The organism is Bacillus sp. LQ01 (genome assembly GCF_057624735.1).
On the sequence record NZ_JBYEZL010000002.1, the window covers coordinates 1,434,855 to 1,550,197 of the forward strand.

Consider the following 115,343-nt stretch of genomic DNA (forward strand, 5'->3'; position numbering starts at 1 on the left):
TCATGAACAGCGACTTTACCTTGGCCATACACAGTTTAACTTATTTAGCTTTACAGCCAGATCGGATGTCAACAAGTAATGCTATTTCAGAAAGTGCAGGTGTACATCCAGTACGTATTCGTAAAGTACTAAGTTTGTTAAAAAAGCACAAGTTTATACAATCAAAAGAGGGAACTGGTGGAGGTTTTATTTTCGCCCGCGATTTAGATGAAATTAATCTTTGGCATATTTATCAGATAACCTCTGAAGGTGCTTTGCAGCCGAAATGTCCGGAATCAAACAATCAGTGTGTTGTAGGTTCGAACATGCGAAAAGTTCTTTTCGCTATTTTCTTAGGTGCTGAAGAGCATCTAGGTGAATACTTAAAGAATTATACAATGAAAGAAGTTGTTGACCTTATCAATCAAGAGCGTTAAGCGGCTTAATTATTATATAGCCGTGAGTTCTTAACACTTAAATGTAATGAAAAATATTACAGTATAATTGTTTTTATATCTTTTTTATTGTCACAAAAAATATTTATAGGAAGGTGAAACGGTATGATGTCAAATAATAATCATGTTTTAAAAGTAGGAGATTGGGTTCGTGGAATATCAAATGAAGGTGAATTAATAGTTGGTTATATTGTATCACTTGATGATGTAGAGGATATAGTTACAGTTAGTATTGTGAAACGTGACGGCCAGTACACAATAAACGAAGCGATTTTACTCTTTAGTAAACACGTTAACAAACTCCCTGAATCAAAGGTAATAAATAAGGAACAAATCCTTTATCTTATAGATCTTGCATTATTAACAGGGGATGAAGAATGGTTTATCGAGCTTTCTTCAAAATTAAACTCGATAAAAGAGCTAGTTAATGAGGGATTTTAAAATTTAAACTTTTGAGGGTGCACACAATCCGCCTTATGGAGAGGACACAATTACTTTTCGCATAAAAGGAAATGATGTAAAAACGATTCATTACAAACATAGAGATATTCCTGATAACGATAATTATGTAAATGAGCTGTCCATATGGGGCAGCTTTTTTGTTTTTTACTCAGTGTATCTTTTTAAAATGTATATGAATTCAATATTAATAATATATATCCTAAAATTTGGTTTTTTTATTTTGGAATTTTTTCTTTTTACCTACATTAATTATTTATTAGAATATCTTTTATGTTTAAAATGAAATTTTTTGATAAAGGGGATATAAGTATCTTTATAATGAGTAACCTAGAAAAACAATGTATTATTGTATTTTTTTACTAACTAATTCAGCTTTAAGCGATAAAAACAATGGCTACATGCTAACTGTAAAATATTATCCATATAAAAATATTCCACTTTAATATTTCTGAAAATATAAAAATATTAATTTTATAAATATACACGTTATAATGAGGGCGTCGAGAGAAATTTTATTATCTCTGGAGAAAATATAAAAAATGCGATTACTAGTAAGAAAGGTGTGTGATTAGAGGCGAAATGTATGTAATGTGCTTCAGTGGCTTGTGTAAGCAATATCATCAGTGCTACCGAAGTTATGAAGGTAATGTATAGAATTGAGAAAGAAATGCCTCGCAAATGAAGAGAGGCCGGTTTAGCTAAAATTACTGTTAAAAGTAAAAAAGAGAAACCATTAAAGTAATACACTGTTATTAGAAATGTTGCAACGTATTTATGAAGTCTATTCTATATTGTTCTCTTAAGAGGTCTTTATATAAAGAGCGGATATTACGAGTAAACTTTTTTGTGAACGCTAACAATTATATTAGGACGCTAACTAGCGAATGTTTCAATTTGGATTCATTATGATGAAGGACATACAAAGTGGGGCAACTTGTAAGGAATTCATTTTCCGAAAAGGGAATATTTGTTAGGTGCAAAGAGAGATGCAGGAATAGATACAAGGGGGAGTTATTATATGAACGGGAATACTGCAAAGAAAATAGAAGTTCAAGCTGAAAATACCGCACGAAAAAATGAGCAATATGCAGATCCGAAAAAGTGGCATAAGCAGGATACTACATGGGCACTCAGTCTATTTGGAACTGCAATTGGAGCAGGGGTGCTCTTTTTACCGATTAATGCAGGTTCAGGTGGTTTATTATCTTTACTACTAATTACATTACTTGCATATCCAGTTATGTATTACTCACATAGGGCGCTTGCTAAAATGATATACGCTTCTAATTCTGCTGATGAGGGGATCACAGGTACAATTAGAGAGTATTTCGGAAATAAAGCGAGTATCATTTTTAACATCGTATATTTCGGTTCAATTTATACAATCGTACTAATGTATTCGGTTGCGCTTACAAACACTGCAAGTAGTTTTATCGTGCATCAATTGCACATGCCAGAACCTCCAAGAGCTATTTTATCACTTGTATTAGTTCTTGGTCTTATCGCTATACTGAATTTTGGTCAAGATATTACTGTAAAGGTAATGAGTATGTTAGTGTATCCTTTCATAGTTTCTTTACTTTTTATCGCAATATCTTTAATTCCACAGTGGAATACGTCAATGCTTAGTTTTTCAGCTGTTTCAACTGCTTCAACAGGAACAGGCTATTTTGGAACGATATTGATGATTCTACCAATCATCGTATTCTCATTTAATCATTCACCTATGATTTCATCATTTGTTGTGAAACAGAGAGCTACGTATGGAATCGAAGCCACTGATGCTAAATGTGCGCAAATACAAAAGGTTTGTTATATCATGACATTCGCTGTTGTTATGTTCTTCGTTTGGAGTAGCGCATTGAGCTTGACTCCAGATGATATAAAAATGGCAAAAGAACAAAACTTATCAATTCTTTCATATCTTGCTAATGAGCTTAATTCGCCTGTAATCACTATTGCAGCTCCAATTATTGCTTTTGTGGCTATTACAAAGTCTTTCCTTGGCCATTATATCGGAGCATTTGAAGTAATGCGTGACATGATTATTAAGTTCGGTAAATCACGTGGAAAAGATATTGAAGAAAAAACAATTAAGACAGTAATCCTTACTTTTGTTGTATTATCATGCTGGTTTGTTGCTTATACAAATCCAAGTATTCTTGGACTTATTGATTCTCTAAGCGGTCCATTAGTTGCTGCTATCTTATGTCTATTACCGATGTATGCGATTCAAAAAGTTCCAGTACTAGCTAAATACAAAGGGAAAATGAGTAACGTATTTGTTATTATTGTAGGTGTACTTACTGTCTTAGCAAGTATTAAATCATTATTCTAATTCACTACTGTTGGTTTTAGTATCAAAATAGTTGGATCTGAGAAAAGAAGGAGCAAGTTTTGAATAGTTTTTTTCAAAACTTGCTCTTAAAATATTCTAATGAATTAATTTTACAAATAAGTTTATTCATATTAGTCATCTAGCATTTTGGTTATATACTCATCCAATATTATCAAGACCTAAATCGAGAAATTTTAAATATCAAGCGCCTAACGTATTATATATCCCTAATATGTTAGGCGCTTTTATTTTGGATAATAAATTTTGAACCTGAATTTGAATAGTATCTCTATTTGATGCTTATTTAATATTGTAAAATTTGTATTGAAAATTCGAGGTTTTAAAAGTACCATATACATATTCAAACATTTGAAGATGTATATGGTACTTTTGAAAATTGAGGAAAAGTAACGGAGGGATTTCAATGGGAAACGAAATGCAACAATTTAAAGCAGATTTCTTTAAAGCCTTAGCACACCCTTTGCGAATAGGTATCTTAGAATTATTGTCAGAAGGTGAAAAAAGCGTAAACGAAATTCAAGATATTCTAAATAAGGAAGGTTCAGCTGTTTCTCAGCAATTAAGTGTACTACGTTCAAAAAACATTGTTGTTGGTAGAAAAGATGGAAAAAGAGTTTTATATTCTTTACGAGACCCTATTATTGTGGATTTATTGGTGGTTGCACGGAAGATTTTTAACAACCATTTAATCGATACGATTTCAATGTTAGAAGAGCTAGATGGAGCAGAAACTGAAATGATGGCTAAGGAGGGATAGGTTGAGTATTGAGGTTAAGAAAGAAGATATCATCCAACATGGGATTGAAACATTTCGCTCATTAGGAGCTCATTACGTTTGTGAAGTTTGTATAAAAAGTGGAAATTCTTGTTGTTTTTCATGCCAACATTTACAAGATGGAGTTGGATGTCGAAAAAGAAATACTGCTTGTACAGCTTGGTTATGTGGAATTCAAGGTTTTTTATTTGATCAAATAGGATTACTGGATGAATGGAATCGTTTTTGGAGTGAAATTCCAGGACAAATGTTTCGTAGAGATATTACTCCAGATAAGGTAAGGATTAGATCGTTTATTGATACGAAGAAGCTAGATAGTCGAGCCGGAGAACGTCTAGCAGAAAGATTGAAATCCTATGTACAACAAGGTGGAGATATAGGTGAATTGGAGTGTCATTTAAGTAAAACATATAGTAAATATTAGGATGGTTTTTCTTTTTGTGAAAAGGACAATTTTCTGTATAAGGGACCGAGAAATACATTTGTAATCCAGATCTATTAAAAATAGAAAAGAAGGGTTTGTAATGAGAAAGTTATTTACAGGAAGGTTTGAAGGATATTCATTAGCACATTTTCAAAAGGATCTTCTTTCAGGAATGATTGTTGGAGTTGTTGCGATTCCACTTGCTATGTCTTTTGCTATTGCCTCTGGTGTTAAGCCAGAGTATGGGATTTATACAACCTGTATTGCTGGAATACTCATTTCACTGTTTGGTGGTTCGAAGTATCAAATTGGAGGACCTACAGGTGCTTTTGTTCCGATTCTTTTAGGAGTTGTAATTACCTATGGATACGAAAATTTACTACTCGCGGGTTTGTTAGCTGGAATTATTTTATGTCTTATGGGAATCTTCAAGCTAGGCTCTTTAATTAAGTTTATTCCACGTCCTGTAACAATTGGTTTTACTTCAGGTATTGCTGTTATTATTTTTACGGGACAAATTGCTAGTTTTTTAGGTTTAACAGGTATAAAAAAGCATGAGGAATTTCTAGCGAATTTGAAGGAACTCTTCACTCATATCAGTACTACCAATTTTTATAGTGTTATAACTGCTTTGATTTGCTTTTTTGTTATACTCATAACACCAAAGATTTTACCAAAAGTGCCTGGTTCATTAGTAGGTGTTGTTATTTCAACTGTAATTGCAACTGTATTTTTCTCAGGTTATGTACCTACTATTGGTACAGCATATGGTACGATTCCAAATACACTTCCTCAGTTTGATATACCAGAAATCACATTAGAACGTATAAAGCAGTTAATTGGTCCTGCATTTGTTATTGCGATGCTCGGTGGAATTGAATCACTTTTATCCGCTGTCGTGGCAGATGGTATGACAAATAGTAAACACAACAGTAACAAAGAGCTTATCGGTCAGGGGATTGCCAATATTGTTACCCCGTTATTTGGCGGAATTCCGGCAACTGGAGCGATTGCACGTACAGCAACTAATATTAAGAGTGGAGCTGTATCTCCGATGGCGGGTGTTATTCACGGAGGATTTGTGTTATTTACACTTCTACTGTTAGCGCCATATGCTTCACATATTCCACTTGCTAGTATGGCCCCGATTTTAATGGTGGTAGCTTGGAATATGAGCGAGCAGAAACATTTTTATCACATACTTAAAATGAAGACGGGAGATTCTCTTGTATTATTGGTAACATTTTTACTTACTGTATTTACTAGTTTAACAACAGCTGTAGAGATTGGTCTTATATTAGCTATTATTTTGTTTACAAAACGTATGAGTAATATGCTTGTCATATCAAAAGTGCTTCCTGATCATACAAAAAGAAATGAAAAATTGCTACCACATGTGGTAAATAAAGCTCATGATTGCCCACAAATTAGCATTTATACAATAGAAGGGCCATTATTTTTTGGGGCTGCTCAAACATTTGAACAAAATATTTTAGCGACTATTCATTATAAACCTAATGTTTTAATTTTACGTATGGGAAAAGTTCCTTTTATTGATACCACAGGAGAGTCTTACTTTAGGAATATTGTTCAGCACTTCAAAAAACAAGGTGGCGTACTTCTTATTTCTGGAATTCAATCAGAGCTAAAAGCCAATCTAGATAAGAATGGATTGTACGCTGAGATTGGGGAAGAAAACTTTTTTAATCATACCGGAGAAGCAATTAATTGTGCTTTAGGACATCTGAATACAAAAAAATGTATAGGGTGTAAGCATTTTGCTTTTCATGAATGTACAGGGCTTTCTCAGCAATCTCAGGAAATCAATACAATAAAGAATAAAGAAAATGCATTAGATTTTTAAAAATTTCACTTCACATACAAAGTTTGTTTGAGTTAATCTACTTTTTTAATCATTTTATTAAAAAAGTAGAGAAGAAGAAAGTTTGCTTTGGAGAATGTGGAGAAGATTTTTTACAAGGTGTGAACAAGTAGTTTTTTTATACATTCAACAAATAAGTATCAAAAAGCAAGAAGAGAATATTTTCCGTACATTTAAACGAAAAACGAAAATTAAAAATAATATTTATTTAATAGAATAAACGAAAACGAGTGGAGGAAATAAAAATATGCCTAATTTACCAAATTGTCCAAAATGTAATTCAGAATACACTTACGAAGATGGGAATCTTTTTGTTTGTCCAGAATGTGCTCATGAGTGGACTTTAGAATTAGAAGCTGAAAATAGTGAAGATACAAAGGTAATTAAAGATGCAAATGGAAATATTTTAAACGATGGTGATTCTGTAACAGTAATTAAAGATCTTAAAGTAAAAGGAACTTCATCAGTTGTAAAAATTGGTACAAAAGTAAAGAGTATCCGATTAGTTGATGGAGATCATGATATTGATTGTAAAATTGATGGTTTTGGAGCTATGAAATTAAAATCTGAATTCGTTAAAAAGGTATAAATACAAATTTTGTTACATCAAAATTAGTTTGAAGTTAATGAATATACACTGTTTTTCAGCTGTACCCCGTGCCCGACAACTTAAGAATTTCGAATTACCCCGAAATGATAAAATGAACTTTTTGGTTATGATTCAGCAGATTTTTTTTGAGTACCATGAAATTTTAGCTTGCTAGCGATATAGTACTGCCGAAATATTTGAAATAGCTATAAGACTATTCTTTCGATGGTATGATGAAAGATGTGGAAAAGGAATAGGTCTCAATCAGACCTCAATATTAATCTTCACCATTAGCAACAAAAAACCACCTCTCATAAAGGTGGTTTTTCAGTATTAATATATTTTAATTAATCACGTCTAAATGGACCTTTTGGAGCAATTAGCTCTAAATTAGTACCATCTGGATCACGGAAGTAGGCAACGCCTGTGCCAAATCCAGATTTCTAGCCGTCTTCTTGAAAGATAATTGGTTCGTCATATGGGTACTATCCTATGCCCATCAAGCTAACAAAATGGATTGCCTCTGAAACAAAAATGATTTTTATTACTATAAAAAACGTAAAGTATCTGTTTTTAGAAAAAATTAATTTTTATAAATTGATGGAGATATAACTCAATTCTTTTATATATGTAGTTAAATATGATTGTCAGAATGAACTTAAAGTAATTATGATTTCTAGAAATGCGAACTGATGTTTTGAATTGGTTTAAAGTTGCTGGAACAAAATAAAACCAATTGAGCAAAAAAACTTGCAAAAATAAAAAGAGAGATGTATATTAATTGATGTATCAATAATTGATACATCAATTAATATTTTAACAAGAAAGAAAAGGAACATTTTATGAAGGAAATGTTCGTAAATATCAGTGGAGAAGAACGAAAAATACTTATTCATGTTCTATTACAGATGCAAAAAAATGTAGAGAATATTAAAGAATAGAGAGTGTAGGGGGCAGAATAGTGTGGAAATAATCGCAGCTATTTTAGTCGGGATCGTAGCATTAGAACATTTGTTTATCATGATCCTTGAAATGTTTTTTATTGATTCAAAAGTAGCGAAACGTGCTTTCAAATTACCGAAGCATTTAGAAGGAGATCGAAACGTAGCCATTATGTTTGCAAACCAAGGTTTATATAATGGATTTTTAGCGGCTGGTCTCATTTGGGGACTTGTACTTGGGCTCAATCCAATTGGTTATATGGTCCAATTATTTTTCGTGATTTGTGTGGTGATAGCAGCTATTTTCGGAGGTTTCACATCTAATAAATCGATTATTGTGAAACAAGGATTTCCAGCTGTTTTAGCACTGGTTGCCCTTTTATGTATGATATAGAATCAAAGTTTCTCAATAAAAGAACTCATTTTTGAAAAGAATACGCTATTCTTTCTTTAGAATTATAGGAAAGGATGGCGTTTTTGTATGTCTATTTCTATACGTAGTGAATTATAACTATTCCCTCAAGGGACTCAACTGCTTTTCAGCTTTTGGATATACTTTCATCCATCTTTGTTTCCTCCTATTGTTGGATAGTGTAATAATTGATAAAAATTTTGATGAAATTGGATTATAACGATTGATCAAAAAAGTTAGTGATTAAAAATATTATTCTTTAGTACATACATTTTTAAGATGTTAAATATATTTCATAATAGTCTCTGTAAGATAGGGATAAGTAGAATAGTACTTTTTATAACTTTGAATGTCATTCATAATAGCACCAGTAAGAAGAAAACAAGCTTTACGGTACTACTAGTTATCAAAGATGTTACAGTAGTTTATTTAGAATCAGTGTGATTAAAAGGTTGTATTATATGGCCTAATAATTTCGAAAAAATGTCGGTGTGGCATAAAACAATTATGGAGGTTAAAGATATGAGTACTTCAAATTTGAATGAAATAAGTAAACAAATTTTAAAAGAGGAGGAAACACTTCAATTTTCCTCTTTTACAAATGAAGATGCCTTGCAACTAGGTTTATTTATCGTTGAAACAGCAAAGCAAGAGGGGAAATTGATTGCTGTTGATATAACGAAAAATGGTGTGCAATTATTTCATTTCAAGATGACAGGGACAAATGAGGAAAATACGAAATGGATTGAGCGTAAAAAACGAGTCGTTTCCCTGCATGATCGTAGCTCGTATTATATGCAGATACAAAGTGAAATAACTGGGGTCTCCTATAATGAAAAATATCTTTTAGATACTTCAGAATACGCTGCGTTTGGTGGATGTTTTCCTATCAGAATAAAAAACGTAGGGGTTATTGGAATGATAACAGTTTCAGGATTACCACCAGAAGAAGATCACGAATTGGTAATAAGGGCAGTTAAAAATCATTTGAAGCAATAGTAAAAATAAATGTGATGGTTAAGTAAAAGCCAAGAATGAACATATTATTGTTCGTTTTTGGCTTTTTATTATTTTTTCTTATAGTCGGCTAAGAGGGTTCTTTTACAGGTAGTACTTAATTTTGCAATGTTCTTTAAATTGCATCGTTTTGTTCGAGTGAGCGAAATTGCTGTAATTGAAGATGCTCTAAATTAATGTGAAATTTGGTGATTAAAGTAGCTACATTTCATATTTGTGTAAATATGAAACAAGCAGGATACATGAATAGAGAATGGGTAAAATAGTACCGAAGGATGATTAGATTTTATGAATGATGTTATAAGGCTTTTTTTAGGAAAACTGAAGGAAGCAGTGTGTTTAGATTTAGAATGACTGGCAATGGGTGCTAGGAAGTTCAATGATTCAAAAATGAACTCATTTAAACGCATACTATCTTCGAGATGTATCATTTTGAAGAATATTAAAACTTAGGAGGAACGGAATTATGACAAAAGATTTCTATACTGCACTGAAAGAAAGACGTACTTACTATGGGATTAATAAAGAGGTACAAGTATCGGATGAAAAAATTAAAGAAATCGTGGAGTTTGCTGTGAAATATACTCCATCCGCTTTCAATTCTCAAACTGCACGATTAGTTGTATTATTTGGTGAAGCTCATGATAAATTATGGGATATTACCACTGAAACATTAAGAAAAGTAGTTGGAGATGGAGACTTTTCAGGAACGCAACAAAAAATGGATTCTTTTAAAGCTGGTTATGGAACAGTATTATTCTTTGAAGATGAGGCTATCGTTAAATCGCTTCAAGAAAAGTTTGCTGCATATGCTGAAAACTTCCCAATTTGGTCACACCAAGCATCAGGTATGCACCAATTAGTCGTGTGGACAGGTTTAGAAGCAGAGGGATTAGGGGCATCATTACAACATTATAATCCATTAATTGACGATGAGGTAAAACAAGAATGGAATGTCCCTGCTAATTGGAAACTAATTGCACAAATGCCATTTGGTAATCCAACAGCTGCACCAGGTGAAAAAGAATTCCAACCACTTGAAGAGCGTGTGAAATTTCATAAGTAATATTCGAATGTAATAAAATAGAAATTTAATCAGTGGTGGTCTTACTGTCCGCAAATAGCAGGGGAAGCTAACTGTATTGTAAAAATAAAACTGTTTATTAATAAAAAAGCTTATTCGTTTTTTTTATTAATCGAGTATGTATGAATAAAAGATTTTAAAACACTATTTTAATCTGTAAGGGAACAAGGTGATCGTTTTGATCACCTTGCTTTATTTCTTACATTTTATTTATTAAAAAACGCTAGCTTTTCATAAATGCTTGAAAAATTAGCGTTTTAATAATAGGTATCTGTAATTTGATTACTTAAAACTATATACGAAAAAGCTTTTATGTTATTCCTCAAGTTCTATCCATTCCTGTGACCATTCTTCTATTCCGCGAATAATAGCTTCTAAAGCAAATCCTTTTTGAGTTAAAGAATATTCTATACGAACTGGTGTCTCAGGAAAGACTTTACGTTCGACAATTCCTTCTAGTTCTAATTCTTTCAATCTTTCTGAAAGTAATCTTCCGCTAACAGGAAGAGAAGATTCAAGTGTACAAAAGCGCTGAGATCCAGAAAAAAGTTGGTAAATAATTAGTGCTGTCCATCGTTGACTAAAAAATTTCATTCCTTTTTCAAAGCGAGGGCATAATGTAGAATCATTCATTTTCCTTCACCTCCTAAAATAAATTATATAACATCTTACTATTAGTAACAAATGTTTTTATAATTAATTACTTGACGTAAATTGATTACGAATGTATACTCACTTACATAAAGTAACTAAGTTGTTTTATGTAACTAAAACTCTTTTCTTTAAATGGCCAAAGTTGTAATGATACATATTGCATATAAGCTGAGAGAAAAAAGAATAGCATCTGTAAAAACACTTACGTTGTGTAAGTTAAACAATAAAAAATATAACAATGGAAGAGAATTTTAGAGATTCTCTATACTAGGAGGTACCTAATGGTTACAACAGATACAATTCATATGTTAGAAGATAAAATTCAATTTATACATCAAGATGGAAAGGATATTTATTTAGTAGGCCCTATCAAATTGCCAATTAATTTATATGGGGAGACTAAAGTTTTTCAATGGTATTCTTGGTTACAATGTAGTGAGGTTACAAATAGTGTAGAAGGAATTATCGAAAAACTCTCATCTATTAATTTAGCTGATATGCAGCAATCTAGTGTACTTGTATATGGTGATTTTGAGAATTCTGAAGATGCCCTAATTCGTATGCATAGTATTTGTCACACCGGTGATATCTTTGGTAGTAAACGTTGTGACTGTGGATTCCAATTAAAGCAGTCTTTACAAATGATTACAGAACATGGTTCAGGTGCTTTATTTTACTTAGCGAATCATGAAGGAAGAGGAATTGGCTTGTTTAGTAAAGCTATGACGTACCTCTTGCAAGAAAATGGGTTAGATACAGTAGAAGCTAATCTGAACCTAGGTTTTGAAGATGATGTTCGAAACTATGATGATACAATTGAAGTATTAAAAGCGCTACGCTCAAAACCTGTAAAACTTATTACAAATAATCCGAAAAAATTAGAAGCGTTACAAAAAGCTGGATTAAATGTTACGAGTCGTGAACCGTTATGGGGTGATGTCTCAGAGTTTAATGAGAAATATTTGCAAACGAAGATTCAGCGTTCTGGACATTTTGAAGGGGGACACTTACATGCTTGAGCATGAATTGTATATGAAGCTAGCACTAGAAAATGCCAAGGCTATGAAGGGACAAACGACTCCAAATCCATTGGTTGGATCTGTAATTGTAAATGATAATCGAATTGTAGGGGTCGGAGCACATATGAAGGCCGGAGAACCACATGCCGAAATACATGCGATACGTATGGCTGGAGAACAGGCACGTGGTGGTACAATTTATGTAACTCTTGAACCTTGTTCTCATCATGGTAGAACAGGGCCTTGTGCTGAAGCAATTGTACAAGCAGGAATTAAGAAGGTAGTAGTTGCTACACTTGATCCAAACCCGCTTGTTTCTGGACGTGGAATTAAAATTCTACAAGATGCAGGTATTGAAGTACTTGTAGGAGTGTGTGAAGAAGAATCTAAAAAAATGAATGAAGTCTTTAATAAATATATTTTGACAAAGCGCCCATTTGTAACGATTAAATCAGGAGTTACATTAGATGGGAAAATCGCTACGTCTTTATCGGATAGTAAGTGGATTACATCTACAGAAGCAAGACAAGAAGTACACCAAATACGAAACGAAAATGCGGCTATTTTAGTAGGAGCGAATACTGTTCAAAAGGATAATCCATCATTGACAACGCGTATTCCAAATGGCCGAAATCCAATTCGAGTAATATTGGACTCGACATTACGCATACCGATGGAAGCTAACGTTGTTACAGATAGAGAAGCTCCTACCTGGATATTTACAACAAGTAATCATGCAGAGGAAAAAAAGAAAGCATTAGAAAATGCAGGAGTTAAAGTATTTGTTACTAGCGGAGAAAAGCATATAAACTTACATGAAATGCTTGATGTTTTAGGACAAAAAGGAGTTTCCTCCCTGCTTATTGAAGGTGGTGGAGAAGTAAATGCTTCGTTTATTGAAAATAAACTAATGGATAAAATTATTTTATATTTCGCACCTAAAATTATTGGAGGTAGATTGGCGCCTAGTTTTGTAGAGGGGACTGGTATTACTAAAATGAAAGATGCAATTGAATTTAAGGATATATCATTTACCCAGATTGGAAAAGATTATAGATTTATTGGCTATCCAGCATATCGGAAAGATGAGCAATAAGGGGAATAAAAACTACTTATATGTTCCGATAAATGGATTGCAGAAAGGAGCGATGAAGAGTGAAATTTGGATTTGATATCGATGATACACTAATTGATTTAAGGCAGCATGCTTTTCATTTATATAATAAGAAATTAAACAAAAAAGTAGGGTTGGATGTATTCCATTCTTTAAAAACAATTGAAATTCATGAAGCATTTGGCATGACTTCCGAGGAAGGCGGTCATATGTGGAATAGTTTGCTGGATGAGATTTATTATACTTCTTGTTCACCGTTTCCGTATGCTGTAGAGACATTGCAAGAATTAGAAAGACAGGGACATGAAATTTACTATATAACGGCGCGACCTAAAGAGCATGGAGAGCAAACAAAAAAATGGTTAATAGAAAAAGGATTTCCGGTACATGAAGATCGCTTTTTCTATGGAATGAAGGATGAAGAAAAAATACACTTCATACAAGAAATAAAATTAAACTATTTCTTTGATGATAAGCCGGCTGTTTTAGAAACGTTAATAGGAAAACCGATAAATGTATATGCAAAAACTACTTCTTACAATCAATATCTCAATATCCCGCGTATTACAAATTGGATGGAGTTAGGAGATATTATAAAGAAAGATATGTGAGGATTTAAATGGAAAATCAAATAGAGCCAAGAGCATATTGAGTATTACAATTTTAGAGGAAAGACATACGTATTATGTCTTTCCTTATTTTTTAATACTATCGTTTTTATTAGTGTGATGTGTTCATGATCATGAATTTTTGGAAAACGAAAATTACAATGTTAGGTTATTTTGAATCAGTAGTGGACGATATGCAAAATTACATATTACAAAATAAACATCGTAATTTTTGGATTCTTGGTATAAAATACATTACTTAAACTATATATTAGAATGGAGAAAGTGAATTGGAATTATTAAGAAACAGTAAGATTGGTACAAAACTAAACATATTAATAACTATATCAAGTATTGCATGTATAGTATTATCCCTAATAGGGTTTTGGGGGTTAGAAAGAGGGAAAAGTACTTCCTCTAATATGTATGAGGATAATTTACTGCCAATTGAGTGGATTGGAATTGTAGAATCTAATTTTTATCACGTTAATATGAACTTTATGGAAATAATGTTATCAAAAGATGAAAAAAGAATGAACGAATTAATAAGAGAAATGGATGGGATTCGTAAGGAAAATGATCATCTTTTAAAGCAGTTTGAGGCTAAACTTATTTCTACTAAAGAAAAAGAATTATATAACACGTTTCATGAAACATTTAATGAATTAAGGACTCAAATGAAGAAAGCACAAGAATTAGGGAAGTCTAATAATGAGGAAGCATATGCATATTATCTAAAAGAGATTGAACCTAATATGCAAAAATCAATAAAATCAATTCGTGAATTGATTTTATATAATAGTAATAATGCAGAGCTTTTACAGAAGGAAAATAATAATAGTGCTCAAAATACAATGATAATGTTTGTTAGTATTTCGATTTTAGCAATTTTAATAATTATATTAATTGGATATGTTATTAAATTAACTATCCGAAAACCACTTGCATTACTACAAAATGATATGGAAAAAGTAGCAGCTGGAGATTTAACAACACGTACTCCTTATAAAGCAAATAATGAATTAGGGCATATTGTTCAGTCTTTTAATAGTATGTTAGATAACCTTCAACAATTAATTGCGAATGTTAAGATGACAACACAAGAGGTTATTTTTACTACGGAGAGTGTATTACAAGATACAAATCGAGCGTCTAGTATTTCAAATGAGGTTGTACAGACTGTTTTAGAAGTAAAAACAAAAATAGAAGGACAGGTAACTAGTATTCAGGAGAGCTCATCCTCAATGGAAGAAATTACAACCGGGGTGCAAACTGTAGCTGAATCTTCAGCAGTAGTCGCTGAGGTAGCAGTAACGACTACAGAACGAATAAATATCGGTAGTGAAGTGATAAATCACTCTATTCTTCAAATGAATAGTGTGCATGATGTTGTCGAGGAAACATCAAAAGTAATAAATAAACTTGTTACACGTACACAACAGATTGATACAGCTCTCGCTGCAATTACTAATATTGCCGAACAAACGAATCTTCTTGCCTTAAATGCCGCTATTGAAGCGGCACGTGCTGGAGAGAATGGGAAAGGATTTGCAGTGGTTGCCGCAGAAGTTCGAGACTTGGCTGAGCAATCTAAAGAATCTGCAAAAGAAGTTAATCATTTAATAAAATCCATTCAAAAAGATACCCAAGATACAGTTAATGTCATGCAAAAAGGACAACAAAAGGCAGTAGAAGGAAAAGAAGCTGCTTACAAAGCGAATCAAACCTTCTTGTCTATTATGAGAGATATTGATAAGATTACAGGTCAAATTCAAGAAGTATCCGCAGCGACAGAAGAGATGTCTGCTGGTACAGAAGAAGTAAATGCTTCTCTTTCGCTAGTTTCTGAAACTGCAACGGATGTGAAAAAGGAGACTCTTCAAACTGTAAATTCAATTCAATCACAGGCCGTATCAATTGAACAAATATCAATCCAATCCAACAAAATGAAAGAAAAGGTGGAAGAATTAACGGAATTGGTTTCAAAATTTAATATTACAGAACAAAAAGAATAAGTAAATTGTAAAAGATTAGGTACGGCTATCAGCCTAAAAATAATTGATTTTTTACGATTAAAAAGATTTTAGTAATTAATTCAATCACAAGTGTAATAACATGTATAAAAAACATGAAGACTTAAGAGTCTTCGTGTTTTTTTTATTGAATAATGTCTGAAAAAATATTGATAATTATACGATATTTTGGAATTTATCACAAAATATTCATATATGCAAAATTACATACATTTAATGATTGATAATCACGAGTTAATGTAACTATAATAATTACACTGATAAGTAACTTATTGACGACAATTATAAGTGAAGAAGGAGGGCTTTATTGTATTTTGTATATAAAAAAATAGAGAAGGAGATATGCAAATGAAAAGGTTACTTGTTATAGGCCTAATGTATACAATGTTTTTCCTCATAGGAAATATACACTTACATGCTGATGAACGAATAAATGCAAAAAAAATTACTAGTTTAGAAGAGCCTACTTGGATATTTCAGGCGGGCATAAGTAAGGGGAAATATCATGATCGACAAGATTTAGGATTTATTTTGAAGAGAAATACACCATTAAAGGTAAGACAAACAAATCCTAATTTTAAAGACAAATTAACATTACGTTTATTGTCTAATGACTCAAAAAATGAAAAATCCATACAAGTAGGAAATGAATGGGTTACTATCCAAGGTGATACGTCTTTAGTTCCTTTCATAGATACTCCGTATGGTGAAGAGCACGCTGTACTTGAGTACCAAGTAGGGAATGAAAGTGCTACTAAACCCCTTCCCATTTATAAACAACAAGGAAGTGTATCTCAATTTTTTAGTACATGGGATCAATTTGATGGAGAGTATGCGTTACTTCAAGGGGAGAGTTTTCAATTATTTGTACCTAAAAAAGATAAAGAGTTAGTAAGATCTTTAAAAGATTTTCAATCATTGGATGAGTTAATTGCGTATTATGAAGATATTTTTGTGATGTATGATTCAATTATTGGTTTAGATGGCTCAACGTTTGAAAATAAAAAAAGTCAAAATCGTTATTTCTTAAAAGCAGATATATCTGGTGCTGGCGGTGCCTATTATGGCACAAATTGGACAGCGAATAGTACAGATAGTACAAAGATGTGGTTAGATAAACTAAGTTGGGGAACTTTACATGAAATCGCTCATGGATACCAAGCTGGTTTTGATAATCAAGGAATATTTACAGGAGAAGTTTCTAATAATCTATTTGGTGTTCAATATCAATATAGTAAATACGGCAAAAAAGCAGATCAACTTGGTTGGTTGTTTAATTTCGGGAAAAAGGAACAGGTAGAACGGAATTTATATAATGCTTTAATGAAAGAAAATAAAAATTATGATGATTTAGATTTACGACAAAAACTTATTCTTTTAACGATGGCGAAACAAAAAGCTGGCGATGAAGCATTTGCAAAAATGTATCAAGGTTATCGAAAACTAGCTAGCAATGCTGCTTTCAAAAAAGGTGACCATTCTTTACCAGATTTAATGAATCAGTATTATAGTGAGAATGGACAAGTTGATTTTACACCTGTTTTTGAAAGGTGGGGCTTTAAGCTTAATCATAAACAAATAGAGATGAATAGGGCGAAAGGTTTTCCGGCTGTTACTTCTTTAGCTTATATAGTGCCTGAATCACAATTAGCGAAAGCAAGAGCTATAGTTGATCCTGATATTCCGATAAACTCCAACTTCGAAATAGTTACGAATCAGCAAATTGCTCCACTTGGGCTAAAAGGGAATTTGCATATCCATTTAAATACAAATGAAATAGATACATTAAAAGGAGGAAAAATTAAATTAAAAGAAGGGAATACAGTTATTCAAGAGAAAACAATTGAAACAACAGATATCAATTTACAAGACGTACCAAATGGAGTGTATACGGTTGAAATTTCAGGTGGGAAAACGAATAGTATGTACCATTTCAGTTCGTATTATGCCTATGTAAAAGAAAAAGATAATAGTCTAAAGATTGATATTAACGAAATGAAAGTGAGTAAGTTGGTAAATGAAACGATTCAATTCCTAGGATTAGGAGATGACCAGTTTGCCGTATTAAATACAGACTTAGAGCAAAATCGAGCTATTTTTACGATTACTACTAAAACGCCTCATAGCTATTATGCAGGTGAAAAATATGCATCGATAGAGGTCTTTAATGAAAAAGGTGAAAAAATTTATACGAAGGAAATGGAAGGAACAAATGTAACAATTGTAAAAGATATCATTCCACTAAAAGAGGGATATAGAATTAAAATCTATCATGATGAAATAAAAAAACGATTAACTAGTAAAGCTACTATTATTAATCCTATGAATAAAACGAATGAATTTATAATAACAAAATGGGGATTGAAAAATACTTCTTTGCAAAATAATCCAGAAGAAAATCTTATACAAAGAATTGATGAAGAAATGGAAGCGATTATAGGTAATCAGTTTTTAAAAGAGATACCAATGCAAAAATTAGAAATGAAAAAGAATGTGTGGATGGCAATAAATATGTTATCAGAACCACAAAAAATAACGTATATGAATAAATATAAAGATAGCTTATATAATGAATAATTTTTGAGAAATGAATTGAATCTAAAAAAGTAGCAAACCAATCTATTAACCTATGTATGTAGAGGTATGTAAAAACGATTGGCTATAGTTAAAATTTTTTATCTATGCTTAAAATTCTAAAATACATTTATTTAATTTAATAATACGATTATAAAGGGGTAAAAATATGAATAATTTCGTAAAGGTAGGTTTAACTACAGGAGTGGTGTTATCGGCGATTATGCCTTATGGAGGAGTACATGCGGAAACAGAAGATTTAAAAGTGGAAACAAAGGAAGATACGTTCCGAACAGGTAATTTAACAGCACCTTCTCAAAATTCGGCAGAAAATGTAGCAAAGGATGCACTAAAAGGAAAAACAGAACAAGCATTATCATCAAAGCAAGTTAATACGGAATCCAAAGTTAATTATAATGTTACGCAAAGTCGTAAATCTTATGATGGTACTACATTGGTACGTCTTCAACAAACGTATGAAGGACGTGATGTATACGGATATCAACTAACAGCACATATTAATGATGATGGTGTACTTACGAGCGTTTCGGGAGATAGTGCCCAAAATTTACAACAACAGGAAGATTTGAAACAACCTATTACTCTATCAGAAGAGGATGCAAAGAAACAGCTTTTCAACATCTATGGAAATGATCTAACATTTATCGAAGAACCAGAAATTAAACAAGTGGTATATGTAGATGAAAATACAAATAAAGCTACAAACGCATATCAAATTACTTTTAGTGCATCTACACCTGAATATGTATCCGGTACAGTATTAATTGATGCTTTTGGTGGTAATCTATTAAAAGAACTCGTTCAAAAATTGGGTATACAAGTAGAGAGTAGTATTGTCCAATCTGCGACATCAAATAAATCAACAGATCCTTCAAAATTAACAGGTACAGGAAAAGATGACTTAGGTATTAATCGTACGTTTGGAATTACACAAAGAAGTGATGGAACGTACATGCTTGCAGATTATTCTCGTGGTAAGGGAATTGAAACATATACTGCTAATTATAAAGATTATAATAATTATAGAAGAAATGTATGGGGTTATCTCGATGATTTAGTAACAAGTAATTCTACAAATTTTACAGATCCTAAAGCAGTTAGTGCCCATTATTTAGCAACGAAAGTATATGATTTTTATCAAGAAAAATATGGCCGTAACAGCTTTGATAATAACGGACAAAAAGTAATTTCTGTCGTTCATGGTTGGAACACAAATGGTACGAATAAAGGAAATCCTAAGCAGTGGTTTAATGCATTTAGTAATGGCGCTATGCTAGTATACGGAGATCCAATTGTTAGAGCATTTGATGTGGCAGGACATGAATTTACACACGCGGTTACAAGAAATGAGTCTGGACTTGAGTACGCAGGAGAAGCTGGTGCAATTAATGAAGCGTTATCTGATATTTTAGGAGTAGCCGTTGAAAAGTATGCCAATAACGGAAAGTTCAATTGGACAATGGGAGAACAATCAGGTCGTATTTTTAGAGATATGAAAAACCCATCATCTATCTCTTCTAGATATCCAGAGGATTATAGGCATTATAATAACTTACCTATTGATGCTGACCACGATCATGGTGGTGTACACACGAACTCTAGCATTATTAATAAAGTAGCTTACTTGATTGCTAGTGGTGGAAGCCATAATGGAGTAAACGTACATGGCATTGGAGAAGATAAAATGTTTGATATTTTCTATTATGCAAATACGGATGAATTAAATATGACTTCTGATTTTAAAGAATTAAAAGAAGCTTGTATTCGTGTAGCAACGAACTTATATGGTAAAGACTCATTAGAAGTACAAGCTGTCCAACAAGCCTTTAAAGCAGCGTATATTTAATATTATTGTGATGAATTACAAACTCTTTCATTTTAATATAGTGATTAATTTGTATTTATAGACAAAAACCTTGTAGAATTTTTCTGCAAGGTTTTTTTGAATGTTATCCCGCTATTTGCTGGGCAGTAAGACCCCCACCTCAAAATTTAGCTGTTATTTTTTTACTTGTTGTAAAGGATGGAAAGCTTTTAAGGTTGTGGCACGCCTCTTAAGAAAAAGATAAGGCGAAGCGATCTCGCTGTTATTTCCCAACAACAAACATTTTATTTAGTGAAAGTTACCAAACGTTTTTCAAAACTATTTTACCTATTGCTTTATTTGACTCCAAATATTCATGTGCTTGTGCAACTTCATCAAACGTAAAAGATTTAGAATCTAGCAATGGACGAAGTTTTCCTTCTTCTACAATTTGCGTTATTTTCGTTAAGATTTCTCCGCAATCATTACGCTTATCTGTATGTAATATTTTTAATGCCATAAAAGTAACGTGCAGAGAGAGTCCTTTTGCGTGTAAAGGAGAGAGGTCATGGGTTGAACGAGCTGCAATAGTTACGACAGTTCCATTGACCGCAGCAGCTTCAAAAGAATGATCAAGATTCTTGCCGCCTACTGTATCAAATATAACTTCAAATCCGTTTCCGTTCGTATGTTTTTGTACATATTCTTGAACAGATTCTTCTTTATAATTAATAGCTATATCGGCTCCTAAACGATGGGCTATTTCCATTTTGTTTTGCTGAGAAGCTGTTGTAAAAACTTTAGAGCCTGCCCATTTAGCTAGTTGAATGGCTACGTGTCCTACGCCACCAGTAGCTCCATGAATGAGAACATTTTGACCAGGTTTAATATTTGCACGATCAAATAAAGATTCCCAAGCTGTAATTGCAACTAATGGTAGAGCAGCAGCTTCTTCCATTGTTAAATTATTAGGTTTGTGAGCAATTAATCGTGCATCAGCAAGCATAAATTCTGCAAGTGCACCTCCAGTTTCTTTAAAACCTCCGGCACATCCGTATACTTTATCCCCTGATTTGAATTTCGAAACACCTTCTCCTACTTCAATAACAATACCAGCTACATCGCCGTGTAATATAGCTGGAAACTCAGGAGCGACGGCTGAAACGGCCCCACTACGCATTTTTGTATCGATTGGATTTACACTTGTTGCTTTTACATCGATTAGAACATGACCTGGTAAAAGTTTCGGTTTTGAAACTTCTTCTAATTGAAATACAGATGAATCCCCAAAAGAATGGATAATTTGTGCTTTCATAGTTTATACCTCCTGTTTGTGGTTATAGCATAGCAAAGTACGAAAAATAAGTATAATATTTTGAATTTTGTTAGTGAGAATTTTATATAGAGAAGGGGAAAGTGCATGAAATGAAATAATGTAACGTACTTCTAAAAACTACTGTAAAGCTTTTTGAAGAAAGGGTAGATGTTATTTTTGCAGCATGATTTATTCATTATGTTTATTATTACTCACTTAGTATAGGTATTTTAAAGTGCTACATCACTTTAAAGTACGTACTGCTATTCATGTTATGGCCGATTTATAATAACACTCGTAGCACAAAGAAAGTTATAACGATTACAATAGGCAACAATGTGGTGTTACAGTATTGCCTATCAATTTTGAGTAGAAATATGAAAAGTATAGATTTATATGAATGAAGGAAAGAAAGTGGATTGTGAGCTACAAAAGGATTAAATCGTCTTATTATAGAGAAGCCTTTTGGTTATAATGTAACGTCTGCTCGTGAGTTTAGTGTTAAATTAATTGAATATTTTGATGAAAATGATATTTATTATAACGATCATTATCTTTGAAAATGAATGGTAACTAGGAATACACTTAGAAAAGTATTACGAAATAAATCGTATGTAATTCAAGACATTTTTATTGACGATAATAATTTATGTGGTTAATATATTAGACATAAGATTATTTAATTACTAAAAGTAATCTGATATAAAATGTTTCGTTAAATTCTATAAATAAGTAAGTTGTGGTAGAAATGCTTTGAATTGCCACTATTAATATTGGGGACAATTAAAAAGCGAAAGGTATAAAAAGAATTGGGATTTGATAACTCTTTGTTTTTATAAAACATGAGCTTCTGTACAATTCATTTTTAAAATATTGACAAGGATTATACAACAAGAGGGGGACTGAAATTGGAATCAATGACCTTTGTTTTATTTGGAGCGACAGGGGACTTAGCAAAACGCAAAATTTACCCAGCACTATATAATTTATATAGAGATCAAAAGCTTCCAAAGCAAATATCCGTTATCGGGCTTGGGAGACGTCAAGTATCTCATGTAGATTTTCAAGAAAGAATAAAAGAATCAATAGAGACGTTTTCCCGTCATAGAGAAGAAGGTACTCCGGAACTCGAAGGTTTTTTAGATAATTTTCGCTATTGTCCATTAGATGTGAGTAAGCCGGAAGACTATGAGAGGTTATTACAAGTCGTTCGTGAAAGGGAAGAAGAATTACATATAAAAGGGAATAGAATGTTCTATCTTTCCGTTGCTCCTGAATTTTTCGAGACCATTGCTTTAAATATTAAGGAAAGCGGACTTGATAAAACGGATGGATGGAAACGTCTGATGATTGAGAAACCATTCGGGCACGACCTTACATCTGCTCGTGAGCTTAACGATAAGCTTAGTCGCACGTTTGAAGAAGACGAGATATACCGTATCGATCATTATTTAGGTAAACCGATGATTCAAAATCTTGAAGCATTAGAATTTGCAAATCCTGTTCTCCAATCAATTTGGAATAAAGAACATATAGCGAATGTACAAATCACAGCGAGTGAAACAGTTGGGGTTGAAGAAAGGGCAGGATATTATGACCAGGCAGGGGCCATTCGAGATATGGTTCAAAATCATATGTTACAAATATTAATGATGACTGCTATGAATCTGCCGGAAAAGGTTAATGCATGTGAAATTCGAGAGGAAAAGCGAAAGGTAATGGAAACGCTTCGTAAAGTGAAAAAAGAAGACGTTCAAAGCCATATCATTCGCGGACAATACGCTGCAGGTGAGATAAAAGGCGGGCAAGTTGTAGCATACAAAGAGGAGCCAGGAGTAAATCCTTCTTCTAACATAGACACATTTGTTGCTGCTCGCCTGTGGATCGATAATCCATTTTGGACTGGCGTTCCCTTCTATATACGAACAGGCAAACGAATGAAAGAAAAGTCTACTCGTATTGTAATCGAATTTAAAAATACGTTAAAACAGCAATATCAAGATAATAATCCAAATGCAGCACCTAACTTATTAATAATTGAAATTAGCCCAGGTGAGAACGTTTCATTACAGTTAAACAGTAAAAATCCATTGAAAAATGGAGAAATTGAACCGATGCGTATTAACTTTACTTGTGAGCAAGCGGATGTGGGAGTACCTGAAGCGTATGAAAGACTCATTCATGATGCTGTGAGTGGAGACGCTACATTCTTTGCACATTGGAGAGAAGTTGAATTGTCATGGGAATGGGTACAACCAATTCTTGAAGCGTTCGAGGAAAACTTATTACCGCTTCATGAATATGAGTCTGGTTCATATGGTCCAGAAGCGTCTAATGAACTGTTACAAGAAAGTGGATTTAAATGGTGGTTAGATCAAGAGACGGAAAAATAAGTACTTTCTTTAATGAAAGCATTTAGGGGGACGATTACTATGACACAAAACATAAATCAATTAGCAGTGAATACACTTCGTACGTTATCGATTGATGCTATTAATGCGGCAAACTCAGGTCATCCAGGTCTTCCGATGGGAGCAGCACCAATGGCTTATGCATTATGGGCGAATCATTTAAATTACAATCCTAATCACCCAGAATGGTTTAACCGTGATCGTTTCGTTTTATCGGCGGGACATGGATCTAGTCTGTTATATAGCCTACTTCATTTAGCTGGATATGACGTTTCAATTGATGACTTGAAAAATTTCAGAAAGTTAAATAGTAAAACACCTGGACATCCTGAGTTTGGGCATACTCCTGGAGTTGAAGCGACTACAGGCCCGTTAGGACAAGGGATTGCTAATGCTGTAGGAATGGCAATGGCAGAAGCTCATTTAGCAGCGAAGTTTAATAAGGATGGTCACTCTATTATAGATCACAATACGTATGCTTTAGTCGGAGATGGTGACTTAATGGAGGGTGTCGCTTATGAAGCGATGTCAATGGCAGGACATATGAAACTTGGCAAGTTAATTGTACTGTATGATTCAAATGAAATTTCACTTGATGGTGAATTAGGCATTGCTTTCTCTGAAGATATTCAGAAAAGGGCAGAATCTGTACATTGGCAATATGTAAGAGTTGAAGATGGAAACGATGTTGATGCGATTACAAAAGCTATTCAATCAGCGAAAGAAAATACGGATCAACCCACTCTTATAGAAATTAGAACCATTATAGGTTATGGAAGTCCAAAAGTTGCTGGAACGAACAAAGCACATGGTAATCCGCTTGGAGTAGAAGAAGCGACAGCGACAAAACAAGTGTATGGTTGGGATTATGAGGAAGATTTCTTTGTACCTGAAGAAGTAAAAGCTCATTTTAATGAACTAAAACAAAAAGGTATTGAAAAAGACAATGACTGGAATGCGCAGTTCAACTTATACAGAGAAGCGAATCCTACACTGGCAGATGAATTAGAAAAAGCGATTACAGGTGAGGTTTTAATTGAAGCGAAAGACATTCTATCCTTTGATACTGAAAAAACAATTTCTACTCGTGTTGCAAGTGGGGAAGCTATTAATCATTATGTGAAATCGATTCCTTCTATTTTCGGTGGAAGTGCGGATCTTTCTCATTCTACGATGACAGATATAAAAGGTGAAGCAGTATATGCAGTAGAATCGTATGCTGGACGAAATATATATTTCGGTGTACGTGAACATGCAATGGGCGCTGCAGCGAATGGATTGGCGCTTCATGGAGGAGTAAAACCTTTCGTAAGTACATTCTTTGTATTTAATGATTATCTTCGTCCGTCCATTCGACTGGCTGCACTGCAAAAGTTACCTGTTACTTACGTATTTACACATGATTCGATTGCTGTAGGAGAAGATGGTCCAACGCATGAACCAATTGAACAATTGGCAGCTCTTCGAGCAATTCCTGGTCTAACAGTTATCCGTCCGTCAGATGCAAATGAAACAGCAAGTGCTTGGGCGTATGCTTTACAGCAAACGGATGGTCCAGTCGTTTTAGTACTGAGCCGTCAAAATTTACCGGTGTTTAATGAAACGAAAGCGAACATAGAGAATCTCTCTAAAGGAGCTTACGTATTAACACAAACGAATGAAAATCCGGATGTGATTTTAATTGCGACAGGTTCTGAAGTATCCTTAGCTGCTAGTGCGAAAGCAAAATTAGAAGAAGATCAAGTTTCTGTTCGCATCGTTGCAATGCCGAGCTGGGAGTTATTCGATCGCCAATCGAACGAATATAAAGAATCCGTTCTTCCGTCTTCTATAACGAAACGAGTATCTCTTGAAATGGGTGTATCTCTTGGTTGGGAACGTTATGTAGGACAAGAAGGAAAAGTAATATCAATTGAAACATTTGGAGCTTCAGGTACTGGAGCTGAAGTCATGAATCTATTTGGATTTACGACAGAAAATGTTGTTCAAATTACAAAAAATGTGTTGAATTCTTAAGCTATGACTGTGAATACCTTTCTGTACATATTAAAATTTCAGTGCTGAAAGGTATTCCAGATTGTAGTGATATGGATTTTTAATAAAAGATGATTTGAGGAGGAATTATATTATGCAAGTAGGATTAATTGGGTTAGGTAAAATGGGATTAAATTTAGGGAAAAATTTAATGGATCATAAACATGAAGTAGTAGCATTTGATTTAAATACGAGCGCAGTAGAAGAAATGAAAGAGTACGGGGCAACAGGTACATCTAGTTTAAGTGAACTTGTTCAGTCATTACAATCACCAAGAATTCTTTGGGTAATGGTACCACACGCTGTTGTTGATTCTGTTATTGATGAGGTTACACCACTTTTATCAAAAGGAGATATTTTAATTGAAGCTGGTAATTCACATTATAAAGAGTCTATCCGCCGATATGAGCAATTAAAGAAAGATGGCATTCACTTTATGGATGCAGGAACTTCTGGTGGAATGGAAGGCGCTCGTAATGGTGCTTGTTACATGATCGGAGGAGATCAAGAAGCTTGGGACATCGTTGAACCTATCTTCCGCGATACTGCTGTAGAAAATGGATTCTTATATGCTGGAAAAGCTGGTAGTGGTCACTTCTTAAAAATGGTTCATAACGGAATTGAATACGGTATGATGGCTGCTATTGGTGAAGGATTTGAGATTCTAGAAAAAAGTGAATTTGACTACGATTATGAAAAAGTATCAAGAGTATGGAACAACGGTTCAGTCATTCGTTCTTGGTTAATGGAATTAACAGAAAATGCATTTTCTAAAGATGCAAAACTGGATGAGATTAAGGGTGTTATGCATTCTTCTGGTGAAGGAAAATGGACAGTAGAAACAGCATTAGACCTTCAAACAGCAACTCCTGTTATCGCAATGTCTCTATTAATGCGCTACCGCTCATTAGACAATGATACATTTACAGGAAAAGTTGTAGCAGCTCTGCGCAATGAATTTGGCGGACATGCAGTTGAAAAGAAATAAAGTGAAACTTTAATAAGTAGGGGCTTCATTCCACACAAATCGGGCTTTTACGGGATAAGCATATTAAACATGTAACTCATCAACGTTTAAAAACTGGAGGGAATTAATCATGAAATTTTTTATTGATACTGCAAATCTTGAGGATATAAAAAAAGCATATAAACTTGGAGTTTTAGCTGGTGTTACAACGAATCCTTCTTTAGTAGCAAAAGAGGGCATTAAATTTGAAGACCGTATTGCAGAAATTTGTCAGGCAGTTCCTAAAGTTGAATCTGTTTCGGCAGAAGTAACGCCAGATGCTGTTACAGCTGAAGAGATGATCGCTCAAGCAGAAGAACTGATTAAAATTAACGGTGGCGATGAAAAAGTTACAATTAAACTTCCGATGACGTTAGCAGGATTAGAAGCTTGTCGCTACCTTACTGAAAAAGGTGTGAAAACGAATGTTACACTTATTTTCACGGTGAACCAAGCACTTTTAGCTGCTCGAGCAGGTGCAACGTACGTTTCTCCATTTTTAGGTCGCTTAGATGATATTTCTGAAGATGGTGTACTATTAGTTGCTAAAATTGCTGAATTATTCGATGTTCATCAATTAGATACACAAATTATTGCGGCTTCTGTCAGACATCCAGATCATGTAACTCGTGTAGCGATGGCAGGTGCTCACATTGCAACAATCCCTTATAAAGTAATTGAACAACTTGCTATGCACCCATTAACAGACCAAGGTATTGAGAAATTTGCTGCTGATTGGGCGAAAGCGCCTAAATTATAATGTTATGAAAGTGAAGGTGCTTTCCGAAAATTGCTTTTCATGAGAGGACAAATCCTAAGTAACTTCATCGTTTAAAGTGGATACTGAGTTTGTAGTCTTACTACGTGAAAACAGCAAGAGAAGAAAGTGTCATTCACTTTTAAAAAAGGGAAAATTGATCGCGCGAAGCGTTTATCACAATAACATTATAATTATGGAAGAGAAATCCCCTTATCAGAGAGGTGAGTTAACATGTATCTCTGATAAGGGAGATTCTTTTTGTATAAATTATTATTTTGTGAAGATGATTTGTATATCGATATATAAATTCTTACTCATGAAAGAACTATATAGGTTCTCTTAATTGTATAGCAATTTTGAAAGGGTTTACATAAAGGGGTGGAACTGCGTATGAATATGTACCTTTTAATGATTACATTATTATCAATCGTAATTGTTATTTTAGGGGTATCGTGGTGGAGATGGCATGCATTTATTAGTTTAACGATTGCAAGTTTGTTTTTAGCAATTATGTCTGGGATGCCAATGGATAAAATAGTGAGTGCTTATGAAACGGGAGTCGGCAGTGTTCTCGGGCATTTAGTAGGTATTTTAGTATTAGGTACAATTTTAGGGAAAATGATGGCAGAGTCAGGTGCTGGAATGCAAGTGGCAGAGTTCTTTATTAAATCCTTTGGGATAAAAAACTTACCATGGGCGATGTTAATTGCAGGTTTTATTATTGGAATCCCGGTGTTTTTTGAAGTAGGCATTTTAATATTACTGCCGTTAGTAATTTCAATTCATAAAACAACGAAACAAAATATTTTATTGATAGCATTACCAGCAATTGCTGGGCTATCTGTCGTACACGGCCTTGTTCCTCCGCATCCAGGGGCAATCGTTGCAATTGGTATTTATAAAGCGAATCTTGGGAAGGTACTATTGTATTCACTCATTATTACATTTTTTGCAGCGATTATTGCAGGTCCTATATTTGCGAAATGGATTCACAAACGTGTAATTCCTGAAAATGAGCCAGAATTGATTCGTGTAAATACAAAATCAACGAAATTACCAGGAATAGGAGTTTCATTTTTAGTTATTTTGTTACCTGTTATGTTAATGGTTTTAGCTGCAGCAGCTCCTTATGTGCCCCTTTCTATTACTTTGATGAAGACTGTCACATTAATCGGTAGTCCTATCATTGCACTATTGATTGCATGTTTTGCAGCGTTTTATTTTCTTGGATTTCGCCAAGGTATCGATAAAAAGGCTATTAAGAAGGTAACAGAAGATAGCTTATTACCAATCGGTTCAATTGTTGCGATTATTGGTGCTGGAGGGGGATTTAAGCAAATTCTTATCGATAGTGGCGTAGGGAATGCTATTGCTCAAATGTCTGAGCATTTAGCACTATCTCCAATTGTATTAGCATTTATAGTAGCAGGATTAATTCGAATTGCGACAGGGTCAGCGACAGTCGCTTTAACAACAGCAGCGGGTATCGTTTCGCCAATCGTTGAAAATACAACAGGTGTGAACTTAGAGTTACTCGTTATTGCAACAGGTGCAGGAGCATTAATGTTTTCACACGTAAACGATGCTGGTTTTTGGATGGTAAAAGAATACCTAGGTTTAACAGTGAAAGAAACATTTAAAACATGGACAGTATTAGAAACGTTACTTTCATTTATCGCTTTTGGAGGCGTTTTACTACTCGATATGTTTGTTTAAGATAAAGATGTTTCTATTTAGATAATTGTGGCATACAACGTTATCAATAGATAAAAGGAATGTATTTTTATGGTGGGATACTGTAACAATTTTTTGTTAGGAGGAAGAAATGGTGAGCTCAAAATATATGATTGGTGTAGACATTGGGACAACTAGTACAAAATCAGTTCTATTTTCTACTGATGGATCTGTTATTGCTAGTCATGGAATTGAATATCCTTTATATTCTCCTACGCCTGAAACAGCGGAACAAGACCCAGAAGAAATTTTTCGTGCAGTAATAAATACGATTAAAGAAACTATACGATCAAGTAGTGTACAGCCAAGTGATATTCTTTGTGTCTCTTTTAGTTCGGCAATGCATAGTCTCATTGCTGTAGATGAAAAGGGGAATCCATTAACGGGATGTATTACTTGGGCAGATAATAGAAGTGCAAGCTGGGCGGAGAAAATAAAGAATGATATGAATGGTCATGAAATTTACCTTCGTACTGGCACACCAATTCATCCTATGTCACCGCTTTCGAAATTAGTTTGGCTACAGAATGAGAAGGCAGAGTTATTCGCAAAAAGTTATAAATTCATTTCTATTAAAGAATATGTTTTTTACAAGTTATATAAAGAGTATGTAATTGATTATTCTATAGCGTCAGCGACAGGGATGTTTAATTTGAAATCTTTAAAATGGGATGAAGAGGCTTTACATGTTGCGGGAATTACAGATGAAAAGCTTTCTAAACTTGTTCCAACAACGCACAGTTTAACAGGATTAGATGAAGAGCTTGCCAAAGAGATGAATGTACTTGTTTCTACGCCTTTTGTAGTAGGAGCGAGTGATGGAGTACTATCTAATTTAGGTGTAAATGCAATAGATCCTGGCGTTGTGGCTGTTACCATTGGTACAAGCGGTGCGATACGTGCTGTAACAGATCGTCCTGTAACAGATCCGAAAGGTAGAATTTTTTGTTATGCGTTAACTGAAGACCATTGGGTAATCGGTGGACCAGTAAATAACGGCGGTATGATTTTCAGATGGGCTCGTGACCAATTAGGCACTTCAGAGATTGAACTTGCGAAGCGTTTAGGGAAAGATCCATATGAAGTACTTACTGAAATAGCGGCAAAAGTGAATCCTGGATCTGACGGTTTATTATTTCACCCGTATTTAGCAGGGGAAAGAGCTCCTTTATGGAATGCAAATGCACGAGGATCTTTCTTTGGACTCGGATTGCATCATAAGAAAGAACATCTGATCCGTGCTGTTTTAGAAGGAGTAATTTATAACTTGTATACCGTTCTTCTCGCTTTAAAAGAGTTAATTGGCGAACCGAAAAAAATTCAAGCGACAGGCGGCTTTGCAAGGTCGGAACTTTGGAGACAGATGATGGCGGATATCTTCCATCAAGACGTATATGTTCCGGAAAGTTTTGAAAGCTCTTGCTTAGGAGCTACAATCCTCGGTTTATATAGTTTAGGTGAAATAGATACATTATCCGTAGTTTCTGAAATGGTAGGTGCAGATTTTCATCATGAGCCAAACATGGAAAGTGTGGAAAAATATAAAGATTTAACGCCAATCTATATTCGTCTGTCCCGTCAATTGGAAGAAGAATATGAAAGTATAGCAGCGTATCAAAAAAAGTGGGTTTAAAAGCTATTTACCAAGAAAATATGGTAACGTATAAAGAAGTACTCCGATTTTTTTGGATACTCTTTCAACATAAAATATTTTAAGAAGCATGATGAACGTAAAATATAGGGAGAGAGGGTTATGAAAATGAAGGATAACAAAGAGTTTATTGGATATGTTGGAACTTACACGAAAGAAAATAGCGAAGGAATATATAAGTTTACTTTAGACACAGAAGCAAAAAAAATTAGTAATGTAACACTTGCCGCTAAGCTGGATAACCCTACATATGTAACGATTAACCGAAATAATGAATATCTCTATTCTGTTGTTAAGGAAGGCGAATCTGGCGGTGTAGCTGCGTATTCCATTGATAGTCATACTGGAGAACTAAAAGCGAAAAATAGACAAGTAGTAGAAGGTGCTTCTCCTTGTCATATTAGTGTTGATAGTGGAAATCATACAGTAGTTACAGCGAATTACCATAAAGGAACGATTGAGTCTTTTGAAATAAATGAAGAAGATGGAACTGTAAATCATGCTTCATCTATTATGGCGCATGAAGGTTCAGGTCCGAATAAAGAAAGACAAGAAAAACCACATGCACATTACGCGGGGTACACTCCTGATGAAAAATATGTAGTGGGCGTTGATTTAGGGATAGATAAAATAATTACGTATGAAGTAAAAGATAGTACATTAACAGAAGTGAATCGTTTATCTGTAAATCCAGGAAGTGGTCCAAGACATATTACTTTTCATCCGAATGGAAAGTATGCGTATGTGATGACGGAGCTTAGTTCAGAGGTTATTGTGTTAACATATAATCCTGCAGAAGGATCCTTTACAGAATTACAGTATATTTCTACTGTTCCAGAACAATTTGATGAAAATAATCAAGGAAGTGCGATTCATATTTCTTCTGACGGCCGTTTTGTATATGCAGGTAATCGTGGTCATAATAGTATCGCTGTTTATAGCGTAGATCAAAATTCAGGTCAGCTTACATTTGTTGAACACACATCTACAGAAGGAAATTGGCCAAGAGACTTTGTATTAGATCCTACTGAAAAGTTCCTTGTTGCTACAAATGAAAAGTCACATAATCTTGTGTTATTTTCAAGAGATGAATCTACAGGTAAGTTAACACTTTTACAATCTGATGTTGTTGTGCCAGAGCCTGTTTGTGTGAAGTTTTTAAATATATAATTTCAGATGCCTAAACAAAAGCAAAGCGATATCGCTTTGCTTTTTATTATTTCTTTTTCGGTCTACGTACTAATTCGCCGCCGCAGTTTGGACAAACGTTATGTCTTTCTTCTGTACATGGTGCGCAAAATGTACATTCATATACACAAATGTATGCTTCAGAATCTTGTTCGAGCGATTGATCGCAAATTTGACAGTTTGTTTTCATTTCTAGTGCCATAATAAGTATCCTTTTTAGTTAGAAAATTTATAATTTAATTATAATTCATTAAATAGAAATAGTCCTTTTCAATTGAAAGGAAATCGAATGATAAAGTTATGAATTGAAACGAAAGATGCTGGTTTATTTTAAAATTGATTATTTATTACAGTTGGAATATTATGAAATAGTCAAAAGACAACAGGGGGTATAGATTTTGACTAATCATAACGATCATTTAAAAGCAAACTGCGAAAAATGCTTCGGTCTATGTTGCGTTGCATTACCGTTCGCAGCATCGGTAGATTTTGCAGTGAATAAAGATGGTGGTAAACCATGTTCCAACTTACAATCAGATTTTAAATGTAGTATACATAAAAATCTTAGAGGAAAAGGTTATAAAGGTTGTACAGTATTTGAGTGTTTCGGTGCTGGACAGAAGATTTCTCAGGGTACGTTTAAAGGGATTGATTGGCGGAAAGATGCAAAGCATGCAAGAAAAATGTACGATGCTTTTCCAGTTATGCATCAACTTCATGAAATGCTTTGGTATTTGAATGAGGCGATTCTTTTAAAGGCAACACAGCCAATTCATAAAGAGCTGGAGACCGCAATTGAGGAGACAGAGCGACTTTCGAATTTAAATCCAGATGAGTTAATGAAAATAAATGTTCCAATGCATAGGGCAGAGGTGAACATTCTTCTTTTAGAAACGAGCGAATTAGTATGGAAGGAAATGAATACTGCACGTAAGAAACGAATCATTCACCGCGGAGCAGATCTTATGGGAGCAAATTTGAAAAAGAAAAATTTACAAGGTGCAAATTTAAGGGGTGCTTACTTAATTGCGGCTAACTTAAATGGAGCAAATTTAAGAGGAGCAGATCTTATCGGAGCAGATTTAAGAGATGCAGATATTCGCGGGGCTGATTTTACAAATAGTATTTTTCTGACGCAAGTTCAAATTAACGCAGCGAAAGGGAATAAGCATACGAAATTACCGAAAATGTTATCCCGTCCATCGCATTGGAGTGCGTAAAGAGTGAGGAGTGTTTAGTGTGGATATATTTCAGTATTTAGAAGAGATGCAAGAGGATGTCTTTTCGTTAGCAGTAGAGCAAATAGAAGCGAAGTATTTTGAAATTTGTAGCATGTTAGCGTCTGCAGAATATGCAGAACGAATTAAAGCAATTGATTTAGAGTCATATAAGGAAAGTATTCGAGTAGGTTTGGATTCAGCTGTAGAAATGGCTACTAATGAAGAATCAAAAGCGATTTATTTTGAGTATGACCTTGATAACGAATGGGATAGTCAGTTTTATATTTGTGAGGAATATATTTCACTTGAAGAAGAGGACGATGATTGGGCATCTGAATGGACATATAATATTGAGGGGCCGGGGTCTGTAGAATTAGCAGATATGTATAATGGAAATGGCTTTGACACAAGTGAAAAAGCAGTCGGTGTAACTTTATATTTAATTGCTAAAACGCTGTGTAGTTTTATAAGTGTACGTAGTGAAGTGCAAAGTAATATACCGATTTGTATTGGTTTTCACGATCAAGATCCAATAATGCGAACAGGCAGAGACTAAAAATCTCTGCCTGCTTTTTATTTCTTTTCAAAAGTAGTAATGAAAACGCTACATATAATAAGAATACCGCCAATAAAAAAGTTACTATTTAATGTCTCATTTAATAAGAGCCAGCCAAGTAATGATCCAACAATAGGTTGGAAGAAGAAAAATAAGGAACCGATGCTTGCATCTATTAATTCTAATCCTTTATTCCAAAGGAAAAAGGCACCTGCTGTTGAAACAATACCTAAGTATAATACGCCTAATATTACGTACGTATTTACTGTTCCGATAGAGGATGTTTGTAGTTCCCATATCATAAAGGGTGTAATAAAAAAGAGTGAAAAGAATATGGCATACGTTGTAATAACTAAGGATGAGAATTGGATTGAAGCGATCTTTACATAAATAGATAGTAAAGCCCACGTAATAGCGGCTCCAACTAAAATGATTGTTCCGATAAAATAGGAGCCAATTTCAATATCCCACCCGATTACGATAATGACGCCGATTGTCGCTATTATAGTAGATAAAAGTCTACGAGCGGTTAGTTTTTCTTTCAAAATGAGCGCTGCAAATATAACCATAAATGCAGGTGTAGCTGATGTAACTAACGAGCCTGTATGAGCGTCGGATAATTTTGTTCCGATAAATTGGCATGTGATCGAAATGAAATAGCCGATAAATCCAATCCAAGCGAATAGGAGCCAATCTTTTTTGCGAATGGTTACTTTTTTCTTTTGCTTTTTCTCAGCTAGTTTCAAAATGCCATACAAAACAACAAAAGCAATGATAAAGCGTAGCCAAACGAGTGTTAGTGGTGGGATAAAATCGAGTACGTATTTGCTAACAACATACATACCACCCCATATACTTGCTGCTAGTGATAAACATATAGCTCCTAAAATTGTTTGTTTCATGTAAAGTACCTCCGTCTATTTTTAGGGTATTATGAGTTCCCTAAGACGAGGCGTAGTGTATGTGTTATATGATTGCCCGTCTTAGTTTATAGACGGCCTACAGGTTGATCGTTTTCGAATGAAGTGTTGTAGTACATGCGTGCATTCCTCCTCGTTAAGTTATAATGATATTATAACTTAATTTTCTGATTATTGGAGGTTGTTATGAAATATATCGTTATAAAATCACATGTTAGCAATTATCCTAATCCAATTCGCTTAGAAGAGGGGGATGTAGTGAAAATGATAGAGAGTTACGCTGGTCCGGAAAACTGGGAAAACTGGATGTTTTGTCACGAAGAGAAATATGACCGGAAAGGATGGGTTCCGGAGCAAATTATAAAAAAAGATATGAATGGAACAGGAATTATTATAAAACAATATACTGCGAAAGAATTAAATGTGAGTATTGGAGAAAGAGTGATTGGATTAGAAGAATTGAATGGATGGGTTTGGGGCGAAGGAAGAGATGGTGAGAAGGGCTGGGTACCAAAGGAAAACTTACAAAAATATTAATAATATTTGATCAATAATTAGGAAACATATTTTTGCTTATGAGTATATTGGTTGTAGGATAAAAAGTAGATTAATAGAGAAAGAGGAGGAGATTATTATAACTACAACCGTTATTTCGCATTTTTACAATGAAGAATATTTATTGCCATGGTGGCTTATGCATCATACGAAACTTTTTGATCATGGTATTTTAATTAATAAAGGTTCAACAGATCGTTCCGTTGAGATTTGTAAAAAATTCGCACCGCATTGGGAAGTGCGAGATTCTGTAAATCCAGAGTTTGATGCATATGCGACAGATCATGAAGTGATGAGGATAGAACAAGAAGTACAAGGATGGAAAATGATTTTAAATACGACTGAGTTTCTTTGCATGCAAGATAAAAATCAGTTTTGGAAATCACTAGATGAATTGGGAGGTAGGATGTATTGGCTAGAAGGGCTTATTATGGTCGATGATCCTAACTATAATTATCCGGAACTTAACTTTGGAATACCTTTAATGAAACAGCGATTTCATGGTTATTTACCAGAGGAGTGGAGACTATGGAGAAGGGGAAGATTTATTCATAATCATGAGCATGGAAGTTATACGGTTGGAAGACATTTATCTGCGCATGAATCGATGATTTATCCACCTCTTGCCTGTATATTATGGTTTGGGTTTAGTCCGTGGAATGATGCGATGAGAAAGAGAAAGTTACAAATTGGTCCGACTCTTTCTGAAGCTAGTAAGCATGGAGGAATGGGTACGCATCATATTGTTACGCCGGAAAGATTAGAAGAATGGTATAAGGAATTAGCGAGAGGAACGAAGGATTTACGTTTTAATGATGCATATCGTTATGTTTTTGTATAAATGATTTCCACCATAAAATTGTTTCTTCTATTCCTGTATTTAGATCGTATGTTGGTTTCCAGTTTACTTCAGTTTTTAAACGTTCTACATTAACCCCGACAAATAAAGGTTCATCTTTAGAGAAAGGGATTGCACCTAGTTTAATTAAATGTTCTTTTCCTATCTTTTTAGCAATGATAGAAGCTAACTCTTTAATTTGTACAGATTGACCAGAAGCAATATTGATGGTGCCTGTAACGCCGTGTTCTAATATTGTTACGAGAGCGTCAGCGACGTCACTTACATGGAGGAAATCTCTCGATTGTTTTCCATGTGTACATAGTGCTTCCTCGTTTTTTAATAAGGAAGTGATAATGTTAGAAACGAGCCGATTACCTTGTTCGTGAGGTCCATACATATGAAAAATGCGGCCCCAACACATGCTGAGGCCTGTTTGTTGTGCATACGTTTCTAGCCAGGAGTGCAGTGCATTTTTACATAAAGAATACGGGGTTTTATAGGAAAGGAGCGGTGAATCTTCAAATAATACGCCGTTAAACCATTCGTATTCTGCGCCAGTACCTGCAACGACAACACGCTTTCCGCCGCATGTTGTAAAGTGCTGAATCAATGAAATACTAGACTTTAGCCAATAGTAATTATTAATAGATACATAGCATGCTGGTGGCACTGCTTCCCAAGCAAGGTGAATGAGATGGCTAGGCTGAACGTCGTAAATGAATTGTTTTACTTCGTCATTGCGGAGCAAGTTTACTTTATGCCAGTGGCAAGGGAGGTGAGAGGGTTTATTTTTATTATACGTGGCGTGCACTTCGTATCCCTTTTGTATAAGTGAATGTACAACATATTTACCTATCCAGCCACTACCACCTGTTACAACAACTTTCTTCATGGCTCAATCACCTCAACTTCTGGAACTGTCACTAAAAATTTACCGCCCCATTCACGAATGAAAGAGCATTCTTTTATAATTTCGTCTTTCAAATTCCAAGGAAGTATGAGAATGTAATCCGGTTTTGTACGTTTAATTTCTGCTGGAGATTTTATTGGAATACGAGTTCCTGGTAAAAGGAGATTTTGTTTGTGAGGATTTTTATCTACTGTATACGCTAAAAATTCTTTACCTATTCCGCAATAATTCAACAGGGTGTTTCCTTTAGCCGGAGCGCCGTAGCCGATGATTTGTTTGTTTAAAGCTTTTGCTTTGATAAAAAACTTTAAAATATTTATTTTCAATTGTTCCACTCGTTTAGAAAAAAGGAGATAGCAATCTAATGTATCGAGTCCGTGATTGACTTCTTTTTGGAGTAAGTTTGTAACGTTGGAATGGATAGTGGATTGGGAACTTAGATGGTTTACAAAAATACGTAATGAACCACCATGTGTTGAAAGCTCTTCTACATCAACAATTTGTAAATGATGATGAGCTAAAATTTTTTGAAGGCTTATAAGTGAGAAGTAGGAGAAGTGTTCATGGTAGATGGTATCAAATTGGTTAAAGGATATAAGGTTTAATAAGTGCGGGAATTCGATTGTTATCGTGCCATCACGTTTTAATAGTGTTTTTAAACCAGCAACAAAATCATGCAAGTTTGGAACATGTGCTAATACGTTATTTGCGACGATTAAATCAGCTTGTGGCAATTTTTTTGCTAAGTCATTACTGAAAAAATTCACATGAGTAGGAATTCCTTTTTTGATAGCAATTTCTGCTACGTTTTTCGCGGGTTCAATTCCCAATGTCTCGATATTTTCTTTTTTAAAGTATTGTAATAAGTACCCATCGTTACTTGCGATTTCAATCACTTTTGAATGTTTCGTTAAGTTGAAACGCTTAATCGCCATTTCTACATATTGTTTAGCGTGTAGTAGCCAACTTGAGGAGTAAGAGCTGAAGTATAAATAGTTATGAAAAATATTTTGCGGGGATTCAAATTCATCTAGCTGTACGAGTAAACAAGAGTGACAAACAAATGTGTGCAGCGGATAAAAAGGTTCCATTTTATATGAGCTTTCAGGAGCTACAAATGAATTAGCGAGAGGGGAAACGCCCAAATCTAAAAAAGTGTGGGTTAGTAATGAGTGGCAAAAACGGCATTTTTTCTGTTCCATTTTATAGCCCCTTTATAAATTTTTGAATGCATCGATTTGTTGTCGTGTGAAAGATTCTATATTTTCACCAGATGCATATTTTTTGTACCAATCAACAGTCCAAGCGATAGAATCATCTGTTGATAACTTAGGAGTCCAGCCGAGTTTGTTTACTGCTTTTGTACTATTGAGTGTTAAAACAGGTGATTCATAAGGAGTATTTGTAGAGGAGGAAATGATTGTTAGTGGGTTATTCCATAATTTTATTACAGATTCAATGACATCATGAACGGTTCTGTTAGGTTCATTCATTGGGCCGAAATTCCACGCTTCTGCATATTTAGCATCATTCCAAAGTTTCTCAGCTAAAAGGATATAGCCATGTAGAGGATCTAAAACATGTTGCCACGGACGGACGGCATATTTGTTTCGAATACACAAAGTATGATTGTGCAAATATGCCCGAATGATATCAGGGAATAATCGATCTTCTGCCCAATCACCACCGCCGATGACGTTACCAGCTCTGACTGAGGCGAGTTTCTGGGTATTAGTGCGGAAGAATGATTTTTGATAGGATGTTGCCACTATTTCAGCGCAAGCTTTACTAGCGCTATAAGGGTCGAAACCTCCTAGTCGGTCATTTTCCACGAACGCTCGGTCGCCACTACCGTCATTCTCATAACATTTATCGCTTGTCACATTAATAATGGCACGTACGCTTTCGACGGACTTTGCTGCTTCTAGCACGTGAACAGTACCTAAAACATTCGTTTTGAATGTATCGATAGGGTTTTTGTATGAAGCAGTTACGATTGGCTGAGCTGCTAAATGAAATATTATGTCAGGTTTATGCTGCTTCATGGCATGAAATAAAGAATGGTAATCTGTAATATCGCCTTTCATTGTCGTGCACTCTTTTGCTACGTTACCTTGTTCGAAAATGTTAGGAATGGATGGGGGATGAGAAGAAAAGCCTACTACTTCTGCACCTAAAGAACTTAAGAAAAGGGTGAGCCAGGAGCCTTTAAATCCAGTATGTCCCGTAATAAATACTTTTTTCTTATTCCAAAAAGATGATGAAGCCATATTACCAAACCTTCCACGGAGCGTTATTACTTTCCCATAGCTCGACTAATTTATTTTTATCGCGCAATGTATCCATCGGATGCCAAAAACCAGAATGTTGATATGCGGCCAATTCATTTTTATTTACTAACTGAACTAAAGAGTCTGTTTCAAAAACAGACTTATCTCCACTAATGTAATTGAAAACTTCAGGATTTAAAATGAAAAATCCACCGTTAACACATCCGCCATCACCTAATGGTTTTTCTTGAAAAGATGTTACAGACTGTTTATCTAATATGAGAGAACCGAATCTACCAGGAGGTTGTACGGCAGTAACAGTAGCCATTTTTCCATGTTTTTTATGGAATGTAATAAGTTCTTTTATATTTACATTACTTAATCCATCACCATAAGTGAGGCAGAAAGGTTCGTCTCCGACATAATTTTGAATCTTTTTCACTCGGCCACCCGTTTCGGTATTTACACCAGTATCGATTAGTGTAACTTTCCATGGTTCTACACGATGAGAATGGCTAGTAATTGTATTATCGTTTAACTGTATTGTGAAATCAGACATGTGTAAGTTGTAATTTAGAAAGAACTCTTTAATTGCATATCCTTTATAGCCTAAGCAAATAATAAACTCAGTAATCCCGTAATGACTATACAAACTCATAATGTGCCATAGAATGGGTTTTGTTCCAATTTCAATCATAGGTTTCGGTTTTAAATGTGTTTCTTCCCCAATTCTTGTACCGTACCCACCAGCAAGAATAACAGCTTTCATTTTTTCCTCCTAAAATAAAAATTTATTATTTATACAGTATTCATGTTTTATGCAAATGAGATTGTTTTTGATTAAGTGAATGAAAATGTTTGAGGTGATGACGATGCAGAAAATATTACGGTTTGAATTTTGGAAATAATTTTTGATATTCAGGGTTATGACGGAGGTCTTGTGTTAGGTTACTAAGCTCTAAAAAACGTATGTCCAGTACTTCAGGAGATTGACCGTAATGTGTTTGAAGTCCCATTTGAACACCCCTTTTTGAAAGGGTAGGTGTAATTTGTAATTTTCTTGCCTTTGATTGTTCATTCCAAGGGCTAAAATAAAATTTTAAAATAAATGAAGGATAGTCATAAATTATATATCCGTGCCGCGAATGATGTCTACCAGGTAAATATGCACCGTCTAGATGATTGTGAATAAATCTCCAAGCACATCCGAGATTTGGGTTATAAGGGAAGACACCGTGGTATCGCTGTTCTACTAAGGGGATAGAATATCTAGGCTTTGAATAATTATAATTATGATTATCTATCATTAAAATCATTCTAATCGCATACATGTTTTGGCCTAGTGTATGAAGAGATGAAAAAAATTCTTCAGTATTATTACAACAAAAGAATTCAGTAGTATTTAAAACGATTTTCCAACCTGAAACTTCTCTTTCAATTTCCATCACTTCAATATCAGTATTAGTTGGATCAAACTCAAGAAATCTTGAATTTCGTACCTCCCAGTGGGGTGCTAATAGTTTACAAATCTCTACGGAACGATCTGTAGACCCTCTATTAATTAAAATGCCGTGATCGAATATTTTCGTGTGATGCATAAGCCACCATGGAAGTAGGTATTCTTCATTATAAAAATGAGAAATGATTGTCTTTTTCATATTAATTCCCTCCTATACAAGCAATCATTATTAGTAGGATATGCTTTTAAATAAGAAAGGTTAAAAGTGGCAGACAATGTAGTGATTAGGTAGTAGTTTAGTAATTTTATTGTATAAGTGTAGATTACTCGTATTGAATCATCATAGGAGGAGATTGGAATTTTGTATAAATTGTGAATAATAAACCGTCACGTTTGACTGTACAGTTTATGTGTTGTATGATGTAAGTAATATAAACAAGGGGGGAAGATCGTTGGGAAGGTGTATCGAATCGGACAGTTGGCTCTCATGGCTCACGTGTCGAAACGAACGATTGATTATTATACGAATCTAGGTATCTTAAAAGCGGAGCGATCTCAATCTAATTATCGCTATTACGACGAAACAGCATTTGAGACATTACAATTTATTGAGAAGTGCAAAGAAATGCATATGCCGCTTTGTGAGATTAAAGAGAAAATCGAGGAGAAGAAGAAGCTGCTCGGTATCAATGAACACGTTTCGAAACAAGTGAATGAAGTGACAGACCATATTCATCAATTAGAAGTGGAGCTTACTGAGTTAAAGCCGCTTTTAGATGGATTGACTGATTCACAACGTGAAAAAATATCGAAATCTTTATCTGGTCAAACGACAGCTTTAATACAGACACTTGCTCTATTATTATAGAATAAGTGAAATCCGACCTCTTTAATTTTTGTATCGGGCTATGTTTTCTAACAAACAAATAAGAAAACATTATAGTATACAGGAGGTGGACACCTTAGTTTTTTAACTAAGGGGATTCATTGGAAATATTTAATTTAGTCATGGTTGCGATTTTAATCGCATTTACTGGATTTTTCGTAGCAGCAGAGTTTGCGATTGTAAAGATACGTTCAAGTCGTATCGATCAGCTTGTTGCGGAAGGAAAACGCGGTGCTTTAGCAGCGAAAAAGGTAACAACAAATTTAGATGAATATTTATCTGCTTGTCAATTAGGTATTACAGTTACAGCTATGGGATTAGGTTGGTTAGGTGAACCGACAATTGAAAAGTTATTACACCCGTTATTTGAGAAATGGAACTTAAATCCTTCTATTTCATCAGTATTAACATTTGGTCTTGCTTTTATGATTATGACGTATTTACACGTTGTAGTAGGGGAATTAGCTCCGAAAACGATGGCAATTCAAAAGGCTGAAAGGGTAACGTTATTATTGGCAGGTCCATTAATGATGTTCTATAAAGTAATGTATCCATTTATTTGGGTATTGAACGGTTCAGCTCGTGTGATAACTGGTTTATTCGGTTTAAAGCCAGCTTCAGAACATGAAGTAGCTCATACAGAAGAAGAATTACGTCTTATCCTTTCAGATAGCTATGAAAGTGGCGAAATTAATCAAGCTGAATACAAGTATGTAAATAACATTTTTGAATTTGATAATCGTATTGCAAAAGAGATTATGGTACCGCGAACAGAAATCGTTGGTTTCTACCTGGAAGATTCAGTAGAAGAACACATGAAAGTAATCCAAAATGAGCGATACACACGTTATCCGATTTTTGGAGAAGATAAAGATGATATTATCGGTATGGTCAACGTAAAAGATTTCTTTATTCGATATATGACCGAGGATCAAAAAGATTTATCATCTATTCGCTCGTATATGCGTCCGATTATTGAAGTGATGGAAACGACTCCAATTCACGATTTATTACTTCAAATGCAGAAGAAGCGAATTCCGATGGCTGTTTTATATGATGAGTACGGAGGAACAGCCGGAATTGTAACGCTTGAAGATATCTTGGAGGAAATCGTCGGCGAAATTCGTGACGAATATGATGAAGATGAGGCACCGCCAATTCAACATGTGAACGAGCAACATATCATTGTTGATGGAAAAGTGCTTATTTCAGAAGTGAAAGATTTATTTGGATTACACATCGAAGAAGATGATGTGGATACAATCGGTGGATGGATTATGATGCAAAATCATGAAATCGAAGAAGGACAACATGTTGACGCGGAAGGTTATGAATTTAAAGTGTTAGAAAAAGACGCTTACCAAATTAAACGTGTTGAAATTCGTAAGATGGAACAAGAACAAGAAGAAGAGAAAGCAGCAACTGTGTAAGTTGCTGCTTTTCTTCTAAAGTACAAAAAATGAGAACTTAGGAGCGGATATTTTGATTCAAGAAGCCTTACGTGTATATCGATTACAATTGTATGTGATCTTTAGTGGTTTACTACTTATGTGGACGATTACTCCGTTTGGAAAACAAGTGACAGGGTTCGGTATTGGATTAGCAGTAAGCGCCTATTGTCTTTGGTTATTAGCTCGCAGAGTGGAGAAACTCGGAAAAAGTATCGTAATGAAGGAAAAGGCTCCTGGATTAGGAGTTTTAAACCGATTTGCAGCTGCTATTTTAGGAGCTATCATCATGTATGAAATTGAGCATGAAATGGAAATGTGGGCATTCGGTACAGGTATTTTAGGTGGTCACTTTTTAATGATTGCAAATTTAGCGTATGCAAATATGCAGTTAGTGAAAGAAGAAGAGAAGCAAAGGGAACATGCTTCGAAAAACATAGAGCTATGATGAAAGGGACCTAATCGGGTTCCTTTTTTATTTTAGTAATTTGATACAAGTAACCAAATTAACGACAAATATAATACGCTTCTTTTTTGTGTTTTTCAATACTATGAAAAATAATAAAAATTTTTTAAAAAACCCATCGATTTCTAAAGGTTATGTATGTTATTATGACAAAAGACTTTTTGAAAGAGGTGGATACCAATGTTACAAGCGCTACTTATTTTTGTGCTTCAAATTATTTACGTTCCCATTTTAACAATCCGTACGATTTTGCTTGTAAAGAATCAAACAAGATCCGCTGCTGGTGTTGGATTGTTAGAAGGAGCTATTTACATTGTCAGTTTAGGTATTGTGTTTCAAGATTTATCAAATTGGATGAACATCGTTGCCTATGTCATTGGCTTTAGTGCGGGACTGTTATTAGGCGGTTATATAGAGAATAAATTAGCAATTGGTTATATTACGTATCAAGTTAGTTTACTAGACCGTTGTAATGAATTAGTAGATGAATTACGTCACTCTGGATTTGGTGTTACAGTATTTGAAGGCGAAGGTATTAATTCTATACGTTATCGCTTAGATATCGTTGCAAAGCGTTCTAGAGAGAAAGAGCTTTTAGAAATCATTAATGAAATTGCACCGAAAGCGTTTATGTCTTCGTATGAAATTCGCTCGTTTAAAGGTGGATATTTAACGAAGGCGATGAAGAAAAGAGCGTTAATGAAAAAGAAAGATGAACATGCATCGTAAAAAAAGAGGAGTAGTGCTGCAGTAAAAGTGCAGTATAAGTCCAAATGTAAAAGAGAGGAATCTATTTTGATGTAGATTTCTCTCTTTTTTTATGAAAAATATTCATCTATTAATTCAAAAAAACTAAATCGTATAATTATTTTTTTTACTCATTCTCAAATTAATGATTAGCCATATAATTTGAAAAAATACCGGTATGATAAACGCAATTAATAAAACGATAAGTGATATTGATTTAATTTCAGGTGTTTGAATAACACCAGCCCCATCAACATCTCGTAGCCAAATAATAGCGGCCCATATTCCAAAAACGATAATCCAAAATATGTTACCAATCCACCAAGAAATCCATCGTTTTTTCATGTTAGCACCCCTTACATTTCTACTCTGTTAAAAGGATATTTTCGTTCGTTACATTTATAATGAAATAACTATAAAATTAGTTTTTCTTAACTGTATATCGAACTTGTTTAAAGGTTACCATTTCTCCATCATCATTATCATCTTTCGTTTGCAAAAGTTGAACTTTTGGTTTGTAGTCCGTCCTATGAGCGTGTTCGATATCTTTAATGTTAAGCTTGTAGGATTCACCATTCTTTAGCTTTTGTTCCAACACTTTTTTATTAGCAACATAAATAAAAGTTACTTTATTTTCATCAATGCCTTTAGTTTTAATTTCTAATTCATTATCTTTTGTTGTGATCGTTGGTGTTAATAATTCCATACTGCCTTTCCCGCTTTCTAAAGAATTCTCTGCTATAGTTGAACATCCTGATAATATGATTCCAGTGAATAGAAGAACAGCTAATTTCTGTTTCATAACATCCCTCAATTCCATGTGAATTTTGATTTTGGTATTGCTAGATTACTAGTGTGGAGCGTAAATGTTTAGTTAGTACCCTTTTGATTGTACCATAATATGTAAAATGAAACAGGATGTATATCCAATTTAAGGGAGATTGAAAAATTTACTCATTGTTGTAAATTCGTGTGTTTTAGCTTCTATTTCAATCGAAATGTAGACAGGATAAAGAAATTTTTTATAGAAATTTCAATTTTTACATCTTAAAATAATGATAAAGCGTAGATGAATTTATTCACTTCGGAGGTAGTTATTTGAACATTAACGAGAAGGCAATTGAAATGTTTGAACAAAATAAATATGAGGAAGCAATGGAACTGTTTCAACAAGCAGTACATGAATCTAGAGACGTACAATCTCTCAATAATCTTGCTTGGATGTACTTCTATGAGGAAGAGAATGATGATAAAGCTCTTGAATTAATAAGAGAAGTTGTTAAGTTGAATCCTTCTTCATACTTTCCTTATAACATCTTAGGGGACATTTACATGAAACAAGAAAAATGGACAGAAGCGAAAGAAGTATTACAAAAATCTATTTCGATTCAACCATCGGATGAAGCATATCATAATGTAGCTGTAGCTCATTATAACCTTGGAGAGCTGGAAAAAGCTTCGGAATTTTTTTTACGAGTTGCAGGGGATTCGGACTATATCATGTATAGCTATGTAAAATGTTTAATTGATTTAGAACGAACGACAGAAGCAAAAGAGAAGTTAGATACTTTTAACAGGGAATCTGATAATTTTTTAGGGGAAATTAATGTAGCAGATTTATATGTTGAATTGAATTGCTATAAAGAAGCAATTGAATGGTTCGAAAAGGGATATAAAGAATGCTGGAAAAGTCCTAATTGGATTGGTAGATTTGTGTATGCTCTATATAAAACGAATAATTTCTCCCGTATAAATGAAGTTATACGGGAATCTATCGAAGCGAAAACAGCAGAAATAGAAGATGTTCAGAGTGAAGAAGTAGAAGAAAACTGGACAGAAAATGATAAGAAAGAGTTAATTGAGGAATATACAGAAGAGAATAATTGTTATAAAACAATGGTAGAACGTATCAAATCTGGATACGTTCCAGGATTAGAGTTTGAAACTGATCATATAGGGGCTTGCTATTTATTTGGTTGTAAAAGACATAATCACCTTGAATATGAAAAATAAAAAGATTCGACTGTCACATATGATGGTCGAATCTTTTTCGTTATAGGTCGCTTGTATTACATAGGTGTATATCCTCTTTAGAGGCCACTTTTTTTATATTCAAAATATGTAGTGAAATAAAACCAATAAGTCCTATTCCGCCAAAAATAAGCCATGGTGTATACATTCTGCTTAAGTTGGATGTAAAAGATGTACCGGTATAATTACCAATGATAAAACCAAATGCGAGTGATAGTTGATAAAATCCGAAGAAAGTGGCTGTATATGATTCATTACTGTAATTTGCAATAGCGATATCAGCGTTAGGTAATACGAGTGTTTCACCGATTGTAAATAAAATTACACAAATAAAGAGCCAATATGGGTGTTGAAATAAAGGAATGAGTAAAAAGGAAGTACTCATTAATAAAACACCGTATTTAATAATCGAAAGTGTGTTGTATTTGTGGAATAATTTTCGGAATAATACCATAAATATGACGCCTGTTATCGCATTTATCGTAATAACGAGTGTAGCAAGTTGATTGCTATTACTAATGTTTTTCATATGAAGTGGAAGTGCGACAGTAAGCTGAGTAAACATAATATAGAAGAAAATCATGATAAAGGAAAACAGAAGGAAAGATTTGTTTTGTAAGATGACCTGTATTCCTAATGTAATAGACGTGTTTTCAGTAGTGACTTGGAAGTGATTTTTAAGTAAGTAAAAAATAAAAGCAAATAACAGCATAAGAGATCCTGTTAGAGAGAAAGCGTAGAGTGGATCGAGTAAGAGTAAGAATCCTCCTGCAATTGGTCCGATTATTGCACCGCAATTAAAGCTAAGGTTTAAATATGTAAATAAATTTTTTCTCAAATGAGCTGGCTGTGAGCCAAATATAGCGCGAGCGGCAGGTTCGTAAAATGCAGTTCCGAAGCCAATAAGTGCAGAAGAAATAGAAATTGTATAGAAATCAGAGCATATTCCTAAAGCGATAAATCCGACTCCTCTTAAAAATAATCCGGCTATCATCATAATGATATAGCCTATTTTGTCAGCAATTAACCCTGAGAATAATGGGATAACTCGTGATGTAATTGTCATAATCGTCAACACTGTTCCTACTTGGACAGCAGAAAAATGAAGAAAGGTTAATAGATAAATAGCTAAAAATGCGTATACTGCAAAATACCCAAAAGACATAAAAAATGAAGAAATAAGCATGAAACGTATCGGTGTTGAGAAACCTTTCATAGAAATCCTCCTAATTATGTAACCAGTAAAATTATTTGATGGTTAACTATTTTATACTATAATTATACATAAAGTCAGAAAAAAGTAAATTTTAAGAAGAAGGTGGATCGAATTGAATCAAAACGCTCCAAATGAACTAGAATATATTCGGGAATTTTTAAATACATGGAGAATACCAAACGATACGAGAGAGCCAATTGATTTGCTGCAAACAAAAGAAGATATAAAGCTCTTTATGAAAGAATATTTTGATGAAGAGTTTCCATTTCATACGATAGAGGAATTAAGAGGTTTTCGAGAAGATATTCGGATGACAATTGAAGGCGAAGGATCATTACAAAAATGGTTAGAGAAATACCCATTTCATGTACATATAAAGGATGATATGAAAGGTATTACATATGAACCAGTATATGAAGAGAATGTGTATACAAAAGTGTTAAGCATTGTGTTAATGTCAATTCAAGAAAATGTGTGGGGAAGGTTAAAAGCATGTCCAGATTGTCGCTGGGTATTTTATGATTATTCGCGAAATGGAAGTAAAAGATGGTGCGGTATGTATGCTGGAGAAGAAGGAGGAAGAGCATGCGGTACGATTGCGAAAGTGAAAAACTACCGGGCGAAGAGAAAAGGGCGATCTGGTTATGATATGTAAGTAATATTAGAGAAAGAAAAATGGATGGGGGAATGAATAATATGAAAGGCACACAAATGCTAGCTACAAATAAAAAGTGTTGGGATACAGTTGCACCTTATTTCTTTCAAGTGGATTGTTTACCTAAATATGGTCCGTATACAGCGTCTGAAGATGAGATTCAATCAGAAATAAAAAAGTTCTTGATATTGGGGATGCGGAAGTGGACATTCATTGCAATATATGGGGGCTTGATCTTTCAAGTGCACAAATTGAAGTGGCGAATGAAACGTTAAAGAGTTGGAATCCAAAGTTAGTATGCGGAGAAATGGAAGAGGAATTGAATATTCCGAAAGGGTATTTTGATATTGTATATTCTATTTATGCATTAAATTGGACTTCGGATTTAAGAAAAACGTTGGAATTGATTTATTCGTATGTAAAGCCAGGAGGAAGTTTTATTTTTAGCTGGGAGCATCCCATATATTCAAACTTACAGTATGGTACAGAAGAAGTTGCTATAAAGTCTTCTTATCATGAGGAAACGCCCATTACGTTTGAAACATTTAAAGGAGAAAATGTACAAGCGACATTATATAAGAGAAAAATAAGTACATACATAAATGAGTTAAATAGTGCGGGATTTAAAATTGAGAGAATAGAAGAGCCTGAACCATCAAGCTCGTTTGATGGAGAACTAGCTGAGCCGTCTACGAAGTATTATTCTTTATATAAAGCTAGAATGGTGCCGACTACTTTTATTATTAAAGCTAGAAAGTAAAGTGTTTTTATAAAAGAAGCCTATGATTTCAAATAGATGAAATGATAGGCTTCTTTATTTTAAAAAAATGAGGTCAAAGGTGTACTTTTCTTATAAAAATGCATTTCATATAAAAGGTGTAATTATTTTGGGGAAGGGGGATTGTTGTGCGTCATCATAGAAAGTGCAAAAAATTTGGAGTGGCACTGCCTCTTCCGCTTATAGGAGCAACGGGTCCGACAGGTAATAGTGGTCCAATCGGTCCAACTGGAGGGCATGAAGGTCCTGTTGGTCCTACAGGGGTGACTGGACCGACGGGAGCAACTGGGCCCCAAGGTCCTCAAGGTATCAGGGGAATACAAGGTCCCCAAGGGACAACAGGAGCACAAGGAATACAAGGGGCTATTGGTGATACAGGAGAGCAAGGTATAACTGGCCCGACTGGTCTCCAAGGTGCTCAAGGATTAATCGGTAACCAAGGTCTAATTGGTGATATTGGAGTACAAGGATTAGAAGGAATACAAGGAGCTACGGGTCCTGCTGGTAGTCAAGGTATACAAGGCATACAAGGAATACAAGGGGAAATAGGTGAGCGAGGACAAACAGGGGCACAAGGAATGCAGGGAGAGAGGGGCATAACTGGAGTCTCGGGTATAACTGGTCCACAAGGCCCTCAAGGTGTTCAAGGAATACAAGGAGAGCAAGGGGCTATTGGTATACAAGGGGAAGACGGCTTCCAAGGTATACAAGGAATTACTGGAGAAGAAGGCCCACAAGGAGCTCAAGGAATACAAGGTGAAGTGGGTCCAACTGGTTCTACTGGAATGCAAGGTGCCCAAGGTATAAGTGGAATAAAGGGGATAACAGGTGTAATAGGTTTACAAGGACCACAAGGTGTGCAAGGAATACAAGGTATAACGGGAGCAACAGGTTTTCAAGGGATAAAGGGAATAAGAGGTATAACAGGAGCGACGGGTAGTATTGGCACTCAGGGCTCAGAAGGACCACCGGGCGGTCCGACGGGAGTGACCGGTCCAATTGGCCCTTCTAGTGGGGTGACTGGACCAGCTGGCCCACCCGGTCCACCAGGAGGTCCAACAGGTCCAACGGGTGCGACCGGTTCAACAGGTGTAAGCGGAGGGATAGGACCAATTGGAGCGCAAGGAGTGCAAGGTATAACAGGTCCAACAGGTTCTCAAGGTGTAAGGGGAGCGCAAGGTTCCCAAGGTGTAGTTGGAGCAGTTGGAGTACAAGGAGCACAAGGTCCTCAAGGTAACCAAGGTATAGCAGGTCCAACTGGTGCAGAAGGTTCTCAAGGAATACAAGGTCCGCTGGGAGTAACTGGTCCAACTGGTGCAGAAGGTCCTAAAGGTATTCAAGGTATACAAGGTGTGATAGGTCCAACAGGTGCACAAGGAATGGTGGGAATACAAGGGATAGCTGGTCCAGTTGGTGTTACAGGAGCGGAAGGAGCTCAAGGAACACAAGGAATCCGAGGAGCAACTGGTCCTGCTGGAGCACAAGGTATACAAGGAGTTCAAGGAATTCAAGGGGAAACAGGAGCAGCTGGAACACAAGGTCCTCAAGGTGTTCAAGGGATACAAGGGACTACCGGATTGACAGGTACACAAGGTGCCCAAGGTCCTCAAGGAGTGCAAGGAATAATAGGACCGACTGGAGCTATTGGTTTGCAAGGTCCTCAAGGATTACAAGGAATAACGGGTCCAACAGGAGCGCAAGGAGTGCAAGGAATACAAGGAGTGCAAGGGGCACAGGGGCCAATCGGTCCAACCGGCCCTCAAGGGATACAAGGCATACAAGGTGAGCAAGGAGTAAGGGGAGCGACCGGTCCAACTGGTTTACAGGGGCTACAAGGAATCCAAGGTCCGAGTGGTCCAACCGGTCCTCAAGGAGTGCAAGGCGTACAAGGTCCGAGTGGCATAACAGGTCCAACCGGTCCAACTGGTGCAACAGGCCCGCAAGGGATTCAGGGAATACAAGGGATACAAGGTCCAACCGGTTCACAGGGAATTCAAGGTCTGCAAGGAATTCAAGGTCCGATTGGTCCAACAGGCCCGACTGGACCTCAAGGCATACAAGGTATAACTGGCTCGACGGGTCCAACCGGTGCAACTGGAGCAACAGGTCCGACGGGAGTAACGGGTCCTCAAGGTCCTCAAGGAATTCAAGGTCCACAAGGAGTAACAGGCCCAACAGGAGCGACCGGCTCTACGGGAGTAACAGGTCCACAAGGAATCCAAGGAATCCAAGGTTCGCAAGGGATAACGGGTCCGACGGGAGCAACAGGAGTGACTGGAATAACAGGCCCACAAGGAATCCAAGGAATTCAAGGCCTAAAAGGTGTGACGGGAGCAACCGGCGCAACAGGAGCGACAGGATTGACTGGTGCAACTGGACCGACCGGAATACAAGGCATACAAGGAATAACAGGAGCGACAGGGGGAACAGGAGTAACAGGCCCAACAGGAGCCACGGGTCCAACAGGCTTAACTGGAGCAACAGGATCATCTGCTATATCGACAGGTGGCGGATATTTCTTTTCTACATCAACAAGCACAATTGCAGCAAGTGCCAACATCCCAATTAATTCTGGATCCACTGTATATGGAACTGGTGTATCTTTAACTAGTGCTACGACAGTCACAGTAACGACGCCAGGAATATATTTAGTAAGCTACTATTTTCAAGGGGATGCAAATGGTGGGAATGAGACAGTATCTGTTAGATTGCTATTAAATGGAACGCAACTAACAGGGAGTTTTATACAAAACGTAACGACATCAACTGTAGTAATCGAACCAGCCATTTCAAATACACTTCTTGTGAATGTGACGAGTGCCAATTCAACATTAATATTACAAAATGGCCCGTTAGGTGTAGGGCATGTGACTACTATAGCAGGTGCGATTACAGCAAGCTTAAATGTAGTGAGAATTTTATAAAGAATATAAAAAACACAAGGAATGTCTTTGTAAGACACACCTTGTGTTTTTTAATATTAAATAAACATTTTCTTTATCTTTTCGGTTGAAAAATATGCTGAAAGAAGTATTTGTGATGTAAGTTATCTACAACCTTATTTGCTTGATATGTGCGTTGTTTTTCAATTCGAAGTCTTTGCTCCATCATTTTAATTGCGTGATCAGATAAACGTAACATAATACATTCTCCTTTTCTATAAATATAGGTGACTATTTGATATCGATCCCATATTTATAATTAAGGAGGCAAAATGTGTAACATAGGCAAAAAGCACCTTCCTCTCCCATTACGCTTACGAGGTTAGCTGTCGGACTCGGGAAGTGAGAGTTTCCCTACTTAAAAAAGATTCGCCCCAAGTAGCATAGCTACAAAAATGGTTCCCCCGCTCCAAAATTTGGACTCAGCAAAAGGTTTTATAAAGTAAAAAATAACATAAAGGAGCGAACAAGTCAAATTATTTTGTGTATTCTGTCTTTTTTAATTGCGTAAGAATCATACCGTCAGGAAGTATTGTATCTGATACTGTAATGAATCCGTGTTTTTTATATAAAGTAATAGCAGGGGTATTCGCTTTACCTGTTTGTACAATGTATGTCATTGAAGAGGGAAACATGTTAAATATATAAATTAGGAGTTTCGTTGCGATTCCTTTTTGAAAAAAATCGGGGGATACAACTAACCTGTGGATATCGATTAGTTTTTCTTCTTGTACAAAAGAAATAAAACCGACAAGTTTATTTTCAGAAAAATATCCATAGAATGTTTCAACACAACTTTGAATATCGTTTACAGTATCATATAAACGAGGTATGGCAGTGCTATTTAAGTAGTCTGCTTCAACTTTATAAGCTGGAATTTGAACCTGTAAAATGGATGTTGCTACTTCAAAAGAACTGGAATTTAACTTAAGAATCATAGATAATGAAGCCTCCTTTAAATATGGTATATGAATATAATTGCTTTATGGGTGAGTTTGACAATATTTTTCTTTTTTGCATATAATATATGTATCTCCATATGTAAAATAGTAGTAAATATATTTCTATAGTGAAATATGATTAGCAATGATAAATACATATGTTTGTATTAAATCATACAAACTATAATAGAAATGGAGGGCTAAAAATGGGATGGATTATCACATTAATAGTTGGTGCTATTATAGGTGCAATTGCTAGTTCTATAACGGGTAAAAATTTCCCGGGTGGTATGTTCGGAAATATTATCGCAGGTTTATTAGGTGCTTCGTTAGGTGGTAGATTATTTGGATCCTTTGGGCCATCATTTGGTGGGATTCATGTCGTGCCAGCATTATTAGGTGCAATCGTGTTAATTTTTATTGTATCATTTGTAGTGAAAGCTGCAAAGAAATAGATATATAGATTATGATGAAGAGCCCTGAATAAGGGCTTTTCATCATTCGAAGAGGTGGTTTCATTGGAGAAAATAAATATAAGAAAAAGAGATAAGTTAAGAAAGTTTTTTAGAGAACAAAATTATTTGGCGGTATTACTTGGATTTGCGTTATTGTTCATTAATATTTTATTGCTAACAAAAATATCATTTGTTTTTACACCGTTTATCGTATTTTTAAAAACAATTTTCTTCCCAGTACTATTAGCAGGCGTACTATTCTATATTTTACATCCATTCGTTTCGCTTTTAGAAAAGAAAGGTGTTTCAAGAATCGTATCGATAGCTTCTATATATTTAATCGTACTAGGATTATTTGTATTTTTAGTTGTAACGGTTATCCCTATTATTAAAGATCAAATTGATGCATTAATTGATAACTTACCGTATTTTGGCCATGAGATTGAACAAGCAGCACGTAGATTCGGGGAAAGTAATTTACTCGGTAAAATTCAGGAGAATTTAAATATTAATGTTGCGAATATGGTAAAAGACTATACAGTTGATTTTACAAAGTCATTATCATCAGTAACTGGGAATGTAACTGGATTTTTGAGTACTATTACAGAGGTTGTTTTAACATTTGTAATGGTTCCATTTATATTGTTCTATCTTTTAAAAGATGGCGAACAATTGCCGAATCACTTCTTAAAGTTTATTTCAGAGCAAAGACAACCAGCAGCAATGAGAATACTAGATGATATGCATTATGCGATTAGCTCGTATATTAGAGGTCAAATTATCGTGAGCTTATTTATCGGTATTATGTTATTAATTGGTTACCTTATTATCGGTATTAAATATGCTGTACTGCTTGCTATTTTAGCGATGATTGTAAATATCGTTCCGTACGTAGGACCAATTATCGCCATTACACCAGCGTTAATTATCGCATTTATCGACTCGCCAGCAATGGTGTTAAAAGTAATTATCGTTATGATGGTTGTACAATTAGCAGAAGGTAAATTTATTTCTCCGCAAGTTATGGGTAAAAAGTTAGATATTCATCCGATTACTATCATTTTTATCATTTTAACTGCCGGAAACTTATTCGGGATTATGGGTATTATTTTAGCGATTCCAGGGTATGCGATATTAAAAGTGTTAGTGACGCACGGGTATAGATTTGTTAAGTTGAATACGTGAAAAAAAGCGCTAAAACAGTGGGAACTGTTTTAGCGCTTTTTTATTAACAATTCATTTGCATATTGGCGTGCCCATTGATCCGCCTCTAATATAGCATCTAGTGAAGGATCTTTTACGTTATGATGAGCTTCAACTGTTTTGTAAATTGTTTTTTCAATATCGAAAAAGGCAATTTCATTTTTTAAGAATAGTGCATTCGCAATTTCATTTGCTGCATTTAATACAGCGGGAGTAGTACCACCGATTTTGCCACATTCATATGCGTATTGTAGACAAGGGAACTTCTCTAAATTTGGTTTTTCAAAATGTAAACTACCGATTTCTAATAAATTTAGTTTTTCATAGGAAGAAGGTAGCCGAGTAGGATAGTGAAACGCATATTGAATCGGCATTCTCATATCAGGAGCACCGAGCTGTGCCATAACTGATCCATCAATAAATTCTACTAAAGAATGAATGATACTTTCTTTATGAATCATTACATCAATTTTTTCATATGGAATATCAAATAGCCATCTCGCTTCCATTACTTCGAACCCTTTATTCATTAATGTGGCAGAATCAATCGTTAGTTTTGCGCCCATTAACCAGTTTGGGTGCTTTAAAGCATCTTTTGCTTGTAATGTTTGCATTTCATCACGTGTTTTATCACGGAATGCACCGCCAGAAGCTGTAACGATTAATTTCTCAATTTCTTTATTATTTTCTCCGTTTAAACATTGGAAAATAGCTGAATGTTCGCTATCTACTGGAATTAAGCGACATCCGTTTTGTTTCGCTAGTTCAGTTACGATATGTCCAGCTGCAACTAACGTTTCTTTATTAGCGATGGCAATATCTTTCTTCGCCTTTAATGCTTCAATCGTTGGAAGTAGTCCGGAAACTCCGACAACAGAACTTAATACAAGATTTGAATCAGGGTGAGTAGCTACCGCAATTAAGCCATCAGTTCCGTATGTGATTTTTGTATTCGCTGAAATACGCGTACGAAGCGTGTCTGCTAAGTCTTTTGTTGCAACGCTTACAATACGAGGTTGAAACGTTTTGATTTGTTGCTCAAGAAGATCGATATTATAATTTGCGCTTAAACCGACGATTTTGAAATGTTCAGGATGAGCTGAAACGACATCTAATGCAGATGTGCCGATGGATCCTGTGGAGCCTAAAATGGATATATATTTTACCATGAAAAAACCTCCAAAGTTGTTTCGAATATTTCTGCAAACCTATATAACATTAGACAATTGAAGTGAAAATTCCTGCTATATAAAATAGAAAATTCGGGTTTGTTTGGAAGTGAAATGTGATAAACTGTAAAAAATAACGAAAAAGCAATGAAAGAGAAGAGTACATATTCGAAACTTTTCAGAGAGCTGATATGTGGTGAGAATCAGTAAGGGATGAATATGGAATGGACTCTGGAGCTTCTAACTGAAATGAGTAGGTTAAAGACGGTTACTTCACGTTATTGAAGTATGAAGTGAGCTAATGATAGCTAATTAAGGTGGTACCGCGGGAGTCTCTCGTCCTTTTTTAAGGATGAGGGGCTCTTTTTATTTTGAGAAAGGAGGAGTTAGTGTGAGTGAAAAAATAATGTTAACAGGAATTAAGCCGACAGGTTATCCGCATTTAGGAAATTATATTGGCGCGATTAAACCTGCATTACAAATGTCAAAGAATAATGAAGGAAAAGCATTGTACTTTATAGCTGATTATCATGCATTAAATGCTGTGCATGATTCAGAAAAGTTCAGCAGTTATACGAAAGAGGTAGCAGCTACTTGGTTATCACTTGGACTTGGAGAAGATGTTATTTTTTATCGACAAACAGAAGTGCCGGAGATTCTAGAATTAGCTTGGATTTTAGCTTGCCTAACGCCGAAAGGTCTTATGAACCGTGCTCATGCGTATAAAGCGAAGGTGGAGCAAAATAAAGAAGCAGGGTTAGAGGTCGATGCGGAAGTGAACATGGGGTTATATACGTACCCGATTTTAATGGCAGCTGACATATTATTATTTCAAGCTACCCATGTACCAGTTGGAAAAGACCAAATTCAGCATATTGAAATCGCACGTGATATTGCGACGTATTTTAATCATACATTTGGCACGACATTTACACTTCCGGAGTATGTCATACAAGAAGAAGGAGCTATTTTACCTGGTCTTGATGGAAGGAAAATGAGTAAAAGTTACGGAAATGTAATCCCATTATTTGCAGAGCAAGAAAAACTACGAAAATTAATATTTAAAATCAAAACAGATTCTTCACTTCCAAATGAACCGAAAGAACTAGAAACCTTATTTACAATTTATAAAGAATTTGCGACAGAAGACGAAGTACAGTCATTACGTGAAAAATATGAGACTGGAATCGGATGGGGCGATGTGAAAAAAGAGTTGTTTCGCGTTGTAGATCGTGAGTTAGCTGGACCTCGTGAAAAGTACGCAATGTATATGAATGAGCCGAATTTATTATATGAGGCGTTAGAAAACGGTGCTGAGAAGGCACGCGCTATTGCAAAGGTAAATTTAGCGGAAATTAAAAAACGGATTGGATTTGAGAGGGAACGTTAAGCGTTCCCTTATTTTTTTTGATAATCTGTAATAATCCTCTCAATAACAGAGGGAAGATTATTAGGTAATTCATCAAGTGAAAAGAAGCGTAGTTCTTTTGATTCACTTTGATCGCATACAAGTTCACCATGAAATTCTCGGCAAATATAAACAACGAGTACACCGTGTACTTGATCGCCGTTTGGATAGATTTGAAAGAAATCTGGCCCTGAGTATGTACGGAATAGTTCTGGATTTTTAATAATAAGTCCAGTTTCTTCAAACACTTCTCGTTTTAAAGCATCTTCTAACGTTTCGTTATATTCTAGGGCACCACCAATAATGCTCCAACGGTTAAAATCTGTACGGAGCTGCAGCAATATTTCATCTTTTTCATTTAATATAATGGCGTGTGATCCTATTAGAATAAGTGGATGATTTCCTACTAGATTTCTCATATCTTCAATATAACCCATGTCATTGCTCCTTGTATTTAATAATAGCTAGGAATTTCTTTTAACATTCTTTCTGTTTTACGTGCTGTAAAGGCTAAGTTATGGTCGTCTTTCGTTCTGAAAAATAATGTGCGTAAAAAGGTTTTAATATTGGCACATAAAATACAATACTCATTAAGCGAAAGGCGTTTTCTAATTTGAGGAAGCCTTTTTATTTTTTTATGAATAATAGAAATTAACTCGTTTTGAGGAAAATCATGATACAGCATTGCTAGTAATGGAGTAACAATGCGTTCATCTTCGTTATTATGAAAAAGGTCAGATGGAATAAAGATTTTATTTAATAAACAATGAATTAATTCTTCGTACCATTCAAAAGTTGTATACGTATTATGAACAATTTCAGTAAAGGCATCAGATACGTGAGCAAGACAATGAGCCCATCCTTTATTTTCGATATAGCCCCGAAAATCCGTTTCTAAGTTTGTGTATGTAATGAGTTTATTTTTTATTTCTTCGATATCCTCCTCTGTACAAAAGTAGTGCGAATTAGCGAATTGGAGTATTAACGCAATTAACGAAACAGTGTAAGAACGTGTGAAAACCCCATCTGTATGTGGGGAGTAAATGTCACAATATAAATACTCATCACTTAAACAAGTTTGCAGAAGTAATTTCAGCTGATCGTCCATAAGGAATTCATGATGAATGAAATGCGCAAAACATTTATATATAAGTTGGTAACGAACGTAGCTATCAGTCGTTCCGATATACTGAAGCATGTTCAAAGTTAACTCATTTACGTCTATATGCTGTAGTTGCGTATAGTCATTTTGTTGTATAAGCTCTAACTGTTGTTGCAATGCTGTAATATCCACTGGAGAACCTCCTCCGCACTTTAAAGATGCGATCTTTTCTAGTATTCTATATATTCAAGGACAATCCTGCTCATGCAAGGAGAACGATTAGAAATTCGAGTATGATATAGATGAGGGAAGAATATGACGACGATAGAACAGTTAGAAAAACATTTTAAAATAAGAAGAAGTGCTTCTTCTATTATGATAAAAGAAAATAATGCAGAGATTTTTACAGAAGAGCAATTAGAGGAAATGATGCAATATTGCGTTGCTGAAGCTAAAAAAGATGGATTAGAAAAACTACATTTTGAAATCTCTTCAAAAAGTCCAAATTATGATGTGTATAAAAAATGTTTTGAAACGTATTCATTTGAATATGTTACGGAAAACATGATTGTATTTAAAGATATATATGAAGTAGAAGATGCAGAAAGTGAAATTGATTTTAAGCTTATTGAAGAAGTTGGAGAAGAGGCTTTTTATTCACTGTGGAATGAAGCGACGGGAGAACCAGTCGCTCATGATCAATTTGTGCATATGATGCTACAAGAAATTGGTGAGCAATGGAAAGAACATTGCTTAACAGCGAGTGTTGATGAAGAGCCGATAGGAATTGTAATCCCGCATATTGAAAGAGGTACGTTAGAAGAAGGGAAACTTATGTACTTCGCAGTTATTCCAAATATGCGTAATAAGGGATATGAAGCGGCATTATTTGCAGGTGCGATGTTTGTCTTAAAGGAAATAGGTGCATCTTATTATATTGGTGAGACAAATATACAAAATGAATGGATGAAGGATGTTTTTGAAAAGAATGGATGTCAGCTGCTTAGTTCAACTGAGAGATATGTGAGAAGGTTTTAGGAGGATGAATGATGTATACTCTCGAACTCGTATAGCGGGAGGGGACTATATATGTTAAAGCAATCCATGCATTCATTCGTGTTATTGTATCCAAATGTATTGTTAGAAGGCTGGAATGTTGAAAAAGTTTCAGAACGTTATGAAGGTGAAAAGTGGGGAACTTTTTGGTTTCAGGTTGTTACTCCAACTGGGATGTTTCGAGTAAAGGAATTTTTTCTCGATATAATGGAACCAGTATTTCCGGATAGCTGTATTTCTCAAGCAAAAGGAGATTCTTTTCAATATAAAGGGCTTGTGTATTGGAAAGGTATAAATTATAAAGGAAAAGAAAGTTACGTTACATCTATATGGAAAACACAAGTTGAAATTTCTGTTGATCATGGATATGTAAACCAAGACGAAATGGAACGATTTCTATTTGAATTACAACCAGTAAATATGGAGCTTGGGAAAACGATATTACATACATCATTTCACTTATTAAGCTTTCAAGCGAAGAGAAGTGAAATGGGTGAGATAGGAAGATGTAGAGAGTGGAATGCTCCAGATGACGTATCCTATGTAAATTTGTTAATTCATGAAAAACTAAATTGGAAACTTGAATCGGTCGGTTTTGGAAATGACGAAACGCAGTATGTATACTGGGACGAAGTTAATAAACTATATGCACTTTGGGTTTGTAGACATAAAAACAAAGCGTATTATCCTATTTCTTCATGGACAATGAACTATGGCCCAAAACAAATTATAAACGGGTTAGAGTTTTATCCGCACCCTAATCGCGGAACAGTTGTATACGAAGATTTAGGTAATGAACAAATCGCATACGTATTTCGCGGTAATCCATGTACAAATTTTGAACAAGTAAAAGAACTTTTCGCCTGTTTGTAAGATAAAAAGAAAAATGAGAACGACAAAGTAGATATTTGTATAATACAATAGAGTGAGATTCGATTATATGAGAAAGCGTTGGTGAAAGAATGGGACAGCAAAGAAATTGGTTACAAGCAACTGTAGAAAGAAATAAAGATAATACGTTACAAATAAAGTGGGAAAATAATATAGAAGAAGTTCGTATTTATTGGAGTACTTCACCAGATCATATTGAAGAAAATGGAGAATTACTTGCAACAGTAAATGGGGAATTATCATATACAATTGAAAACCCCAGTGAAAATGAACGTCCATATTTTAGATTAGTAGGAAGTAATGGACAAGCAGTAACAGTAGCCGAGCGTAGATTGCCATTACAAGGTGCGTTTAACTTCCGTGATATGGGAGGATATGAAACGACTGAAGGCTGTAAAGTAAAATGGGGCAAATTATACCGCTCTGAAGAATTAGCAGGGCTAACTGAATGGGATATTGCCTATTTACAAAAGTCTGGTTTAAAGTTAATTTGCGATTACCGTACAGACTTTGAAGTGAAGCATAAGCCGAATCCAGAAATTACGGGTGCTCGTCAAGTGTGCTTACCAGTTATGCAAGACTTAGCGAAAGACTTAAATATAAATGAGTTTTTCCAAGTTGGTGACCTTTCTATGTTAGGAAAACCAGGTGAGTATCTTGTGAAAATGAATCAAGATTTCGTAAGTGGTAACGAGGCATTCGTGAGCTTCTTAAACTTAGCGCAAAACCCGGAAAACTTACCGTTAGTAAACCACTGTACAGCTGGAAAAGATCGTACTGGATTTGGTTCAGCATTATTACTACTTTTACTAGGTGTACCAGAAAAAACAGTAATGGAAGACTACTTACTAAGTAACGGATTCCGTGAAAAGCTAAATGAAAAAATGATGGCCTTTTTAGGTGCGAAATTACAAAACGATGAGAGCAGAGCGATATTAGGTGCAATGTTTGAAGCACGTGCTGAATACTTGCAAGCTGCGATTGGTGAAATTCAAAAGCAATACGGATCAGTTGAAACATACGCTGAAAAAGCTCTTGGCTTTACGAAAGAGTCGTTAGAGGAAATGAAAGAGTTATTGCTAGAAGATTAATAATGAGAAGGAGGCTGAGCGGATTAGCCTCCTTTTACTATTGTTGCTATAATTTTGTTAATGAGGATGTTGTGCACAGAGGAGAAAATGGATGAAAAGAACTTAAGAATCGGGGGATAAAATGATTCATACACGTGTAAAAGCAGAGGGGTTAAGAGAGAAGCTGGCAACAATACTAAGTCAAGAGTATAAGGAACTAGCTATTCAAGATTTAAAGGTGATTGGAACGGGAGTGCAAAATATTGTTTTTCAAGGAGATTCAGAAAAGGGGTCTTTGGCATTTCGAGTACCGTGGGAAAGAGAAGTGGAAAATATAAATGAAGACTTATTTAACAGTCGGATTTCGTTGCAAAAGGAAGCGGAGCTGTCTAAGTATTGTCATTCAAAAGGTATTCCAGTACCAAGGATACACGGATTGCATCTTTCAACCGAACTTGATTTTTTAATTTCGGATTGTGTGTATGCTGATCATATGCCAATTTCCGCATGCAAAATAGGGGAGTTAGTGAGCAATCTTCATAGTATGCCAATTGATGGTTTGTATTACAAACAAAATATTAGAGAGCCTATTAGTAAGTATATAGCAGAACGAATTGTGAAACGGATAGAAGGGTTTAATACAATCACGAACTGCAAAATTAATCTTCCGGATACAAAAACAATTGAATATATTCTTAGTACAGCAGATCATGTAAAATGTTTATTACATATGGACATTCGACCAGCCAATTTAATCGGGTATAATGGAGAAGTTAAAGCAATAGTTGATTGGGATAATGCTTTAATTGGTCATCCATTGCTGGAGCTTATGAGAATAGCTGAAACAAATGAGGTTAGTTGGGATGAATTTAAAGATGGATATAAGAATGATAGTATCTTTAATGTTACTCCTCATATTGTTAGTTTATTTTATAGACTAGATACAGCAGTCATGCTAGCAAATTTATTTATAGCACATTTGAAAATAAAAGATAAAGGTGTATTCTATAAAGAGCGGGTTAAAGCGCTTCATCACGACATATATAAAAACTTATAAGCAATGAGAACGAAGCTTTTAAAATAGGAATTGAGGAGAACATCATGAAATACAAATTTATATTATTCGACGTAGACGATACATTATTAGATTTCCCTGAAACGGAAAGACACGCATTACATAATGCGTTTGTACAGTTTGGCATGCCTACAGGGTATAATGATCATCTTGCAAGTTATAAAGAGATTAGTAATGGATTATGGAGAGATTTAGAAAATAAAATGATTACGCTAAGTGAATTAGCCGTAGAGCGATTTAGACAATTATTTGCACTTCATAATATAGCCGTAGATGCGCAGCAATTTAGTGATGTATACCTTGAAAATTTAGGGAAGGAAGTACATCTTATAGAAGGCGCAGTGCAATTATGTGAAAATCTTCAAGATTGCAAGTTAGGTATTATTACGAATGGATATACGAAGGTGCAACAATCAAGAATCGGAAATTCGCCTTTATGTAATTTCTTTGATCACATTATTATTTCTGAAGAAGTTGGTCATCAAAAACCAGCGCGTGAGATTTTTGATTATGCATTTGAGAAATTTGGAATTACGGATAAATCAAGTGTACTAATGGTCGGAGATTCGCTAACTTCTGATATGAAAGGCGGAGAAGACTTCGGCATTGATACGTGTTGGTATAATCCAAGTTTGAAAGAGAATAAGACGAGTGTTAATCCGACTTATGAAGTGGAGAGTCTGCTACAAATTTTAGAAATTGTAGAAGTGGCTGAAGAAAAGGTAGCTTCATTTTAATTGTGCTGATATTTGTCGAAAAATCGATATATTTGAAAAATCGTTGATATATTGTAAGTTGTGATAGATATATTTGAAAAATCGCTCATATAAATTCATATACTAAGATATAGAACAAAAAATAGCGCTACTATACAAGATCATTCACGTGTTATAATGCGTGAATTAAATATGCGTATATAAATAGTCTCTCAGAGTGATGCGATGTCATGTATGATTAGTGTAACAACTAGAGGTGAATAAAGGATGTTAACGTTTTTATTTGAGTTAGATAAGAGTATCCCGCAGAAGGATGAGCCACGGTATGATGCTTATTCAAAGGGCTTTATCGAAGGAGATGTAACGATTTGCGCGAGTGACAGCGTATTTTTTCAAAAATCATGTATGAAGGTTGCAGAGCTGGGCATTTATTTAGGTCAGTGGATGGAACAAGTTCAACATGGGCAGAACGTGCCTATGAAATATGAAACGGCTGACCGTGAAGAGGTAATTCTTGGTTTCTTCTATGAAGAGGATCATAATCAATGGAATGTTTTTTCCAGCTGGCAAGAATTTGAACTTCAAGAGCGTATAGCTACTACAACATTAATAGAGAGTGTTCAACGCTATTTGTATGAGCTAAATAAAGAACTGCGCATGATAGAATATCCTGTGACGTTTGATCAGTACTTAAGAGGAGAGCGAATGATGCAGCTCTCTTACAAACGACCGTGTGATAGCAAAGCAGATACGACACCGATAGAGGTTTATAATGGAAGTGAGCAAGTAGGCGTAGTAAGGGGCTATTATAAAAATACGCTGATGAGAGTGCTGGATTTCATTCCAAAAATTGGTAGTAATATTATTTATGAAATAAAGGATAGTAAGGACAATATTCGCGTCATTGCAAAGGATGTAAGTAGGCAGCGCCAAAGAAGGATTTTAGTAACGTACAAAGATAATCATGATGCAGAGCATGAAATACTTGTATGTGACGGAAAGTTATTGGATGCAAATTTCTTATTTACCTTTACATATAAGGCAGAAGAATATGTTGTTCATAAAACTTCATTTGGAATGGGAAAGTTATTACGAAAGGGCTATGTAATTGCAGATTGGAATATTCGTCTTGAGGAAGATATGTATTACATTGAGATGAATGTATATGATGAAGATTACATGCAGGATCAATACTTGCTATTAGGCGTATTTCATGCGGTTTTATATGGATAATCAATGAGAAATACCGTCATTCTTCTTGGAAAGAATGACGGTATTTTTTTATGTGATTCTTGTGACTGGACGTCTTTAATCAATCCTCAAAAATAAAAATCTCATCAATCGTACTATGTAATGCCTTCGCTATATCGTGAGCAAGTTGTAAGGAAGGATTGTATTTACCTTTTTCGAGATGACTAATTGTTTCACGTCGCACACCAACGCTCTTCGCTAAATCTTCTTGTGTCATGTTCAATTTGGCACGGTATTCTTTTATTCTCGTTACGAACGCCATGGTGCATCTTCCATTTCATCAATTGGTTTATCGAAAAAGAACATAGAAAAGCGGAATGTAAGAATGAGTGTGCCGAAAATAAGAGCGATATCAATCTCTTGTAGCGTAGGGTTTGGAAATAACATTTCAATAAACATAATGATTGTGGTAGTTAGTAACGTAACGATAAATGCATTGCGACACGATTTATTGACAATTTGTTCAAACAGTTCATCGTGTTGAACTGTTCTATACGATGTGAAAAAGGAGAAGAAACAGAACATAGTAAACAATCCTTTTTCATAAAAAAATCCGAGGAAACCGAAGAAACCGAGAAATCCTAAATATTTTATCCAAGTTGTTTTCATGATAGGTCCTCCTTATGTTGTTAGAAATAAGTCACGTTATGTTATAAATATATCGCAATTGGATAGGAATGGTAATAATAGTTTTCCAGTTTGCTTCATAATAATAGTAAAAAGAGGAAATATGCTGCGAAATAAAGAGGATAATATTGTAAAATGGTTGTAAGGAGGGGGAGGAAGAAATGCTAACTTGGATCATGATCGTTGTATTACTTGTAGTGATTACTGTCATTGCGACGGTGTTAATTGGGCGGAATGGTGATGCAAATTATAGCAAAGCGACAAAGGGGAATATTAAACGCTTAACAATGATTTATATTATACTAGCTGTCGTTTTAGTTGTTGGATTAGGGGTGTATATTTATTTTAAAGGTTAAATAAACTGAAAAATGTAAAAATATTAAAATAGAACTATGCTATAATATCAATATAGTTATTTGGTAATTAAGGAAAGGATTGGATGGAATGATTGAAATTACGAATGTGTCAAAAAGTTATAATGGGTCTACCTATGCAGTAAAAGACTTAAGTTTATCTGTACCTAGCGGCGAAATCTTTGGATTTTTAGGACCGAATGGTGCGGGTAAATCAACGACAATTAAGATGATTACTGGTATTCACGGGGTAGACAAAGGGACTATTACGATTAACGGAAAAAATATTATGGAAGAGCCGATGGAAGCGAAGAAGACGTTTGGTTATGTACCAGATAGTCCAGATATGTTTTTACGATTAAAAGGAATTGAATATTTAAACTTTATGGCTGATATGTATGAAGTGCCAAAAGAAGTACGACAAGAACGAATAGAGTCTTTAGCGAAGAAGTTTGATCTTTATAATGCTTTATCTGATCAAATTCAAAGTTATTCGCACGGTATGAGACAAAAAATCGTTATTATTGGTGTGCTCGTACATGAGCCAGATGTATGGATTTTAGATGAACCATTAACTGGGCTTGATCCGAAATCTGCATATATTTTAAAAGAAATGATGAGAGAGCATGCGGATAAAGGAAAGATTGTATTTTTCTCTACACACGTATTAGAAGTAGCGGAAAAAATATGTGACCGGGTTGCTATTATTAATAAGGGGAATTTACAATTTAAAGGAAATTTAGATGAAATGAGAGATCATTTTAAATCCAATGAATCACTTGAAAAAATGTTCTTGGAGATGACGGGCAATGAGTAAAATTGGGACGTTAACGAAAGTATTATTGAAATTAAATTATGCAGATTTTATAACAGATAAGAAGAAGCGATGGGCGTATGTATTTTCATTTGCAGCTATTTTATTTGTCGGCTTTTTACTGTTTGGTTCTATCACGCATGCAATGTATGAGGGAATGATACATTTAGGGCAAGATCCAGGAATGATTATCGCAATGGGACTTGCGATTGCGAGTATATGGGTATTTTTAATGAGTATTACGAACATTTTAACTGTATTTTACTACAGCAATGACATTGAAATGTTATTACCATTACCATTAAAACCAGCGCAAATTATTTCAGCCAAATTTTTAACGGTATTAATTACACAATACGTAATGAGTTCATTTATTTTATTACCGATCTTTATTACGTACGGTTTAAAAAGTGGCGCATTTATTACATATTACATATACATGATTTTTATTTACTTACTCTTCCCGATTGTGCCGTTAGTACTAGCTTCGTTACTGATGACAGTTATTATGAGGTATACAAATATAGCAAAAAATAAAGACCGAGGAAATATATTTATTGGAATTGTAAGTATACTATTTATTGTAGGAATTAATGTATTTTTACAGTGGAAAAATAAAAGTTCGTTTTCTGAAGATGCAATTGCGGATTACCTTGCGAACAACCAATCTTCTCTTTTAGTACAAATGACAAACTATTTTCCAACTACATATTTCGGAGCAGTGGCATTAGTAGAAAATGCAAATTGGAAGGGTCCTTTATATGTATTAATCTTTGCACTTATTTCATTTGTATTTTTTGTGTTGTTTTATTACATTGCAGAGCGTACATATTTAAAAGGGGTTATTGGACTTTCAACGAGTACAGCAAAAAAAGAAGTCATTTCAGCCGAAGGATTACAGAAATCAACGGTACAAAGTTCACATTTAAAAGCGTATGTGAAAAAGGAATTTAAAACGTTATTCCGTACACCACAATTTTTCTTAAATTGTATTGTACAAACTTTCGTTATGCCGATTATGTTATTCTTTGTTTTATTCGTGCAAGACGGGAATTTAAAGTGGATTACAGGGTATATTGATAACCCAAAATCAGCAGGCCTTGCAATTGGCGTGGGCCTTTGTGCATCGTTATTTTTAATGGGTAGTAACGTCATTGCAACAACGTCATTTTCGCGAGATGGAAGCTCTTGGTTTGTGAATCGTTATTTACCAGTAAAGGCTTCGGATATCTTTTTTGCGAAAGCAATCACTGCTTGGTTAATTAATGTGATCATTTTAGCAGTATTCGGTATTACGATGGCAGTTGTAGCTGGGATTTCTCCAGTCTTTATGATACTGTGGTTTTTACTAAGTGCGAACGGGTTGTTATTAATTAATTTAATCGGAACACGTTGGGACGCACAAACTGCAGATATTCATTGGGATACAGAGCAGAAATTATTTAAAAGTCGATATACAACTTTGTGGAATTTTTTAGCTAATATTTTAATAGCTTTAATTATTGTGGCGGGAGTAAGTGTATTATACTTCTTCCTTCATGTCGGACTATGGGTTATGTTTATCGTTTTATTTGTAATGTTTACGATTGTAAATTATATCTTTATTAAAATGTTAAAATTAGGTGCTGAACGTATACTGTCAAATATTCAATAAGAAGATAGATCCTCTGTATTCATGCAGGGGATCTGTGTATAGATGGAGGAGAAAAAGGTGAAGAAAATAGCAATTGTAACAGGGGCAACTCGTCTGAATGGAATTGGTGCAGCTGTATGCAAGGTGCTTGCTCAAAAGGGGATAGACATTTTTTTCACGTACTGGCCAAAGTATGATAAAGCGATGCCATGGGGAATGAGTGATCAAGAACCCTTTTTGCTGAAAAAGGAAATTGAAAGTTACGATGTTCGATGTGAAATGGCAGAAATCAATTTATCGCAGTCTTATTCGCCAAATCGTTTGTTTTATATGGTATCAGAACGGTTAGGTGATCCATCTATTCTAGTTAATAATGCAGTATATTCTACTCATACGAGGATTGAGGAATTAGATGTAGAGCAGTTGGATAAACATTATACAGTTAATGTGCGGGCTACTATGTTATTAAGTTCATTGTTTATAAAACATTATTCACTTAAAACGAGCGGGAGTATTATTAATCTTACTTCAGGACAGTCAGTAGGTCCAATGCCAGATGAATTAGCATATGCAGCAACGAAAGGGGCAATTGAAGCATTTACAAAGTCAGTGGCACCAGTAGCGATAGAGAAGGGGATTACTGTTAATGCTGTTGATCCAGGACCAACAAATACAGGGTGGATTACAGAGGAATTAAAACATTATTTAGTATGGAAATTCCCGCAAGGTAGAGTTGGAGAAACGATGGATGCTGCGCGCTTAATTTCTTTTTTAGTAAGTGAAGAAGCGAAATGGGTTACTGGGCAAGTCATTCACTCGAATGGTGGTTATTCATAAAAATATTATGTTAACAAATGCTGAGAAACAAAAAACGAAAGAAAATTTTATTTTTTTGTATAAATAAAATGTCAAGAAAGATAAAAATTTGATAGAAGAGTATATCGTCATATGAAGATAGTGATTCTTAATGTGACAATATACTCTTTTTCTTTTACTTGCGAGCAGAAAAATGAAGTAGAAGAAACTCGAATATTAAAATGAGTTTATCAGTTTTTGTCCGTATTATTATGAAGATTACTGTCGGAAAGATGGTGATTCATGTGAAAAGGGATTTTTTAAGGGGAAATCGAATCGTAAAGGGGAGGATAAATTATGTAAAACATAGGGGGATTTATATGAAAATGAAAAAGGTCGCTATCGCATCGATTACAATTGGTACAATGCTTACTATGGCAGCTTGTAGTCCTTCAGCAGATAAAGAAACGGAAAAGAAAGAGCAAGTAACTGCGCAAAAGGATGGAGAAGCAAAAACGACAAGTGCAGATGAAGCTTCAAAAACAACGAAAGATACTGAAAAAGAAACAAATACTTCTTCAAATGAAAAAACAGATAAGGATGCAAAAAATACGAAAGAATCATCAGGAACAGAAAGTAACGGCAAAACGTCAACTCAAAACGAAAATGTAAAAACAAAAGAAAAAGAAACGACAGGAAAAACGAATGATCAAACGACTAGCGGGAAAACAGCAGATCAAAGCACAAGTACAAGCACAAACAATAACGGAAAGGCAACGAAAGATCCGAAGAAAAGTGTTGCTGTGAAAACGAATGTTAAAGAAGTTGTAGCATTAATTGATAGCTTGGACAAGCAGTTAGCTGCTAATCCGAAATTGGAAACAGTGAATAAGCTTGGCAAACAAATTAACGAAAAGTGGGATGTGATTGAAAAAGAGCTAGAAGCATCACATCCGACGGATTCTAAAACAATCGGTCAAAGTATGTATCCGTTAATTGTAGGGGCGGAGAAGGAAAAGATTGATGTTAATAAAATGAAATCATTAACGACGAAAACGAAAAAAGATTTAAATCAGTTATTGACGAAACTTTCATAGTTTCAAAAGCCTACTCGTGTGAGTAGGCCTTTTTTAGGTTGTTGTAATGTGCACAGTATAACTTATTTATTTTCATTTTCAATTACGATGCGAAAGGAACTGAATGCTTGTTGACTGACATAATCTTCTTCGCTAACTTTATAAGGAAATGGAAAAGCGACGAGTTGAAAATTACTTTCTTGATCCACTGAAGGCAATGTGAAATTAAAGATTTGTCTTGTTTCAGGTGCAACCTTAGTATAAACGACTTTTCTATTGTTAAATATTTCAACTTGTTTCCAATCTTTAAAAGCCACGATTGCGTAAGTCATTTCATCATTTGTTTCATTACCGTTTGATAAAATTAATTGCTTGCCTTCCTTTTCAAAGAAGACAGTTTGTAAGTTCTCTTCACGGTTCGTAACAAATACTGGTTCGTAAAGACCATCTTTTAAAATAGCATCTGGATCTATAAGGGGGAGTTTTATTTTTTCGTTTTCTTTCTGAAGAGGATGCATTGAATATCGCATACTTAGAATATCTTCTAAAATAGCTGCTTTATTTAAGTTATTATCTTTTAATTTGTATTCAGGTTTTTTTATTATTAAAAAGGTTAATGCACTTGCATTAGGAGAAGTGTGTAAAGAGATTTTCGTAGTCATTGAACTGTTTGGTTTCATATCAAAAAAATAGTGTGATATTTCATTAGTAGTATCTTCTATTTTAAAAGGTTTTTGTTCGTAATCTTCTAGAACAATTAATCCATATTTTCGGTTTTCATTAATAGTATGTACGAATGATAATGTTACATTAATTTTATTATCCTCACTAGTAATTGTACTGCCATTGTTAATATGTTGGCCTTGATTATCCTTCAATCCGTAAGAAATAGTATTGGTTTGTTGCTCGCGTTTATTTTCTATGGAAGGTGGATGAGGTTGTATGATTGAAGTATTGAACAAAATATAAATTGTAAGTAATGAAATAAGTAAAACACCGCTAATAATATATATTTGTTTCATAAATAGCACCTCAATATATGTAAAATATTAGAGAAAAAAGATATGCAAGATGCATATCTTTTTTCTCTTTCTTACCAGAAAGCTTTTGTTTCGTGATTCACATCATTATAACCACTTAATTTATAGGTATGATTACCGATAGCGTAATCATCTCCATAATAAATGCTTGTGTTGGTCGCTGTAGCACTTACAAAGGATGTTTTTTTTGCACTATTACTTTTCGTATTTACTAATGAGCCATCGCCATTGAAAGTTCTTGCTTTTGCATAAACATAGTCTTCGGTCGTAGTTGATTTCGATTTAGCAACTGCATATGGGTTACCAAAAAAGGGAGTATATACGCTAATGTTAGAGTCATTCTTAGGTGCAGCTGCAATAGTCAAACTAGGAACACTAGATGTTTTTGTTGATTGAATTGTATCAAAGTCAACTAAAACGGGCTGCTTGTCTACAGTATCGATCTCTGAAGCACTTGCGTTATTAGTAAAACCAAAACCTAAAACCGCTAACCCTAAAGTTGTCACCGATAAAGATTTTTTCATATTCACTAATTTTCCCACCTTTTTAAATTTTTGAGTTCGAACTCAATTCATACAATATATGAAAATTTCGAAACTCTCAATGGTTTATCCCATACTTAACTTTTCTTTTACTTTCGATTCAACATGTCTTCATTTGCAAAAAAGCGAATATATCTTCTAATGCTTAGCCAGCAAGGGATACAGGTTTAATTTTATGAAATTCATGTAAATTTAAATCTATTCATGTCAGAATCTCTGTTATTTTTAAGTTCATATGGGAAACTTATTAAAAAAAGGATGGTGACAAAAATGACAATCGATCGAATTTGTACAATTGGACCCGCAAGTAATAATAAAGAAACATTAGCACAGTTAATAAAGAATGGTATGAAAATTGTTCGACTGAATTTATCGCATGGCACGCATGAAAGTCATAAAGACATCATTCGTTTAGTGAAATCATTAGATGACTCTATTAAATTTTTGGGTGATGTACAAGGACCTAAAATAAGATTAGGTGAAGTGAAGGGAGAGCAAATTACACTTCAGGCAGGAGATTCTTTTATTTTACATACACAACCAGTTACAGGGAGTAATACAGAAGCAAGCGTTGATTATGAAGGAATACCGAATGATGTGAAAGTAGACAGTAGAATTTTAATTAATGATGGAGAAGTTGAATTAATTGTTGAAAAGATAAGTACGGACAAAATAGAAACGAAGGTAAAAACAGGTGGCAATATCTCATCCCATAAAGGAGTTAATTTACCAGGTGCGGCTGTTCGTTTACCAGCTATTACAGAGAAAGATAAAAAAGATATTCAGTTTCTTTTAGAAGAGAATGTTGATTTTATCGCGTGTTCTTTCGTAAGAAAACCTAGTCATATAAAAGAAATACGAGATTTTATACAACAGTATAAAGAAACGTCACCTAATGTAATTGCAAAAATAGAAACGATGGAAGCAATCGAGAATTTTCAGGATATATGTAAAGAAGCAGATGGAATTATGATTGCAAGGGGCGATTTAGGAGTAGAGTTACCGTATCAATGCATTCCGCTTTTACAGAAAATGATGATTCAGGAATGTAATCGAACGAATACATATGTCATTACAGCAACACAAATGCTTCAATCTATGGTAGATCATTCTATTCCAACAAGGGCTGAGGTGACTGATGTGTTTCAAGCTGTACTGGACGGGACGAATGCAGTTATGCTTTCAGCTGAAAGTGCATCAGGAGAACATCCAATCGAAAGTGTGAGAACATTACGTCTCGTTTCAGAATTTGCGGAGCATGTTAAAAAAGATGGACCTTTTGCGATGAAAGATGTACTGCAATTACTGCGTGAGTCTCTGGATGAGTAATAAAAAGAGGGCGGATATGCATCCGCCCTCGTGTTTTTCATTCATACTATTCTTGCTCTTGCTCATCCAAAATCTTTTCAAACGCAGCAGATACTTTATCAAACTCTTCATCATTTTCAATGTATGAAAACTCATTATCTTCTTCTACTTTTAAAAAGAAAATATCAATGTCTTCCTCGGTTTCTGTTTGGATATCTTCAACAAAGGCAACTGCAATATATTCTGCGCCTTCGACATCCATCGCTCCAAGTACTTCTACTTCTTGCTCTTCGTTATTCTCATCACTAAGAGTAAACACTTCGCCAACTTCAATATCAGACATATTCATTCTCCTCCTGTTCGACTCTAAAAAATAGAGTGCTCAAACTGCATACATACTAATATATCTTTCCATGAAAAACCAAATTCATACATAAGAAAAACGACTAATAGTTCTTTAGTATAAGTATCCAGCTATTAGGAGCATTATTTGTGTGTGCTACATTACTTAATCCATTCAACAATTGTATCTATAGTCTGTCTTCTTTTATCACGTTTTGGATCTTCTTTACGGTAACCAAAGGCAACCATAACAGATACTTCAAAGTTATCGCCCTGTATAATGCCTTCTTGACGAAGTAAAGAGTCTACTTTCTCTTTATCGAATCCTTCTATCGGACAAGAATCAATACCGATTTGAGCTGCGCTCGTCATCATATTACCTAAAGCAATATAAGTTTGTTTAGATGCCCAATCAAATACAGTACGATCGGATTGTAATAAGTTAAAATCTGTTTCCTGGAACTTTTTGAAGAATTCATATCTAATTTTTTGAGTGTCTTCAGGCAATCCAATAATATCGTTCATCATATATTTAATATACTCTGCATCATAATGCATATCTTTAATGTTTCTTGAAAGAACAATGACGAAATGGCTTGCTGTTGCAAGTTGCCCACCAGCGCCCCATGAATACGGTTGTAGTTTTTCTCTTAATTCTTTATTTTGTACGACAATAAATTTCCAAGGTTCATATCCAAAAGAAGAAGGAGATAATCTGCCTGTTTCTAAAATGAATTTAAAATCCTCTTCTGAAATTTTGTGCATAAGATCGAACTCTTTACATGCATGTCTGAAATGAAAAGCCTCCATAATTTTCTCTTTTGTAATTTCGTTTGTATTTGTCATAAAAGTTCCTCTTTTCGTTAATTTATTTTGTAAGTAAATTATATTTTTAAAGTAACATAGATACAAGTACGCACATTTATGTGTTATAGTATCAAAAAAGATACTATTGTTAAGGGAAGGGATTTATTATGGATTGTTCAAATGAAAAAAATATAAATTACCCATTTTTAAATAAATATTCTTGTCCAGTTGAAGCGATGGTAGAGGTGATTGGTGGAAAATGGAAAGGTGTTATTTTGTATCATTTATTAGATGGGAAAAAGAGGTTTAATGAATTAAAAAGATTAAAACCTAATATCACACAAAGAATGTTAACACTGCAGCTTAGAGAACTTGAAGCAGATGGCATCATACATCGTGAAGTATACCGTGAAGTGCCACCTAAAGTAGAATATTCGTTAACCGAGCTTGGTGAATCACTTCGTCCAATGATTCTATTAATGATGGAATGGGCAACTCATAATATGGAGAAAGTTTTGGAGAGTAGGAATGCACAAAATAAAAGTTAATAGATAAAAGTGGTATAGTAGAGAAGGATATGAATTTTTCTTAAATTGGTAGTGAAATTAGAAAACCATATATTATTAAAATAGGTAATTGGATGTTAAAGTTTTGTAAGATTAAATTGAGTATAATTATTTTATGTAAACTAATTGCCCGGTTATCTATCAAATGAAAAATCTATGTATCGTTGATATAGTGTAAATTATGATAGATATATTCGGAAAATCGTTAATATAATTTCACTTATGAAGGTGTTGTTCATTAAGGGAAAAGGGCTGTCATGCGCGGACAGCCCTTTTTTGTTTACCTGATTTACATTTTGAGAATACTTCACAGTCATAACGTAGTAGGCGTAGTAAAATATTTATTCAATGTATTATTTTTCAAAGAAGTAAGCGGAACCTTCATCTCACTACCTTCCTTCATATTCCGCAGCACAACAGTGTTTGTACTAAGTTCTTCTTCACCAATAATAAGCACATAAGGGATATTCTCTTTATTGGCATAATTAAGGGCACGTTTTAATTTGCGTCCTGCTAGTTCAAGTTCGACTTTTAAGGAAGTGGTGGAACGTAATTGCTGGGCAATTTGTAAGCATTGTAATTCTGTCCCGAGCGGGATGATAAATAGATCCGCTGTAGATGAGATTGTTTCTTTCTGCGATAGTGCTGTATAAATAACGTCTAAACCGAATGAAATACCGACTGTTGGATAGTTCATACTATCACCACGGAATGCTCCGATAATGTTATCGTAACGGCCGCCGCTACCTATGCTAGATGTAATTGAGCCATCTTTTAGGAAGATTTCATATACAGTACCTGTGTACATTGTCAGTCCTCTTGCTAAAAACGGATTGAATATCGTATTTTCATTTATTCCGAGAGCGATTAAATATTGCTGTAATTGTTGCAATTCGTTTACGCCATCGGCAACGAGTTGGTTATTGAAAGCTTCTTTAAAGTCAACAATTGTAAGCTTTAGACAAGATAATACAGTATTACATATTGTATCAGCCATTTCTTCAGAAATTCCGCGCTCTAATACATCTTTTCGTACACCATCAATCCCAATCTTTTCGATTTTGTCTAATGATAAAATGACGTCATTTGTTAATTCAGTAGGGATGTTAATGGCCTGAAGAATACCATTTAACAATTTTCGGTTATTATATTGGATCGATATCTCTAAGTTTAATGTTCGGAACAGCTCAAACGCCATGCTCATGAGTTCCGCTTCAGCCATGACTGATTCTACACCGACAATATCAACGTCGCATTGTATAAATTCACGAAATCTTCCTTGTTTAATTGGCCCATCTCGAAATACTTTCCCAATTTCATAACGTTTAAAAGGGAGGCGGAGGTTCGGGTTCATTGCCACAACTTTTGCGAATGGAATAGTTAAATCGTATCGTAAGGCAATATCACGTTTTCCTTGATCTTGAAGTGTATATATTTCTTTTAATATTTCATCACCACCGCCGTACTTGTAAGACATAAGCTCATACATATTTAACGTCGGCGTTTCTAAAGGTTTGCATCCGTATCGTTCAAACGTATCTTCACAAGCTCTTTTAATTTTATTTCGCAGCACTTGCTCCTCTGGTAAATAGTCTTTCGTTCCTTTTACATTTCTCATTTCCATCATAATCACTCCTTTTTTAAATTAAAAAAAGCTATGCAGGTATAAAAATACCCACATAGCTTTATGAACGCTTCGTGGGTCAACAGGAAAAGCCCTGTACCCACGAAGAAAAATTTTTCTTCGGATACACGGCGTTACGTATGATGATGAAGTTGGAAAGAAGTATTAACATTTCGCATGACAAATCTCTCCTTAACATAAGTTTTTCCAAATTATATCAGATGATTTTTGAATTATCAATATTTTTAGTTTTGAAATATACGTGAAGTTATGTAGGAGAAATGGAAAAGGGTGTATAATAAAACTTAATAATATGAAATAACCTTTTAAGGAGAACGTTATGAAAAAAGATAAAACAAATGCGATGCGAATATTAGATAAAGAAAAAATTGAATATTCGATGATGTCATATGATCCAGACGATGGGAAAATTGATGGCGTATCAGTAGCCGAGAAAATTGGACGAGAAGTGAGAGAAGTATATAAAACGTTAATCGCTCAAGGGAATAGTAAAAATTATCATGTGTTTATTATTCCGGTAGATGAGGAACTAAATTTAAAAGCTGCCGCAAAAGCAGTAAGTGAAAAGAAAATTGAAATGATTCCTGTTAAAGATATTACGAAAGTGTCAGGATACATTCGCGGCGGTTGTTCACCAGTTGGAATGAAAAAGCTATTTTCTACATGTATTGATGAAAGTGCCCAATCACTTGAAACGATGATAGTGAGTGGCGGGAAAATTGGTATACAAATTGAGCTTAAAGTAGAGGACTTGGCGAAAGTGACGAGAGCGCAGTTTGGTGAAGTAACGAAATAATGATACATAGGAAAAGAAGTTCTAGTTTTATCCCGCTATTTGCCGGGAAGTAAGACCCTCACCTCAAAATTCAGCGGAAGCAAAGAAATTAGATGGGGATCAACTGCCCGTAAAAGCCCGATTGGTGAGGGCTGATTAAAGTTTCACTTTATTGAATTTAGACAATAATTTATAGGATAGTTAGTCCGTTATGGGGCTGATTATCCTTTTTTATTTACAGACTAGATAAAGATTGGATATTCAGTTTAATGTAGGCGTGTAATATGAATCATTTGTTTGGCTTTAGGAGGAGGTAAAGCCTCGATGTAAGAACTTGAAATAAACAAGCAGAGTTTATTCTTAAAGATAGACAAAGAACCGGAGAGTGTTTTAATGAGGAGTCAAGAAATATCCATAAGAAAGCACAAATTGGGGGATGCCAGTATTTTTGAAAAAACACGCTAATAGTATGCAAGATTTTATACAGTTTTTTGGCTAATCCAGTAACAAACAAGAGCACTAAAACCGCGTTAGGATAGGAATGTATAAAATATGTATAGATTCATAGAACTAAAAAAGGGTTCACTTGTGAGAGCAGGGTTGTCCTTTTTCCTCGCTAACGCTAATGATGGGTTATGTTAACCTCATATGTATAGAATATACAGTTAACTAAAAATGAAAAGTTTACAATTAAAAATGAACACTAAAAAACAGTAATGTAAAATCACTACTGTTTTTTAGTGTTTCTTATAAGTGAATCATTTGTACTCCTGTCTATATAATTTAAACGAATAAATAGCTCCAATAAAGAATACAAAAGCTTCAAATAATATAAAGATTTGACGGAAATTCTCAATATCTTTACCAACTAAAGAAATAAATATAGCATTCATTAGAATTTGAGTAGTAAACATACGAGAAGTAATTTTTAAATAAATAGTATTTGTTCTTTCAACCGGTTTACCAATTTTTTTGTAAATAATAATAAGTGCAATTACTGAACCCAAAAATAGAAGTGCTGTAAGTCCTACAACGATATTAAAATTGGCTGTACTTTCTAACATCCATTTATTTAATAGATCAATCATTATTATCTTCCTTTCCTACATAAGAGAATATTTTGTTCTTCTTTTTCACTATAATAAAAAAAGGAAAAAGAAAACATTGAACTTTCTTACAAACATTCGTGTATTCTTACAGTTTTGTCATTTTGTAAATGTATTCATCGCCCTGTTTTTCACTATTTTCTTTGGAAAACATAGTGAATTACGAGGAAGGGCGCTACAAAATCAACTTCCGAGAACAAAAATTATGTAAATAAGCTGTTCACTGGATTCTCGTAGAAAACTGTGGTGAGATAAAATTTTTGATTTTGTAGCACTTTAAAATCTTAGCTAGAGGGCTATTTATCGGTATCCCACAATAAAAAGGCAGGAACATATCAAATATGCTCCTGCCTTTGATTTTATTAAGTTTAATATCTATGACCTAAATATAATAGAATTTGGAGCTTCTTTTTATTTTAAGTAAATTGGGTAATTAGACTATAACATTAATGTTTATCGTTGAATATCATAATAATATAATGGAGGTGATGTTATATGGCTCTTACTACAGGACCAATTGAAAACGTAGGAAATCAACCTGCTAATGCAAATAGAGTTAGGGTGAAAATCCTTAACCGTACTGCGGGCCCACTTACTGGAGTAGCTAGAGTTTTTAGACTTGACGGTTCATTAGTATTAATTGAACAGGTAAACTTCAATGTGAATTCTAATGCTTCTACTTTTGTAACTCTAAGTTTAGTTCATCCTGCTTTTGGACAAGCATTTGAATATGAAGTTCAAATTGTTCCTAATCAACCTGGTGGACTATATAGTGTTTATGGACTAACAGCTGACAGTGTTATCATTACTGCACAACGTATTGTGAACTCAGAATTGACACAGTTTCTTTAATTAAAATAGATTGGTGCCTACATGGTATCCAATCTATTTTTGTACGTATTATTCAGAGAAAGAAAGGTTTTACACAAAAATAAAGACAGTTATGGAAAAGAGAAAAGTCGAGCTATCATCTTGATTTTTATTATTTCTGTCTTAGACTGTATCTGTTTTGTTGCACGGTTTTCTTTGAATGCATTTTATTCAAACTATTTTTTTAAGTATTTATCAAATATGCATTATTGCATAAATAAATTAAAATTTATAAGTTAATATTAAACTACTTTTTAGTTGTAAAGAATATGTTAATAATCTTTATAAGAGAAGGATATTCCTTGTAAAAAGTGAAATTGTTTGGAATGTGAATAAATAAAAAGTTTAGAAGTGATACAGACTGGATAGAGTCTTGTATTAAATAAACAGAAAAGGGGTAGGGGTTTCTAAAAGGTTTTGGGGGTTAGAAAGCACTTTTTAGTGAATAGCTTTAAATTATATTTTAAAGGGGAATGGGTATATGAAGTTTCGAAATACAAAGATTGCTATGGTTACACTATCTTCATTTTTTATTTTAGGTTCTGCATCGCTATCATTCACAGATACTATACACGGTGAAGTAGCTCCTGCATCAGCACAGGAGATTATTGTAAAAAATTATGACGATACATATTATAATAACGCAATAGGAAAAACGGGTTTAGAATTAAAGAAGGAACTGCATAATATTATTGATAATCATACAAAGCTATCATACAGTGCGGTTTGGGAAGCGCTAAGAGATACTGATGAGGACCCAAATAATAAAAATAATGTGATACTCTTATATACTGGTCGTTCGCAAGGGAAACTTACGAATGGATCAGGAGTAAATAACTGGAACCGAGAGCATGTTTGGGCAAAATCTCACGGTGACTTTGGAACGACTGCAGGACCTGGAACAGATCTACATCATTTAAGAGCGACGGATGTATCTGTAAATAGTTCACGTGGAAATCTAGATTTTGATAATGGTGGTGTGAATCATTCTGAGGCGACAGAATGTAAATATGATAGTGATTCTTGGGAACCTCGTGATAGTGTAAAAGGAGATATTGCTAGAATGCTGTTTTATATGGCTGTTCGTTACGAGGGAGACAACGGCGAAATAGATTTAGAACTGAATGAAAAAGTAAACAACAATAAAGATCCATACATGGGGAAACTATCTGTCTTATTAAAATGGAATGAACAAGACCCGGTCGATGATTTAGAGCGAAAGCGTAATGAAGTGATTTTTACAAAATATCAACATAACCGCAATCCTTTTATTGATCATCCAGAATGGGTAAATAAAATCTGGAACTAAGATTTTTAAAGGTATTATATTTTGATAAAAGGGATTGATCATTATGATCAATCCCTTCTTATATTTTTACTAGAATAAATGATTTTTATAGGACTAGTGAGGGAAATAGAATAGATATTTATATGGAACGATAGTACTTATTTATCTAGTTAAGTATTTAGTAAGGTCCCCACTCAATATTTACCCCAACAATAAGAAAAACAAGTCCAATGATAAACCAAATGAGTGCAAGTGGAGCCATGAAACGAATCCATTTTCCATAAGAAATGCCGCTCGCTGCGAGAACGCCCATTAAAACACCGGAAGTTGGATTAAGGCAGTTTACTACACCCTCGCCGAGCATAACAGCCTGTACTGTAACTTGGCGTGTAATGTGCATGAAATCAGCTAATGGAGCTAATATCGGAATAAAAATAACCGATTCTCCTGTTCCGGATGAAATAAGGAAATGTAATGCGGCACTACTCACGTACATACCGATAACACCAAATACAGGGCTTTGTCCTTCAAGAGACTGTGCGAGCTGGTTAACGATAGTATCAAGTAATTTGCCTTGTTCTAAAATGACTGAAATACAGCGAGCCATTCCGACAATTAAAGCACCATAGATAAGGTTTTGGCAGCCATTTAGAAAAGTAGAAGCGATATCGTTTGCTTTCATGCCACCTATTATTCCGGCTGTAATTGCTATGAAAATAAAAGTAGCGGTCATTTCTGCGTCCGTCCAATGTAGACGAAAAGCGCCTATTAAAAATGCAATTAATGATAAAGCTGAAACGAGTAAAATTAATTTATGACGTATCGTCCAAGGAACTTCTTTTTTCTCTGCTTCCTTTTCGCTTGAAAGAGCGTTACTTGGAAACCAGTTGTCGCCAAGAATGCTTCCTTTATTCAATTTTTTCAAGCGCTTTACATACCAATTAATATAAAGGATAGTGGCAAGTAAAAAAGATATATAGATAGCTGTGCGTAAACCAATTCCCGAAAACATCGGAAGTTCTGCGATCTTTTGTGAAATGCCTAAAGGTGAGGGGGATAAAATAGTAGCGTTAAAACCAGCATAAGTGCCTAAATAAATAATTGCTACACCGACGATAGCGTCCCATTTTAATGTGCGTGCAACGATGATACCGATGGGGATAAAACCGATAACTGAATTAACGATAATGCCAGTCGTTCCGAGAATAGAAAAAAGTGCGGCAACGATACAAATGAAAAGTAATTGCTGATTACGAAATTTGTTTATAACATGATAGATTAAACCGTCAAGAGCACCTGTTTTTTCAAGAATGGCAATGGCACCGCCTGTAAATAAAATTAAAAAGATGATCGGAGCAGCAAGTGTCATTCCTTTTTCAATAGCGGTAAAAAAAGAAACAAATCCTACAGGTGATTGCGGAACAGAATGATAGCTACCTGGTATTGTCGTTGTAACGGTCCCGTTTGTAACTCTTTTAAATTCTCCAGCAGGAACGAAATACGTAGCAATGGCGCAAAGTAAGGCAATAAAAAATAGTAGTACGTACGCATCAGGCATTTTAAACTTTTGTTTACTAGGTTGTTTTTTTGCCTCAGTTTGTATTTGCATAAAATTCCCCCTTCTTCACTTTATTAATTTTAATATTCTGAATTCAATCCGTGAAATAGATTATAATAAAGGTAGCTTCTTAAGGCAATAGTTTTTGTATCCTTTTCCCGTACATACAAATTATTGCAATATTAGACAGGGAAACGATAATAAGCCAAGAATATGTTATGTAGAAAGAAAAAGGGAAAGAGGGAACAAGATGTGGAAAACTACAGATCTATGTGATGAGTTTGAAAAGGAATTACAAATATGTCGCCAGTCTTTTCGGTCTTTTGGGAAGAAAGAACAATTCCACGGGAAAATTGCAACTGTAAAAGTGAAAGATGATAATGTACTAGTGAAGGAAGGATTGCAAACATTACCAGAAGGAACAGTATTAGTTGTTGATGGCGGAGCGTCTACTAATTGTGCGTTACTTGGTGATAATTTGGTAGCTATTGCGGAAGAAAGAAAGCTAGCAGGAATTATTGTGAATGGGTATGTTCGTGATTCTAGTGAACTAAAGAATATTAATATTGGTATTTTAGCGTTAGGGACAATGCCAAATAGAAGTGTGAAAGAAGGAAAAGGAGAACGAAATATTTCATTGCACTTTGGACAAGTGGATTGGAATCCAAATGAATATGTCTATGCGGATGAAGATGGCGTCATTATTAGTGAAAAGAGTTTACATAGTTAAGAGTTAATAAGTTATTATTCTTAGAAAATAAATCCGATAAAGCATGGACAAAATTCTTTGTCAATAGTAAAATAATACAGAAATTTAAAATTTACAGAATGTATAGGTTTATCGTTTTACGATAACTTAAATGGAAGTAAGTTGTGCCAAGAAAAGTGAATGTTATCACAATGATACGTTCATAAACAAAATTATTTTTCCTATACAAATATAGCCGCGAATAATGCGGGTAGGAGGTGTTGTACATTTTTGTTCGACACTTACAAAAAGAGAGTGTCAATCGCACGCCCTTGAAGGGCCTTTTTTTGTGTAAATGGTAGTAAGGGAGGAAATTTTGGGATGGCAATGTTGAAAAAGTGGCTGCTTACGTCGTTAATGGCAGTGACACTTGTATTTGTTTCTTTTGCGAATACAGTACATATTACGTTTGCTGAAGAAAATACAGCAAAACTTGCAATTATTGGGGAATCACAAAAAGGCATTATGTTATGTCCGAAAGAAGAGCAAATTAAAGATGGGGAAACAGCTTTAAGTTTGCTGCAAAAGGTCATGGGGGACAAGGTAGAATCTGAAACGATGTCGTTTGGAACATATGTAAAAGGAATCGATGGTTTAATGGCCGGGGATACAAGTGCTTGGCTGTATGATGTAAATGATAAGTCTGCAGAAGTCGGAGCAGATAGTTATAAATTAAAATCTGGAGATGTTGTTGTCTTTCGCTTTGTTTCAGACTGGAGCAATATAAGCCAGGAAACATTGAAAGAAACGTTAGATAAGTTTGGGACGTGTAAAACAGAAGAACCAAAGACGGATGATCCAAAACAAGAAAAACCAGAAGAGCCAAAGACGGATGATCCAAAACAAGAAAAACCAGAAGAACCAAAGACGGATGATCCAAAACCAGAACAACCAGAACAACCAGAACAACCAGAACAACCAGAACAACCAGAACAACCAGAACAACCAAAGCAAGAGAACATTCAAGATCCAAGTGCACAATTAAACGAAGCCATTTCTAAAACATCAGACAAGATGTTACAAGATGGAATTGAAAGTGATTGGGTAGCTGTAGCGCTTTCTCGTTCTGGAAAGAATGTGCCAATTGAGGCAAAATTAAATTATGTTAAGTCAGTAACTGAAAAAGTAGAAAAGCGCATTAATCGTTTTTCAGCGACAGATTTAGCTAGAACAATTATTATGATGAATGCAATGAGTGCAGACCCTAAAAATGTAGGTGGACATAATTTAGTTCAAAAATTGTATGAGTCAGATAAAGTGAATTCTGTTACAGGTTATGCATTTGCTTTACTTGCATTTGATACGAAGAAGTATGAGATTCCAGTTGAATCAAAATGGAACAGAGTTGCTCTAGTGGAAGCACTGTTAAATAATCAGCATACAGACGGTGGATGGACTTATAATAGTTCAGGTAGTAAAGATAGTGCTAGTAGCGTTGATGTAACAGGTATGGTTTTATCAGCATTAGCTCCTTATCAAGAGCGATCAGATGTGAAACCAGCTATACAAAAAGCTGTTGCGTATTTATATAACGAACAGCTGCAAAATGGTGGTTTTTCAGCTGATGGACAAGAAAATTCAAATAGTACTGCACAAGCAATTATTGGATTATCACTTGTTAAAGATGTAGATCAAAATCGTCTTCATAAGGCAATGCAAAACCTATTATCATATCAACTTTCAAATGGTGAATTTAAATGGTTACCAAGTGATCAAAATGGTAACGGAATGGCTACAGAACAGGCTCTTTTAGCATTACTTCAATTTAAAGAAATGGGAAAATCTATTTATGATTGGTCTAATGTAGACGCTGGTGATGTAATTAAGCCAAAACCGATTGAAGAGCCAGAAAAGGTCGTTGAACCAGAAAATAATGTAGTAGAAAAAGAAGTTACTGAAGAACCGAAAGAACAAAACCAAGTACAACAAGAAACAAAAGATGAAAATCTAAAAGTAGTTGTAGATAACGAACCGGTTAAGAATAAAAAAATCGGAAACGGTAACAGTCTACCAAAAACAGGAGCATCTTCTCATAGTGCAGCAACAGAAGTAGGTATGGGTGTATTATGTATTGCTTCTGCATATGTATTATGGAGACGTAAAGCAGCTTAACAAAAAATTAGGAGCAATTATTTGCTCCTAATTTTCGTATGAAAGGTGAGAGATAGGATGAGTAAGGTGAAATGGTTCATTTCTTTACTGCTTTCGCTCGGGCTACTTGCCGGATGTGAAGAGGCAGCTGTAAAGCCTGAAAAGAAGGTAGAACCGAAGCAAGAAGAGGTAGCGAAACAAGAAGAACAAAAAGATGAAGCGAAGCCAGAAGAAAAAGCAGAAGAAAAGCAAGCTGAATCAGAGCAAAAGCAGCAAGAAGAACAGAAAGAGAAACAAGAACAAAAAGTAGAAGAGAAGCCGAAAGAGGAAAAGCCGCAGGCACAACCAGAGGTAAAGAAAGAAGAGAAACAACAGGAACAACCGAAAGAACAGCCGGCTGTAAATAAGCAACCAGAGCAGCAACAAGCACAAGAAGAGAAACAACAACCGAAAGCACCAGAAGTAAAAGAAGAAGCAAAGGTTGTGAATCAGCCGAAAGAAACACCGAAGCAGGAGCAAAAAGTTGATCCGAATAAAGCGGAGAAAACGATACCGACTCCGGCAGTACCAAAACCTGAACCACCAAAAACAGATCCAGTACCAGTACCGAAACCACAAGCAAAACAAGTAACAATCTCGGTAAAAGGAAATAACGGATATATAATGGGTGCGAAAAAGATGGATGTACAAGAAGGCGATACAGTGTATAAAGTATTGCAACGTACAGGATTAGATGTTGATGCAAGCGGATCTAGAGATAGTATTTATGTAAAAGGTATTAATGATTTATATGAAAAAGATATTGCGGATACTAGTGGATGGAAATATCGTGTGAACGGTGCTTTTCCAAACCATAGTGCTGGTGTAGCTACGGTAAAACCAGGCGATACAATTGAGTGGGTATACGTATTACAATAAGAAAGGCATTCGGTAAAGGGCTATGAAAATAAGTTTTTCTTCTTTACATCCTTTTGTGAATTTTTTCTATTATATCGGGGTGATGATACTATGTATGATGTGTCTTCATCCTCTTTTTTTAATTGGAGCAATAGTATTAATTATTATGTTAAATGTGATGCAAGGAAATAGCGAAAAGATAAGAAAGATGCTACCGAGCATAATTGTTTTCTTTTTTATGGTAATTTTATTTAATTCGTTATTAACGCATAGAGGTCGAACTACGTTATTTTGGTTAGGTGATAGCCGTATTAAGCTTGAGGCGATTATGTTTGGAATAGTAATGGGGTTATTACTAGTTGCAGTTATGTTTACGTTTGCGTCATACAATGATATTATTTCCAGTCATAAATTTTTATATTTGTTTTCAAGAATTTCACCGAAAGTTGCATTGTTAACGATGATTACAGTGAGATTTGTTCCTTTGTTTATAAGGCGATTAAAGAAAATCACACTCGTCCAAAAAACGAAAGGTGTGCAGGTAGATTCAGGTTCGATAATAGAACGCGTCAAAAATGGTATGCAATTACTGCAAGTATTATTAATTTGTTCATTAGAAGATGCACTGCAAACGGCAGATTCTATGCAAGCTCGTGGATTTGGTGTAACGAAGCGTACGACGTATATTCGCTATAGAATGGAAAGGCGCGATTGGTATACGCTCAATTATTTAATCATTCTATTTATAGCTGCTATTGTATGTAGTAATTATGGCGGAGGGAAATTGATTATTTATCCGAAAGTCGAATCTATTTTATTCCAGCAATACGATGGAATGATGTTTGTATTATTTACACTGTTTATTAGTTTACCAATTATGATGGAAGGAAGGGAATGGATATGGTGGCGCATGCAGAAATAAACAATTTATCATTTGTATATGCTGATGAAAACGAATACGCGTTACAGCATATTTCTCTTTCTGTTCAAAAAGGTGAGTTTATTGCACTTGCTGGAGGATCGGGATCTGGGAAGACGACGTTATTAAAACATTTTAAAAAGGAGTTACTTCCAATTGGTACGCGTTCTGGAGAGATATTTTATGAGGGTGTTTTAATAGAGGAAGTAGCTGATTTGTTATCTGCCCAAGAAATTGGGATGGTATTTCAAAACCCAGAAAACCAGATCGTTATGGATACAGTGATTCAAGAATTAGCATTTTCTTTAGAAAATATCGGATTACCATCACATATTATTCAAAAAAGAATAGCAGAGCTTATTAGCTTTTTAGGATTTCAAGATTTATTGCATCAATCTGTTCACACGTTATCTGGTGGGCAAAAGCAACTTGTTAATTTAGCTGCGGTATTAGTTATGCAGCCGAAATTGCTATTATTAGATGAACCGACAGCGCAGTTAGATCCAATCGCTGCAAAAGAGTTTTTAGGATTATTAAAACGGATTAATGAAGAACTTGGAATTACGATTATTTTAAGTGAACATCGTTTAGATGAAGTTATCCCGCTTGCAACACGCGTTGTTTGTATGGATAATGGCCGTATTATGTATGATGGTAGTCCTAAAATTGTTATTACGGATATGTGGGGAGTAGAAACATTCCGTCCATTTATTCCGCAAATTCCAAGGCTATTTTTAGAGTGGAATGTGAGAGATATTCCGTTTACAGTGCGAGAGGCGCAAATGAAAATGAATGATTTTGCAGCGATATCATATGTAAATGAGCCAATAGCACAAAGTGAAAAGCAAGAGGTAATTTTAAGCGCAGAGCATATTTCGTTCCAATATGAAAAAAATAGTCCGCTTATTTTACATGATTTATCAGTTTCGATTGAAAAAGGAAAATGGGTAGCGCTCGTTGGGAAGAACGGTACAGGTAAGTCTACACTGTTAACGATTTTAGCAGGATTACAAAAAGCGAGAAGAGGGAAAGTAAAGTGGAACGGAAAAGTGATACATAAAATTGATTCGAAAGAACGATTTAAAAGTATTGGGTATGTATCGCAGCATCCGTATTATCATTTTACATTTGATACAGTATGGGACGAGGTTTATGAACGTGCACGTGAATTATACGGAGAACAAGGAAAAGAAATAGCAGAAAATACGCTAAAACAGTTTTGGTTGTATTCGCTTAAAGAACGCCATCCGCACGATTGTAGCGGAGGAGAGCAACAATTACTTGCGTTATGTACGACGTTATTATCAAAGCCGACTTTATTATTACTGGATGAACCGACAAAGGGATTAGATCCATGGAAGAAAGAAAGAGTAGGAGAGCTATTTAGGAAGCTACAAAAAGAAGGTACAACAATTGTAATGGCAACGCATGATATTGAGTTTACAGCGAAATACGTTGATCAATGTATGATGCTATTTGATGGAACAGTCATTATGAATGATGCACCGAAAGAATTTTTTAGCGGCAACTTCTTTTATACAACATCTATTAACCGATTCATTCGAAAAGAATTGCCATATGCATTAACGTGGGAGGATGTGTACGAAGCTTGTCCAAACGATATGTTGCATTCATAATATGTATCTTTGCAGTAATAATCGGCACATTACTCTTTACGACACTTGTCATGGACGGTTATTACATGTTAAGTAGTTTGTTTATATTAGCGGTTATTATGTTACCTTTCTATATCCGTTTTGAAAGAAAGGCGTTTGTTTCACGTGAAATTGTTCTCGTTGCTGTATTAGCGGCAATTGCAGCAGTAAGCCGGGTGCCATTTTCTATTTTACCAAGTGTACAACCAACTTCTTTTGTCATTATCGTTTCTGCAATTGTATTTGGAAGTGAAACTGGTTTTATGATTGGTGCTACAGCAGCAATTGTATCTAATATTTTTTTAGGACAAGGTCCGTGGACACCGTGGCAAATGTTTTCGTGGGGCATGATTGGTTTTATAGCAGGTCTACTTCGTAATACATTTTTTATGAAAAAGCTATGGGGAAGACTTCTTTACGGAGTAATTGTTGGCTTTTTATTTGGCTGGATTATGAATTTCTGGGGCCTTCTCGGTTTTATACGAGAAGCAACGTGGGAAACTGTCATTTCGTATTATATCGCAAGTTTTTACTTTGATTTGAGCCATGCGATTTCGAATGTTATTTTCTTATTACTATTTAGTACTTCATGGATTACGATTCTTACAAGATTTAAAAAGAAATACGGTATATTAGATGAGCATAACGTGACATAGAAAAGCATACTCATATAAGGTAGGGTCGCGACTTACATATTCGTTTGCCTCTTTCATGCTTCTTACATATTGTAAGGAGCATTTTTTTGTCAAAAAATCGATTTAATATACATCCGTTATTATATAAAATTATTTGTATAATGGTAGGTGAGAACTTTTTTCAAAAGTGAGGTGTATAGTTAATGAAGTTAGTTATTCCGAAGCAACATGGTGCATGGGCTATGCTTGTTATTCCTTTTTTATTAAGTGTCATACTTGGGAAACCTACTATTTATCATATTCCATTGTTTTTAGCGTGGTTTTTTATCTATTTAGCCACGTATCCATTTCTTACGTACATAAAGCAAAGACGAAAAAAAGAGTTTTTACAAGCTGCCATTGTTTATTTCAGCATTGCGTTCCTATTTGGGATGATTTCTTTATTATATGAGTGGCGAATTCTTTTATTCGTAATAGTAATGATTCCATTATTTATAGTGAATATGTATTACGCTCGTCAAAAAAATGAAAGAGCACTATTAAATGATATTTGTGCGATTATTGTGTTTTGTATCGGTGGATTAATTAGTTATTACTTTTCAATGAAGCAAATCGATCATACAGCTATATTCATTGCACTTATTTCATTTTTATACTTTTTAGGTAGTACGTTCTATGTGAAAACGATGATTCGTGAAAAAAATAACCCGAAGTATCGTCTTATATCTTGGGGATATCATATCGTATTAACAATAATCATATTTGTGATTAATCCCTGGTGTTCTCTTATTTTTATACCAAGTGCCATTCGAGCAATTGTGTTGTATGGCAAAAAAATTTCTATTATAAAAGTAGGAATTTTAGAAATTGCTAATTCTGTATATTTTTTAATCATAACGGCAATAATTATGAAGTATGCCATTTGAAAAAACTTCCCATCAATTGATGGGAAGTTTTTAATCTTTTTCTAAAATGTGAACGGTGTACTCGCAACGTTGAATAGCTTGTTCAACAGCATAAAGTGATTGTTCAATACGAGCGCGATTAAAATCTTTTTCAACTGTTTCGAGCGCTTCTTCTAAACAATTTTTAGCTTCTTGTAATGATTGAAAAGAATCTTGTACATATCCGCGAGCATTTTGATGCATTTCATAATCCTCCTTGCTATGAACAGTAAGGAAGAAAATATAATTTGTTATATTTATTTGACAATTAAAGTGGAATTACGTATAGTAAGAATTAAGTGAATATTTTCTTATCCAGAGAGGTGGAGGGACTGGCCCGATGAAACCCAGCAACCGCGATGCAGGTGCTAATTCCAGCAGAACATATTTGTTCTGGGAGATAAGACGAAGATATATACGTAACTTCTTCTTATCGGAGAGGTTTTTTTATTGCAAAAAAACCGATTACGAAAATTTATATTAAGAAGAAAGGGGTTGCGCATTACTGTGACACTCGAAAAATACGTAAAACTGCGTAGTACAGTTTATGAATATATGATAGAGCAAGATAAGCCGATATCATTGTTAGATATTCAAGAACATATCGTTTCGCATCATGAAGGAAAATTCACGAAAAAGATGTTGCATCAATTTTATTTATCAAGATTATTAGACGAACTAAAACTGGATGGGAAAATTACATTAGCTGATGAATATCTCTATGCTGAAAAAGGGGTATTGTATAAGGCGAGAAAAGGGAGCTAAGCTCTCTTTTTTTCTTAAAATAACGGAGTATGTAGAGTAAAAGACTGCTAAAGCAGCCTGATACAGGGAATGGTGTTGAGTGTGTAGTGTCAAAAATTAAATGTGCCTGAAAGAGGCAATTCATATCGGCTGCAAATGAAAAGAGACACCTTCGCCGAATAGGTGTCAGTCGTTTTGTCATATAGACTTGCTATTTGACAGTTATTAGAATAACATACAGGATTTTTGAAGTCAAAAGGGAATTAAAGGAAGGGGTACAATTATGTACGCTTACTTATTAAAAGATATAACGAAATGGATCCCAAAGTACATTGTAGATAAGGGATATGAATATTATGAAGATGGACATGTAGAAGATGTTGAAATACATGATAAAAAAGTGTTTGCTTTCGTTACTGGAAATGCAGGAAATTATGAAGTAGTTATCGATCTCGAAGATTTTTCAGAAAGTAGCTGCGAATGTCCATATGAGAATCTTTGTAAGCATATGGCGGCAGTTGTTTATGATATGCAAGGTGCTGGTGAGAGTGCAGTTAAAGAGAAACTGAAAGATTTAGAAAAAGAAGAATTACTTATATTATTGAATCGATTATTGCAAAGTTCGAAAAACGTACAAATTGTAGAGAAGTTATTAAAGAAGGGGAAACTTTAACGTATAGAGGGAGTTGTTATGTAGTGAACGTACTAATTGTATACGCTCATCCTAATCCTTCAAGTTTTAACGCGGCGATTTTAAATCATGTGCAAAAAGGACTACCGGAAACAAATCATTCAGTTACGCTGCTTGATTTATACAAAGAACAATTTGATCCAGTCCTCGTATTTAATGAAGAGAAGAAAAGACGTGATTTAGTAAATGAAGAAGAAACAGCTCGGTACAGAACGTTAGTAGAAGAAGTAGATACACTTTTATTCATCTATCCAATATGGTGGTGGGGGATGCCAGCAATTTTAAAAGGATTTATCGATCGTATTTTCGTAGCTGGATTTGCTTATAAATATGAAGGGGCTCTGGCGAAAGGCTTATTGAAAGGTAAGAAGGCGTGGGTGATTAATACGCTAGATTCACCGTTATGGTACGTCGCACTATTATATCGATCAGCAAATTGGATTATGATGAAGAGAGGTGTTTTACGTTTTTGTGGCATTCGCGATATAAAACGTTCAGTGTTTCAATCTGTGAAAACGAGTAAAGTATCAAAGCGTGAAAAATGGTTATTACAAATAGAAGAAAAGGCTCGTACATTATGAATGAAGTCGACCGTATTATAAACTGTGTTCAGTATGACGGCGAACTTTTTCGGAAGTATGTTACGTGTTTACTTCAATTGAAAAAATGTAGTAAAACATTTCAGCAAATTCAAATAGAGTTAAGAAATGACTACTTGATAAGAGGAATTTGTCAAAGAGAAGTTGATGAGGTAGTACGGGGAAGTAAAGAATATGAAACATATTTTCTTCCTAAAGCGTTACAGTGGAATTTTTTGAGTGAACATCCACACTTGATCGGAAAAATTTGCGAAGATTTTTTTGCATTTGAGTCATTACATCTTACGGAGATAGAGTGGGAGAAGATTATAAATTGCATGGGAAATAAGTGATTTATTATGTAAAAAAGCTAGTATAAAACTAGCTTTTCGTTTAAATAAATAAGAAGCATAGACTAATGATAAAACCCGCATATAGTAAGTTCACAACACAAAATCCCATAATGTCACGAGCACCTAAACCAGCTATCGCTAATGCTGGTAATGCCCAGAAAGGTTGAATTAAATTCGTCCAAGCATCGCCCCATGCAATTGCCATTGCTGTTTTTGCAGCAGGTACACCAAGTTCAGCGCCAGCTGGAATCATAATTGGTGCTTGCACAGCCCATTGACCGCCGCCAGATGGAACGAAAATGTTAACAATGCCAGCACTTAAAAATGTAAAGAGCGGAAAAGTCGTTTCATTTGAAATGCTAATAAAGAAATTAGAAATAGCTCCTCCAAGTGAAAGTCCTTCACTATTTGCTCCAATCATCATGCCCATAATTCCTGCGTAAAACGGAAATTGAAGTAAAATGCCAGAAGCACTTTTCGTAGAGTCTGAAAAAGCGCGAATATACTGAATCGGAGTACTGTGGAAAATAAGACCTGCAATTAATAACATAAAAATCACGATATCGAGAGTAAGGTTAAAACCTTTCGTATAAAAGTAATTGAAAATATAAATGAGACCTAACAATCCAACGCAAAGTGTAATAATAATGCTATTTTCCATCTTTTCAGCGAATGTATTTTTTTCTACTTCTTGAGCAGCGGCTTCTTCATGGAACACGCTAGGATCTACAGTTATCGTATGTTTTTCATCTGGATGCATCGCCTTATTAATGAGAGGCATCGTAATGAGAAAAATAATAACTGGAACGAGAGCGTATGGTGAGAATAACGTTTCTGTTATTGGAATCGCCTCTTTAATACTTCCAGCAGTCGTTTTAATTAACGTTTCACCGCCTGTTGCTAACGTAAGAGGGATAGAGGCAGAAAGACCCGCATGCCAAATGAGAAATCCAGAGTAAGAAGAGGCGATTGCTAGTCTATAATCTAATCCGTCCAGCTGCCTTGCCACTTCTTTTGCGTATAAAACAGATACAACAATTCCAAAGCCCCAGTTTATGTATGCACCAAGTAAACTTACAATTGAAATGGCAATAATGCCTTGTCCATTCGTTTTTGGTAGTCTGGCAGCTTTCGTTAATCCCTTTTTAATAAGAGGAGCATTTGCTAAAGCAGATCCAGTCACGAGTACAAGTGCCATTTGCATAGAAAAGGCGAGGAGTCCCCAAATTCCATTACCCCAGTGATTAATCATTTCTACAGGGGTTTGGTGAGTCGCAAACATACCAAAGAAGATAACGAAAACAGTTAGTAAACATGATAAAATAAACGGTTCTGGCAAGAAGCGTTGCACTAAGGCGACGCAACCATTTGTAAAGGAACGAAACAAAATAGATCACCCTCCTTATGTATATGTAGTACAATTATTCGAGGTTGTTTGGGAGATAACCTTTAAACATATAGAAAATTCTGAAATTTACAATGATTGTCCTTATATATAAAAATGTTATTTCATTTGCATCGAAGTATAATGCAACCACCGGTTTCAAACATTTGCTACTCTTAGGTTACATCATTCTACTTCTCTATTCTTATGAATTTTTATAATCTATAGTAAAAATAAAATTATAGGAGTTGAAAATCATGGAATTTTATAAAAAGCTAAAAGAAGAACGTTTAAAGCATAACTTATCACAAGAAGAACTAGCTCTTAAATTAAACATAAGCAGACAATCAATTTCTAAATGGGAGCTTGAAAAAGGCTATCCGAATATTGAAACACTTATTACATTAAGTGATTTATTCAATATTAGCATTGACGAATTAATTAAAGGAGATGATTTCTTGAAAGATAAAATCATCAAAGAAGGGAAAAGGGGGGAATTAAAAATGACAGATCAATTCAAATGGTTATATGTAATGAGTTCGATTTTGGTAGTATTTTGGCTTTTTGTACTTCCTTGGTCCAATCCATCAGGTCTAATATTAAGTATAATTAATCTCATAGCTGTTACTTATTTTGTAATTGTCGTTAACTATATCAAAAATAATAAGAAAAATTTTTTTAATTAAACTTTAAAATTAAAGCCGACAGCCAGTCAGAGTATGAATATTATCCAATTGCTGTCGGCTTTAGTTAATTCAGATTTAATTTAAATTTTGGATACTCGAATTGTTGAAGTAATGGTAGTATCTCCATGCCTATCAAGTTAAAATCTTATACCAACCCCAGAACGGAATTTTTGTACAATTTTTTTGTTGTTTAGCAATCAGTCCAGATTGTTGAATAAAATGTGTTGAAATCAAATAAATAAGCCATTTAGGAGGTGGAATTGCTAATGAAACAACAAGAACAAGTTATCTTTCGTGAGGTTCAGCGGCCACAACAAATTTGGATATGGATACTCATATTAGGGATCGCCATACTGATGTGGTATGGATTTATTCAACAAATTATCTTTGATATTCCGTTTGGAGATAAACCAGCTCCTAATGGTGCATTAATTGTCTTGTGGTTAGTTTTTGGGATTGCTTCTCCTATATTAATGCTTGGGGTATTGAAGCTAATTATTGAGGTTCGTGGAAAAGGTCTTTATGTTCGTTTTGTACCTTTTCATTTTCAATATAGGGAGTATCTCCTCAAAGATATACGTAACTATGAAAGTATTACTTACAGTCCGTTAAAAAGATTTGGAGGATGGGGAATTCGTTTTAATTTTAAGGGTGAAAAAGTCTATAACATGAATGGAAAGAAAGGCATAGAGTTAAAGTTGATATATAATTCAGTTGTAATAGGTACTCAAAAACCGGACGAACTAAAAAAAGCATTGGACTCGGCAAAACAGCATAATGAAAATTAAACTGTAGCAAATGAGCGCTTTAATGGAGGAGAGGTCACAAAAATAATCAAACTCTTTTATGATGGAAACATTCATTACGTGATTAGTAAATTCAAACACAATAGCCAATGTGTTACTAACGATTATTTGGATTTTATTGACACTCTTCGTAACTTTTTATTGGATTGTTAATAAAAAGTTTAATTATGAATAACTATGATGAGGATAGTAGATTTACGAATGCTTTTAAACCTGGAATAATATAATGGATTCAAATAAAACACCGAAATAAGAAAAAGCTTCCACTACTGTGGAAGCTTTTCTAAATAATGTGCAATATCAATATACATATTTGAATAAACCGAATGTATTTCATTACTTGGCGTTGCGTTAGAAGAGAAATGAACGATTACCATATTTGCTTTCGGATCGATGTAAAGTGTTTGTCCGTAACTACCTAACACTTCGAAAGCACCTTGTTCATTGTGGGGAATCCACCATTGATTATGATAAGAAATAGAAGCGCCACTACTAATTTCAAGTTCACCTTCTTGTACATTTTTTACACTTTCTGTAATAGAAGAAGGGAGAATTTGTTTTCCGTTATATTCCACGTTGTTTAATAGTAATTGCCCGAATCTCGCCATATCTCTAGCAGTTGCATTTAATCCAGCACTAGCTTGTTCTACTTTTGTTTCATCTGTAACGTAATACGCGTTTTCTTCCATACCAATTTGAGACCAAATTCGTTCACTTACATTTTCAGCTAGTGATTTACCAGTAATAGTTCTAATAATCCAAGCGAGCGTTTCTGTTGATCCGTTATTGTAAGAAAAGGAAGAACCAGGTGGTGCAGTTTCTTCGGCTTCTCGTAACATATCATAAATTTTCATCGGACCGTCGTAATTTTTGCCGCGGGGTAAAATATTGCTAGCTAAATATAATTGTGCATCTTGATTTTCTAGCCCAGGTTGCTCATATCCGTGGGTCGGGTATTCTGCTGACACTTGCATGTCCATTAATTGCTGAAGTGTGGCATTACCGAACGGTGTGTTTTTTAATTCTTTTATGTAAGTGTCAGCTGTTTTCTCTAAATCGATACGATTCTCTTCAGCGAGAGATTGTATAATTGCCCCGGTAAAGACTTTTGCTAATGATGCCATACCATGAGGTTCATTCTGTTTATACCCATTGAAATATCGTTCGTAAACAAGTTGTCCATTATGTACAACGACAAAAGCATCCGTTTTGTTATCGTCTAAAAGTTTTTTTAGAGGAGTTGTATTTCCGAATCTACGCTCCACAGCAAAATCGTCTAAGTTTTGCAATGCGGAAGGGAAGTGAGCAATTTGGTCAGGATTGTTTTTTACGTTATTAACTAAAGTGAATTCTTTCATATGGGTATATGACCAACGTAAGTAAGGGTCATTTAACCAGTTTTCTTTTGTCACATTATGTTTTGATGGGGTCGTTTTATTTTGTTTGAAGTAAGTAAACCCAAGCCCTGTAATTACAAATATGAATGTTAGTATAAGTAAGAGTAGGGGAGATTTTTTTAGTTTCATATATGGTCCTCCTTTTTATTTCTACTATAAGTATACGCTCGTCTTGAAAGAAATACAAAATAAGGAAAGTAAACGGGGAAGTTTACTTTCCTTATTAACGTTAAGCGGAAATTTTTCCGTCTGTAGGTTGTTTCTTGAATTTTTGTTTTCGTCCGTGTAATCCATAATATAAAAGTAAAGTGAACGCAACGATAATAGCTGCGATAAAATACATATTATGATAACTGGATTTCGCTGCGACAATACCTAAAATGAAAGAACCAAAGCCAATACCACTATCAAAGAATGAGAAATACGTAGCTGTCGCAGAACCACGTCTATGGTTTGGAGCGGCAGAAATCGCAATCGTTTGGAAACTCGGAATTAATGTTCCGTAACCTAAACCGATTAGCATACCTGCGCCAAGGAACCAAAATGAAGTTTGTGCTTGGCTTAATATGAACATTCCGATTGTGAAAATAATGATAGCAGGGTAAACGAGTACATTTTCACCGAAGCGATCAAAAATCTTTCCTGTAAATGGACGAGAAATGACAACAACAAGTGCGTATAAAATAAAGAAGTAACTTGCAATTTCACTTAAACCGAGTTCTTTCGCATAAATAGGAATAAAGGATAAAATACCACTATAAGAAAAGGCTAAAACAAATCCTGTAAGTGCAATTGGAATAGAAGATGGTTCGATTAAGTCTTTCCATTTCATTTTTTCACGTTTTTGTTTGCTAACAGGTGCTTCGTGTGGAATATCTACAAGTAGTCCTAATAAAAATGCAAGTAATGAAAATACGGAACAAACGATAAATAACACAGTAAACGAAAAATGAGAAATAATTGTTAAACCTAAAAAAGGACCAATTACCATCGGCAGACTCATAAATACGCCGAAATATGCAAGTGCTTCGCCTCGTCGATGAGCTGGCGCAACATCAGTTACGATCGTACCAGTAGCTGTCGTTGCCATCCCGAACCCAATACCGTGTAAGAAGCGAAGGGCAAGTAATAAGAATAAACTTTGCGCACCGAAATACATAACAGTAGCGGCTAAAAATAATGAAAGTGAAATAAATAATATTTTCTTTCTTCCTAAATCATCGAGCCATTTTCCTGTGAATGGTCTACATAAAACAGAAGAAATAAGAAACACAGTTGCAACTAAACCAATTTCCTCAGGTTTTCCTTTTAGGCCGTCTATTACATAGACAGGTAGAGTAGTCATAAGCATGTAAAATGTTAAGAAGAGAAATAGACTACTAAAACAAGTTCCGAGGAAATCCTTCGTCCAAAGTTTCTCACTTTGCATCGTCATCCCTCCAATTTAATCTAAATTTTTAATAATTTGTTGTAACACTTGAAATGCTTGATGTAAATCATCTTCGTTAATACCTTCTAGCGTTTTTTCTTCGAAAGTATCAACTTCTTCTTGCCATATTGGAATCATCTTTATCGCTGTTTCGGATAAAGAAATGAGCTTCTCACGGCGATCTTTACCTTCTGTACGAATAATCCATCCCATCGTTTCCATACGTGTTAACGTACGAGTCATCGTTGGTGATTCAACATTTAAATACTGGCACAATTCTGTTTGCGTACAAGAACCAGTTTGATTAATGCGGAAAATAACAGCCCATTGCGCACTAAATAACCCTGTTGGAGATACACGTTCATTAAATTTCTTCGTAAACTTTCGAGAAGTCTGGCTGACGATGTGAAAAAAATGTTGTTTTTCGTCCATGTATTTTGATCCTTTCAAATTAGTTACCTAGCTAACTATATACTTTTTTATAATAATTGTCTAGTAATAGACATGTTGATTTATGTAAAAAATTCTTATAGCTTTTATGTTGCGAACGTACATTCTACGTGCTATTCTTTAATTAAGTAAAGAATTTTCTTTCTATTAAATAGAATGGAGGAACTTGTGATGATTAAGCCTGCAACAATGGAGTTTGTTTCACTATCGAACGGAGAAACGATTGCATATCAGGAAGTTGGAAGGCGAAATACAGATATTCTTGTACTCATTCACGGGAACATGACATCGTCACAACATTGGGATTTAGTTATTGAAAAGTTGCAAGATCAATACCATATTTACGCTCTTGATTTAAGAGGGTTTGGACAATCAACGTATAATCAATCGATAGATTCATTACAAGACTTTGCAGACGATGTAAAATTATTTATCGACGAGTTAAAACTAGAGAAATTCTCATTAATGGGCTGGTCAATGGGCGGTGGCGTTGCGATGCAATTTACAGCGAATCACCCAACTTTTGTAGAAAAGTTAATTTTAGTAGAATCAGTAGGAATGAAAGGTTACCCAATCTTTAAAAAAGATACGAATGGGCAGCCAATTGTATCAAGTTTAGTAAAGACGAAAGAAGAAATTGCGCAAGATCCAGTACAAATTGCTCCAGTATTAGACGCGATAAAAAATATGAACAAACTATATTACCGTACAGTATGGAATCTATTAATATATACACATAATCAACCTGAACCGGACCGTTATGAAAAGTATTTAGATGATATGTTAACGCAACGTAATTTCGTAGATGTGAATTATGCGCTCATTACATTTAATATTTCAGATGAACATAATGGGGTTGTAGAGGGAAGTAAACAAATTCATCGTATTAAAGCGCCAACACTCGTCATACAAGGCGATAGAGATTATGTCGTTCCGCAAGTAGTCGGTGAGGAATTAGCGAAACATTTGCCAAATGCAGAGTTGAAGGTATTAGAAGATTGCGGACACTCGCCGTTTATTGATTGTTTAGATGTATTTATAAAACATGTAGAGAATTGGTTAGAACAGAAATAATCCCCGAAATGAACAGTATTGCATATACTATAACATTTGTATGTTAAAGGGGAGATTATCAATGCATCAACCATTTTTCATCGCTTATTCGCCATATAATCATTACGCATATACAAAAATGATGATAAAACCGCTGTATATGCAAGTTTCGCCAGCTGTAGTTCCTTTACAAATGCAATATCCGCAGCCACCAATCGCTAACGCACAGCAATACTTATATGAAACTGCTTTTTATAAACATCCATACTTTAAGCAATTTCATAACAATGTGAAAGCACAAGTTTGGGAAGGATAAGGTAACAAGCTAAAAGATTCATTCTTTTAGCTTGTTTTTTATTGCGAATATTCGTACACGCATTTGCAGAAACAGTTTATAATGAAAAGTGGAAGCGTGAGAAGGAGAGGGAAAGGGATGTCAATGCGTTTTACTTTTTGGATTATGGTTGGGATTGTAGCAATCTCGGGTTTATCACAAGGAATGCTCTTACCTGCCATTGCAATGATTTTTGAACAAGAAGGGGTTAGTTCAAGTATTAATGGTATTCATGCGACGGCATTGTACATTGGGATATTAGTCATTTCGCCGTTTCTTGAAAAACCGATGCAAAGGTTTGGAATGAAGCCGATTATTGTTATAGGTGGGTTTCTCGTTATTATTTCATTATTCTTTTTTACACAAACATTTTCGTTTTGGGTATGGTTTATCCTTAGATTTCTAGTTGGAGTCGGAGATCATATGCTTCATGTCGGAACACAAACGTGGATCACGACAACATCAGACCCAAGTAAAATAGGGAGACAAGTATCGATATACGGTGTATTCTTCGGAATTGGTTTTGCCGTTGGCCCGTATTTAGCAAGCACTGTGCAGTACGGTCTTGCAACGCCATTTATTATATCTACTATACTTTGTCTAATAGGTTGGCTTTTACTACTTCCAACAAAAAATGCATTCCCAGCGCAAGATGAAAGAGAAGCGAAGAGTGAATCATCATTTTCTCGTTATAAACAAGTTGTTGGATTAGGATGGATTGCACTGCTAGGACCACTTGCATATGGCGTACTTGAAGCAATGCTAAACAGTAACTTACCAGTATACGCACTTCGTAAAGGGTGGTCTGTTTCAGATGTATCCTTCTTATTACCAGCATTTGCAGTTGGGGGTATTATTACACAAATTCCGCTTGGTATATTGAGTGATAAATACGGAAGGGACCGTATATTAACGTGGACGTTTAGCATAAGTACGGGCATTTTTCTACTTGCCGCCGTATTTGATCAATATTACTGGATCGTCTTTGCCTGCATGCTTTTAGCGGGTATGGTTATTGGATCGTGCTTCTCTTTAGGGCTTGGATTTATGACTGATTTATTACCGAGACATTTACTACCGGCAGGTAATATATTATCCGGAATCGCTTTTAGTTTAGGAAGTATTATGGGACCTGTATTAGGCGGCGTATTTATAGAAAAAATACAGTATACAAGCTTTTTTATTGCGGTTATGATTATAATGGGAATTCTCGCAATGTTATATATGGTCTACATGAAAAATCAATTTGCATCAAGAAAAATAGAAAGTAGGTTAGGGCATGACAAAACAACCTAATAAAAAGAAATTTGAAGTACTTGAAAATGAAACAATTACAGACTGCTTAGCACGTATGGAACAAGAAGGCTACGCTCCGTCTCGTCGTATGGAAGAGCCAATCTTTCATGAAGTAAAAAAAGACGGCAAAACAGTAGTTGAACCGTGCGGTAGGAAGATTGTTTTTGAAGGGAAATTGAAGTAATCCAATAACAAATTCTCTTTATAGTATAGAGCCATCCAATAGTTGGGTGGCTTGTTTTTTTATTAATCAATGCAGGAATTGAATAGAATGAATCTCTCGTTCATTTCTCCTAATGGGCTTCTTTATATGGGACAAAAGATTGCTACTTTTTTCGTATATTGGTAAAATAAGTTCTTGGGTCTTACTTATTGTTATCGGTATAATGTTTGTCGCTTGAATGAAAGAAATTAGTTACAAAAATTTCGCACTATGTAAAGGGGTACAGCAACGATCCCTTTTTTGGAGGCACTTTAAACATAAAGCGAGAGAAGAGGCTATATGAACGATTCTCCTATCTTGTTTAAATATTAAACGAGTTATTGCAATTGGAATAGGTATATCAAACTAGTCGACATCCTGATGGATCATCTTTTTCTAGTAACCTATCACTTCTGATGGAATCGATAGATTGCTAGAAAGCGGAAAACAATTATTAGTATATTCCGAAGCAGGTGTAACAGAGTGTCCTTCCATAATTAAGGGTAAAACCAAAATACGTTGTTTTAAAGAATGATTTGTTAGAACTGGTTATAAGGAATAAAACAGAAAAGAGGATCACATGTTAGATACTTTACAGAGAAGTAAAAAGTTTTTTTTAGTATGTCTTATTTTTTTAGTGCTTTTAACCGCTTGTGGTAATACAGATGTTAAGACGTCTAAAGCTTCATTACCACCGGCTGAATCCAATATAGATACATCATTAAAAGCACCAAATTGGGTAGAGAAAAGTCCTATCCAACAGTCTCCTAATTTTACGGAAGATAAAAAAGTACAATCGGTTGTGAATTTAATAGCTACGGGTGATAATTTATATCATGACGCAGTAATTAAAGATGGCAAACAAAAAGACGGTTCATATGATTATAATTATATTTATGAAAATATCAAAAAAGCTGTTAAATCAAGTGATCTTGCTATAGTGAACCAGGAGACTCCGATTGCCGGAAATAATTTAAAAGTACAGGGATATCCGACTTTCAATACACCTGAAGAAGTAGGCCAATCTTTAGTGGACACTGGATTCAATATAGTGACGCAAGCGACAAATCACGCTATGGATATGGGTATTAAAGGTGTTGCGAATACAAGAGAATACTGGAAGAAATATCCGGATGTTATCCCGGTAGGTATTAATGAGAGTAAAAACGAGCGTAATGAAATAAAAACGATTACAAAAAATGGTATTCGTTTTGCGTTACTAAATTATACATATGGTACGAATGGAATTAAAATTCCAGCTGATAAGTCTTGGGCTTTAAATTTAATTGATAAAAAAGCGATACAAAATGATGTGGAAAAGGCAAAGAGTAGCTCTGATATGGTGATTGTTATGGTGCATTGGGGAGTAGAATATACCTCAACACCTTCAAAGCAACAAAAAGAAGTTGCTCAATATTTAACAGATTTAGGTGTAGATGTAGTAATTGGAAATCATCCACATGTAATTCAACCAATTGAGTGGAAACAAAATAAAGATGGACATGAAACGCTAATCTATTATTCTCTTGGAAATCTTATTTCTGCGCAAGAAAAATTAGAAACATTAGTTGGAGGATTATCTTATGTACAATTTGTTAAGTATGAAGATAAAACTTTTGGTATACGACAAGCGGCAATCGTACCGACAGTAACCGACTATGCCGATGGTAAGAAACAATTTAAAATTCAATTTTTAAAAGATTATTCGGATGAAAATTCTAAAAAACATGGAATTAAAAAATTTGTCGGCCCCGTTTCTTTGAAGGATTTCAAGGAGATTCCTAGAGACGTGTTGGGAAATTGGTATAAAGACTAATAAACAAAAAGGGAATGAGATACAATTAAAAAATTTATAATTTTAGCATTGGTATTAGCAATGGGATGGAGTCTTGCTGCTTGTAGTGGAAAGCAAACATCTCAGGCAACTACTAATAATAACGATAAAAATAAAAATGAAATACATGCGAAGAAAAAAGATGTTTTACCTATCTCTGATGTTAATGATTGGAGAATTATCCTTGTAAATAGAGAGCATATGTTATCAAAGGAACTAGGAATTGAATTAACAAGTATCACTCAAAATGCGAAGCCAAATATGAAAATAGATAGTAGAATTGCAACTTCCTATCAGGATATGGTAGCAGCTGCAAAAAAAGAGGGAATCAATCTTTATTTAAGATCAGGTTATCGAGCTATAAAATTACAACAAACTTATTATGATGCTTCAGTTAAAAGCTATAAATCTCAAGGCTTGTCGGATAAAGAGGCTAGTGCTAAGGCATTGGAATATCTTCAGTATCCTGGTGCAAGTGAACATCATACTGGATTAGCGTTAGACATTATTTCAGTTGAATGGCAAAATACTGTAGAAGATTTAAATGCAAAATTTGAAACTACCGATGCATTCAAATGGTTAGATAAGAACGCTGCAGAATATGGATTTACTCTCCGCTATCCAAAAGATAAAGAGAATATTACTGGCATTAAGTATGAGCCATGGCACTATCGTTATGTAGGGAAAGAAGTTGCTGTTTATCTAAAAGAAAAAGGGTTAACTTTAGAAGAATATAACGAAAAAATTAAGTCTGGTAAGTAAAAATATGCTTTAATTTTATTAAACATTATGCACTGCTACAAGAAAAGGTGAATCTGAGGATGTGTTAACCTTCCGCCTAGTATTGTAAAAACTGAGTATGATAATTTGAGCACGTATGAACCAGTTATCGTGTAAAAAGATGTATGTATTAAGAAATTAAAGTTAAGGATCTGATATTCATATCAGATCCTTTTTCTATTGTTCTTTTAAGAGCGACTGAGCCAAAATATTGGAATGAATATAGAAATAAAACAGCCCAAGGAATAGTAAAACGAGTCCGGGAGCCTACTCGTACGCTTCATTGGGATTATCCAGAAATAGTTGTTTATGAAATAAGAAAGAACTGGTCTTACTCTCAAGCAAGGATTTAATACGAATGAATTGGATAAAAGGTAATAATAAAAAACACTGCGCTTGGCAGTGTTTTTTATTATTTCTGCACATAAATACATAGTCATATTGATTAAAGTTTCACTTTATTGAAGAAAAATGCGAAAGCCATTCATAAAATATGGAAATGTTAAAATCCCTTTGATAAAATAGCAATATGTAAAAATAATTATTTGTTAATTCTTAATGTAATGAATATTCATGTTTAAATATACGAATTTAACTACATAGTTATTGTGCTAAAGGGGGAGAAAGATGTTAGATGAATTGTACAATGCTTTTTTAAATGCGTCTGGTTTTACAGAAAGTGCGAGGAAACGAGATCGGTATGATGATTTACATGATTATTTAAAAGATAAAGAAAGAGAGTTAAAGCAATTCATTCAAGATGCTGAATCAGCGAAGAGAGATTATGAGAGTAAAAGTAATGGTTTAGAAGCTAATAAAATTCCGGCAGTTGAATTTGAACAAAAACGTCATGAAAAGGATGAAGAATTACATACATTAGTATCCTATTTTAAAAGTGCATTAAGCGATGTTGGATCTGCAAAAAGTACAGCTTATGCAAAGTATTTGGAATATAAAGCGAAAGCAGAATCGGAGAAAGCGTCAGCATACGCTGCAGCGACCAAGGCTTTTGAAGAAAAGAAAAAGGAATTTGAAAAACTTATCCATTAACCATACAAAGAATGGAGGGAACCAACATGAGTGGTAAAGAGGTTGAAATTATAGGAAGTAACACTGCAAGTGCCATTTCTTACGCACAAAACATTGAAAATGGTATGAAGGATTCTTTAAACCAAGCGAAAGACTTAAAAGCATATGTCACAGGTGCGAAATGGAATGGAAAAACGAGAGATGCATTTTTAAGTTATCTTGATTTGATCATTCAATATAATTCAGAAATGGTAGAGGCATTTGAAGGACATACGAAAGCTTTGAAAGAGTTAGATAAAAGCATTCAAACGTACGGAGATAAATCGGAAGTAAGGGAGATAAAACAACTGTGATGGAGAAACGAGGGATAAAAGAATGGGGAAAGAAATGAGTTTTGCACCTGCTGAATTATATGTTCTCGCAGGTGCAGCTGGGGTTACCGATATATTTGGATTGCCAAACCGTGACGCAATTATTTTACTTGATGCAGAATGTGTCACGAAAGCAACTACGAGTTTAAAAGAAAAAGGCCTACTTACAAGTGAAAATGGAATTACCCCTGCAGCTTTTCAAATAATTGAACTATTAAAGGAATATGAAAATTGTCATGAATACACGAGAATGAATAATGTATTAATTGGCTTTTTAAAAGAGGATAAAGACCGAGTGGCTGTATTAACAGAAATAGAACCAAATAAAAAATACGAGATCGACTACATACCAAAACCGGACGTATATTTTTCATTATTAACACGCATTCCTTTCTTATTGAGAGAACCGAGGGAAATAGAAGATACATTTTTCTCAAAGAGAATGACAGAGGCAGAACAACAAACATTTGAGGAAAAAGATTTATCAAATAAAGACGTTATAGCGATAGAAACGTATACGAGGCCTCGAAGTAATAGAGGAGGAAAATGGGAATGTTTCTTATATTTTACTGAAGGAGAAGATTTCGTTCAAATAGATGTAGATCGTAATCGATATGACTGGGTAAGCCTCTATGCGGTTAATAAGAAATTGTATGACGTGTTAAAAATGCCATATAAAAAGTTAATTGACCCGAGACAATTCTCGTTAGGAGGTATTCAATAATGCAAGTATCAATGGGAGATAGTGGTTCTGGTGGTGGAGAAGAAGTATTAGTTAATTTTCAAGAACTACTTGATATAGTAATGAAGTTAGAAAATATATATAAAATCCATGTAGACGTCATTGGAACGAATATTGAGAGTTTATTAAGCTGTAATTTTTATCAAAAAGGTGAAGCGATGAGAGTAATTGAAAAATATCCTGATATATTACACAAAACACTAGAATTGGCTGAACACTATTCTAGGTCAGCGACAGTTGTAGGAAATGTATGTGTAGAAATGCTTGAAAAGGACGAACAATTACGTGAAATATTAAGTAAGTTGTAGAAATCACCATACGGCTGGGGGGATGAAAACGAGATGGATGTGAAATATAGACCTGAACCATGGCAAAACATGGGGGATGGTATGAATCGAATTACAAAAGATGCACTCATAAAATTACGGGAAGCAAATGAATCATTAAAAAGAATTGATGGAAGAATACGAGATTTAGACTCGGATGGTAGTATACATTTTAATCCTAAAGATCAATCGCAAAAAATCGGGGAATTACTTGATAGCTATTCGACATTACAAAAATATTGCGGAGAAGCAGGGCGATTAGTCTCTGAACATATAGATAAACCTTTTTTAGTAGAAATGGATAAATTCGCTCAAAAAATGAGAGATACATCTATTCTCAGTTTTGAAACAAATAACCGAATTGGCTCTACAACAACGACAGTATTACCAGGTGCGCATGCAGGCTACGGAAGTGTACCACAAACAATACAGAAGAAGAAAGATAAAATAACAGTAGAAGATATTTTTAGAGATTCTCCTGCATTTGATAACGTACTTAGGGCAGAATACAAAGAACTAAAAAAACAAAATCCAGATGCAAAATTAAATTATGAAGAATACAAGAAAGTAGTCCCATCCACACGAGGATTTGAATACAAATCGATAGAAGATGAACAGAAAAAACTAGAAATGGTGCGAGACATAGGAATAGGAGTAGGAATCATCATCACAACAATCCTTTGTCCACCACTCGGGGCCGCTGCCGCAGTAGTATACGGAGGTGTACAAATAAAAAGCGGTATCGACGGAGAAGACTGGGGAACACATAGGAAATTGAGCCAAGAAGAGCGGGTAGGAAACATCATTTTTGGCGGATTAGATGCAATCCCAGTTGTTGGAGCAGTAGGAAAAGGAGTAAAAGCATTCAAAGGCACGAGTGAATTAGCTGATTTAGCCAAATTATTAAAATTCAAAGAAGGAATGCCTGGTTTTAATCCAAATTTGGGTGGAAATGTGGTACAATCGCTTAAGGAAAATAATCTATTAAAAAATTTAAAAATACAAGGCTGGAAAACCGTAGATAAGATTAATGATGCGGACTATTTCATTAAAGGTCTAGTAGCAAAAGGTGTGGACTCCGTAACTCCATTCGTTAAAGGTGTAGAAATACTGCCAGATGGAAGTGTCGTTAGATCTGGAACGAACTATAGCGGGAAATTCCAAGAAGCCCATGATGCCTCAAAAGCGAGTATTCAGAGTAGGATCTCGAATTTGGAGAGTGGTGGGGTTAAGGGTACGGGGGATAGTGGAATTCCTCCTAGGTACGGTGAGAGAAAGATTACAGATGAAGAATATGAAGCATTAAGAAAAAAAACACCGACAGCAAAAATAAGAAAACAAGTAAATAAAGGCCACAATAAAAAGATAGAAACGGAGGATCAGGCTCTTCCTGGAAAAACTTTTATAGGTTCACTAGAAGCAGATCATATTGTGTCTATGGACAGAATTGCAAGTATGGATGGTTTTGGTAATTTAACAGAAAAACAACAGTTAGAAGTATTAAATAACCCAGAAAACTTTACAGGATTAAGTAAATCTGCAAACACTTCAAAGCAATCTAAATCGTATGAAGAATGGACACATTATAAAAAGGGAACACCAGATGAGATAGAAGTTAGTCTTGACTTTAGGAGCAAGATGATTACAAGAGAAAAACAGCTTGAAAGAATATTGCAAAAACAAATTGATGATTTTAAAAAAGAATAATATAAAATAATATTAAAAAGGATGGGGAAAAATGAGTTCTAAGTTAGATATATTAAGAGAGTATAATGAAGATATTCAATTGATTAATGCAAATGAATTTAAGAATATAAATGCATCTTTAATTCCTGATTTATGGGTGGAAGTATTTAGTGAACATAATAGAGAAAAGAGAATCAAGAAAATTTTAAGTATATGGAAAAAATATGTAGATAATAATTTATCTAATACTATTGCTTACTTATCAGAATACCTTGAGGATATTGAACTGATGATAAGTGAGGACACCTATTCAATCTTGTATACAATAAAAAATCAAGGTGGAGAAGATTTATATTATGAAGGAAGAAATCCTAAAGATAGTTTTAATAATGAGGAATTAGAATCTTCATGGAGAGAAATTCCTGAATCTATTAGGGACTTTTATGAAAATGTTCATAATGGATTTTATGATTACACAAGTGAATCGATGGGATTGATGCCATTAGAAGCTATAACTTACTTTGGGGATGATGACTTAGAGTGGGGGATTATAGATGAATTGGAAGAACCTATAAAGATTAATTTAAAAACATCTTTTGGATTCTTTAGTAATGGTATGGGGAGCTACATAGCTATAGATTATGAAAATTGTAAGAATAACAATGCTACTTTTTGGTCAGCTAAGAGTCAGCCTAAATATAATGTTCACTTTTGGGATTTTGTAGATGAATGGATTGTTATCGGTTTTGAATAAAAGGTTTTTAAAATTTTGATACAAAGTCTATAAACCTTTTGACGTGATTGTGACATCTGAGGGGAAATTAAAAATTTATTATGGGTATACTAAATGGTATCAATCTACTTTTGGACCGAATGACCGAGTGGATTATTTTGAATATAAATATTTAGGGAAGAAACCGAGTAATGAAAATGAGCGAAGAAAATTCGAAGAGATGAAAGAATATGAAGAGCAAAATAAATCTTAAAATATTCTCTGTTAAATTAAGGAATGCATTATTAGCGAGTAAATATGTAAAATATCCAAATCAACTAACTTTAGTTGGGCTATTGAAAAAAGAATAGTGACGGATTAATGTTACTTATAAAACAGATGAACTTAGAGCACTTGATTGTCAATTAAAGGCAACAAGTGCTTTTTTGCGTTTTAGCGTAGAAATAATGTGGTACAATCGCTTAAGGAAAATAAGACTTAAAAAAATGCACTAGATGCTATGAAAAATACTCCTATTCCAGCAGCAATTAGGACGGAGGATACTGGAATAGGAATGAAGCTTTCTTATATAGAATCTTCAACTGTTGGAGAAGTAGTTGGAAAGTTTTCAAAGGCAAGTACGGTAGCTAAAGATGACGCTTATCAACTTGCTAAGGGTACGGGTAATGGTAAGCATTTAAATGATGTACCTAAAATAAAAGAAATTGAAGTGAACTTTAATAGAAATGTAAAACATGATTCAGAAGAGTTTGCGAGACAATTAAAAGACCAAGAAAAAGGTATGAATGAGCTTACAGTGGATGAGTATTTAAAAAATAGTGAAAGATACATAGCACAGGGGCGAGCTATTGAAGGGAATGCTGCTCAACAAGCTGCTAGAGAAGAAGCTTATGTACAAAAGGTAAATGAACTACAAAGAGAAGGATTAACGTTATCAAATGCCAAGAAAAAAGCCAAGGAATGGCTAGATACTCAAGCTGCACTTCACAACCCTGACCAGATAGCAGGTGGAAAGGTAGAAATAATAGGAGGTATGGGAGATAAAAGGATTAATTCTTCTATAGGTAGTCAATGGCGGTATAGAATTGATATTGTTGATGAACAAATTAAGGAATTAGCCAAAAACATGACACCAGAACAACTAAAAAGTACTTATTTGAATGTAAAATTAACACATTAGAGGAGGAGTTTAGATGGAACAATATTTAAAAGATTTTAAGTTGCATAATAAAGTTCCGAGTGAAATCATTGAAAAGTATAAACATGTAGTACCTAATGAAATAATAAATTTATGGAGTAATTATGGATTTGGTACATTTATGCAAGGGTATTTTAAAAGTGTAAATCCAGAGGAATTTAAAGAGATTTTGGAGGAGAGTAGTCAAAGATATAAGGATTCAATAGTATTGTTTGCTACGGGTATGGGAGACTTGGTTATTTGGTCAGATGGATATGTTAGATTACTTAATTACAGGTATGGTATAGTAAAGACCATTATGTTTACATTTGAATTTTTCTTTCAAAATATTACTGATTTAGAATTTAGAGATGAAGATTTATCTTGGCAACCTTATCCTGAAGCGCTTAAACAATATAATGAGTTAGATTACGAGGAGTGTTTTGGTTATACACCTCTATTAGGTTTAGGTGGAGCAGAAAAAGTAGAGAACTTAAAAAAGGTCAAATTAAAGGAACATATTCTTATTATTACTAGTTTTATGGGACCAGTACAATAATAGAATAAATAGATATTTTATTACTAGGTAAATAGAGATATAGGATTCGTTCAAATGACTTAGACTTACTACTTAATTTATATTCTACAAGCGAATATGATAACGAAACACATTAACACATATATAAATCAATGAAAAACAAAGTTTATGTGAAGTAGATAGAAAAAATAAAAGGTTTTTTGAAAGTATGTACTCCATGATGGTTGTACCATCATGGAGTACTGTGTGCAATGATAGAATAGAAAATAAAGTAAAATCTTAGGTGAGATAGCATTTTATTTGGCGATGAATATAAACATATGGAATGTATATTAAACTAACGAACTCATACAAACTCGTAAGTGTTAACATAGTCGTTGTCACGACATATAAATGGTGTCATACTGTTACTACAAAATTTATAAATTTATGCTACTTAAAAATAGATGAACTTAAAGCACTCGATTGTCGATTAAAGGCAACGAGTGTTTTTTTGCGTATTAGCGTAGAAATTTAACAGATCACTATAATTTTATTATGTAAACTTTTTACATAGTTTTCTATATAACTAACGAGAAGAGAAATGTTTACTATTACTTTCATTTCTGTTATGAAAATTCTACAATAGAAAACAGAACGTATATTTGGTATAATCAAAACATACTATATGAAACGATGTACATGAGTTTGAGATTTATGAAAAAAGGTAAGTAATACATAATAATAAATACGCTATAGGATTCAGTTCATATTATACAAATCAATCGTTAGAAAGGAACAGATGTAATGAATCAAATTTCATTTGAAGATTTATTTGAAGAAGAAAAAGAAAAGGTGGAGGTAGCTGAGGTATGTAAGGTACCAGCCCCTTTATCACCATTACAAAAAGATATTTTAGAATTAATTGATTCTGAAGAAATAAGTGCGCTTGAGCTATGTGAACGATTAATACGATCTGGTAAAATACCCGATGAAAGATTCACTACGAATAAGCCTAAAGCATATGGACAAGTATGTTTACTATTAGAAGGTTTTGTTACAGAAGGAAAACTTATTTTTATCAAAGATGATGAGAAAAGAGATAGGGTATATAAATTGAAAGAAGAAGTTTGAGATGTATAGTGGGAGATGAATGATTGGTTCCCTTTAACTTGCAGCTCCGTTAGTCTAGTAATGTCCACAAAAAAGGTGTCAATCTCTCCTAGATTGACACCTTCATACTTTTAACACCTTACATACTTACGCTTAAAACCAAGTCTTCCTCTATCAAGTTCTTTCTGAATACTTTCAGAAGCATTTAACAAACTGCTTTCTTTATTATCACGTTTGACTTCAACTATACCAACTTCTTTTGCAATCTCGACTGCTTTTTCGTGTAGTGGTACATATGAAATTGCCACGGTGTTTAGGAAATTATTCATAGCGGATTTTGTTCGTTCTGGAGAATGATGAATTGTATCTTTCACCATTTCAAGCATATCGGAAATTTTACTTTCGGAAAACTCATTGTCTTTGCGATTTCCTAAAAGCCAACAGTAGCAACTCCATCCGGCAGACATTTTAAGCTCGTCCCCACTTGCAATCCATTTATCAGCAACATCTTGTGCGATATTTGACTCTGATAAAGTTACTGCCACCACATAATCGGATAGCATATAAAAATATGCCCCGTCTATCCAGCGATCAAAATCAGACTCACTCATAGCTTTTGGATCGGCAATAATACCTGCAAAGTACATAGCATCGTAGTTGCCTGTGGCATAAAGTTCTTCAGCTAATTCTTGATTTAATTTTATTTTTTTAGCGATTGGTTTCATAGCACCTGTAGCTACTCCGAATACTGGCTCATGCGCACCGTTAGATATGTATATTTTTTTCGTTCGTTCCTTACCTAGAGCTTCAAGTTCTTGCATAACTGTTTTAAAATCCATAGTTGTGCAACTTCCTTTCTTCATGTAAAAGCCTTTTTAAGCTTTTCATATTTCATATGTTAATACTAATTGTATTCAAGAGGTATGTCTACTTTCTAAAAGTATCGAAACCGGTTAGTAATTTTGAAGGTTTTGATTTTGTGACTGCTACAAGCTATCTATAATGGTAAGAAGGTCACTGTAAGGTAAGGAAGAATGAAAAGTATGTATAGTTTTTCCAGTGAATATTTGGTATGATGGTGAATGGGAAAAATATACAAGTTGTTAGTGGTTCATAAAAGGGGGATTGAATTGAAAAGAACACCTGAATTCGTATTAGGTTTAATTGGTGGCATTTTGGGAATTATTATTTCCATAATATTAATAGTTGTAGCGTTTAATATTATGGAAGGTGTTGATTACGAACTTTTAGCTTATTACTCTATTATTTTAACGGTTCAAATAGGATTGTTCATTTTATCGTGTTTAGTAAACAAGGTTAATAATAAAGTTTATGGAGTTTGTATGATTGTGATTCCTATAGTTATGTTATTTATGTCATTATTCTTTTTACTTATTCCGACAATTTTACAAATTATATCTGGTTCATTTGCATTTAGGACATTAAAGTTAGAATCGAATGTAAGCTAAATATAATTATTAACGTCTGAATATTCGGTTTTTAAACATTTTCGTTTGCAGTTCAAATTAACATAAAGTACAAAGTTGTACGCTTTAGGAGGAGAAATAGATGATTATTTGGTCTGGTTGGGGTTTTTTAGTCGCAATTATTGTAATTATTAATACTCTTTTGGGTAAGGCTATCTTTGGATCTATAACGGGGGACGCTACATATTTTCAAGACCATAGTTGGCCAATGGCGGTAATGTTTATTATATCAGGGGTTATGTCTTGGTATTTAGGTAAATATATTAATAAGCCAGATGGGAAAGTTTATATAGATGCCGAAACTGGTGAAAAAGTTATGTTTAACAAAAAGCACTCATTATTTTTTATAAAAATGGAATATTGGGGACCGATTCTAGGAGTTATTGCGATTGTAACTTTAATTACAAGATAAAAAAAGAGGATGGGTATAGCAAGAGTAATCTATTCAAGTAGAAGGAGAAATCAGTCATGAATGCAAAGAAACTACTAGGGGTAGCAGTTCCGGTCATGTTGTTATTTGGTTGTGGAGTTTCTGAGAAAACGAACACTTCTAAACAGGAGAAAACGGAAGAGTCTAAAGTAAAAGAATCGAAGTCTAATAGTAAGAAAGAAAAAGTTTCAAAGGAAGACTATCCTAATAAAGTGTATAAATTAGGAGTAGAGTTTGATAAGTTGTTTGCGGAGCATAACAATATTACAAGAGAGGTTTTTGACGGTAAGAAAAAGAAATCAGATATAGTAGATAGTGTGAAAGAATTAAATAAAGTGTTAGATAAATTTGAGTCAATAGATCCCCCTACAGAGTATGTAAACCAACAAAAAGATTTTGAAAAAGCAATTAGTTATTTTAGAGAGTCTTTTTCTTTAATAAATGAAGTATTCACCAGAAAAGAAAAAAGAGAAAAAGGTGATAAGACTGATAAAGAGTTAATAGAGAAATCTGAAAAGCTAGTGAAAGAAGGAGATATTTACTGGCTTAAGGCATTCAAAGATCTTGAAGGGGATATTAAAATCGGTGATGGTACAGTATCAATTAAAGATTTGAAAGAGTTAGATAAGAAAGCTGGAATTAATACAGATAATGTTATGAAGAATGTGAAAGATGGTACGGAATTAATCGGTAATTGGGGATTCCAAGGAACAGACGGTTTCAATATGTCACTCATTTTAAAAGGTGATAAGACATTTGAAACATATGGTAAAGGTGAGTATCCAAATAAAAAGAATTATATTGAAGGAACTTGGGAATATGATAAGGAAGCTTTTACAATCTATTTACATCTCAATAAACGTTTAGTAGACGGTGTAGAAGATACAATTCAAAAAAAGAAAATAGCATATAAAGTTCAAGATTATGATGGGGAAAACTTGCAATTATTTAATGAGACGTCATTTAATACAATTAAGTATGTGAAGCAAAGTTAAAGTTATGTAGGACTAGGTTTAAATGGCCTGGTCCTTCATTAAAGTGCGAGTATGTAAATAATATGTTATCTTTCGTTCTGTTTACTTAGTATCATGTTATTCTTTAATAGAGTAATAAATGGAGTTTTGCATTAAATATATGAGGTTGGTTACAAATGATAAAAAAATTTACTAGATTAGTATTAATAGTGGTTATCCCAATCAGTCTTATTACAGGTTGTGGGGCTGCTGAAAAAACTGAAGCACAAAAGCCGAAAGCGGTACAAACGGAGAAAAAGGACTATATGGATTACTCATATGGTAGCAAAGGTATATTAGTAAGTGGCAAAGCGAAAGAACGGCAACAATACGAGATTGGATATATGGATGATAATAAGTTAATTGGGATTGACGAAAATATTGAAGACTGCATTATTTTAGATAATAAAGATGAAGCAGGTCTCATTTGGAAACAAATAGAGCGTGGATCTATTATTGAAGTGCAATACGGTAAGGATCGCAATGATATCGTAGGCGTGCAATTCGTAGGAGATCGTGAGTCATATGAAATTAGTGATAAGTTTGATCGGAATACGATAAATGAGATTGTTGAAAACGTTAAAGGGAATTTGTAATAGATGTATTTCGATAGTATAGGATCTCTTATTATGAAATTGTATGCCAGTTATTTGTCTAAGTTTAAATTGATTATTTTGACGGTATTTGTAATTAGTTGTAAAATAATGTTTGTTGACGAATTTTATAAAAAGTATATTAGATGAAATTCATCTGTAGGGATGACATATAAATATTTTCTTAATGGGTATAAAATAATTAAAATATATAAATAAAAAGAAAATATAATAGAAGTACATAGTAGATTCATATTTTTAAAAATTAATGTGACAATAAAGGGAGGTTGAGATACATACACGGTGGGAGTGTGTATGTATTTATTATAATAATGAATAAGACAATCAAACAACAAGTAATCGCACTATCAACAAGTCTAGTGATTTTAGGGAGCGTACCTTTATCAGCATCAGCAGAAGAGATAAACAACTCTCAAACTGATCAACTTAATATTGCCCAAGGAGAACACGGAATGAGCGGATTAAATTATTCTAATTTCAAGTTGGAAGTTCCTAATCATGTACAAATTAAC

118 protein-coding genes, 5 pseudogenes, 2 riboswitches and 1 other annotated feature (1 of these 126 only partly in view) are annotated in these 115,343 nt (G+C 34.5%); of the genes and pseudogenes, 90 read left to right on the top strand and 33 right to left on the bottom strand.

Going from position 1 to position 115,343, the window contains the following annotated elements:
• The first annotated feature begins 2 nt into the window (after positions 1–2).
• The 8 genes and pseudogenes from saiR to AC22L0_RS19820 all read left to right on the top strand — a co-directional run bounded on the left by saiR (position 3) and on the right by AC22L0_RS19820 (position 6,925).
• Positions 3–416 (top strand): Rrf2-family transcriptional regulator SaiR, encoded by a 414-nt coding sequence (gene saiR / locus AC22L0_RS19785; protein WP_001083465.1) that lies wholly within the window; start codon positions 3–5, stop codon positions 414–416.
• Between the two features lie 123 nt (positions 417–539).
• Entirely contained in the window at positions 540–875 is a 336-nt protein-coding gene (locus AC22L0_RS19790; RefSeq protein WP_000987462.1) for an IDEAL domain-containing protein, read from the top strand.
• 7 nt (positions 876–882) lie between these two features.
• A pseudogene (locus tag AC22L0_RS19795) lies at positions 883–996 on the top strand (DUF3888 domain-containing protein); the annotation flags it as partial.
• Between the two features lie 918 nt (positions 997–1,914).
• Positions 1,915–3,234, top strand: a complete 1,320-nt coding sequence (locus tag AC22L0_RS19800; protein ID WP_001014190.1) for an aromatic amino acid transport family protein — start codon at positions 1,915–1,917, stop codon at positions 3,232–3,234.
• 424 nt (positions 3,235–3,658) lie between these two features.
• The gene (locus AC22L0_RS19805) at positions 3,659–4,012 is read left to right on the top strand and encodes an ArsR/SmtB family transcription factor (protein ID WP_065703588.1); all 354 of its coding nucleotides are present in this window, start codon (positions 3,659–3,661) and stop codon (positions 4,010–4,012) included.
• 1 nt (position 4,013) lies between these two features.
• A complete protein-coding gene (locus AC22L0_RS19810; protein ID WP_000021461.1) occupies positions 4,014–4,454 on the top strand; it encodes a hypothetical protein in 441 nt (146 codons plus the stop codon).
• A 100-nt stretch (positions 4,455–4,554) separates the two neighbouring features.
• Entirely contained in the window at positions 4,555–6,318 is a 1,764-nt protein-coding gene (locus AC22L0_RS19815) for a SulP family inorganic anion transporter (protein ID WP_070756814.1), read from the top strand.
• Between the two features lie 265 nt (positions 6,319–6,583).
• The gene (locus AC22L0_RS19820; protein WP_001133198.1) at positions 6,584–6,925 is read left to right on the top strand and encodes a zinc ribbon domain-containing protein YjdM; all 342 of its coding nucleotides are present in this window, start codon (positions 6,584–6,586) and stop codon (positions 6,923–6,925) included.
• A gap of 347 nt (positions 6,926–7,272) precedes the next feature.
• Here the strand turns inward: AC22L0_RS19820 and AC22L0_RS19825 are convergent.
• Positions 7,273–7,407, bottom strand: a pseudogene (locus AC22L0_RS19825) (VOC family protein); the annotation flags it as partial.
• Positions 7,408–7,888: 481 nt separating this feature from the next.
• Here AC22L0_RS19825 and AC22L0_RS19830 point away from each other — a divergent pair.
• The 3 genes from AC22L0_RS19830 (at position 7,889) to AC22L0_RS19840 (ending at position 10,361) form a co-directional block, all read left to right on the top strand.
• The gene (locus AC22L0_RS19830; protein ID WP_000402470.1) at positions 7,889–8,260 is read left to right on the top strand and encodes a DUF1304 domain-containing protein; all 372 of its coding nucleotides are present in this window, start codon (positions 7,889–7,891) and stop codon (positions 8,258–8,260) included.
• 501 nt (positions 8,261–8,761) lie between these two features.
• The gene (locus tag AC22L0_RS19835; RefSeq protein ID WP_002061924.1) at positions 8,762–9,277 is read left to right on the top strand and encodes a heme-degrading domain-containing protein; all 516 of its coding nucleotides are present in this window, start codon (positions 8,762–8,764) and stop codon (positions 9,275–9,277) included.
• Between the two features lie 484 nt (positions 9,278–9,761).
• Positions 9,762–10,361: a nitroreductase family protein gene (locus AC22L0_RS19840; RefSeq protein WP_000158938.1), complete on the top strand. Its 600-nt coding sequence runs from the start codon at positions 9,762–9,764 to the stop codon at positions 10,359–10,361.
• Between the two features lie 333 nt (positions 10,362–10,694).
• Here the strand turns inward: AC22L0_RS19840 and AC22L0_RS19845 are convergent, their stop codons facing one another.
• Positions 10,695–11,012, bottom strand: coding sequence for a winged helix-turn-helix transcriptional regulator (locus AC22L0_RS19845; RefSeq protein WP_001000104.1), 318 nt, complete (start codon positions 11,010–11,012; stop codon positions 10,695–10,697).
• A 302-nt stretch (positions 11,013–11,314) separates the two neighbouring features.
• On the opposite strand from AC22L0_RS19845, the gene AC22L0_RS19850 reads away from it, so the two are divergent.
• The 6 genes from AC22L0_RS19850 (at position 11,315) to AC22L0_RS19875 (ending at position 20,248) form a co-directional block, all read left to right on the top strand.
• Positions 11,315–12,052: a GTP cyclohydrolase II gene (locus AC22L0_RS19850; RefSeq protein WP_000258865.1), complete on the top strand. Its 738-nt coding sequence runs from the start codon at positions 11,315–11,317 to the stop codon at positions 12,050–12,052.
• Positions 12,045–13,148, top strand: coding sequence for a bifunctional diaminohydroxyphosphoribosylaminopyrimidine deaminase/5-amino-6-(5-phosphoribosylamino)uracil reductase RibD (gene ribD / locus AC22L0_RS19855; RefSeq protein WP_000889429.1), 1,104 nt, complete (start codon positions 12,045–12,047; stop codon positions 13,146–13,148). Before AC22L0_RS19850 ends, ribD begins: the two co-directional genes overlap by 8 nt.
• A 59-nt stretch (positions 13,149–13,207) precedes the next feature.
• The gene (locus AC22L0_RS19860; RefSeq protein WP_000668223.1) at positions 13,208–13,777 is read left to right on the top strand and encodes a 5' nucleotidase, NT5C type; all 570 of its coding nucleotides are present in this window, start codon (positions 13,208–13,210) and stop codon (positions 13,775–13,777) included.
• Positions 13,778–14,064: 287 nt separating this feature from the next.
• Positions 14,065–15,789, top strand: coding sequence for a methyl-accepting chemotaxis protein (locus AC22L0_RS19865; protein WP_058839842.1), 1,725 nt, complete (start codon positions 14,065–14,067; stop codon positions 15,787–15,789).
• 366 nt (positions 15,790–16,155) lie between these two features.
• Entirely contained in the window at positions 16,156–18,384 is a 2,229-nt protein-coding gene (locus tag AC22L0_RS19870) for a putative mucin/carbohydrate-binding domain-containing protein (RefSeq protein WP_061139064.1), read from the top strand.
• 166 nt (positions 18,385–18,550) lie between these two features.
• Complete coding sequence (locus AC22L0_RS19875; protein WP_001058955.1) at positions 18,551–20,248, top strand: M4 family metallopeptidase; 1,698 nt, start codon at positions 18,551–18,553, stop codon at positions 20,246–20,248.
• Positions 20,249–20,525: 277 nt separating this feature from the next.
• On the opposite strand, the gene AC22L0_RS19880 is transcribed toward AC22L0_RS19875, so the two are convergent.
• On the bottom strand, positions 20,526–21,521 hold the full coding sequence (locus tag AC22L0_RS19880; RefSeq protein ID WP_087965004.1) for a zinc-dependent alcohol dehydrogenase family protein: 996 nt from the start codon (positions 21,519–21,521) through the stop codon (positions 20,526–20,528).
• 407 nt (positions 21,522–21,928) lie between these two features.
• Between AC22L0_RS19880 and AC22L0_RS19885 the strand changes: the two are divergent.
• The 8 genes and pseudogenes from AC22L0_RS19885 to AC22L0_RS19920 all read left to right on the top strand — a co-directional run.
• Positions 21,929–22,081, top strand: a pseudogene (locus AC22L0_RS19885) (glucose-6-phosphate dehydrogenase); the annotation flags it as partial.
• 348 nt (positions 22,082–22,429) lie between these two features.
• The gene (gene zwf / locus AC22L0_RS19890) at positions 22,430–23,914 is read left to right on the top strand and encodes a glucose-6-phosphate dehydrogenase (protein ID WP_000445362.1); all 1,485 of its coding nucleotides are present in this window, start codon (positions 22,430–22,432) and stop codon (positions 23,912–23,914) included.
• A gap of 39 nt (positions 23,915–23,953) precedes the next feature.
• Positions 23,954–25,948: a transketolase gene (gene tkt / locus AC22L0_RS19895; RefSeq protein ID WP_087965002.1), complete on the top strand. Its 1,995-nt coding sequence runs from the start codon at positions 23,954–23,956 to the stop codon at positions 25,946–25,948.
• Positions 25,949–26,060: 112 nt separating this feature from the next.
• Positions 26,061–26,954, top strand: coding sequence for a phosphogluconate dehydrogenase (NAD(+)-dependent, decarboxylating) (gene gnd / locus AC22L0_RS19900; protein ID WP_001195925.1), 894 nt, complete (start codon positions 26,061–26,063; stop codon positions 26,952–26,954).
• Positions 26,955–27,063: 109 nt separating this feature from the next.
• A complete protein-coding gene (gene fsa, locus AC22L0_RS19905) occupies positions 27,064–27,732 on the top strand; it encodes a fructose-6-phosphate aldolase (RefSeq protein ID WP_000667676.1) in 669 nt (222 codons plus the stop codon).
• A gap of 390 nt (positions 27,733–28,122) precedes the next feature.
• Positions 28,123–29,448 (top strand): gluconate permease GntP, encoded by a 1,326-nt coding sequence (gene gntP, locus AC22L0_RS19910; RefSeq protein ID WP_001057613.1) that lies wholly within the window; start codon positions 28,123–28,125, stop codon positions 29,446–29,448.
• A 109-nt stretch (positions 29,449–29,557) separates the two neighbouring features.
• A complete protein-coding gene (gene gntK / locus AC22L0_RS19915; protein WP_087965000.1) occupies positions 29,558–31,099 on the top strand; it encodes a gluconokinase in 1,542 nt (513 codons plus the stop codon).
• 120 nt (positions 31,100–31,219) lie between these two features.
• Positions 31,220–32,287: a lactonase family protein gene (locus AC22L0_RS19920; protein ID WP_087964998.1), complete on the top strand. Its 1,068-nt coding sequence runs from the start codon at positions 31,220–31,222 to the stop codon at positions 32,285–32,287.
• A gap of 46 nt (positions 32,288–32,333) precedes the next feature.
• On the opposite strand, the gene AC22L0_RS19925 is transcribed toward AC22L0_RS19920, so the two are convergent.
• Positions 32,334–32,507 carry a DUF1272 domain-containing protein gene (locus AC22L0_RS19925; RefSeq protein WP_001162788.1) on the bottom strand — a complete coding sequence of 58 codons (174 nt, stop codon included), beginning with the start codon at positions 32,505–32,507 and terminating at the stop codon, positions 32,334–32,336.
• Positions 32,508–32,703: 196 nt separating this feature from the next.
• On the opposite strand from AC22L0_RS19925, the gene AC22L0_RS19930 reads away from it, so the two are divergent.
• Together AC22L0_RS19930 and AC22L0_RS19935 are read left to right on the top strand one after the other, a co-directional pair.
• Positions 32,704–33,525 carry a pentapeptide repeat-containing protein gene (locus AC22L0_RS19930; RefSeq protein WP_000181432.1) on the top strand — a complete coding sequence of 274 codons (822 nt, stop codon included), beginning with the start codon at positions 32,704–32,706 and terminating at the stop codon, positions 33,523–33,525.
• 19 nt (positions 33,526–33,544) lie between these two features.
• Entirely contained in the window at positions 33,545–34,081 is a 537-nt protein-coding gene (locus tag AC22L0_RS19935) for a hypothetical protein (protein WP_087964996.1), read from the top strand.
• 17 nt (positions 34,082–34,098) lie between these two features.
• Here the strand turns inward: AC22L0_RS19935 and AC22L0_RS19940 are convergent, their stop codons facing one another.
• Complete coding sequence (locus tag AC22L0_RS19940) at positions 34,099–34,983, bottom strand: DMT family transporter (protein ID WP_000814735.1); 885 nt, start codon at positions 34,981–34,983, stop codon at positions 34,099–34,101.
• Between the two features lie 204 nt (positions 34,984–35,187).
• Between AC22L0_RS19940 and AC22L0_RS19945 the strand changes: the two genes are divergently transcribed.
• Positions 35,188–35,538 (top strand): SH3 domain-containing protein, encoded by a 351-nt coding sequence (locus tag AC22L0_RS19945; RefSeq protein WP_000875283.1) that lies wholly within the window; start codon positions 35,188–35,190, stop codon positions 35,536–35,538.
• 58 nt (positions 35,539–35,596) lie between these two features.
• Positions 35,597–36,397: a glycosyltransferase family 2 protein gene (locus AC22L0_RS19950; RefSeq protein WP_071686365.1), complete on the top strand. Its 801-nt coding sequence runs from the start codon at positions 35,597–35,599 to the stop codon at positions 36,395–36,397.
• Here the strand turns inward: AC22L0_RS19950 and AC22L0_RS19955 are convergent.
• The 5 genes from AC22L0_RS19955 to AC22L0_RS19975 all read right to left on the bottom strand — a co-directional run bounded on the left by AC22L0_RS19955 (position 36,366) and on the right by AC22L0_RS19975 (position 41,235).
• Complete coding sequence (locus tag AC22L0_RS19955; protein WP_000758371.1) at positions 36,366–37,289, bottom strand: NAD-dependent epimerase/dehydratase family protein; 924 nt, start codon at positions 37,287–37,289, stop codon at positions 36,366–36,368. The genes AC22L0_RS19950 and AC22L0_RS19955 overlap by 32 nt on opposite strands.
• Complete coding sequence (locus AC22L0_RS19960) at positions 37,286–38,509, bottom strand: methyltransferase domain-containing protein (protein ID WP_487272418.1); 1,224 nt, start codon at positions 38,507–38,509, stop codon at positions 37,286–37,288. The genes AC22L0_RS19955 and AC22L0_RS19960 overlap by 4 nt, the downstream gene beginning before the upstream one ends.
• Before the next feature lie 12 nt (positions 38,510–38,521).
• A complete protein-coding gene (gene rfbG / locus AC22L0_RS19965) occupies positions 38,522–39,577 on the bottom strand; it encodes a CDP-glucose 4,6-dehydratase (protein ID WP_000168658.1) in 1,056 nt (351 codons plus the stop codon).
• A gap of 1 nt (position 39,578) precedes the next feature.
• Entirely contained in the window at positions 39,579–40,346 is a 768-nt protein-coding gene (rfbF, locus tag AC22L0_RS19970; RefSeq protein ID WP_087964993.1) for a glucose-1-phosphate cytidylyltransferase, read from the bottom strand.
• A gap of 115 nt (positions 40,347–40,461) precedes the next feature.
• Positions 40,462–41,235 carry a glycosyltransferase family 2 protein gene (locus tag AC22L0_RS19975; RefSeq protein ID WP_000750974.1) on the bottom strand — a complete coding sequence of 258 codons (774 nt, stop codon included), beginning with the start codon at positions 41,233–41,235 and terminating at the stop codon, positions 40,462–40,464.
• Between the two features lie 261 nt (positions 41,236–41,496).
• On the opposite strand from AC22L0_RS19975, the gene AC22L0_RS19980 reads away from it, so the two are divergent.
• The 4 genes from AC22L0_RS19980 (at position 41,497) to AC22L0_RS19995 (ending at position 44,565) form a co-directional block, all read left to right on the top strand.
• Positions 41,497–41,904 (top strand): MerR family transcriptional regulator, encoded by a 408-nt coding sequence (locus tag AC22L0_RS19980; protein WP_000285635.1) that lies wholly within the window; start codon positions 41,497–41,499, stop codon positions 41,902–41,904.
• 119 nt (positions 41,905–42,023) lie between these two features.
• Positions 42,024–43,352 (top strand): hemolysin family protein, encoded by a 1,329-nt coding sequence (locus AC22L0_RS19985; protein ID WP_000402256.1) that lies wholly within the window; start codon positions 42,024–42,026, stop codon positions 43,350–43,352.
• 52 nt (positions 43,353–43,404) lie between these two features.
• Positions 43,405–43,818, top strand: coding sequence for an ATP synthase subunit I (locus tag AC22L0_RS19990; RefSeq protein WP_000613876.1), 414 nt, complete (start codon positions 43,405–43,407; stop codon positions 43,816–43,818).
• A gap of 198 nt (positions 43,819–44,016) precedes the next feature.
• Positions 44,017–44,565: a DUF2179 domain-containing protein gene (locus AC22L0_RS19995; protein WP_000938438.1), complete on the top strand. Its 549-nt coding sequence runs from the start codon at positions 44,017–44,019 to the stop codon at positions 44,563–44,565.
• A 123-nt stretch (positions 44,566–44,688) separates the two neighbouring features.
• Here AC22L0_RS19995 and AC22L0_RS20000 read toward each other — a convergent pair whose 3' ends face one another.
• On the bottom strand, positions 44,689–44,928 hold the full coding sequence (locus AC22L0_RS20000; RefSeq protein WP_000747679.1) for a DUF3923 family protein: 240 nt from the start codon (positions 44,926–44,928) through the stop codon (positions 44,689–44,691).
• Positions 44,929–45,004: 76 nt separating this feature from the next.
• Entirely contained in the window at positions 45,005–45,385 is a 381-nt protein-coding gene (locus AC22L0_RS20005; RefSeq protein ID WP_140160688.1) for a hypothetical protein, read from the bottom strand.
• A 296-nt stretch (positions 45,386–45,681) separates the two neighbouring features.
• Between AC22L0_RS20005 and AC22L0_RS20010 the strand changes: the two genes are divergently transcribed.
• Complete coding sequence (locus AC22L0_RS20010) at positions 45,682–46,596, top strand: tetratricopeptide repeat protein (protein ID WP_016111539.1); 915 nt, start codon at positions 45,682–45,684, stop codon at positions 46,594–46,596.
• A gap of 40 nt (positions 46,597–46,636) precedes the next feature.
• On the opposite strand, the gene AC22L0_RS20015 is transcribed toward AC22L0_RS20010, so the two are convergent.
• A complete protein-coding gene (locus AC22L0_RS20015) occupies positions 46,637–47,830 on the bottom strand; it encodes an MDR family MFS transporter (protein ID WP_087964989.1) in 1,194 nt (397 codons plus the stop codon).
• Positions 47,831–47,942: 112 nt separating this feature from the next.
• Between AC22L0_RS20015 and AC22L0_RS20020 the strand changes: the two genes are divergently transcribed.
• The 3 genes and pseudogenes from AC22L0_RS20020 (at position 47,943) to AC22L0_RS20030 (ending at position 52,187) form a co-directional block, all read left to right on the top strand.
• The gene (locus AC22L0_RS20020; RefSeq protein WP_001072946.1) at positions 47,943–48,485 is read left to right on the top strand and encodes a CGNR zinc finger domain-containing protein; all 543 of its coding nucleotides are present in this window, start codon (positions 47,943–47,945) and stop codon (positions 48,483–48,485) included.
• 41 nt (positions 48,486–48,526) lie between these two features.
• Positions 48,527–49,245, top strand: a pseudogene (locus AC22L0_RS20025) (class I SAM-dependent methyltransferase).
• A 146-nt stretch (positions 49,246–49,391) separates the two neighbouring features.
• A complete protein-coding gene (locus AC22L0_RS20030) occupies positions 49,392–52,187 on the top strand; it encodes a collagen-like protein (protein ID WP_140160687.1) in 2,796 nt (931 codons plus the stop codon).
• 73 nt (positions 52,188–52,260) lie between these two features.
• On the opposite strand, the gene AC22L0_RS20035 is transcribed toward AC22L0_RS20030, so the two are convergent.
• A complete protein-coding gene (locus tag AC22L0_RS20035; RefSeq protein WP_000945243.1) occupies positions 52,261–52,404 on the bottom strand; it encodes a hypothetical protein in 144 nt (47 codons plus the stop codon).
• Between the two features lie 96 nt (positions 52,405–52,500).
• A riboswitch (cyclic di-AMP (ydaO/yuaA leader) is annotated at positions 52,501–52,643 on the bottom strand.
• Positions 52,644–52,681: 38 nt separating this feature from the next.
• Positions 52,682–53,143, bottom strand: a complete 462-nt coding sequence (locus tag AC22L0_RS20040) for a GNAT family N-acetyltransferase (RefSeq protein WP_000601225.1) — start codon at positions 53,141–53,143, stop codon at positions 52,682–52,684.
• Between the two features lie 209 nt (positions 53,144–53,352).
• On the opposite strand from AC22L0_RS20040, the gene AC22L0_RS20045 reads away from it, so the two are divergent.
• Both AC22L0_RS20045 and AC22L0_RS20050 read left to right on the top strand, forming a co-directional pair.
• Positions 53,353–53,601, top strand: a complete 249-nt coding sequence (locus AC22L0_RS20045; protein WP_000539730.1) for a GlsB/YeaQ/YmgE family stress response membrane protein — start codon at positions 53,353–53,355, stop codon at positions 53,599–53,601.
• Positions 53,602–53,664: 63 nt separating this feature from the next.
• Complete coding sequence (locus AC22L0_RS20050; RefSeq protein WP_000411480.1) at positions 53,665–54,786, top strand: AI-2E family transporter; 1,122 nt, start codon at positions 53,665–53,667, stop codon at positions 54,784–54,786.
• A gap of 29 nt (positions 54,787–54,815) precedes the next feature.
• Here the strand turns inward: AC22L0_RS20050 and AC22L0_RS20055 are convergent, their stop codons facing one another.
• Entirely contained in the window at positions 54,816–55,973 is a 1,158-nt protein-coding gene (locus AC22L0_RS20055; RefSeq protein WP_000241774.1) for a 1-deoxy-D-xylulose-5-phosphate reductoisomerase, read from the bottom strand.
• Positions 55,974–56,111: 138 nt separating this feature from the next.
• Positions 56,112–56,320, top strand: a binding site (T-box leader).
• A gap of 44 nt (positions 56,321–56,364) precedes the next feature.
• On the opposite strand from AC22L0_RS20055, the gene AC22L0_RS20060 reads away from it, so the two are divergent.
• The gene (locus AC22L0_RS20060; RefSeq protein WP_001290886.1) at positions 56,365–57,363 is read left to right on the top strand and encodes a tryptophan--tRNA ligase; all 999 of its coding nucleotides are present in this window, start codon (positions 56,365–56,367) and stop codon (positions 57,361–57,363) included.
• Between the two features lie 8 nt (positions 57,364–57,371).
• On the opposite strand, the gene AC22L0_RS20065 is transcribed toward AC22L0_RS20060, so the two are convergent.
• Positions 57,372–57,818 carry an NUDIX hydrolase gene (locus tag AC22L0_RS20065; protein WP_000540453.1) on the bottom strand — a complete coding sequence of 149 codons (447 nt, stop codon included), beginning with the start codon at positions 57,816–57,818 and terminating at the stop codon, positions 57,372–57,374.
• 17 nt (positions 57,819–57,835) lie between these two features.
• Positions 57,836–58,675: a DUF2785 domain-containing protein gene (locus tag AC22L0_RS20070; RefSeq protein WP_000355453.1), complete on the bottom strand. Its 840-nt coding sequence runs from the start codon at positions 58,673–58,675 to the stop codon at positions 57,836–57,838.
• Between the two features lie 123 nt (positions 58,676–58,798).
• On the opposite strand from AC22L0_RS20070, the gene AC22L0_RS20075 reads away from it, so the two are divergent.
• The 6 genes from AC22L0_RS20075 (at position 58,799) to AC22L0_RS20100 (ending at position 64,524) form a co-directional block, all read left to right on the top strand.
• A complete protein-coding gene (locus AC22L0_RS20075; protein ID WP_087964985.1) occupies positions 58,799–59,521 on the top strand; it encodes a GNAT family N-acetyltransferase in 723 nt (240 codons plus the stop codon).
• 51 nt (positions 59,522–59,572) lie between these two features.
• Positions 59,573–60,412 (top strand): hypothetical protein, encoded by an 840-nt coding sequence (locus AC22L0_RS20080; RefSeq protein ID WP_002103392.1) that lies wholly within the window; start codon positions 59,573–59,575, stop codon positions 60,410–60,412.
• A gap of 89 nt (positions 60,413–60,501) precedes the next feature.
• The gene (locus AC22L0_RS20085; protein ID WP_000531495.1) at positions 60,502–61,521 is read left to right on the top strand and encodes a tyrosine-protein phosphatase; all 1,020 of its coding nucleotides are present in this window, start codon (positions 60,502–60,504) and stop codon (positions 61,519–61,521) included.
• A gap of 121 nt (positions 61,522–61,642) precedes the next feature.
• Complete coding sequence (locus AC22L0_RS20090; RefSeq protein ID WP_000582026.1) at positions 61,643–62,557, top strand: phosphotransferase family protein; 915 nt, start codon at positions 61,643–61,645, stop codon at positions 62,555–62,557.
• A 44-nt stretch (positions 62,558–62,601) separates the two neighbouring features.
• Positions 62,602–63,312 carry a YjjG family noncanonical pyrimidine nucleotidase gene (locus AC22L0_RS20095; RefSeq protein WP_000875414.1) on the top strand — a complete coding sequence of 237 codons (711 nt, stop codon included), beginning with the start codon at positions 62,602–62,604 and terminating at the stop codon, positions 63,310–63,312.
• Positions 63,313–63,558: 246 nt separating this feature from the next.
• A complete protein-coding gene (locus AC22L0_RS20100) occupies positions 63,559–64,524 on the top strand; it encodes a tubby C-terminal domain-like protein (RefSeq protein WP_000955120.1) in 966 nt (321 codons plus the stop codon).
• A 79-nt stretch (positions 64,525–64,603) separates the two neighbouring features.
• Here the strand turns inward: AC22L0_RS20100 and AC22L0_RS20105 are convergent, their stop codons facing one another.
• Together AC22L0_RS20105 and AC22L0_RS20110 are read right to left on the bottom strand one after the other, a co-directional pair.
• Positions 64,604–64,804 carry a helix-turn-helix transcriptional regulator gene (locus AC22L0_RS20105; protein ID WP_000896323.1) on the bottom strand — a complete coding sequence of 67 codons (201 nt, stop codon included), beginning with the start codon at positions 64,802–64,804 and terminating at the stop codon, positions 64,604–64,606.
• The gene (locus AC22L0_RS20110) at positions 64,792–65,151 is read right to left on the bottom strand and encodes a DUF3796 domain-containing protein (protein ID WP_087964983.1); all 360 of its coding nucleotides are present in this window, start codon (positions 65,149–65,151) and stop codon (positions 64,792–64,794) included. Before AC22L0_RS20110 ends, AC22L0_RS20105 begins: the two co-directional genes overlap by 13 nt.
• A 179-nt stretch (positions 65,152–65,330) precedes the next feature.
• On the opposite strand from AC22L0_RS20110, the gene AC22L0_RS20115 reads away from it, so the two are divergent.
• The 5 genes from AC22L0_RS20115 to AC22L0_RS20135 all read left to right on the top strand — a co-directional run bounded on the left by AC22L0_RS20115 (position 65,331) and on the right by AC22L0_RS20135 (position 69,861).
• Entirely contained in the window at positions 65,331–65,525 is a 195-nt protein-coding gene (locus AC22L0_RS20115; RefSeq protein ID WP_000958863.1) for a hypothetical protein, read from the top strand.
• An 88-nt stretch (positions 65,526–65,613) separates the two neighbouring features.
• Positions 65,614–66,339 (top strand): ABC transporter ATP-binding protein, encoded by a 726-nt coding sequence (locus AC22L0_RS20120; RefSeq protein ID WP_000570204.1) that lies wholly within the window; start codon positions 65,614–65,616, stop codon positions 66,337–66,339.
• A complete protein-coding gene (locus AC22L0_RS20125) occupies positions 66,332–67,990 on the top strand; it encodes a putative ABC transporter permease subunit (RefSeq protein WP_087948631.1) in 1,659 nt (552 codons plus the stop codon). The genes AC22L0_RS20120 and AC22L0_RS20125 overlap by 8 nt, the downstream gene beginning before the upstream one ends.
• 57 nt (positions 67,991–68,047) lie before the next feature.
• Positions 68,048–68,806 carry an SDR family oxidoreductase gene (locus tag AC22L0_RS20130; RefSeq protein ID WP_487272423.1) on the top strand — a complete coding sequence of 253 codons (759 nt, stop codon included), beginning with the start codon at positions 68,048–68,050 and terminating at the stop codon, positions 68,804–68,806.
• Between the two features lie 338 nt (positions 68,807–69,144).
• Complete coding sequence (locus AC22L0_RS20135; RefSeq protein ID WP_000782538.1) at positions 69,145–69,861, top strand: hypothetical protein; 717 nt, start codon at positions 69,145–69,147, stop codon at positions 69,859–69,861.
• A 62-nt stretch (positions 69,862–69,923) separates the two neighbouring features.
• Here AC22L0_RS20135 and AC22L0_RS20140 read toward each other — a convergent pair whose 3' ends face one another.
• Together AC22L0_RS20140 and AC22L0_RS20145 are read right to left on the bottom strand one after the other, a co-directional pair.
• On the bottom strand, positions 69,924–70,862 hold the full coding sequence (locus AC22L0_RS20140) for a hypothetical protein (RefSeq protein WP_000810169.1): 939 nt from the start codon (positions 70,860–70,862) through the stop codon (positions 69,924–69,926).
• A gap of 71 nt (positions 70,863–70,933) precedes the next feature.
• On the bottom strand, positions 70,934–71,410 hold the full coding sequence (locus AC22L0_RS20145; protein ID WP_087964980.1) for a XoxI protein: 477 nt from the start codon (positions 71,408–71,410) through the stop codon (positions 70,934–70,936).
• A 282-nt stretch (positions 71,411–71,692) separates the two neighbouring features.
• Here AC22L0_RS20145 and AC22L0_RS20150 point away from each other — a divergent pair, with 282 nt between their 5' ends.
• Positions 71,693–72,751, top strand: a complete 1,059-nt coding sequence (locus tag AC22L0_RS20150; protein ID WP_000151081.1) for a pyruvate kinase — start codon at positions 71,693–71,695, stop codon at positions 72,749–72,751.
• 46 nt (positions 72,752–72,797) lie between these two features.
• Here the strand turns inward: AC22L0_RS20150 and AC22L0_RS20155 are convergent, their stop codons facing one another.
• A complete protein-coding gene (locus AC22L0_RS20155) occupies positions 72,798–73,079 on the bottom strand; it encodes a DUF1292 domain-containing protein (protein WP_002005464.1) in 282 nt (93 codons plus the stop codon).
• A 155-nt stretch (positions 73,080–73,234) separates the two neighbouring features.
• Positions 73,235–73,918, bottom strand: a complete 684-nt coding sequence (locus AC22L0_RS20160) for an NAD(P)H-dependent oxidoreductase (protein WP_087964978.1) — start codon at positions 73,916–73,918, stop codon at positions 73,235–73,237.
• 128 nt (positions 73,919–74,046) lie between these two features.
• Here AC22L0_RS20160 and AC22L0_RS20165 point away from each other — a divergent pair, with 128 nt between their 5' ends.
• On the top strand, positions 74,047–74,427 hold the full coding sequence (locus AC22L0_RS20165; RefSeq protein WP_000340644.1) for a winged helix-turn-helix transcriptional regulator: 381 nt from the start codon (positions 74,047–74,049) through the stop codon (positions 74,425–74,427).
• Between the two features lie 331 nt (positions 74,428–74,758).
• Here the strand turns inward: AC22L0_RS20165 and AC22L0_RS20170 are convergent, their stop codons facing one another.
• The gene (locus AC22L0_RS20170; protein ID WP_340637540.1) at positions 74,759–76,072 is read right to left on the bottom strand and encodes a histidine--tRNA ligase; all 1,314 of its coding nucleotides are present in this window, start codon (positions 76,070–76,072) and stop codon (positions 74,759–74,761) included.
• A 337-nt stretch (positions 76,073–76,409) separates the two neighbouring features.
• On the opposite strand from AC22L0_RS20170, the gene ybaK reads away from it, so the two are divergent.
• The gene (ybaK, locus tag AC22L0_RS20175; protein WP_000710861.1) at positions 76,410–76,886 is read left to right on the top strand and encodes a Cys-tRNA(Pro) deacylase; all 477 of its coding nucleotides are present in this window, start codon (positions 76,410–76,412) and stop codon (positions 76,884–76,886) included.
• 737 nt (positions 76,887–77,623) lie between these two features.
• Here the strand turns inward: ybaK and AC22L0_RS20180 are convergent.
• Positions 77,624–77,953, bottom strand: coding sequence for a hypothetical protein (locus tag AC22L0_RS20180; RefSeq protein ID WP_000566272.1), 330 nt, complete (start codon positions 77,951–77,953; stop codon positions 77,624–77,626).
• 513 nt (positions 77,954–78,466) lie between these two features.
• Between AC22L0_RS20180 and AC22L0_RS20185 the strand changes: the two genes are divergently transcribed.
• Positions 78,467–78,823 carry a hypothetical protein gene (locus AC22L0_RS20185; protein ID WP_001229426.1) on the top strand — a complete coding sequence of 119 codons (357 nt, stop codon included), beginning with the start codon at positions 78,467–78,469 and terminating at the stop codon, positions 78,821–78,823.
• Between the two features lie 499 nt (positions 78,824–79,322).
• A complete protein-coding gene (locus tag AC22L0_RS20190) occupies positions 79,323–80,150 on the top strand; it encodes an endonuclease I family protein (RefSeq protein WP_000672186.1) in 828 nt (275 codons plus the stop codon).
• Positions 80,151–80,307: 157 nt separating this feature from the next.
• On the opposite strand, the gene AC22L0_RS20195 is transcribed toward AC22L0_RS20190, so the two are convergent.
• Positions 80,308–81,738, bottom strand: coding sequence for a YfcC family protein (locus AC22L0_RS20195; RefSeq protein ID WP_001166970.1), 1,431 nt, complete (start codon positions 81,736–81,738; stop codon positions 80,308–80,310).
• Between the two features lie 199 nt (positions 81,739–81,937).
• Here AC22L0_RS20195 and rraA point away from each other — a divergent pair, with 199 nt between their 5' ends.
• The 7 genes from rraA to AC22L0_RS20230 all read left to right on the top strand — a co-directional run bounded on the left by rraA (position 81,938) and on the right by AC22L0_RS20230 (position 89,558).
• Positions 81,938–82,417 (top strand): ribonuclease E activity regulator RraA, encoded by a 480-nt coding sequence (rraA, locus tag AC22L0_RS20200; RefSeq protein WP_087964972.1) that lies wholly within the window; start codon positions 81,938–81,940, stop codon positions 82,415–82,417.
• A gap of 339 nt (positions 82,418–82,756) precedes the next feature.
• Positions 82,757–84,547: a DUF4430 domain-containing protein gene (locus AC22L0_RS20205; RefSeq protein ID WP_087964970.1), complete on the top strand. Its 1,791-nt coding sequence runs from the start codon at positions 82,757–82,759 to the stop codon at positions 84,545–84,547.
• 57 nt (positions 84,548–84,604) lie between these two features.
• On the top strand, positions 84,605–85,444 hold the full coding sequence (locus tag AC22L0_RS20210; RefSeq protein WP_087964968.1) for a DUF4430 domain-containing protein: 840 nt from the start codon (positions 84,605–84,607) through the stop codon (positions 85,442–85,444).
• 22 nt (positions 85,445–85,466) lie between these two features.
• A complete protein-coding gene (locus tag AC22L0_RS20215) occupies positions 85,467–86,345 on the top strand; it encodes an energy-coupling factor transporter transmembrane component T (protein ID WP_098382119.1) in 879 nt (292 codons plus the stop codon).
• Positions 86,318–87,979 (top strand): ABC transporter ATP-binding protein, encoded by a 1,662-nt coding sequence (locus AC22L0_RS20220; protein ID WP_140160686.1) that lies wholly within the window; start codon positions 86,318–86,320, stop codon positions 87,977–87,979. The genes AC22L0_RS20215 and AC22L0_RS20220 overlap by 28 nt, the downstream gene beginning before the upstream one ends.
• Positions 87,952–88,653 (top strand): ECF transporter S component, encoded by a 702-nt coding sequence (locus tag AC22L0_RS20225; protein ID WP_000044901.1) that lies wholly within the window; start codon positions 87,952–87,954, stop codon positions 88,651–88,653. Before AC22L0_RS20220 ends, AC22L0_RS20225 begins: the two co-directional genes overlap by 28 nt.
• Before the next feature lie 182 nt (positions 88,654–88,835).
• The gene (locus AC22L0_RS20230) at positions 88,836–89,558 is read left to right on the top strand and encodes a YwiC-like family protein (RefSeq protein ID WP_000779980.1); all 723 of its coding nucleotides are present in this window, start codon (positions 88,836–88,838) and stop codon (positions 89,556–89,558) included.
• Between the two features lie 30 nt (positions 89,559–89,588).
• Here AC22L0_RS20230 and AC22L0_RS20235 read toward each other — a convergent pair whose 3' ends face one another.
• Positions 89,589–89,780, bottom strand: coding sequence for a hypothetical protein (locus AC22L0_RS20235; protein WP_000554032.1), 192 nt, complete (start codon positions 89,778–89,780; stop codon positions 89,589–89,591).
• Between the two features lie 104 nt (positions 89,781–89,884).
• Positions 89,885–89,983, top strand: a riboswitch (SAM riboswitch).
• Positions 89,984–90,083: 100 nt separating this feature from the next.
• Between AC22L0_RS20235 and AC22L0_RS20240 the strand changes: the two genes are divergently transcribed.
• The 4 genes from AC22L0_RS20240 to AC22L0_RS20255 all read left to right on the top strand — a co-directional run bounded on the left by AC22L0_RS20240 (position 90,084) and on the right by AC22L0_RS20255 (position 91,942).
• On the top strand, positions 90,084–90,341 hold the full coding sequence (locus tag AC22L0_RS20240; RefSeq protein ID WP_000171476.1) for a hypothetical protein: 258 nt from the start codon (positions 90,084–90,086) through the stop codon (positions 90,339–90,341).
• Between the two features lie 262 nt (positions 90,342–90,603).
• Entirely contained in the window at positions 90,604–90,993 is a 390-nt protein-coding gene (locus tag AC22L0_RS20245) for an SWIM zinc finger family protein (protein WP_000271524.1), read from the top strand.
• Positions 90,994–91,016: 23 nt separating this feature from the next.
• A complete protein-coding gene (locus AC22L0_RS20250) occupies positions 91,017–91,592 on the top strand; it encodes an NAD(P)H-dependent oxidoreductase (RefSeq protein WP_087964963.1) in 576 nt (191 codons plus the stop codon).
• Complete coding sequence (locus AC22L0_RS20255; protein WP_140160685.1) at positions 91,589–91,942, top strand: group-specific protein; 354 nt, start codon at positions 91,589–91,591, stop codon at positions 91,940–91,942. The genes AC22L0_RS20250 and AC22L0_RS20255 overlap by 4 nt, the downstream gene beginning before the upstream one ends.
• Before the next feature lie 40 nt (positions 91,943–91,982).
• On the opposite strand, the gene AC22L0_RS20260 is transcribed toward AC22L0_RS20255, so the two are convergent.
• Positions 91,983–93,329 carry a short-chain fatty acid transporter gene (locus AC22L0_RS20260; RefSeq protein ID WP_000490012.1) on the bottom strand — a complete coding sequence of 449 codons (1,347 nt, stop codon included), beginning with the start codon at positions 93,327–93,329 and terminating at the stop codon, positions 91,983–91,985.
• 254 nt (positions 93,330–93,583) lie between these two features.
• Here AC22L0_RS20260 and AC22L0_RS20265 point away from each other — a divergent pair, with 254 nt between their 5' ends.
• Positions 93,584–94,012 (top strand): helix-turn-helix domain-containing protein, encoded by a 429-nt coding sequence (locus AC22L0_RS20265; RefSeq protein WP_053512606.1) that lies wholly within the window; start codon positions 93,584–93,586, stop codon positions 94,010–94,012.
• A 266-nt stretch (positions 94,013–94,278) separates the two neighbouring features.
• Positions 94,279–94,800, top strand: coding sequence for a DUF6141 family protein (locus AC22L0_RS20270; protein ID WP_053512605.1), 522 nt, complete (start codon positions 94,279–94,281; stop codon positions 94,798–94,800).
• Positions 94,801–95,084: 284 nt separating this feature from the next.
• Here AC22L0_RS20270 and AC22L0_RS20275 read toward each other — a convergent pair whose 3' ends face one another.
• From AC22L0_RS20275 to AC22L0_RS20285, 3 genes are all read right to left on the bottom strand, one after another.
• Complete coding sequence (locus tag AC22L0_RS20275; RefSeq protein ID WP_087964959.1) at positions 95,085–96,344, bottom strand: serine hydrolase domain-containing protein; 1,260 nt, start codon at positions 96,342–96,344, stop codon at positions 95,085–95,087.
• A 100-nt stretch (positions 96,345–96,444) separates the two neighbouring features.
• On the bottom strand, positions 96,445–97,644 hold the full coding sequence (locus tag AC22L0_RS20280; protein WP_001190318.1) for an MFS transporter: 1,200 nt from the start codon (positions 97,642–97,644) through the stop codon (positions 96,445–96,447).
• 15 nt (positions 97,645–97,659) lie between these two features.
• Positions 97,660–98,076, bottom strand: coding sequence for a MarR family winged helix-turn-helix transcriptional regulator (locus AC22L0_RS20285; RefSeq protein WP_000343675.1), 417 nt, complete (start codon positions 98,074–98,076; stop codon positions 97,660–97,662).
• A 189-nt stretch (positions 98,077–98,265) separates the two neighbouring features.
• On the opposite strand from AC22L0_RS20285, the gene phaZ reads away from it, so the two are divergent.
• The 16 genes and pseudogenes from phaZ (at position 98,266) to AC22L0_RS20365 (ending at position 111,308) form a co-directional block, all read left to right on the top strand.
• Positions 98,266–99,168, top strand: a complete 903-nt coding sequence (phaZ, locus tag AC22L0_RS20290) for an intracellular short-chain-length polyhydroxyalkanoate depolymerase (RefSeq protein WP_000594878.1) — start codon at positions 98,266–98,268, stop codon at positions 99,166–99,168.
• Between the two features lie 61 nt (positions 99,169–99,229).
• Positions 99,230–99,463: a hypothetical protein gene (locus AC22L0_RS20295; protein ID WP_000554159.1), complete on the top strand. Its 234-nt coding sequence runs from the start codon at positions 99,230–99,232 to the stop codon at positions 99,461–99,463.
• Between the two features lie 117 nt (positions 99,464–99,580).
• The gene (locus AC22L0_RS20300) at positions 99,581–100,777 is read left to right on the top strand and encodes an MFS transporter (RefSeq protein WP_000062796.1); all 1,197 of its coding nucleotides are present in this window, start codon (positions 99,581–99,583) and stop codon (positions 100,775–100,777) included.
• The gene (locus tag AC22L0_RS20305) at positions 100,761–100,961 is read left to right on the top strand and encodes an NETI motif-containing protein (protein ID WP_000166303.1); all 201 of its coding nucleotides are present in this window, start codon (positions 100,761–100,763) and stop codon (positions 100,959–100,961) included. Before AC22L0_RS20300 ends, AC22L0_RS20305 begins: the two co-directional genes overlap by 17 nt.
• A gap of 598 nt (positions 100,962–101,559) precedes the next feature.
• Positions 101,560–102,795, top strand: a complete 1,236-nt coding sequence (locus AC22L0_RS20310) for a CapA family protein (protein ID WP_000887606.1) — start codon at positions 101,560–101,562, stop codon at positions 102,793–102,795.
• Positions 102,796–102,843: 48 nt separating this feature from the next.
• A complete protein-coding gene (locus AC22L0_RS20315) occupies positions 102,844–103,575 on the top strand; it encodes a M15 family metallopeptidase (protein WP_000241986.1) in 732 nt (243 codons plus the stop codon).
• 645 nt (positions 103,576–104,220) lie between these two features.
• Entirely contained in the window at positions 104,221–104,643 is a 423-nt protein-coding gene (locus tag AC22L0_RS20320) for a hypothetical protein (protein WP_000883455.1), read from the top strand.
• Positions 104,644–104,669: 26 nt separating this feature from the next.
• Complete coding sequence (locus tag AC22L0_RS20325) at positions 104,670–104,975, top strand: WXG100 family type VII secretion target (RefSeq protein ID WP_000014537.1); 306 nt, start codon at positions 104,670–104,672, stop codon at positions 104,973–104,975.
• Positions 104,976–104,997: 22 nt separating this feature from the next.
• Positions 104,998–105,717 carry a DUF5081 family protein gene (locus AC22L0_RS20330; protein WP_000514121.1) on the top strand — a complete coding sequence of 240 codons (720 nt, stop codon included), beginning with the start codon at positions 104,998–105,000 and terminating at the stop codon, positions 105,715–105,717.
• Complete coding sequence (locus tag AC22L0_RS20335; RefSeq protein ID WP_001198203.1) at positions 105,717–106,043, top strand: hypothetical protein; 327 nt, start codon at positions 105,717–105,719, stop codon at positions 106,041–106,043. The genes AC22L0_RS20330 and AC22L0_RS20335 overlap by 1 nt, the downstream gene beginning before the upstream one ends.
• Before the next feature lie 33 nt (positions 106,044–106,076).
• On the top strand, positions 106,077–107,768 hold the full coding sequence (locus AC22L0_RS20340; RefSeq protein ID WP_087964957.1) for a hypothetical protein: 1,692 nt from the start codon (positions 106,077–106,079) through the stop codon (positions 107,766–107,768).
• 31 nt (positions 107,769–107,799) lie between these two features.
• Complete coding sequence (locus AC22L0_RS20345; protein ID WP_000095661.1) at positions 107,800–108,501, top strand: SMI1/KNR4 family protein; 702 nt, start codon at positions 107,800–107,802, stop codon at positions 108,499–108,501.
• A gap of 37 nt (positions 108,502–108,538) precedes the next feature.
• Positions 108,539–108,733 (top strand): annotated as a pseudogene (locus AC22L0_RS20350) (immunity protein YezG family protein); the annotation flags it as partial.
• A 456-nt stretch (positions 108,734–109,189) separates the two neighbouring features.
• A complete protein-coding gene (locus AC22L0_RS20355) occupies positions 109,190–109,660 on the top strand; it encodes a polymorphic toxin type 15 domain-containing protein (RefSeq protein ID WP_033685803.1) in 471 nt (156 codons plus the stop codon).
• Positions 109,661–109,673: 13 nt separating this feature from the next.
• Positions 109,674–110,216 carry a T6SS immunity protein Tdi1 domain-containing protein gene (locus tag AC22L0_RS20360; protein WP_048519269.1) on the top strand — a complete coding sequence of 181 codons (543 nt, stop codon included), beginning with the start codon at positions 109,674–109,676 and terminating at the stop codon, positions 110,214–110,216.
• A gap of 765 nt (positions 110,217–110,981) precedes the next feature.
• On the top strand, positions 110,982–111,308 hold the full coding sequence (locus AC22L0_RS20365) for a DUF3895 domain-containing protein (RefSeq protein WP_001071909.1): 327 nt from the start codon (positions 110,982–110,984) through the stop codon (positions 111,306–111,308).
• Positions 111,309–111,418: 110 nt separating this feature from the next.
• Here the strand turns inward: AC22L0_RS20365 and AC22L0_RS20370 are convergent, their stop codons facing one another.
• Positions 111,419–112,126 carry a DNA alkylation repair protein gene (locus tag AC22L0_RS20370; protein ID WP_087964954.1) on the bottom strand — a complete coding sequence of 236 codons (708 nt, stop codon included), beginning with the start codon at positions 112,124–112,126 and terminating at the stop codon, positions 111,419–111,421.
• 291 nt (positions 112,127–112,417) lie between these two features.
• On the opposite strand from AC22L0_RS20370, the gene AC22L0_RS20375 reads away from it, so the two are divergent.
• The 5 genes from AC22L0_RS20375 to AC22L0_RS20395 all read left to right on the top strand — a co-directional run.
• Positions 112,418–112,756 (top strand): DUF4064 domain-containing protein, encoded by a 339-nt coding sequence (locus AC22L0_RS20375; protein ID WP_000831724.1) that lies wholly within the window; start codon positions 112,418–112,420, stop codon positions 112,754–112,756.
• 100 nt (positions 112,757–112,856) lie between these two features.
• A complete protein-coding gene (locus tag AC22L0_RS20380) occupies positions 112,857–113,186 on the top strand; it encodes a hypothetical protein (RefSeq protein WP_000587853.1) in 330 nt (109 codons plus the stop codon).
• A gap of 56 nt (positions 113,187–113,242) precedes the next feature.
• Complete coding sequence (locus AC22L0_RS20385; RefSeq protein ID WP_003313272.1) at positions 113,243–114,199, top strand: DUF3994 domain-containing protein; 957 nt, start codon at positions 113,243–113,245, stop codon at positions 114,197–114,199.
• Positions 114,200–114,354: 155 nt separating this feature from the next.
• Positions 114,355–114,813, top strand: coding sequence for a hypothetical protein (locus tag AC22L0_RS20390; RefSeq protein ID WP_000591634.1), 459 nt, complete (start codon positions 114,355–114,357; stop codon positions 114,811–114,813).
• A gap of 329 nt (positions 114,814–115,142) precedes the next feature.
• A protein-coding gene (locus AC22L0_RS20395; protein ID WP_487272424.1) for an S-layer homology domain-containing protein crosses the window boundary here: on the top strand, positions 115,143–115,343 show its beginning. The gene runs 1,599 nt beyond the window's last position; 201 of the gene's 1,800 nt are visible here — the first part of the coding sequence; its start codon is at positions 115,143–115,145; the stop codon falls past the right edge of the window.

Coding starts and splice junctions, on each gene's coding strand:
- AC22L0_RS20080 (WP_002103392.1), top strand. CDS start 59,573: ATGTTAAAGCAATCCATGCATTCATTCGTGTTATTGTATCCAAATGTA.
- saiR (WP_001083465.1), top strand. CDS start 3: ATGAACAGCGACTTTACCTTGGCCATACACAGTTTAACTTATTTAGCT.
- AC22L0_RS20000 (WP_000747679.1), bottom strand. CDS start 44,928: ATGAAAAAACGATGGATTTCTTGGTGGATTGGTAACATATTTTGGATT.
- AC22L0_RS20365 (WP_001071909.1), top strand. CDS start 110,982: ATGAATCAAATTTCATTTGAAGATTTATTTGAAGAAGAAAAAGAAAAG.
- AC22L0_RS20390 (WP_000591634.1), top strand. CDS start 114,355: ATGATAAAAAAATTTACTAGATTAGTATTAATAGTGGTTATCCCAATC.
- AC22L0_RS19840 (WP_000158938.1), top strand. CDS start 9,762: ATGACAAAAGATTTCTATACTGCACTGAAAGAAAGACGTACTTACTAT.
- AC22L0_RS20100 (WP_000955120.1), top strand. CDS start 63,559: ATGTTAACGTTTTTATTTGAGTTAGATAAGAGTATCCCGCAGAAGGAT.
- AC22L0_RS20300 (WP_000062796.1), top strand. CDS start 99,581: ATGTCAATGCGTTTTACTTTTTGGATTATGGTTGGGATTGTAGCAATC.
- AC22L0_RS20345 (WP_000095661.1), top strand. CDS start 107,800: ATGAGTTCTAAGTTAGATATATTAAGAGAGTATAATGAAGATATTCAA.
- AC22L0_RS20090 (WP_000582026.1), top strand. CDS start 61,643: ATGATTCATACACGTGTAAAAGCAGAGGGGTTAAGAGAGAAGCTGGCA.
- AC22L0_RS20140 (WP_000810169.1), bottom strand. CDS start 70,862: ATGAAACAAATATATATTATTAGCGGTGTTTTACTTATTTCATTACTT.
- gnd (WP_001195925.1), top strand. CDS start 26,061: ATGCAAGTAGGATTAATTGGGTTAGGTAAAATGGGATTAAATTTAGGG.
- AC22L0_RS20115 (WP_000958863.1), top strand. CDS start 65,331: ATGCTAACTTGGATCATGATCGTTGTATTACTTGTAGTGATTACTGTC.
- AC22L0_RS20210 (WP_087964968.1), top strand. CDS start 84,605: ATGAGTAAGGTGAAATGGTTCATTTCTTTACTGCTTTCGCTCGGGCTA.
- AC22L0_RS19790 (WP_000987462.1), top strand. CDS start 540: ATGATGTCAAATAATAATCATGTTTTAAAAGTAGGAGATTGGGTTCGT.
- gntK (WP_087965000.1), top strand. CDS start 29,558: ATGGTGAGCTCAAAATATATGATTGGTGTAGACATTGGGACAACTAGT.
- ribD (WP_000889429.1), top strand. CDS start 12,045: ATGCTTGAGCATGAATTGTATATGAAGCTAGCACTAGAAAATGCCAAG.
- AC22L0_RS19940 (WP_000814735.1), bottom strand. CDS start 34,983: ATGAAACAAACAATTTTAGGAGCTATATGTTTATCACTAGCAGCAAGT.
- AC22L0_RS20120 (WP_000570204.1), top strand. CDS start 65,614: ATGATTGAAATTACGAATGTGTCAAAAAGTTATAATGGGTCTACCTAT.
- AC22L0_RS20085 (WP_000531495.1), top strand. CDS start 60,502: ATGGGACAGCAAAGAAATTGGTTACAAGCAACTGTAGAAAGAAATAAA.
- AC22L0_RS20265 (WP_053512606.1), top strand. CDS start 93,584: ATGGAATTTTATAAAAAGCTAAAAGAAGAACGTTTAAAGCATAACTTA.
- AC22L0_RS19820 (WP_001133198.1), top strand. CDS start 6,584: ATGCCTAATTTACCAAATTGTCCAAAATGTAATTCAGAATACACTTAC.
- AC22L0_RS20245 (WP_000271524.1), top strand. CDS start 90,604: ATGTACGCTTACTTATTAAAAGATATAACGAAATGGATCCCAAAGTAC.
- AC22L0_RS19975 (WP_000750974.1), bottom strand. CDS start 41,235: ATGAAAAAGACAATCATTTCTCATTTTTATAATGAAGAATACCTACTT.
- AC22L0_RS20110 (WP_087964983.1), bottom strand. CDS start 65,151: ATGAAAACAACTTGGATAAAATATTTAGGATTTCTCGGTTTCTTCGGT.
- AC22L0_RS20380 (WP_000587853.1), top strand. CDS start 112,857: ATGATTATTTGGTCTGGTTGGGGTTTTTTAGTCGCAATTATTGTAATT.
- AC22L0_RS20055 (WP_000241774.1), bottom strand. CDS start 55,973: ATGGTAAAATATATATCCATTTTAGGCTCCACAGGATCCATCGGCACA.
- AC22L0_RS19870 (WP_061139064.1), top strand. CDS start 16,156: ATGAAAAGGTTACTTGTTATAGGCCTAATGTATACAATGTTTTTCCTC.
- AC22L0_RS20305 (WP_000166303.1), top strand. CDS start 100,761: ATGACAAAACAACCTAATAAAAAGAAATTTGAAGTACTTGAAAATGAA.
- AC22L0_RS20155 (WP_002005464.1), bottom strand. CDS start 73,079: ATGAATATGTCTGATATTGAAGTTGGCGAAGTGTTTACTCTTAGTGAT.
- AC22L0_RS20040 (WP_000601225.1), bottom strand. CDS start 53,143: ATGATTCTTAAGTTAAATTCCAGTTCTTTTGAAGTAGCAACATCCATT.
- AC22L0_RS20215 (WP_098382119.1), top strand. CDS start 85,467: ATGAAAATAAGTTTTTCTTCTTTACATCCTTTTGTGAATTTTTTCTAT.
- AC22L0_RS20205 (WP_087964970.1), top strand. CDS start 82,757: ATGGCAATGTTGAAAAAGTGGCTGCTTACGTCGTTAATGGCAGTGACA.
- AC22L0_RS20190 (WP_000672186.1), top strand. CDS start 79,323: ATGAAGTTTCGAAATACAAAGATTGCTATGGTTACACTATCTTCATTT.
- AC22L0_RS19925 (WP_001162788.1), bottom strand. CDS start 32,507: ATGGCACTAGAAATGAAAACAAACTGTCAAATTTGCGATCAATCGCTC.
- AC22L0_RS19920 (WP_087964998.1), top strand. CDS start 31,220: ATGAAAATGAAGGATAACAAAGAGTTTATTGGATATGTTGGAACTTAC.
- AC22L0_RS19960 (WP_487272418.1), bottom strand. CDS start 38,509: ATGGAACAGAAAAAATGCCGTTTTTGCCACTCATTACTAACCCACACT.
- AC22L0_RS20320 (WP_000883455.1), top strand. CDS start 104,221: ATGTTAGATGAATTGTACAATGCTTTTTTAAATGCGTCTGGTTTTACA.
- tkt (WP_087965002.1), top strand. CDS start 23,954: ATGACACAAAACATAAATCAATTAGCAGTGAATACACTTCGTACGTTA.
- AC22L0_RS20150 (WP_000151081.1), top strand. CDS start 71,693: ATGACAATCGATCGAATTTGTACAATTGGACCCGCAAGTAATAATAAA.
- AC22L0_RS20370 (WP_087964954.1), bottom strand. CDS start 112,126: ATGGATTTTAAAACAGTTATGCAAGAACTTGAAGCTCTAGGTAAGGAA.
- AC22L0_RS20340 (WP_087964957.1), top strand. CDS start 106,077: ATGGATGTGAAATATAGACCTGAACCATGGCAAAACATGGGGGATGGT.
- AC22L0_RS20180 (WP_000566272.1), bottom strand. CDS start 77,953: ATGATTGATCTATTAAATAAATGGATGTTAGAAAGTACAGCCAATTTT.
- AC22L0_RS20105 (WP_000896323.1), bottom strand. CDS start 64,804: ATGGCGTTCGTAACGAGAATAAAAGAATACCGTGCCAAATTGAACATG.
- AC22L0_RS20270 (WP_053512605.1), top strand. CDS start 94,279: ATGAAACAACAAGAACAAGTTATCTTTCGTGAGGTTCAGCGGCCACAA.
- AC22L0_RS20325 (WP_000014537.1), top strand. CDS start 104,670: ATGAGTGGTAAAGAGGTTGAAATTATAGGAAGTAACACTGCAAGTGCC.
- AC22L0_RS19805 (WP_065703588.1), top strand. CDS start 3,659: ATGGGAAACGAAATGCAACAATTTAAAGCAGATTTCTTTAAAGCCTTA.
- rfbF (WP_087964993.1), bottom strand. CDS start 40,346: ATGAAAGCTGTTATTCTTGCTGGTGGGTACGGTACAAGAATTGGGGAA.
- AC22L0_RS20385 (WP_003313272.1), top strand. CDS start 113,243: ATGAATGCAAAGAAACTACTAGGGGTAGCAGTTCCGGTCATGTTGTTA.
- AC22L0_RS19845 (WP_001000104.1), bottom strand. CDS start 11,012: ATGAATGATTCTACATTATGCCCTCGCTTTGAAAAAGGAATGAAATTT.
- ybaK (WP_000710861.1), top strand. CDS start 76,410: ATGAAAAAAGATAAAACAAATGCGATGCGAATATTAGATAAAGAAAAA.
- AC22L0_RS20095 (WP_000875414.1), top strand. CDS start 62,602: ATGAAATACAAATTTATATTATTCGACGTAGACGATACATTATTAGAT.
- AC22L0_RS20285 (WP_000343675.1), bottom strand. CDS start 98,076: ATGGACGAAAAACAACATTTTTTTCACATCGTCAGCCAGACTTCTCGA.
- AC22L0_RS20005 (WP_140160688.1), bottom strand. CDS start 45,385: ATGAAACAGAAATTAGCTGTTCTTCTATTCACTGGAATCATATTATCA.
- rraA (WP_087964972.1), top strand. CDS start 81,938: ATGTGGAAAACTACAGATCTATGTGATGAGTTTGAAAAGGAATTACAA.
- AC22L0_RS19815 (WP_070756814.1), top strand. CDS start 4,555: ATGAGAAAGTTATTTACAGGAAGGTTTGAAGGATATTCATTAGCACAT.
- AC22L0_RS20235 (WP_000554032.1), bottom strand. CDS start 89,780: ATGCATCAAAATGCTCGCGGATATGTACAAGATTCTTTTCAATCATTA.
- AC22L0_RS20135 (WP_000782538.1), top strand. CDS start 69,145: ATGAAAATGAAAAAGGTCGCTATCGCATCGATTACAATTGGTACAATG.
- AC22L0_RS20160 (WP_087964978.1), bottom strand. CDS start 73,918: ATGACAAATACAAACGAAATTACAAAAGAGAAAATTATGGAGGCTTTT.
- AC22L0_RS20295 (WP_000554159.1), top strand. CDS start 99,230: ATGCATCAACCATTTTTCATCGCTTATTCGCCATATAATCATTACGCA.
- AC22L0_RS20220 (WP_140160686.1), top strand. CDS start 86,318: ATGGATATGGTGGCGCATGCAGAAATAAACAATTTATCATTTGTATAT.
- AC22L0_RS19945 (WP_000875283.1), top strand. CDS start 35,188: ATGAAATATATCGTTATAAAATCACATGTTAGCAATTATCCTAATCCA.
- AC22L0_RS20310 (WP_000887606.1), top strand. CDS start 101,560: ATGTTAGATACTTTACAGAGAAGTAAAAAGTTTTTTTTAGTATGTCTT.
- AC22L0_RS20195 (WP_001166970.1), bottom strand. CDS start 81,738: ATGCAAATACAAACTGAGGCAAAAAAACAACCTAGTAAACAAAAGTTT.
- gntP (WP_001057613.1), top strand. CDS start 28,123: ATGAATATGTACCTTTTAATGATTACATTATTATCAATCGTAATTGTT.
- AC22L0_RS20360 (WP_048519269.1), top strand. CDS start 109,674: ATGGAACAATATTTAAAAGATTTTAAGTTGCATAATAAAGTTCCGAGT.
- AC22L0_RS19875 (WP_001058955.1), top strand. CDS start 18,551: ATGAATAATTTCGTAAAGGTAGGTTTAACTACAGGAGTGGTGTTATCG.
- AC22L0_RS19850 (WP_000258865.1), top strand. CDS start 11,315: ATGGTTACAACAGATACAATTCATATGTTAGAAGATAAAATTCAATTT.
- AC22L0_RS20280 (WP_001190318.1), bottom strand. CDS start 97,644: ATGCAAAGTGAGAAACTTTGGACGAAGGATTTCCTCGGAACTTGTTTT.
- AC22L0_RS20275 (WP_087964959.1), bottom strand. CDS start 96,344: ATGAAACTAAAAAAATCTCCCCTACTCTTACTTATACTAACATTCATA.
- AC22L0_RS20255 (WP_140160685.1), top strand. CDS start 91,589: ATGAATGAAGTCGACCGTATTATAAACTGTGTTCAGTATGACGGCGAA.
- AC22L0_RS19835 (WP_002061924.1), top strand. CDS start 8,762: ATGTCGGTGTGGCATAAAACAATTATGGAGGTTAAAGATATGAGTACT.
- AC22L0_RS20165 (WP_000340644.1), top strand. CDS start 74,047: ATGGATTGTTCAAATGAAAAAAATATAAATTACCCATTTTTAAATAAA.
- AC22L0_RS20330 (WP_000514121.1), top strand. CDS start 104,998: ATGGGGAAAGAAATGAGTTTTGCACCTGCTGAATTATATGTTCTCGCA.
- fsa (WP_000667676.1), top strand. CDS start 27,064: ATGAAATTTTTTATTGATACTGCAAATCTTGAGGATATAAAAAAAGCA.
- AC22L0_RS19955 (WP_000758371.1), bottom strand. CDS start 37,289: ATGAAGAAAGTTGTTGTAACAGGTGGTAGTGGCTGGATAGGTAAATAT.
- AC22L0_RS20075 (WP_087964985.1), top strand. CDS start 58,799: ATGACGACGATAGAACAGTTAGAAAAACATTTTAAAATAAGAAGAAGT.
- AC22L0_RS20045 (WP_000539730.1), top strand. CDS start 53,353: ATGGGATGGATTATCACATTAATAGTTGGTGCTATTATAGGTGCAATT.
- AC22L0_RS20015 (WP_087964989.1), bottom strand. CDS start 47,830: ATGAAAGGTTTCTCAACACCGATACGTTTCATGCTTATTTCTTCATTT.
- AC22L0_RS20035 (WP_000945243.1), bottom strand. CDS start 52,404: ATGTTACGTTTATCTGATCACGCAATTAAAATGATGGAGCAAAGACTT.
- AC22L0_RS20170 (WP_340637540.1), bottom strand. CDS start 76,072: ATGATGGAAATGAGAAATGTAAAAGGAACGAAAGACTATTTACCAGAG.
- phaZ (WP_000594878.1), top strand. CDS start 98,266: ATGATTAAGCCTGCAACAATGGAGTTTGTTTCACTATCGAACGGAGAA.
- AC22L0_RS20335 (WP_001198203.1), top strand. CDS start 105,717: ATGCAAGTATCAATGGGAGATAGTGGTTCTGGTGGTGGAGAAGAAGTA.
- AC22L0_RS20125 (WP_087948631.1), top strand. CDS start 66,332: ATGAGTAAAATTGGGACGTTAACGAAAGTATTATTGAAATTAAATTAT.
- AC22L0_RS19995 (WP_000938438.1), top strand. CDS start 44,017: ATGTTACAAGCGCTACTTATTTTTGTGCTTCAAATTATTTACGTTCCC.
- AC22L0_RS20065 (WP_000540453.1), bottom strand. CDS start 57,818: ATGGGTTATATTGAAGATATGAGAAATCTAGTAGGAAATCATCCACTT.
- AC22L0_RS20185 (WP_001229426.1), top strand. CDS start 78,467: ATGGCTCTTACTACAGGACCAATTGAAAACGTAGGAAATCAACCTGCT.
- AC22L0_RS19800 (WP_001014190.1), top strand. CDS start 1,915: ATGAACGGGAATACTGCAAAGAAAATAGAAGTTCAAGCTGAAAATACC.
- AC22L0_RS19880 (WP_087965004.1), bottom strand. CDS start 21,521: ATGAAAGCACAAATTATCCATTCTTTTGGGGATTCATCTGTATTTCAA.
- AC22L0_RS20230 (WP_000779980.1), top strand. CDS start 88,836: ATGAAGTTAGTTATTCCGAAGCAACATGGTGCATGGGCTATGCTTGTT.
- rfbG (WP_000168658.1), bottom strand. CDS start 39,577: ATGGCTTCATCATCTTTTTGGAATAAGAAAAAAGTATTTATTACGGGA.